Here is a 111,013-nt window from a genome sequence, read left to right on the forward strand (position 1 = left end):
GATCGACACCACGGCCGCCGTGGGCATTCAGGGCACCCTCAACCAGATCGGCACGCCCAACCTGACTGGCGCAGTGCAAAGCGCCCAGGGCGCCGCCGCCACCGTCCAGGCCCAGAACAATGCCACCGCTGCCATGATCGCCCAGACCACCCCGGCCGCCCCCGGCGCGAAGGTCACGGTGGCCGTCACGCCGCTCACCGCGGCGCAGCAGGCCCTGCTGGAACAGGCCCGCGCCGCGTACCGCGCCGGGAACCTCCCGCTGGCCCGCACCCGCTTCGAGACGCTGATCGCCCAGAACTTCACGAACCCCGAACCGCACTTCGGGCTGGCGCTCGTCCTGTACGCCCAGAATGACCTGAAGGGCGCCGCGTTCGAGCTCGGGCAGTTCATGACCATGGCCCCCGACCGCTTCGAGGGCCCGTACAACATGGGCGTGCTCGCCACCCGCCAGGGCGACCACGACGGCGCCCTGAAGTGGTACGCCGAAGCCGCCCGGCTCCTCGGCGACGGCGCCAACCCGCAGGCCCGCCGGCAGGTGCTGGACGCCCTGGCCGCCGAGCAGGCCTTCAAGAAGGACTACGCCGCGCTGACCACCACGCTGGAGAGCCTTGCGGCCCTGGCGCCCAACGACAACGCCGTGCAGTTCCGCCTGGCGCAGGCCCTGACCCTCTCCGGGCGTGGCGCGACCGCCCTGCCCGGCCTGTACGCGCTGATGAACCGCGTGCCGAACGACCCGGCCGTACCGCAGCTGATCGCCGACATCTACGTCATGCAGGGCCTCCCGGACCGCGCCGTGCGCGAACTGGACAGCGCCCTGCCCCGCATGAGCAGCGGCACGGCCCGCAGCGGGCTGCTGCTGCACAAGGCCGGGCTGCTCGCCGCCAGCGGAAACGCCGCCGGCGCCGTGGCCGCCGCCCGGGACGCGACCCGCGCCGACAGCCGCAACGCCGCCGCATTCGCCCGCCTCGCCGAGTACCTGCTCGCCCGCGGGGACCGCAAGGGCGCCCAGGACGCCGCGCTCAGCGCCGTGCGCCTCAACCCGCAGGACGCCCGCGCCCGCGCGACCCTGGGCAGCATCCGCCTGGGCCTGGGCCTGTACGACGCCGCCCGCAACGACGCCGCCCTGGTCCTGACCCTCAAACCCGACACGGTCACCCACGCCCAGGCGCTGTACATCCAGGGCGTGGCCGCGTACCAGACCAAGGCGTACGCGCAGGCCCGCGCGGCCCTCCAGGCCAGCCTGGCCCGGCAGGCCAGCGCCGACACTGCCCTGTGGCTGGGCCTCACCGCCTACGCCCAGAAGGACTACGCCGCCGCCATCGACGCCCTCACCCAGAGCGTGAAGTTCAGCCCCACCGCGAACGCCCGGCAGAACCTCGCGTCCGCGCTGCTGGCCGGCGCCCGCTACGCCGAAGCCGAAGCGATCCTGAAGGGCCTCGTGCAGGAACAGGCGAAAAATGCCGAGGCGTGGTACCTGCTCGGCCTCAGCCAGCGCGCCCAGGGCCGCGAGGCCGACGCCCGCGTGTCCCTCCGCACGGCCGCCGGCCTGGGCAACACCCGCGCCCGTGACGCCCTGAAATCCTGACCTCCGGCGCCCGAGACTGACACCATGACAACCACCAAAACCACCCCCAAGAAACCCCCCGCCCCCCGTGGCCGCGCCGCCGGCCGCCGCTGGCCCGACCTGATGATCGGCGCGCTGGTCCTGCTGCTGCTCGGCGGCTTCGGCACCCTTCTCCTGCGCAAGGAGCCTGCGCCCGCCGCCGTGGTCGCGCAGACACCGCCCACCATCCCCAGCGCGCCCGGCTCCGACCTGAGCACCCCGGACGCCGAGGCTGCTGCCCCCGTCCAGCCGGTCCCCGAAGCGCCGGAAAGCGAGGCTCCGGCCGCGGCTGAACCGGAGCCGGCCCCGGCCCCCGCTCCCGAAGCGGCCGCGCCGGCCAGCACACCCGTGACCGAAACGCCCGCTCCCACACCGGCACCCGCCGAGGCGCCTGCCCCGGCCGCAACGCAGCCCACCACCACCATCACCCCTCCGGTGAGCGTGACGCCCCCCGCGGCCGAGGTGCCCAGCGCCGAGACCCTGCCTGAAACGCCGGCCCCCGCCGAACCGGCCGTGCCCAGCGTGCCCCCGCGCGCGGGCGGCGCCGTGGCGACCAGCGAGAGCCGCGTGCCGCTGCGCAGCGACTACCGCATCAGCCTGGGCAGCTTCCCCAGCGAGGCCGCCGTCCGCTCCCGCACCGCCGCCGTCGCCGGGCTCGGGTACACCGTCTACCCCATCAACGTCGGCAGCGGCTTCGTGGCGCAGGTCGGTCCCTTCGCCGACGAGACCGCCGCCCGCGAGGCCCTCACGGACATCCAGCGGGCCCTGCCCGGCGCGCTCGTGTACCCGCCCCGCGGTGTCAGCGCCACCCAGGGCAGCGCCGCGCCCAGCCCGGCCACGCCGGCCGCCCCCGCCACCGAGACCACCACGCCCGCCCCGGCTCCGGCCGCCACCGCCGACACGCCCACCTACCTGCAGGTCGGGGCCTTCGACCGGGTGGAAAGCGCCCAGGCCCTCGTGCAGCAGCTGCGTGACCTCGGCTACGACCCGAACGTGAACGCCCCTGAAGGCCGCAAGGTCACCGTGTCTGTCGGCCCCTACACCGGCGACGCCCTGACCCGCACCGAATCGCGCCTCACCGAGAACGGCCTGGACCACTTCCGAGTGCGCTGATGTCCGACGTGCCCACCGCCGCCATCAGCCGCCTCGTCACCTACCTCCGCATCCTCGAAGGCCTGGAGCGCGACGCTGAAGGCAAACCCCCCACCGACCCCGCCCACTGGGTCAAGAGCGGCGCGCTCGCCGCGCACGCCGGCGTCACCGCCTTCCAGGTGCGCAAGGACCTGAACTACTTCGGACGGCTCGGCACGCGCGGCACCGGGTACAACGTGCACGTCCTGCGCCGCGAACTCCTGCGCGTCCTCGGCCTGAACCAGACCTGGAACGTCGTGATCGTCGGCCTCGGACGGCTCGGGCAGGCCATCACCAACTACCCCGGCGCCACCGACTACCAGTTCCAGTACGTGGGCCTCTTCGACACCAACCCCGCCCTGATCGGCACCCGCTTCCATCACCTCACCGTGCAGCACACCGACGAACTCGCCGCGTTCGTGCAGGAGCAGCAGGTGGACATGGGCTTTCTCGCCGTTCCCCCGGAACACGCCCAGGAGGCCGCTCAGGCGCTTGCAAGCGCCGGGGTGAAAGGCATCCTGAATTTTGCCCCCGTCGTCATTCAACCCAGAACATTAGAACGTAACGGAATACATGAACTTTCTGAAGAATGGCGTGGTGTAATCGTGGAGAATGTCGACTTCCTCGCCGGAATGAAACGTCTCACCTTTTACATCCGCAACCCCCCCCTGAAGGACGCCACCACCCCGGAGGACACCGAATGAAGATGAAAAAGCTCCTGCTGCTCACCCTGCCCCTCATCGTCACCGCCTGCACATCCGGTGACGGGGGCTTCGGCGCCTCCGTAGTGAACGTCACCGCCAGCCCCGACCAGATCGTGACCGTCAACAGCACCACCACCACCGGCACCACGAACTACACCTTCACCAACAAGGCCGGCAGCAGCGCCACCACCATCAACACCGCCACCCTCAGCTGGAAAGACACCACCGGCGCCACCCGCACCGAAACGGTCGCCATCCCCGGGTTCACCCTGCCCGCCGGCTTTACCTGCGCCGCCGCCGGCGCCGACCCCTACGCTCAGTGCAACTACAACGACGCCGGCACCACTGCCGGCGACCGCAGCGTCACCCGCGCCATCAACGACGCCGAACTGTTCGCGAAAGTCTTCACCGCCAACCAGAGCGTCACCGCCCTCCCTGTCACCGTGCAGTTCAACAGCACGGCCAACGCCCTGAACTTCACCTTCAACTCCGCCAATACAACCGGCGGTGGGGAAGGCGACCCAGCCGAGACAGCACCAGCCCCGCTGCTCACGGTCAACACCACGGGAACCCAGCCTTACAGCGGCAATCTCAGTGTCAGCATCTCTGGGAACTTCGCCGTGACCAGCACCGTCAAGACCCTTGTACTGCAAGTGACCGACAACAAGGGCAACATCGACAACACCACCTACACCAGCACCAACCCCAGCGCCACCTTCAGCATCGACACCTCCAAGTACCCGGATGGCGCCCTCACCCTGCGCGCCATTGCCATCACTGCCAGTGGTCTGACGGGCACCAGCGCCCCTCAGACTGTGCAGATTCAGAACGTCTCCGCGCCTGTCATGCAGATTCTTAGCCCGGATTCGGGAGCCACGCTGACTGGCCCCAGCACGGTGCGCGTGCAGATCCGCCAGTCCACCAGTACCTTCACGTTGGCTGACCTGGACGGTGCCGGCAATGATGTTCGCATTGACGTGCGTGACTTCCGTGGGCAGATCGTGAAAACGACCTACGGCCAGGCCATCAAAGTCAGCGACGGAATCTATGAGGCATTCATTCCTCTTGATCTGATTGGCTCGGACTTTTCTAGCAACGCCTACACCATTACTGCCACCGCGCAGGCAACCCTGAATGACGGTACCAGCCGCAACTTGAATGCCAACACGTCCGTGAGTACCCAGGTGAGCGACAACAAGCCTCCTGCACTGAGCATCATCATGCCGGCGTACATCACTGATCCCTATGCCAACCTCATTCGCCCCACTATTTCCCGCAACTCGGCATTCATGATTCAAGCCAGCGATGACAACGGCGTGTCCAGCCTTCGTGTGGACTTTGTGTGTGACCCAGCGACTGCGCTCGCAAATCAGCAGTGCCCTGTGGCGCCCTATACCTATAACATCCCCGTTGGTAAGGGCGGCGTCATTCAGCGAGTCTTCGACATTGGGGCTCTGATGGACGGACAGCCTTACATTCAGAATGGCAACTACACTATGCGCATCACTGCCTATGACGGCGCCAACGCCAACATTCAGGAGATGCCTGTTCAGATATCCCGTGACATTCAGAATGAATCCATCGCCGGCCTGAGCAACCAGATGAGCGTGCAGGTTGTGCCTGACTTCACGCCCGGAGCCCTGAACCCAACGGCAGCTACCTGGTCCCTCGTCGGTACACCTACGCATGATGTGCGTGTGGTCACACTGGCATACGACAATACCGTTGTGCTGGCCGAGCCGACCCGCACGAATGTCGCACCAATCGTCCCAGCTGGGACGCCTATCGGCATCACCCAATCCTTCGCGAAGGAAGGAAGCTACGGCATTGCCTTCATTGTTGAGGATCTGGTTACCGGAAACACCCACTTCTACAAGCCAGTATGGGTGGACGTCAAGAAAAATCCGAGCTAAACGAGTTCGTTTCGTTATGGTATGAGTGACACGACGTCCATGCCGTGTCACTCATCTTCTTTTCGTTTCCATCGGACTACCTGGCCGGGTTGGCTGTACTGCCGCTCGGCAGGCCTCGCTTCCTGGAAGGAGAACGCCCCCGCACCTTGTGGGACCCAGGTGCGGGGGCACAACATGGCTAACTATCGGCGCTTAGTGATATCAGCGCTAAATGGTTTCAGTAGGTGATGAGGTATTCGGCGAAGCCGTCTTCGCGGATGCGCAGGAGTTTGGCGCCCTGGGGGAGGCTTTTCTGGGCGGTGGGGCTGCTGATGTAGAGGAGGGTGGCGCCGGGGATGGGGGTGAGTTTCCAGTTGCCGTCGGCGGTGGGGTTCACGGTTTTTTCGGTGGTGAAGTAGCCGATCAGGGCCTGGCGGGTTTCGTCGGGGGCCTGGAGGACGATGTTCTTGCCGTCGAGGCCGGGGAAGCTGCCGCCGCCCGACGCGCGGTAGTTGTTGGTGGCGATGATGAATTTCTGGTTGGGGTCGATGGGTTTACCCTGGTACGTGAGGTTCTTGATGCGGTGGGCGCCGGGGTTGGCGACCTGGCCTTTGCTGTCGTAACGGTTGGGCTGGGTGACGTCGATCTCGTAGCTGACGCCGTCGATGACGTCGAAGTTGTAGGTGGGGAAGCTCTCGTCGACGAGGGCCTGGGGGGCCTTGTTGGTGGGGTCGATCTGTTTGAACTGCCCGGCGCTGCGTTCAAGCCATTCCTGGACCTGGGCGCCAGTGACGAGGACGGCCTGGACGGTGTTGGGGTAGACGTACAGGTCGGCGACATTCTTGATGGCGAGGGTGCCGGCGGGAATGTCGGTGTAGTAGGACGCGCCGGCGCGGCCGCCGGCTTTGAAGGGCGCGGCGGCGGACAGGACGGGAAGGTCCTTGTACTCGGTGGTGCTGAGGGCGGCCTTCACGTAGGCGGTCTGGGCGTTGCTGACGAGCTGGACGCTGGGGTCGTCCTGTACGAGGGCCCAGTAGCTGGTGATGGGGGCGGTGAGGTCGGCGACCTTGCCGCGGACGTAGTTGAGGGTGCCCTGGTGCATGGCCTGGACGGCCTTGGCGACGATGGGGTCGGGGGTGACGGTGTTTTTCTTGGCGGTCTTGTCCCAGATGGGGCGGATGCTGCCGGTGCGGTCGGTGACCTGCCACTTGCCGTTCGTTTTGGTGAGGGTCAGGTCGATGATGCCGAGGTTGTTGCCCCAGAACCCGGGCATGACGACGGCCTTGCCGTTGATGGTGCCTTTGGTGATGTCGGCGCCGGGGATGTCTTTGAAGGTGGCGCTGGGGAATTCGAGGTGGCTGTGACCGGTGAAGATGGCGTCGATGCCGTCGACCTTGCTGAGTTCGGCGCCGGCCTGTTCCTGGCCGGGGGTGTAGGTGCCCTGGTTGATGCCGGTGTGGGCGAGGGCGACGATGACGTCGGCGCCTTTGGCTTTCATCTCGGGGACGAACTTGCGGGCGGACTCGACGATGTCCATGACCTTGACCTTGCCGTCAAGGTGGGCTTTGTCCCAGTTGACGATCTGGGGCGGGGTGAAGCCGATGATGCCGACGTTGACGACGTAGGGGCGGTTCTGGGCGTCGCGGACGATGGTGGGTTTGATGAGGTAGGGGGTGAAGCGGTTGGTGCCGTCCATGTTGAGGACGTTGGCGTTCACGGCGGGGATGGGGCTGCTTTTGAGGACGCGGTCGAGGTAGTCGAGGCCGTAGTTGAATTCGTGGTTGCCGAGCGTCCAGGCGGTGTAGCGCAGGGGGCTCATGGCGGCGAGCATGGGGTGGATCTGGCCGTCGCGCAGGGGCTGGATGCGGGCGGCGTAGTCGCCGAGGGGGTTGCCCTGGATCAGGTCGCCGTTGTCGAAGAGGAGGGTGTTGGGTTTCTCGGTGCGGGCGTTCTTGATGAGGGTGGCGGTGTACTCCAGGCCGAACTCACCGGTGGGTTTGTCCTGGTAGTAGTCGTAGCCGAGCGCGCTGGTGTGCAGGTCGCTGGTTTCCAGGAGGCGCATCTGCACGGTCTGGGCGGAGGCGGCGCCCAGCAGGAGGGCAGCCATCAGGGTGATGTTGTGTTTCACCGCACAAGCATAAGCCTGGGTGTCAGGGAAGTGTCTGCGAGGAAAGTCCCGGTTGGGCGGCCGCGTGGGGGGTATTCAGAGGCTGGCGGCCAGTTGCCGGAAGAGGGGGGGCGCGGGAGGTGGGGGGCCACCGTCCGTCCAGGTGAAGCGCCGGTCGGTGACCTGGCCGGGGCCGACGCCCATACCGTGGGGAAAGTGGGGGCGCAGGTCGGTGGGGGTGGTGACGTCGGCCGCGTCGGGGAGGGCGTTCAGGGCGGCGTGCACGTCGGCCGCGTGGCCGAAATGCATCAGGTGCACGCGGTCGCCGGCCTGCCACACGAAGCGGGCGGTGGGCGCGGCGAGGTCCTGGAGGGTGCCGGGCCGCGTGACGTTCCGGGCGTGCACGCCGGGCCGCAGGCGCAGGGTGACGTCCAGCGCCTCGCCGAGCAGGCCGAAGCTGCCGACGAAGGGCCGGGTGAGGTCGTAGCCCTGCACGTTCTTCACGGTGCGTCCGCCGGCGCGGATGACGCGGCCGCTGGGGGCGCGGAAGGTGACGCCCAGCACCTCGGCTGCGAAGAAGAAGTTCTGGCCGAACCCGCCGCGCTGCACGAGGCCGCCCACGCCGCCGGGGAGTTCCACGGGTGGGAAGGGGGGGTACAGGCCGGCGGGGAGGGCGGCGTACACATCGAGGAGGGGGGTGTCTCCGGTCACGGTGAGGGTCTGGTCGCCGGGGGACAGGTCAAGGATGGGCATGGGGCGCCTCGGGCGTCTGGGGGTCGGGGAGGATCTTGCCGGGGTTGAGGGTGCCGGCGGGGTCCAGGGCGCGCTTGACGTCCCGCAGGGCGTCCAGGGTGGCGGGGTCGAGGGCGTCGGTCATGAAGTCGCGTTTCATGGTGCCGATGCCGTGCTCGCCGCTGAGCACCCCGCCGTGCCTCAGGGCAACCAGGGCGATGCGGTGCGCGAGGTCGTGCACGGCCTGCGGGGATTCGGTGCGGGGGTCGAACATGATGTTCGGGTGCAGGTTTCCGTCGCCGATGTGCCCGAACTGCACGAGGTGAAAGCCGCTGGCGTCGCCCAGCGCCCGGATTTCCCGCACGACGTCCGGCAGGGCGCTGCGGGGCACGACGATGTCCTCGTTCATGCGCTGCGGGCGGATGCGGCCGAGGGCCGGGGAGATGCTGCGCCGCGCCTGCCACAGGGCGTCCGCCTCGGCCGGGTCGCGGGCGAGGCGGGTGACGCCGCCCGCAGCGGCGCAGGCCTGCTCCACCAGCGCCAGTTCGCCAGTCACGGTGTCCAGGTCGTTGCCGTCGGTGTCCACCAGAATCACGGCCTCCGCGTCGCGCGGGAGCCCCAGGTGGAGGTAATCCTCGATGGCGTTCGTGCAGGCACGGTCCATGAATTCCAGCTTGGCGGGCACGGCGCCGGCGGCGATGGCGGCGCTCACGGCCTCGGCGGCCTGCCCGACCTCCGCGAAGTGCGCCATGAGGGTGCGCGTGAACTTCGCCGGAGGAATCAGGCGCAGGGTGGCTTCCGTGATGAGGCCCAGCGTGCCTTCCGAGCCGATCAGCAGCCCGGCGAGGTCGTAGGCGTCGCGAGTCACGCGGTGCACGTCGCCGGCGGCGTCCACGAATTCCAGCGCGGTGACGTAATCGCCGGTCACGCCGTACTTCAGGCACATGGGTCCGCCGGCGTTCTCCGCGAGGTTCCCGCCGATGGTGCTGGTGCGGAAACTGGCGGGGTCCGGGGGGTAGATCAGGCCGTGCGGCCGGGCGGCCTCGGTGACCTTCAGGGTGATCACTCCGGGCTGCGCGACCGCCTCGCGCCGCTCCGGGAACACCTGCAGGGCGGTCATGCGGGTGAAGGCGATCACCAGGGCCTCCTGCATGGGGGCGCTGCCACCGCTCAGGCCGCTGCCCGCGCCGCGGCCCACGACGGGCACGCCGGCCGCCCGCGCGGCCTTCACGGCCGCGACCACGTCGGCGGTGCTTTCCGGGAGCACCACGGCCAGCGGCGTCACGCCGAACTGGATGGCGTCGTAGCGGTAGTTCAGGCGCTCGGAGAGCTGGTGCAGCACCTTGCGGGGCCCGAGCTGGCGCGTCAGGTCGGCAGCCAGCGCATTGGTGGGCGAGCCGTCGGAGCGGGGTTTGCGGGCCTCAGACGTGGTGGTCAGCGCTTGCTTTTCCACGGGCCCATCGGTGGGCGGCCTGGGCATCAGAGTTCCCCCCGGTAGGCAAGGTCCAGCACCTCGACCGTGTGCATGACCGGCACCGGGCTCCCCTGCCGGCGCACGTGGCTCTGGATCTGCGTGTGGCAGCCGATGTTTCCGCTGGCGATCAGGTCCGGGGCGGTGCCCAGGATGTTGCGGGCCTTGCGTCCGCCCAGCTGCGCAGCCAGCTCCGGCTGTTCCAGGTTGTAGGTGCCTGCGGACCCGCAGCACAGGTCCCCCTCGGGAATCTCCACGAGGTCCACGCCGGGGATGGCGCGCAGGAGGGCGCGGGGGGCAGCCTTCACGCCCTGCGCGTGCGCGAGGTGGCAGGCGTCGTGGTACGCGACCTTCAGGGGCGTGCGGGCGGGCAGCGTGGGTTCCAGGATGCCGCCTTGCAGCAGGCCGTGCAGGTACTCGCTGATGTCCTGCACCTTCGCCGCGAAGGCGCGGGCCTGGGCCTCGTCCGGCAGGCCGTGCAGGACGACCGGGTACTCCTTGAGGCCCGCGCCGCACCCGGCGGCGTTGCTGAGGATGGCGTCGTAGTCGTCCGGGTTGAAGGCCCGCAGGTTCGTCCGGACCAGCCGCAGGGCCTCGTCCCGCGCGCCGGTGTGCAGCGCCGCGGCGCCGCAGCAGCCCTGGCCGTCCGGGATGACCACCTCGATACCGTTGCGGGCCAGCACGCGCAGGGTCGCGGCGTTGAAGTTCGGCGCAAGGGCCTGCTGCGCGCACCCGGCGAGCAGCGCCACCCGGCCCCGCCGCTGGCCCCGCGCGGCCGTGACGGCCGGGCTGGGCTGCATGGCGGGCACGCGCTCGGGCAGCAGGTCCAGCGGGCCGCGCAGGGCGGCCGGCAGCACCGGGGCCAGCGGTTTGGCGTGCTGCCCGAGGCGCGCGGCCACGCTGAACAGCTTCGGGGCGGGCAGGGCCTTGAGGATCGCCCAGCGTTTCGCGCGGTCCAGCGGTGACCGGGCGCGCTGCGGCTCGCTCCACCCGCGGAACGCCGTGATCAGTTCGCCGTACGGCACGCCGCTGGGGCAGGCGGTCACGCAGCCCTGGCAGCCCAGGCAGCGGTCCAGGTGGGGGGCGGCGTCCGGCAGGGCCAGGTGGCCCTCCAGCACCTCCTTCATCAGCACGATCCTGCCGCGGGGGCTGTCCATCTCGTCGCCCAGCAGGGCGTAGGTGGGGCAGGCCGGCAGGCAGAACCCGCAGTGCACGCAGGCGTCCACGGCGTGCGCCATCACCTCGCCCTGCGCGCCCAGGGTCAGGACGGGAATGTCGTGGTTCACGCGCGGCGCCTCAAGTCACTCGCCTCATGCCCCGAGCATAGGCCACGACCGGCCCACGGCGCAGGGCCGCGGTGCAGACGGGCACCGCCCGGATGGACGGGCATGGGGGCACAGCAGAAGGGCGCTCCGCGGGGGAGCGCCTTCATGCAAGCTGGCGGAACGGGAGAGATTCGAACTCTCGGTACGGTTGCCCGTACACACGCTTTCCAGGCGTGCCCCTTCAACCACTCGGGCACCGTTCCAGCGGCAGACAATCTAGCGGCTGCGGCGGCAGATTGCAAACCTGGGCGGGGCGTCACCCACCCTGGACGGGTGGACTGCCGGGGTGAGGCGCGCGGCCCGTACAATCCGGGGGTGACCGTGACCGCTGTGCTCGCCGTGCTCGCCTCTTACCTGCTGGGGTCCGTCCCGGCGGCCACGTGGGTGACCCGGGCGCGGGGCGTGGACATCCGCCGGGTCGGCAGCGGGAACAGCGGCGCCACGAACGTGCTGCGGTCCCTGGGGAAGGGCCCGGCGCTGGCGGTCGCGGCCTTCGACATCGCCAAGGGCGCGGTGGCGGTGCTGCTGGCCCGGGCGCTGGGCCTGGAGGAACCGTGGGCGGCGGCGTGCGGGGTGGCGGCCGTGGTGGGGCACAACTTCAGTCCGTTCCTGGGCTTCCGGGGGGGAAAGGGCGTGGCGACGAGTTTCGGCACGATCGCGGCGCTGGACCCGCTGGTGGGCGCCTCGGCCTTCGTGCTGGCGATCTTCACCATGTGGCTCACGCGGTTCGTGAGTGCGGGGAGCGTGCTGGGCGCGGCGGCGGCGATCGTGCTGGTGGCCGTGCTGGGGCGCGCGCCGTGGCAGGTGGCGGTGATCTCGGGGCTGGCGCTGATGCTGATCTTCCTGCACAGGGAGAACATCGCCCGGCTGCACGCCGGCAGCGAGCGGCGCCTGGGCGAGAAGGCCGAACCGGTCAGGCCCCCACTGAACTGACGCGGGGCGTGCCCCTGAAACAGGGCGGGCGTCCCAGACAATCGGGCCGGGTTGCGGGTATCCTCTGGGCGTTTGAACAGAGGAGGGCAGGTGCCGGTCAGGATTCAGGTGTACGGCGTGATGGCGGAATTCCGCGCGGGCGTGTGGTCCTGCGAGGACGACTCGCTGCGCGCCATGCTGGAGGCCCTCGTGGACCCGAGGGCCTGCACGCCCGACGAGGAACGCGCGCACGCGCTGTACGCCGCGGGCCGGCTGGGGGGAATGATCGCCGGGCCGCTGGGCTGGGAGCTCGCGCCGCACCCGGAGGCGGAGATCCGCATGGAGGACCTGCAGCCGGCTCCGCGCCGCGGGCCGGGCCTGCGGGGCCTGTTCGGACGGAAGTCCTGAACGGGCGCGGGCGTGTCCGTGAACGGCAGGTGCAGACGGGCGGCTTGACCCCCCCGCCGGCAGCCCGTAGTGTGGGCCGCATGACCGGCCGCGCGATGACTATTCCCCGCTAGGGCGGCGTCTCGTGACGGCAGCCGCCCCGCAATAGTTGCGCGGGCGGTTTCTTCTTGAAGAGTCTGGAGGAACGTATGCGTGTAGCGATTGTCGGAGCGACCGGAGCGGTGGGTCACGAACTGATGCAGGTGCTGGAACGCTCCAGCCTGAAACTGGATGAACTGCTGCTGTACGCCTCGCCGCGCAGCGCCGGGAAGACCCTGCCGTTCCGCGGACAGGACCTGACCGTGCAGGTCACGCCCGAAGGCACCATCGACGCGGACGTGATCCTGGCGTCGGCGGGCGGCAGCGTCAGCAAGGCCCTGGCGCATAGGTGGGCGCAGGGCGGCGGCGTGGTGATCGACAACAGCAGCGCCTTCCGATACGACGAGGGCGTGCCGCTGGTCGTGCCGGAGGTGAACGGCCCGGAGGCGCTGAAGCACCAGGGCATCATCGCCAACCCGAACTGCACGACCGCCATCGCGGTGGTGGCGGTGGCGCCCATTCACCGGAAGTACGGCGTGAAACGCATGATCGTGAGCACCTATCAGGCCACCAGCGGCGCCGGCCAGAAGGGCATGGACGAACTGCTAGAGCAGACCCGCGTGCAACTGGACGGTGGGCAGCCCACGAACGCCGAGTTCGTGCATCCCATCCCGTTCAACGTGATTCCGCACATCGACGTCTTCCAGGACAACGGGTACACCAAGGAGGAGATGAAGGTGGCGTGGGAGACGCACAAGATCATCGGTGACGACCGCATCCGCGTGAGCTGCACCGCCGTGCGCATCCCCACCCTCCGCACGCACAGCGAGGCGATCACGCTGGAGTTGGAGCGGCCCGCCACGCCCGACGAGATCCGCGAGCTGCTGAGCGCCGCGCCCGGCGTGGAGGTGCGCGACAACCCCGGTGAGAAGCTGTACCCCATGCCGCTCACCGCCAGCGGGAAGTACGACGTGGAGGTCGGGCGCATCCGTCAGAGCCTGGTGTTCGACGGCGGCATCGACCTGTTCGTCGCGGGGGACCAGCTGCTCAAGGGCGCGGCCCTGAACGCCGTGCAGATCGCCGAGTACCTGCAGGAGCAGGGCGCCCTGAAGCGCCGCCAGACGGCGTAAGCGCACCGGAGCGGGCGGGTGGGCAGGGGACATCCCCCGCCCACCCGCTTTTGCTTTAGAGTCACGCCGCCTCGTCATGGCGACCTGCCGCTCCCCTTCCCCTCTGCCCTGGCTAGGTTCCCCGGGTTGCGCGCCGCCCTTGCTCTCCCCTACTCTGGCGCGCATGAGCGAGCAGATGACCCCCAGACCGCTGTTGCGGGTTGGCGCGGGCCTGCCCGTGCTCCCGCCACCCTTCGGGGTGTGAACACGTCATGACGGGTGGTCAGGGCGGGCGCAGGCCGCGCCGCTGACCTGTTCCAGGCGACATTCACAACGGGGGGAATACAGATGCGGTTATCGAGGGCGCTGTTCACGACGTGGCGGGAGGCTCCGGCGGACGCGGAGACGCCGGGCATTCAGATGCTGGTGCGGGCGGGGTACGTGCGCAAGGTCGGGAGTGGCCTGTACGCTCACCTGCCGCTGATGCACCGGGTGGTGCAGAAGCTGGAGGCGCTGATCCGGGAGGAACTGGACGGTCTGGCGCAGGAGGTGAGTTTCCCGGTGCTGCAGCCGGAGGGGCTGTGGCAGGAGTCGGGCCGCTGGGCGGCGTACACGCAGGCGGAGGGGATCATGTTCACCGTGCAGGACCGCGCGGGGCGCCGGCACGCGCTGGGGCCGACGCACGAGGAAGTGGCGGTGGACGTGATGCGCGGCCTGGTCCGCAGTTACCGGGACCTGCCGGTGAGCGTGTACCAGTTCGGGCGGAAGTTCCGGGACGAGCTGCGGCCGCGCTTCGGGCTGCTGCGCACGCGGGAGTTCGTGATGAAGGATGCGTACTCCTTCCACGCGGACGCGGAGAGTCTCGCGGAGCAGTACGAGGCGATGGGCGCGGCGTACGCGCGGGTGCTGTCGCGGCTGGGGGTGGCGTGGCGATCGGTGGAGGCCGACAGCGGCAGCATCGGCGGGAGTGCCTCGCGGGAGTTCATGGTGCTGGCGGACGTGGGCGAGGACGAGGTGCTGTTCACGGAGGACGGCCGGTACGCGGCGAACGCCGAGCGGGCCGTGTCGCGGGCGGCCGCGGCGCCGCCGAGTCCGTTCCGCGCCTTCGTGCGGCATCACACGCCGGGCACGCCGACCGTGGCGGCCGCGTGTGCAGTGCTGGGCTGCGAGGCGGCGCATATGGTGAAGAACGTCCTGTACAACGCGGTCACGGCGGACGGCCGGCTCACGCCGGTGCTGGTGAGCGTGCGCGGGGACCATCAGGTGAACGGCGTGAAGCTGTGGAACGCCGTGCAGGCGTGCGTGCCGGGCACGCTGGTGCGGCTGGACGTGGCCGACACGGCGGCCTGGGCGGCGGGCGCCCTGCCGCTGGGGTACGTGGCGCCGGACCTGCCGGACGGAGTGATTGCCGCGCGGGACGGCGTGCACGGGGCGTTCCTGCGCCTGTGTGACGAGGCCGCCGCCGAGTGCCGGGACTTCACGACCGGGGCCAACGAGTCCGACTGGCACGTGACCGGCGCGAACTGGGGCGACACCTTCCCGCGCACGGAGGTGGTGGACGTCCGGCAGGCGCAGGCGGGCGAGGCGAGCCGGCACGACCCGGCGCAGCGGCTGCACTCCGCGCGGGGCATCGAGATGGGCCACATCTTCCAGCTCGGTACCCGGTACGCGCAGGCGATGGGGGCCACCTTCGCGGCGGCGGACGGGGCCGAACGGCCGTTCCAGATGGGCTGTTACGGCATCGGGGTGACGCGGCTGGCGCAGGCGGTGGCCGAGCAGTGCGCGGACGGGCGGGGGCTGGTGTGGCCGGCCGTGATCGCCCCGCACGACGTGCTGCTGACCGTGGTGGACGTGGAGAACGAGGCGCAGCTGCAGGCCGCCGAGGCGCTGTACGCGCAGCTGCGCGCCCTCGGCGTGGACGCGCTGCTGGATGACCGGCCGGGCCGCGCCGGGGCGAAGTTCGCGGACGCGGACCTGACCGGCATTCCGCTGCGGGTCACGCTGGGCCGCGGCGTGGAGCGCGGCGAGGCGGAGCTGAAGGTCCGGGCGACCGGAGAGGCGACCCTGCTGAACCTGGAGGAGGCCGCCCGGGAGGTCCACGCGCGGGTTGAGGCGGCCCTCACGCGCGCCTGAGCGTGGCTGGGGCAGACTGGGGCATGCGCCGCGCCCCGGACGTCCCAGTCAGCCAGACCCGCCGCAACGTGACGGGCGCGGCCGTGACCACCCTGGGCCTGATCGCGGGTTTGTGGGCGCAGGAACTGGTGGACCTGTTCGCGTTCGGCGGGCGGCTGGACTCGCTGGGCATCCGCCCGCGGGACGCGGACACCTTCTGGCACGTGTTCACCGCTCCGTTCCTGCACGGCGGGCTGGGGCACCTCGTGGCGAACACGGTGCCGCTGGCGGTGCTGGCGTTCCTGAGTGCCGTGCGGAACCTGTGGCGCTTCCTGGGCGCCACGCTGCTGATCGTGGTGCTGGGGGGCGGGCTGGTGTGGCTTTTCGCGCGGGGCGGCAGCCTGCACCTGGGCGCCAGCCTGCTGGTGTTCGGCTACCTGGGGTACCTGCTGGGCGTGGGGTGGTGGGAACGCACCCCGGCGGCCATCGGGGTCGCCGTGCTGACCTTCCTGTTGTACGGCGGGCTGCTGTGGGGCGTGCTGCCGGGCAGCCCCTGGGTGTCGTGGGAGGCGCACCTGTTCGGGTTCCTGGCCGGCCTGGTAGCGGCAGCGCTGCTGCACGGCCGTCCCGCCAAGAGATGAGGAGCCTCAGCGCACGGGCAGGTCGGTCAGGGTGGGATTGCGGGACCGGGTCCGGGCCCCGCGGTGCCCGGCGAAGCGCAGGTCGTCGCGGCCGCCGTTCTTCGCGAGGTACATGGCGGCGTCCGCGCGGGCGAGCACGCTTTCGGGCGTCTCGTCCGGGCCGCCGTGCGCCACGCCGAAGCAGGCGGTCACGCCCAGCAGCGGGCCCACGTGCAGCGTCTGGTACTGCTCGCGCAGCGTGCCGATGAAGTGGCGCAGGTCCTCCTCGCTGCGCTGCGGCAGCAGGATCAGGAATTCCTCCCCGCCCCAGCGGGCCACCATGCCGCCCTCCGGCAGGACGTTGCGGGTCAGGCGGGTGACGCCCACCAGCACCCCGTCGCCCACGGCGTGTCCGTGCTGGTCGTTCACGCTCTTGAAGTGGTCGAGGTCCATCAGGATCAGGCTGTAGGGGGTGTGGCTGGCCTGCAGGGACGCGAGGTGTTCCTCGGCGTAGCGGCGGTTGTACGCGCCGGTCAGGGCGTCGCGGTAGGCGGCGGTCTGCATGGCGCTCAGGCGGTCGCGCATGGCGCCGAAGCGGATCAGCATGACCTGCAGCACCATGCTGACCAGCAGGAACTGCGTGACGCTGCCGATCAGGTCGCGGTGGTTCAGCAGGGTAGGGTTGCGGCCCAGTTGCACGGCGGTGATCAGCACGGTCAGGGCCAGCAGCGTCTGCGTGAGGTAGCGGGCCAGGGCATGCGGGAAGATCAGGAACGCCCCCACGTACAGGGCCGGGAACCAGTAGGTGTTCTGGCTGAGCAGCCCGTACAGCGGGGCGAACACCTCGTACTGATGCGCGTACGCGGAGAGCAGGTACAGGGCGTCCACGGCGTAACTGGCGAGGAAGGCGGGCCGGGGGTCCAGGCGGCCCATCAGCACGGCCGGAATCAGCAGCAGGTTCACGGCGGCCACGGCCGGCAGGGCCCGCAGGTCCAGCGGGTCGTAGTTGGGCGCCTGCACCCACAGGGCAGCGGCCGACCCGATGAACATGATCGCGGCCGTGATCACGAACATGCGGTGCAGCAGCCGCGCTTCTTCCTCCGGGGTGTCCTGCTGGAGGTACTGGCGGAAGGCCCCGCCCACGCGCTGCGTGAAACGTGGCCGGCGGAACGTCCGTGTCCGAGCGGTGCGCGTGTCCAGAACCCTGTGCCCTCCGTCAGTGCCCGCGCGGTCGGCGCGGATGGGACTCTCCTGAGACTCCGGTGAGTTCAGACCCTCACTGTACCAGAGTGGTATGGTCCACCGGCACCCCCACCCACCCGCCGCACGGGCCCGCTGTCACAGGTCCACCGGGCCGTGCGGCGTGAGCAGCCGGGCGCGCAGTTCCGTCTGGGGCGCCTCCCGCACCTCCACCTCGCCCTCGAAATGCAGGGCGTCCAGCTGCCGGCGCAGGGCGTCCGGCCGGGGGGTCAGCAGGTGCAAGTGGTCCAGTCGCACACCCCGGTCCGGCAGGCGCCGGGGGGGCGGGTCGGTGGTCCAGTGGATGAGAGAGGGCGCCACGCCGTCCATGGGCAGGTGGCCGTCCGCGGGCACGGTCAGCGTCCAGCGGGCCTCTCCGCGCGAGAGGGCCAGGGCGTCCGGGGAGGCGGGCGGGGCGGGCAGCGCCGCCACCCAGTGAATCAGCGCCGGGCCGTCAGCCAGACGCACCTGCATCCCGGGCGTGTCCAGCGTGAACCAGCGGGGCCGGGCGGGCCGGGGCGCGGCGGGGTTCACGGCGATCACCTCCAGGTACGCGGTGCCCAGCGACAGCAGCAGGTTGTGCGTGCCGAAGGTCACGTGCTCCCCGCCGGGGTCCAGGGGCACGTTCAGGCGCCCCTCCAGCCACGCGCGGCCCTCGTCCAGCGTGCGGGCCGCCACGACCAGATGATCCAGTCGCGCGCCCACCTCCGCCTTGCCCGGCACGTCAGGCCCCCCGGGGACGACTCATGGTCCGCAGGTCGTTCAGGAGGATCGCCGCGGCCCTCTCCCCGCTTTCCAGCGCGCCCTGAATGCCGCTCATGGACGTCACCTCGGAGGCGAGCAGCACGCCCGGCAGGGCCGTGGCGTGCCCAGGCAGCCGGGCGGCGTACCCGGGCGGCTGCCGGAACTGCGCATACGGAATGCGCTCCACGCCCAGGGTGCGCAGGCTGCCCACCACGGGCTCCGGGTCCCAGGCGCGCAGTTCGGCGCGGACCGCGGCGTCCAGGGCCCCGTCCGTAAGATCGGGAACGCCCAGCACGGTCACGGTCAGCAGGTGTTGCCCGGCCGGCGCGCGGCCCGGCACGGCCTGACTCAGCCACTGCGCGTTGTGGATCAGCCCGGTTCCGGCGCTCAGGATCAGGCGCCGCTCCGGCTCGAACCCTGGGCGGGCGTCCAGGCCGTAGTACAGGTACGTGCTGCCCAGCGCGCCGCGCGTCACGTCGTCGCCGGTCAGGGCGCGGGCCGTATGAGGGTCGGTCGCCACGATCACGTTCCGGGCCTCCAGATCGCCGGCGTCACAGCTGACCACCACCCGCCCGCCGCGGGGCGTGAGGCGGTGCGCCCGCACGTTCAGGGTGACGTCCAGCTCCTGCGCGAGTTGCCGGGGCAGGCTGCCCATGCCCGCGCGGGGCAGCGCGGCGCCGCCCTCCATCAGCATGCGGAAGTAGTACCGGAACAGCCGCGCGGAGGTCTCCAGCTCGCGGTTCAGGAAGATCCCGCCGAAGAACGGCGCGAAGAAGTTCTGCACGGCCCCGTCGCTGAAGCCCTGGCGGGTCAGGTACGCGCGGGTGGACTCGTCCGGCCCCTGCAACAGCACCTCCGGGGCCGGGCCTTTGAGGTGCAGGGCGAGTTTCGCCACGCGCAGCTTGTCACCCAGGGTCAGCGCGCCGGCCGTGAGGGTGGGCCACAACCCGGCCGGGTCGCGGATGGGGTCCCCCAGCACGTCCACCTGCGCGCCGCGGCGCACCACTGCCGCCGAGGACACCGGCACGAGGTCCAGGGCGTCCAGGTTCAGCTGCCGCCGCACGGCGGGGTAGGCGGGGAACAGCACCTGATACCCGGCGTCCAGCGTGAAGCCCTGCACCTGCCGGCTGTGCACCCGGCCGCCCACCTGCGGGGCCGCTTCCAGCACCTGCACGCGCTGACCGGCGCGGTGAAGGGTCCGGGCGGCGGTGAGGCCGGCCAGACCGGCTCCGATAACCACGACATCCTGCATGCCCCCAGGCTAGCGGGCCCGGCGCCGCGTGGGCTTGCGAGACCCTTCGCGTTCCGGCCGGCCCGGCAGCAAAGGGAAAGGGGCCTGCCCGCGGTGCAGCGAGCGACACGCGGGCAGGCCGTCAGGGCATGTGAATGGCCGGGATTACCAGAAGTTGCCGAGGCGGAAGTAGAACTTGCCGCTGCCGTTCTGGGGGCTGTAGCCGTAGTCGAAGCGCAGGCTGGGCAGGCGGGCGCCGCCGAAGCCCAGGTCGAGTTGCAGGCCCGCGCCGAAGCCGTAGTTCAGGTTGAAGTTGGGGCTGGTGGCGTTGCCCCAGGCGGAGCCGGCGTCGGCGAACACCACGCCGTACAGGCCCTGGGCGACGCTGTAGTTCAGGCCGAAGTCGTAGCGGTACTCGGCGCTGGTGGTGAAGTAGTTCGTGCCGGTCAGGGAGCCGTCGGCGATGCCGCGGATCTGGCGGGCGGCGACGGGCGAGCTGCCGCCCCCGACCGCGAAGCCGGTGCCTTCGGGGTACGTGCCGAACAGGGTGCCGGCGTTCGCGCGGACCGCGAAGACCTGCTGCTTGCGGGTCACGCCGCCTTCCTTGACCAGGGTGTTGCCGAAGCCGAAGTACGTGCTGGCGCCGCCCTGCAGTTCGGTCCAGGATACGGGCTGCTCGCCGCTGCGGCCGAAGGAGTACACCACGCCGGTGTTCGCGCGCCAGCCCTGGGTGGGGAATTCGGGGCTGTTGGTGCTGTCGTAGTCCAGGCTGGCGGTCAGGTTGGTGGTGAGGGACTCGGGGGGCAGCAGGCCCTGCGCCTCGGCCTCGCTGGTCGTGACCGGCACCTTCGTCTCGGTGCCCTGGGCGTTGGGCACGTCGCTGTCCCGGAAGGGTTCCAGGTAGTAGGTGCGATACGACACGCCGATGCCGACGCTGCCGCGCAGGTTGGGGCGCAGGACACGTCCGGCGGAGACGCTGAAGTACGTGTTGCGCTGGGTGTAGTCCCAGTAGGTGTCCACGTTGTCGCCGGTCTTGATGTCACGGCCGGTGGCGGGGTCCACGCCGTCCTCGGTGGCCTTCTTGGTCAGGGTGTTGTTGCCGGTCACGGTGGTGCCGGCGGCCACGCTGAGGCTGGTGGGCACGGTGCGGAAGTCCAGGAAGTCGAAGTCCAGCCAGGGAATGCTGTACGAGACGTTCCCGGCGAAGTTCTGCCCGGCCTCGTTCTGCTGGATGATCAGGTTGGCGCCGAACTTGTGGGCCAGCCCGAACACGTTCTCGTTGCTGTAGCCGGCCTCGCCGCTCCAGCCGCCGGACAGGCTGTCGTAACCCACCGCGAGGTTCACGGGGATGCCGCTGTCGGATTCGGCAAGGACGATCACGGCCGTGATGTTCTCCGGGTTCTGGGGGTCGTCGCTGCGGGTGGTCAGGTCCACCGGGCGCACGAAGCCCAGGCGGCTGACGCGGCCGAGCGCCTCGCGCAGGGTGGTGGAGTTGAACGCCTGGCCCACGGGCGGCAGTTCACGGGTGATGACCCGGTCCTTGGTGTTGTGCTTGCCCTGCCACTGGATCTCGTACTTCGCGACGCGCACCTCGCGGATGTTGAAGGTGAGCTGGCCTTCCTGGAAGGTGATGGCGTCGCGGGTGCTGACCTCGTACCCGGCCTTGCGGTACACGTCGCGGATGGCGATGAAGTCCTGCTGCGCGAGCTGCGGGCTGTACGTGTCGCCGATCTTGGTGTTCACGGCGGCGAGCAGCTGCGCGGTGGGGATCAGGGTGTTGCCCTGCACGGCGATGCTCTTGATGGGGCCGGTGGCGATGTCGGCCGCGCCGAACAGCACGGTGACCTGCCCGGGGTTGGCCGGGTCGGGCTGCATGGCGAAGCCCACGGCCTTGCCGGTCTGGTTGGACAGGGTGCGCACGTCCGCCTGGATGGCGCTGAGGGTGACGGGCCGGCCCACGCGGGTCTGGAGGCTGGCGGCCAGGGCGTCGGCGTTGGTGACGTTCAGGTTGCTGAGGTCCACGCCGGTGACCTTGCCCTCGACGACCTCGACCTTCAGCACGCCGTTTTCCAGGGTGGTGGTGGTGGGGTTCACGCCGGCCTGGAGGATGCCGGCGTCGCTGTACGCCTGGGACACGGCCTGCACAGCCTGGAAGTACGCCTGCGGGGTGAACTTCTTGGCGTCGTAGAGGGGTTTGAAGATGTCCACAACGGTGCTGCGGGGCAGCAGCGTGGCGCCGCTGACCTCGACGCGGCTCAGGGGCGCGGACTCGTCCACGACGAAGTTCACGGTCACGGACCCGTCGGTGTTGGCGGTGGTGGTGCTGCTGATGCTCGGCTGGAAGGGGTACCCCTCGGAGCGGAAGTTGCTGGCCAGGGCGTCCTTGGCCTGCTCCAGCCGTTCGGTGTTCAGGGTGGCGCCGGGGGCGATGTTCAGCAGGTCGGCGATGGACGCCTTGAAGGCGTCGGCGGGCAGGAAGCTCAGGCCCGTGACCTCCACCTTGCTGATGGTGGGGTTGGGCGTGACGGTCACGTACAGGACGTCCCGGCCGGACACGGTGCGCAGTTCGGCCACGGCGGTCTTGAAGTACCCGCTGGCGAGCACCTCCTGTTCCACGGTGCGGGGGTTCACGGCGCTCAGGGGCGTGCCGGGCTGCACGGACAGCGTGGCGCGCAGGAATTCCACGAGCAGTTCGCTGGTCCCGACGATCACGATGTCCTGCACGGTGCCAGCCGGCTGGGCCGGGGCGGCCTGGGCCGGGGCGGTGGCCGGCGCGGTCGGGGGGGTGGCCGTCTGCGCGGCGACGGGGGCGGCCAGCAGCAGTGTCAGGGCAAGGGTCATGGGGTGTCGCATTCTTCTCCTAGTGTGGCATCCCGGGGGCCGGGCGGCCCTGCTCGGTGCGCGCGGCGGCCGCGGCTGCCGCGGTCTTGAACTCTGGTGGGCTGGACTGGCCCCAGCAGGCTTGACTGTGCCCACACTTCCCGCTTGCTGTCTGAGAAGGGTGAAGTGACCTGAAGAACGTCTGAATGGCCCCGCTGGGGGGGGCGTGCGGCCGCCCCCGCTTGAGCGGCTCACGAAGGTGCGTGAGAATGCAGTGTGCCTGCCTTACTGCTGCGTTTTTCCCCTCTGGCCCGCGTGAACCCGAGCGGGGTGCGGGCATGAGCGTGCCGGCGGTCCTGGAGGACCTGCGGGCGCAGGAGCGCGCAGCGGGCCGCGCGCCCGGCAGCGTGCAGCTGGTCGCCGTGACCAAGGGCCACGACCTCGCGGAGATCGAGGCGAAGGTGCTGCCGTACGGTCCGCTGCCGCTGGCGGAGAACCGCGGGCAGGAACTGCGGGACAAGGCCGCGGCGCGCCCGGACCTGGAGTGGCATTTCATCGGGCCGCTGCAGCGCAACAAGATCAAGTACCTGAAACCGGTGCGGCTCGTGCACGCCATCGAGGAGGTCTGGCAGGCCGAGGCGATCGCGCAGGCCGCGCACGGCTGGGGGCAGGCGCCGGACCTGCTGCTTCAGGTGCACAACGGCGAGGTGCAGAAGCACGGCATCGCGGGCGCCGACCTGCCCCGCGTGCTCGCCGCGGTGCGCGCCACGGGCCTCACCGTGCGCGGCCTGATGGTCATGGCGCCGCAGGACGCCCCGGACGCGCAGGTGCTGCAGGTGTTCACCGACACCGCCCGGCGCGCCCACGACCTGGGTCTGAGCGAACTGAGCATGGGCATGAGCGGCGACTACCCCCTGGCGGTGCAGGCAGGCGCTACCCTGGTCCGCGTGGGAAGGAGCCTGTTCCAATGAACTACACACCGCTGGATATCCGCCATCAGGAATTCCCGAAACGCATGAACGGCTACGACCCGGCCGCCGTGCGCAGCTTCCTGGCGTCCGTGGCCGAGCAGTTCGAACAGCTTCTGATGCAGCAGCAGGCGCAGGGCGAATTCCTCACCGACCTGGAACGGCAGCTGGAAGAAAAACGCGCGAACGAGGACGAGATCCGCCGCGCCATCATCGCCGCCGAACGCATCAGCCACGAACTGCGCGAGAATGCCGTGCGGGAAAGCGAACAGATGATCGCCCAGGCCACCCGCGAACGCGAGGCGCTGCTCTCGGACCTGGAAGGCCGCACCCGCGAGGCCGACGCCCAGCACGAGGCCCGCATGGCCACGCTGGAATCCGCCTTCCGCACGCGCGGCGCGGAACTGGAACGGCAGTTCCATCAGGTGCTGCTGGAACGTGAGCGCGCTCAGGCCGAACGCCTGGCCGCGCTGGACCAGACGTACCTGGAGCGCCACAGCGAGTTCACCGCGCGCCTGAGCGCCGCCCGGCAGGAGTACGCGCAGTTCGTGAGCGGCTACCGCGCGCTGGCGAGCAGCTTCGCCGACATGGCCTCCCGGCACCTGCTGCCCGACGCGCTGCTGGGCACCCAGGCCCTGCCGGACGCGCCCACGCTGCCCAGCCTGCCCCGCACCGTCACCATGAAGGCGGTGGAGGCGGCCGCCAGCAGGCCTCCCGTCTCCCCCTCCCCGAACCTGATTCCGCCCGGGCACACCCCACCCCCCGCGCCGGACGTTGACGGCCCGGTGCTGGGGGGTGTCGCCCCGACGACCACCGAGGGCGGGCCACCCACCATCGAGGGGCTGAACTGGCTGGACGGCATTGACCTGCCGGCAATCAACCCGGCCGGGACGCCGGAACCTGCCCCGCGTCAGGACGAGCGCGACTAGCGGGCTTTCAGACAGGGATTCATGCGCGGAAGCGCGGCCGGGTCGTCTGCTGACCCAGCCGCGCTTCCGTTCGGGTCACCTGCCCGAACTCGGTCGGGTGGGCAGGCAGGCCCACCAGCTGGGGTGCAGCTCGCCGGCCTGCGCCTCGCGGTGGGCCTCGTCAGGGCGGTTCAGGGCGTGCAGGGCCAGCACCCGCGCGGGGCTGCGGGGCGCACTGAGGTCCAGGGCCTTCTGCGCGGTGGCCGCTGCCTTTCCCGGCCCGAGCGGGTGCTGGGCCAGAGCCAGGACCGCCAGCACGTGCGCGTCCGGGGACGTGCCGCCCAGCTCCGCGACCTTCAGGCCCTCGGCCAGGGCGCGCAGGGCGGCGCGCGGGTCGCTCAGGCGGGCCTCGCCGCGCAGGACGGCGCAGGCGGCCAGGGCGGGGCTGTCTCCCTCGTGAATTGCCTGCCGCCGCGCCTCCTCGGTCCGGCTGGCGGCGCAGTCCTGCGCGCCCTGCTGCGTGAGGGCCCGGGCCTGCAGGACGCTGCGCCGCGCGCTGTCCGGCTGGTCCTCCAGGGCCTGAAGCGCTTCCTCGGGCTCGCCCAGGCGCAGCAGCGCGGCCGCCCGCAGGAGGGGATCGGTGGTCCAGCGCGCCGCGAGGCGCGGGCGGCCCAGGTGCAGGGCGATCGCGGCCGCCCCGGCCCGCTCCGCGGCGGTCCAGGGGGCGGTCAGGGTTTCGGCGGCCTGCACGGACGCGTTCAGGGCGTCGTGCAGGCCGCCGGCGGGCGGGGGATCAGACGGGGCGGGGGCAGGCATGCAGTGGGAGCAGCATACCGGCCCGGCCCCGCCTGGAGGCCAGGGCGAAAACGCGGGTTCAGGCGCTGAGGGCCAGGTCCAGTCCGAGGAAGCGCCACAGGGCGCGGCGGGGCACGCGCAGGCCGTTGGGGTGCTCCACGGCGCCCAGGCGGCCGTCGCGGATCCAGCGGCGCACGGTGCGTTCGTGCGTGCCGGTGAAGTCGGCGACCTCGCTGACTTTCATGAGTTTGGGCATGTTCTGGAACTGGTCGGCTAGGGTCATTCAGGCCTCCAAAAAGCGGGCAGGGCCGCCACACGGCAGCCCCACACAGGATTCAGGATTCAGGAGTTCGCTCAGGTCGTGGTGCCAGCCGCCCCCACCGGGACGGGCCCACCGGATTCCGCCGTGGTCGCCCGGCCCGGAGCGGGACGGGATGTGGCAGCGCGGAAGCGGCATCGGGCGTTTCAACTTGCCTGAAAAGTACCACAGGGCCGGTCAGGGCGGCGTCAAGCATGAAGGAACCCCGCTGGGGGGGTTCATGGGTGGGGCCGAAGCCTGGAGCCGGGGGCGTGCAGACGGGCCGGGACTGCCGGCCAGTGCAGTGCATTACATTCGGCGGCGATGAGCCTTCTGTCGCAACTGTCCGGGACGCTGGTGAACGTGGGGGCCGTGCTGCTGGGCACGCTGCTGGGCCTGGCGCTGGGGGGCCGCCTGCCGGAGCGCACGCAGCGGACCCTGCTGCAGACCCTGAGTCTGGTCACGCTGTTTATCGCGCTGGACATGGCCGGCAGCCTGAACCGCGTGACCGGCGGCAGCGTGCCGGGCGTGCTGCTGGCGCTGCTGGCGCTAGCGCTGGGCGTGGCGATCGGCGAGGCGCTGGGCATCGAGGAGGCGCTGGCGCGGCTGGGCGAGACGCTGCGGCGGCGCTTCCGGGGCGGGGGCCGGTTCACGGAGGGGTTCGTGGCGGCCAGTCTGCTGTTCTGCGTGGGGCCCATGACCGTGATCGGGGGCATTCAGAACGGCCTGACCGGCGACAGCGCCACGTACGTGCTGAAAAGCACGCTGGACGGCATAGCTGCGCTGGCCCTAGCGGGCGCCTACGGCATCGGGGTGGGGTTCAGCGCCGTGAGCGTGCTGGTCGTGCAGGGCGGCATCAGCCTGCTGGCGGGCAGTTTCGCGGCCGGGCTGCTGGGCGGCGCGAGCCCGGAGGTGCTGAAGACGAACGCGCACGTGCTGCTGCTGACCGGCACGGGCGGCCTGATGATCGCCGGGATCAGCTGGAACCTGATGCTGGGCGGCCTGGGCCTGGAGCAGCACCGCGTGCGGGTGGGCAGCATGCTGCCGGCCCTGCTGCTGGCGCCCCTGGTGCTGGGGCTGGCCTCACGCCTGACCGGCTAAGGCCTGGACCACCCCGAGGCCGGGCCCGCTTGATCAGGCTGCGGTGAGGTTCACCTCACCCGGCCCCCACCCAGCCCGGCCTGCCTTGACATCACCTTCAGAATTGATGTTCCTGTGGGCATTTTTCAGTCGCTGGTCAGATTCAGCCCGTACGGTGACCGGCATGAACCCGTCCAAGCCTGTCATGACCCTCACGGCCCTGCTGGGCCTCGCCGCCAGCGTCGCCCAGGCCAGCCCCGCGAAGATCACCGCGCAGAGCATCATCGTGAACCCGGTGGAAACGAAGCTGAACGTGGAAGTCTGGGTGAACAAAGACGCCACCGGCAAGGCCAACCCCACCTACCGCAAGGGCGAGCAGCTGTCCATCGGCGTGAAGACCAACCAGGACGCGTACGTGTACCTGTTCAACGTGAACGCCAACGGCAGCATCGACCTGTTCTTCCCGAACAAGTTCGAGGAGAGCAACTTCATGCAGGCCGGCGTGACCCGCGTGTTCCCCACCCAGAACGCCAAGTACAGCTTCACAGTGGGCGGCCCGAACGGGCAGGACAAGGTGCTGGCCCTGGCCTCCACCAAGGAACTGAATCTCGACGACATCGCCCGCTTCGCCGGGGATCAGGGCTTCGCGGACGTGAAGGTCAGCGGGCAGGAGAACCTCGCCCGCGCGCTGAGCATCGTGGTGAACCCGCTGCCCGCCGACGGCTGGACGACCGACGTGGCCCTCTTCAAGATCGGCGCCGGTCAGGCCACCACCCCCGCCCCGAAACCCAAACCCGGCAGCACCGGCACGGTCACCTACACGCCTGGTGTGGGCGCCCAGCCGGCCCCCGCCCCGACGCAACCGGCCCCGGCACCCACGCAACCTACGCCGACCCAGCCGGCCCCCAGCCAGCCGAACGCCCAGATCAAACCCGGTGAGCGGCAGGACGGCACCTTCGACAGCGCCATGGTCGAGGCCTACGACCGCCTGAAAGGCCCCGAATCCCTCGGCACGCCCACCGGGTACGTGACCCCCTGGGCGGACGGCTGGTGGCAGCGCTTCAAGGGCGTGGCCGCCTACGGGGACGCCGTGCTCGTGCACGCCAACGGCAGCAGCCGCAGCTACGCCGTGCACGGCCGCCTGCTCGAACGGTATCTGGCGCTCGCCAAGGCCGAGAGCAACGGCGCCCGCCCCCCCAGCCGCCTGGGCTGGGCCGCCGGGGACGAGAAGGTCATCCCCAAAAACCCCTACGGCACCCCCGGCCTGTACGGCTTCTTCCAGAACGGCGCGCTGTACGGCACCGAGAAGTACGGCACCTTCTGGCTTCAGGGCCCGGTCCTGAAAACCTACCAGGGCCTGGGGGGGTCCGGCAGCTTCCTGGGCTTCCCCACCCGCGACCAGTACCTGCTGAACGGAGCCTGGGCCGCCGACTTCGAGGGCGGCAGCATCCGCACCGTAAACGGCGTGCCGAAGGTGTACCGCAAGTAACCCCTTCCCGCTGGGGGCGACTGGCACCACCCAAGCGGCCCCGCCCCCAGCCTGACGACTCCCGCGCCTCACGCCAGGCGGCGTGAACCGGGTCCGAATCCACCCCCCCACGAGCCGGACGGTCCGCGCTCACCGCCCCCTCTCCCCTGTTTCCGAATCTGAGTTTCCAGCAGAGTGCCGCCCCGACACACAACGGTCGGGGCGGCACTCTGCCGTTCTGCCTGCGCTCAGCTGAGCTTCGCCTTGAATTCCTCGTACCCGAAGGTCTTCACCCGCTCGTACGAGCCGTCCAGGTGCAGGATGCCGATATCCGGGTGTTTCACCCCGTTGAAGAAGGTGGTCTTCACCATCGTGTAGTGGATCATGTCGTCGAACACCACCCGGTCCCCGATCTTCAGCGGCCCGGGGAACACGTACTCCCCCACCACGTCCCCCGCCAGGCAGGTCGTCCCGCCGATCAGGTACGCCGCGCCGGGCGGGGTGTCCACCGCCTCGCGGTGCTCCTCGGCCGGCGGGTCCCCGGCGCCCAGGATGCGCGGCCGGTACGGCATCTCCAGCACGTCCGGCATGTGCGCCGACACGCTGATGTCCAGCAGCACGGCGTCCTTGACGTTGTGCACCACGTCCAGCACGCTGGACACCAGCCAGCCCGTCTGCCAGCCGAAGGCACTCCCCGGCTCCAGGATCACGTGCACACCCCACCGTTCCCGGAAGGCCCGCACCACCCGGATCAGGCGGGGAATGTCGTACCCCTCGCGCGTCATCAGGTGCCCGCCGCCGAAATTCACCCACTTCACGCGCCCCAGCACGTCCCCGAAGTTCCGCTCCACGACCTCCAGGGTCCGTTCCAGGGTGTCACTGTCCTTCTCGCACAGCGTGTGGAAGTGCAGGCCGTCCACGCCGTCCAGCAGGTCCTCCCGGAACTCCCGGCGCGTCACGCCCAGGCGGGAGAACGGCCCGGCCGGGTTGTACAGGTCCGTCTCCACCTCCGCGTACTCCGGGTTGATGCGGATACCGACGTGCAACTCCCGTCCCGCCGCGCGGGCCGCGTCCACCTGATGCTTAAAGCGCTCCCACTGCGAGAAGGAATTGAATACCAGGTGATCGGCCAGCGCCAGGATGCGCGGGAAGTCCTCATCGCTGTACGCCGGCGCGTACACGTGCACCTCCCCCTGCATCTCCTCTCTGGCCAGGATCGCCTCGTTCAGGCTGCTGGCCGTCGCTCCGGTGATCCCGTACTCCCGCAGCAGCGGGAAGGCCGACCACATCGCGAAGCCTTTGAACGCCACGATGATCTGCGCCCCACTCTCGCGCTGCACGTACTCGATCAGGGTCAGGTTGCGGCGCAGGCGGGACTCGTCCAGCACGAATGCCGGGCTGGGAATCGCCGCCCAGTCCACGGTGGACACGTCCGTCACAGACGGCAGGATCAGGTCAGAAGGCAGAACACTCACGCCGCCCAGCGTACCGGATGCGCAGCGCCCGCCGCCCGAACCGACAAGCCGGGTGAAGGCAGGCAAATTGCAGGACCCACCACCTACCCCAGGCGGTCGTGGACTTTCATGGTGAACAGCAGCCAGGCCATGAAGGCCAGGGCGATCAGGGCGGCGGCCACCAGGACCGGCAGCAGCGGGTTGCGGCGGCGGTGCTGTTCGTCGTCCTGGCGTTCGGTGTGCTCGTCGCGGCGCAGGGGCTGGTGGGTGCCGTAGGGGCTGCGGTGCACGCTCTGGGTGTGCCATTCGCTGGGGGGGAGGTTGGTCAGCATGGCCTGGGCGCGTTCGTGGCCCTGCGCGGCGGCTTGGTCGAGCAGCAGGCGGGCGGCGTTGAGGTTGGCCTGGGTGGGGTGTTCGTCGGTTTCGCGGAGGGTGTCGCCGTCCAGGCTGAGCCAGCCGCCGCGCAGGAGTTTCGCCGTCTCAAACTGCGCGTCCGCGTGGCCGGCGCGGGCCGCCTGGAGGAGCAGGGCATGCTGCTCGTTGGCGGGCAGGCTGAAGGCGCGCTCATAGGCGTGGAAGTGCTCGTACACGTCCCAGGCGGCCTGGGGGTCGCCGGCGTGCGCGGCGTCCAGGGTGTCGCGGCTGACGGTCTGGGGGGCGGGGGGTCTGGCGGCCATGGCGTGCCTGGATTGTAGGCCGGGTGGGGCTTACTTCGTGAAGCGGAAGCTTTTCACGAAGGGCGTCATGACTTTTTTCAGGGCGGCCTCGGCGCCGGCGCCTTTGAGGGTGGTGCCGGTGATCAGGTAGGCCTTCTTGCCCCTGAGGATGTAGGCACTCTGGTAGTACAGGGTGCGGGCGCCCTGGCGGCCCTGGTAGGTGGTCTGGCTGCCCTTGATGCCGCCGAAGGTGAGGGGCGCGTTGCCGAGGATCTTGCCGCCGGGCAGGAGGAGTTTCAGGTCGGCGGCGCTGCGGGCGTAGTACTGCGCCAGGGTCATGGGGGTTTTCAGGGTCTGCACGACCACGTTGATGTTGGGGCGGAAGCCCTGGACGGTGGTGGGCGCAGCGTACTTCACGGTGACGCCGGCCACGTCACGTTTGAGCCAGCCGGGGGGCGCGGTGACGCTCAGGCCGTCGCGGGGGCTGGTGAAGGTGGCGGCCTGGGCCGCGCCCAGTGCGGCGGTCAGGAGCACGGGAAGAACGCACGGGTGACGCATGCCTCAGGGTAGGGGCGGTGAATGTGCGGGTGTTGAGGCGGGCGGGGCCTTACCCGGCGGTGAAGTGCAGGGTGCCTTCGGGCGCCTGGGCGTCCGGGGTGAGGGTGGGGACGATGGTGCTGGTGCTCACCTGCGCGGCGTACCGGACGTCCTCACCCAGGCCGAGGCCGGCAAGGCGTTCGCCGTGCACGCTGCTGCTCAGGGCCTCCAGGGGATTCCCGGCGTTGCGGCGGACGGTAAGGGCGATACGGGTGCCGTCGTCGATGCTGAATTCACCCAGGGCGAGCAGGTACTCGGCGATCACGCCGGCCGCGTACACGTCCTCCAGGCCGACGTGCTGGTCGGTGCCGGCGCACACGATGGCGACTTCCTCGGTGGCCTGGGCTTTGGCGCGGCGGGCAGCGGCGTGGGCGTTGGTGATGGAGGCGAGGTACACGTGCTTGCCGGTCTGCGCGGCGACGTGGGCGGCGTCGGTGCCGTTGGTGGTGTTCATGACGACGGTGCGGCCGGTGAAGTTCTGCGCGGCGGCTTCCACCGGGCTGTTGCCGAAGTCGAAGCCGGGGATGGGCAGGCCGCCGCGTTCGCCGCCCAGCACGTACTGCCCGCCGGCCTGCTCCTTGAGGTTCAGCGCGACGTCCGGGGTGCGGGTGAGCAGCAGGGCCTCGGCGCCGCGTTCGAGGTAGGTGATGGCGGTGGTGGTGGCGCGCAGCGTGTCGATCACCAGCACGACGTCCGGGTAGTTGCCGTGCGGGAGGAGGTCCACGCGCAGGCGCATTACTTCAGCGCCTCGCGGAAGCGTTCCAGGCCGGCGCGGGGGCCGTCCGCGCCGAACACGGCGCTGCCGGCCACGAGGCAGCTGGCGCCGGCGTGCACGACCGCGCGGGCGTTCTGTGGGGTGACGCCGCCGTCCACCTGGAGTTCGGCCGGGCTGCCCAGGTCGTCCAGCCAGTGGCGGACAGTGCGGATGCGGTCGAGGCTCTGGGGGATGAACTTCTGCCCGCCGAAGCCGGGGTTCACGCTCATGATCAGCACGAGGTCCACGTCGGCCAGGACGGGTTTGATCGCCTCGAGGGGCGTGCCGGGATTGAGTGTGACGCCGGCCTTCTTGCCGAGTTCCCTGATCATCTGCACGGCGCGGTGGATGTGGGGGGTGCTTTCCACGTGCACGGTGAGGCCGTCGGCGCCGGCGGCGGCGAAGTCCTTCAGGTAGCGCTCGGGCGCCTCGATCATGAGGTGGACGTCCATGAACAGGGGGCTGGCGCGGCGGGCGGCGGCCAGGATGGGCATCCCGAAGCTGATGTTGGGCACGAACGCGCCGTCCATGACGTCCACGTGGGCCCAGTCGGCGTCGCCGATGGCCTGGAGGTCGTCGGCCATGCGGGTGAAGTCGCACGAGAGCAGGCTGGGGGCCAGTTTGACCGGGCGGGCCTGGGGGTCGGGGTGGGCGACGTCGGCGTTCACGCCCCGCAGATTAACACTTCCTTCACTTATGTTCTGAGCGAAATGTAACGGCGCCCGGCCGTCCCGCATGGTGGCACGCGTCAGGGGCGCGCCAGCCGGCGATCACGCCGGGCGGACGGACGCCCCGGCCCTGCGTGGCACAATCGGCGTGTACGGAGGTTGTACCCATGACCGACCTGAATCAGTGGAAAGCGCTTGCCAGCAAGGACCTGAAAGGCGGTGACCCGGACACGCTCAACCGCGAGCTGCCCGAAGGCATCACACTCAAGGCCCTGTACACCCGAGACGACCTGCCCCCGGGCGGCGCGGCCGACACCCTGCCGGGCCTGCCGCCCTTCACCCGCGGCCCCCGCGCCACCATGTACGCTGCCCGTCCCTGGACCATCCGGCAGTACGCGGGCTTCTCCACCGCCGAGGAATCCAACGCCTTCTACCGCCGTAACCTCGCCGCCGGGCAGAAGGGCCTGTCGGTGGCTTTCGACCTGGCCACCCACCGCGGCTACGACAGCGACCACCCGCGCGTGGTGGGCGACGTCGGGAAGGCCGGCGTGGCGATCGACAGCGTGGAGGACATGAAAATCCTCTTCGACGGCATTCCCCTGAAGGAGATGTCGGTGTCCATGACCATGAACGGCGCGGTGCTGCCGGTGCTGGCCGGGTACATCGTGGCGGGCCTGGAGCAGGGCGCGCGCCTGGACGAACTCTCCGGGACCATCCAGAACGACATCTTGAAAGAGTTCATGGTGCGCAACACCTACATCTACCCGCCCGAGCCCAGCATGCGCATCATCGCGGACATCATCGAGTACACCGCGAAGAACATGCCGCGCTTCAACTCCATCTCCATCAGCGGGTACCACATCCAGGAGGCCGGCGCGAACGCCGCGCTGGAACTGGCCTACACCCTCTCGGACGGCCGGGAGTACATCCAGGCCGCGCTGAACAAGGGCATGAACATCGACGAGTTCGCCGGGCGCCTGAGCTTCTTCTTCGGGATCGGCATGAACTTCTACACCGAAGTCGCCAAGCTGCGCGCCGCGCGGCTGCTGTGGAGCGAGGTCGTGGAGGAATTCGGGCCGAAGAAACCCATGAGCAAGGCCCTGCGCACCCACTGCCAGACGAGCGGCTGGTCCCTGACCGAGCAGGACGCGTACAACAACGTCGTCCGCACGACCATCGAGGCGATGGCGGCCGTGTTCGGCGGCACGCAGAGCCTGCACACCAACGCCTTCGACGAGGCGATCGGCCTGCCCACCGACTTCAGCGCCCGCATCGCCCGCAACACGCAGCTCGTCATTCAGGAAGAGACCGGCATCACGAACGTCATCGATCCCTGGGGCGGCAGCTACATGATGGAAGCCCTGACCGCCGAACTGGCCGACAAGGCCCGCGAACTGATGAAGGAAGTGCAGGAACTGGGCGGCATGGCCAGGGCCATCGAGTCCGGCGTACCGAAACTGCGCATCGAGGAATCCGCGGCCCGCAAGCAGGCGAAGATCGACCGGGGCGAGGACGTGATCGTGGGCGTGAACAAGTACCGTCCCACGCAGGACACCCCGATCGACGTGCTGGACATCGACAACGCCGCCGTGCGCGAATCGCAGATCGCCCGCCTGAACAAGCTGCGGGAAGAGCGCGACAACGCGCAGGTGAAGCGCACCCTGGCCGCGCTGACCGAAGCCGCCCGCACCGGCCAGGGCAACCTGCTGGCCCTGAGCGTGGACGCCATGCAGGCCCGCGCCACCCTGGGCGAGGTCAGCGACGCGCTGGAACAGGTGTGGGGCCGCCACGCCGCCGAGATCAAGACCCTCAGCGGCGTGTACGCCGCCGGGTACGCCGGCGACGAGAACTTCGACGCCCTGAAACGCGACATCGACGCCTTCGCTGAGCGGGAAGGCCGCCGCCCGCGCATGCTGGTCGTGAAGATGGGCCAGGACGGCCACGACCGCGGTGCGAAGGTGATCGCCACCGGCTTCGCCGACCTGGGCTTCGACGTGGACGTGGGCCCGCTCTTCCAGACGCCCGAGGAGGCCGCGCGGCAGGCCATCGAGAACGACGTGCACGTGGTCGGCGTGAGCAGCCAGGCGGCCGGGCACAAGACCCTGGTGCCGCAGCTCGTGCAGGCCCTGCGGGCCGAGGGCGCCGACGACATCCTGGTCGTGGTGGGCGGCGTGATCCCGCAGCAGGACTACCCGGCGCTGCGGGAAGCGGGCGCCTCGGGCATCTTCGGGCCCGGCACGCCCATCCTGAAAAGTGCCAGGGAAGTGCTGGACCTGCTCAGCGAACGGCCCGTCACCACCTGAGCCCTCCCCTGCCGGCCGCGCTTCCTTCCGGGCGCGGCCGGCCTGTTGTCCCGGCGGCCGGAGCGGACCGCGCGGGGGCGGGCGGTCCGTCCTGGGCCTGATTGGGTAGCATCCGGGCGTGAGTGACTCTCCCGCACTGGCCGCCCCCGAACCCGTGCACCCGCTGGCCCTGCCGCTGCTGTCCGGCTCGCGGCGGGCACTGGCGAAGGCCATCACCCTCACGGAATCCACCCGCCCAGAGCATGAGGTGCAGGCCCAGCGGCTGCAGGCCCAGGTGCTTCCGCGGGCCGGGCGGTCCATCCGGGTGGGGCTTACCGGTGTGCCCGGGGTGGGCAAGAGCACCTTCATCGAGGCGCTGGGGGTGTGGCTGGCAAACCAGGGCCGGCGGGTGGCGGTGCTGGCCGTGGACCCCAGCAGTGCCCGTACGGGCGGCAGCATCATGGGGGACAAGACCCGCATGCCGGCCCTGACCGTGCACCCGAACGCGTTCATCCGGCCCAGTCCCAGCGGCGGCACGCTGGGCGGCGTGGCCCGCCGCACCCGGGAGACGATCACGCTGTGCGAGGCGGCCGGGTACGACGTGCTGCTGGTGGAGACGGTGGGCGTGGGGCAGTCCGAGACGCAGGTGGCGGCGATGACGGACCTGTTCGTGCTGCTCACCCTGCCGAACGCCGGGGACGAGTTGCAGGGCATCAAGCGCGGCATCATGGAACTCGCGGACCTCTGCGTGGTGAACAAGGCCGACACCAACCCGAAGGCCGCCACCCGCGCGCAGACGGAACTGCGGACCGCCCTGACGCTCCTGACCCCCCACGACGCACCGTGGCGTCCGGTGGCGCTGAAGGCCAGCGCCGTGACCGGCGAGGGCATCCCGGAGGTGTGGGCGCAGGTGGAGCAGTACGCCGCGACCGTGGACCTCGGCGCGCGGCGGCACGAGCAGACCGCGGCGTGGTTCGACGACCTGCTGCGCGAGGCGGCCTGGAAGGCCTTCCGGGCCGGGGTGGGCGCCGAGCGGATCGCCCAGTTGCGTGCCGAGGTGCAGGCGGGGGCGCTCACGCCCGTGCAGGGCGTGCAGGCGCTCCTGCCGCAGATGTGGAGCTGACCGGGGTCAGCCGTCCATGAGTTTAGGCAGCATCCGCACCCAGTCGGTGACCTGCCAGCTGTTCAGGAAATGCACCGCTTCCGGGCTGAGGTCGTGGTCGAGTTCCACGGCCAGCAGGGCCACCCCGCCGCGCTTCTCGCGGGTGCAGGTCAGGGTGGCGATGTTCGTCTCGTCGGCGGCGATGGTGCTGGCGAGGCGGGCGATCACGCCGATGGCGTCGCGGTAGCGCAGCAGCAGGGTGGGGTTGGCCGCGCCGAAGTTCACGCCGAGTCCCTGCACGTGCGTGACCTGGATCACGCCGCCGCCCGTGCTGCTGCCCTGCACCGTCACGCTCTGCGTCTCCCCCTTGAGCTCGATGACCGCGGTGTTGGGGTGCACGTCGCCCAGGTCCACGTCCCGGAAGTCGTAGGTGAGGCCCGCCCGCTCGGCTTCCTCGAAGGCCTGCGCGAGGCGGGCGTCGTCCGGGCGGTAGCCGAGGATCCCGGCGATCAGGGCGAGGTGCGTGCCGTGCCCGCGGCCGGTCTTGGCGAAGCTGGCGTGCAGCCCGATGCGGGCCTCGCGAGGTGCCTCGCCGAGCAGGTGGTGCGCGACCAGTCCCAGGCGGCAGGCCCCGGCGGTGTGGCTGCTGCTGGGGCCGATCATGACCGGGCCGATCATATCCAGGAGGGACATGCGGGCAGTATACGGAGCCGGCCCGGCGGGCCGTCCGGTCACGCGGGCAGGCGCCTTACTCGGGCTGGTCCTCGTCGGCGAGGTCGCCGAGGTTCTCCTCCAGCTCGCTCAGGACCTGCCGGGGGTCGGCGTTCGGGTCGAGGCCGTCGGCGTTCGTGCTGCCGTCGGCGCCCTGCATGCCGTCCTCGATGATCTCGGTCTGGTCCACGTCTCCGCTGTTCGGCTGGGGGCTCGTCATGGCGTTCAGTGTGGGTGGTGGGGGGCCGCGCGGGATGGCCGGGGCTTCATGCTTTCCGTAGCCTTGGGCCCCAGCGGGCCGGAGTGTGCGCCCGGCCGCACTGGGCACGGCCGGCGCCCATTAGCGTGCCGGAATGCCCGCTGCCCGGACCGTCCGCTCCGCTTCCTCCCTCTCGCCTTCCCGCACCCGGGGCCGGGTCGCCCTGCTGAGCGTGGGCCTGCTGGCGCTGGCGGGGGGGCTGGCCGCCTGCTCGCCGGTGGAAACCCTGAACCGCGTGGTGCCCCTGAACGGCATCACGGTGGAGCGGGACATCGCCTACGGCCCCCTGGAGCGGCAGAAGCTGGACCTGTACGCCCCGGCCGGCGTGAAGGACGCCCCGACGGTCCTGTTCATTCACGGCGGGTCGTGGGAGGGCGGCGACAAGAACCAGTACCCCTGGGTGGCGGAGTCCCTGGCCCGGGCCGGGTACGTCACGGCCGTGATGAACTACCGCCTGGCTCCGCAGTTCCGCTACCCGCTGTACGTGCAGGACGCCGCACTGGCCCTGAAGTACCTGCACGAGCAGGCAGGCCGGGTGGGCGGCAGCGGCCGGAACCTGTTCGTGATGGGGCACTCCGCCGGGGGCTTCAACGCGGTGGAGGCCGTGGTGAACGAGCGCTGGCTCGCGGAGGTCGGGGTGCCCGTCTCTTCGGTGCGCGGCGTGATCGGCGTGGCCGGGCCGTACAGCTACGACTACCGCGACTTCCCGAGCGCGCGGGCCTTCCCGGAAGGCAGCCTGCCGGACGACGTGATGCCGGACCGGCACGTGCGCACGGACGCGCCGCCGCACCTGCTCCTGGTCGCGGAGAACGACCGGGTGGTGTACCCGCAGAACGCCGTGAACATGGAAGCGGCCCTGAAGCGGGCCGGGGTGCCGGTACGGCGGGTGGTGCTGCCGCGGCTGGACCACGTGACGATCATGGGGGCGTTCGCGCGGCCGCTGGTCTTCCTGGGGGGCACGCGGGCGGAGGTGCTGGCGTTCATCGAGGCGAACCGCCTGCGCTGAGCGCCGGCTCTGCGTCCGGGCGATCTCATGCCGGGGTCGGGTAGGATCAGCGCACCATGACGTTCCGTGCTGCCCTGCCGCGCCGGCTGCCCCTGCTGCTGGGCGCGGCCCTGTGCCTGCCGCTGACCGCCTGCCGGTACAACTTCGTGCCGCTGATCCCGCCGGTGCAGGAGACGAAGCTGCCGGTCCGCCTGACGGACGTGACACTGACCCGGGACGGCGAGACCCTGACGCTGAAGGCCAAGGTATCCGGCACGTTCGAGCCGGGTTACCTGGGGGTGCGCTGGTACGCGGGGGCGCAGGAGATCGGGCAGGACAGCCTGTTCCTGGACGCGGCGCAGCCGGCAGCCACATTCACGCTGGCCGCGCCGGCAAAGGCGGCCTACCGGGCCGTGCTGTCCTTCGGCGGGGTGGTGCTGCGGCAGGTGGAACTGTACGAGGTGGCGCCCTGATGCGCCCCCGGACGGGCGTGGTCGAGTGGACGGCCGGGCAGCGCGAACGCTTCATCTGGCAGGACGGCCGCGTGGTGCCGTACCGCGTGGAACCCCTGCCCGCCCCGGTGAACTACGGCTGCCTGCCCGGCACCCTGAACCCCGCCGACGGCGCCGAGGTGGACGCCGTGTGGCTGGGCGCGCCGCGCGCCGTGGGCGACCGGGTGGAGGCCCCCGTCAGCGGCCTGCTGTGGCTGGCGGACGGGGACCACAAGGTGATCTTCGGGGCGCTGCAGGAGGGCGCCGCAGCCCTGCTGGCGTGGTTCCCGCCGGACCGGGGGGCGGACCTGCGCAGCGCCGAGGCGGCCGAGGCGTGGCTGGCGGACCTGGGCGCCTGAGGCGCCCGCCCGGTCAGTTCGCGTACTGGCGGACGAGCTGCGGCATGTCCCGCTGCAGGGTGCCGTCGATGACGGCGGTGTTGCCGTACACCCGCACGAAGCGGCCCTGACCGTCCAGGATGCTCACCTGGTCGCCGTGCAGGCGGGAGGCGACCTGCGCCGCGCCCTCCGCCGGGGCTTCAGCGTCCGCGGTCGTCTCCCCGGAAGGAGGGGCGGCGTGGGCGCCATGGTCGGTGGCCGGGGCCGCCTGGGGCTTCACGTTCCCCACGAACATCTGCCGGGCGGCCTCGTCGATCGTCTCCGGGTCACCGGTCAGGCCGGTGAACGCCGGGTCGAAGCGGTCCAGGTAGGCGCGGACCACGTTCGGGCGGTCGTACTCGGGGTCCACGGTGATGAACTGCACCCACACCCGGCGTTTCAGGTCGTCGGGCAGGTCGGCGTAGGTGGTCTTCAGGCTGGTCAGGGTGGCGGGGCACACGTCGGGGCAGCGCACGAATCCGTAGAACACCAGCCGCACCCGGCCGTCGGCGCTGGGCAGGGTGGTGGGCTCGCCGCGGTCGTCCACGAGCTTCAGGGCGGGCAGCACCTTGGGGTCGTCCAGCGCCTCGCCGCCCAGCTCGGCCGGAGCTGAGGTCCGGAACAGCAGCAGGCCGGCCAGGAGGGCCGCGACGGCCAGGAGGACACCCGTGATCCACTTCATCCGCGCAGGGTAGCGCGGGGGGTGGGAGGCCGCGTGTCCCGCCGCGCCCGCCAGGAATAGCGAAACCCCCCTCCGGGCGGAGGGGGGCGCAGGGAGCGAGGGGTCGGGGCTACCAGATGTAGAAGATCGCGACGATCAGCAGCCAGACCACGTCCACCAGGTGCCAGTACAGGCTGGCGGGCACGATGCTGCCGTGGTTGTGGGCGTCCATCTTGCCCGTCAGGGCCTGGTAGTACGGCAGGGCCACGCCCAGGCCACCGATGATGATGTGCAGGCCGTGCAGGCCGACGATGATGAAGAAGCAGGATTGCCAGAGGTTCTGCTTCCAGTCGCTCTCGAAGCCGAAGAGGCTGAACTCGTACACCTGGAAGATCATGAACAGCGCGCCCAGGATCAGGGTGAAGAACAGGCCCAGGGTCCCCCAGCGGGGTTTGCCGTGGTGCAGGTCGTGCTCGGCCTTGTGCACCACGAAGGAGCTGCTGACCAGGATCACGGTGTTCAGCATCGCCAGCCAGAAGGCGGGGCGCAGCGCGGGCGGTTCGGCCAGGCCGGTGACGCGCAGGTACACGTACCCGGCGATCAGCACGCCGAACAGCGTGACTTCGCTGATGATGAACCAGGCCATGCCCATAAAGCCGTTGTCGTACTTGGTGAGGTGGTGGTGCTCGGTGGGCACCGCGTACTCGCGGGTGCCGGCCCACTTGAACAGCCCGTACAGGAACAGCGGGAAGCTCAGGTACAGGATCACGCTGGCGAGCACGTGGCTGGGCGCCGCGTCGAAGAAGGGCTGCAGGCCGCCGGCGGGCGTGTAGTTGGTGAACCAGCCAAAGCTCAGGCCGTAGCCCATCAGCAGCAGGCTGAACGCGGTGATGAAGGGGCCCCAGCTGTCCTGCGGCAGGTGAATGCTTTCCGGCGCGACGGGCTTGAGGGTGTCGCCGTTCTTCTCCCAGTCGTACAGGGGGCGTTCGGTGGGGAAGGTGGTGGGGAAGTCATGCGCGAAGTTGTACGCGGCGGGCGGGCTGGCGGCCGTCCATTCCAGGGTGAAGCCGCCCCAGGGGTTGGCGCCGGCGGTGATGGGCCGCGCGAGGCTCTGGAAGATGTTCCACACGAAGATCACGCCGCCGACCAGCAGGATGAGCGCGCCGATGGTGGACACGAAGTTCAGTTCCGTCCAGGCCCAGTTGCCGCTGGGGTAGGTGTAGTAGCGCCGGGGCATGCCGAGCAGACCCAGGATGTACTGCGGCAGGAAGGTCATCCAGCTGCCGATCATGAAGGTCCAGAAGTGCCACATGCCAAGCTTCTCGTCCAGGAAGCGGCCGGTCATCTTGGGCCACCAGTAGTACACGCCGCCCATGGCGAGGAAGGCGGTGCCGAACATCATCACGTTGTGGAAGTGCGCGACGATGTAGTAGGACATCGTGACCTGGTAGTCGAAGGGAATCATGCCCAGGCTCACGCCGGTGATGCCGCCGATCAGGAAGTTGAAGATGAAGCCGATCAGCCAGTAGGTGGGGGTGCGCATCAGGATGCGGCCGCCCCACAGCGTGCCGATCAGGTTGAAGATCTTCACGCCGGTCGGCACGGCCACGATCAGGGTGGCGACGCTGAAGGCGATCTGCCAGATCTCGGGGAGGCCCACGGCGAACATGTGGTGCACCCACACGATCAGGGAGACGAGCACGATGCCCAGCAGCGAGTACACCATCACGCGGTAACCGAACAGCGGCTTGCGGGCCATGGTGCTGGCGATCTCGGCGCCGATGCCGAGGTACGGCAGCAGCATCACGTACACGGCCGGGTGGGAGTAGAACCAGAAGAACTGCTGCATCAGGACCGGCACGCCGCCGATCCCGGGGTTGAACATGCTCAGGCCCAGCTTGATTTCCAGGAAGGTGACGAGCGCCGCGGCGGTCAGGCCGGAGAGGCTGATCAGCTGCAGGATGCTGGTGGCGAAGATGCTCCACACGAAGATCGGCATCTGCCACAGGCTCATGCCGGGGGCGCGCATGTTGATGATCGTGGCGGCGAAGTTGGCGCTGCCGAGCAGCGACCCGATGCCGTTCAGGATGATGGCGACCATGAACACGCTCACACCGGTCTGGTTGCCGTCCACGCTGAGCGGGTAATAGAAGGTCCAGCCCACGCCGGGCGCGCCGCCGTTAAACAGGCCCGTGAGGACCAGGATCAGGCTGGCGATGAAGCTCCACACCGCGAAGGTGTTCACGCGCGGCAGGGCCACGTCGCGCACGCCGAGCTGCAGCGGCAGGAAGTAGTTCCCGAACCCGAACAGGCCCATGGGAATCAGGAAGAAGAACAGCATCACGGCGGCGTGCATGGTCAGCACCTGGTTGTAGGTGTTGCCGACCAGGAGCGTCTGGTCCGGGAGGGCCAGCTGCAGGCGGATCAGGACCGCGAGGATGCCGCCGATGCCGAGCGAGGCGATGGAGACGATCAGGTACAGCAGCCCGATCTTCTTGTGGTCGGTGGTCATCATGAAATCCTTGACGACCTCCCAGACGCTGGGCCGCTCCGTGCGGGTCTGGATGTGCTCAGGGGCGTGAACGGTCACTGCTGGCCTCCTGGGGCGGAGATGTTCTTGATGACCGGGGTGTCACGCCAGTAGTCAGCGTCGTCGGGCAGGCGCAGGCTGCGCAGGTACGCGGCGATGTCCCCGATCTCGTCGTCGGTGAGCACGCCGCCCTTCTGCTTCTTGCCCGAGACCGTGTACTCGCTGCCGTCGTACGTGGGCATGAGGCTGCCGGGTTTCACTTCGGGGCTGTTCTTGATCCAGGGTTCGAGCATGTCGCGGGCCTTGTCGCCCTCCCACATGCCGGCGCCCAGGGTGCGGCGGGTGCCGAAGAAGCTCAGGTCCGGGCCGGCGGCGCCGGCGGCGGGGGTGCCCTGCACGCGGTGGCAGGCGGCGCAGGCCAGCGCGCCCGTCTCAGGCTTGCCGTTCACGAACAGGTTGTACCCGCGTTCCTCGGCGCTGCCGGCGTCGGGGGCGGGGGCGCGGTAGGCCTTCGCGGCGGCCAGGAAGGCGTCGTAGCGTTCCTGGGACAGGGCGATGACCTTGTAGCGCATGTTGGCGTGCGAGGCGCCGCACAGCTGCGAGCAGTTGCCCTGGTACACGCCGGGGCGGTCGGTGTCCACGTTCCAGGTGCGGACCACGCTGGGAATCGCGGCGCGCTGCCCGCCGATGTTGGGGGCCCAGAAGCCGTGCACGACGTCGCCGCTGGTGACGTTCAGGGTCACGAGGCGCCCGGCGGGCATGACCATCTCGTTGCCGTTAGTGACCACGCCGCCGGCGTCGGCGGTGGTGGCGGGGTAGGCGAAGTTCCACCAGAACTGCTTGCCCAGGATGTCGATCTTGGGCGTGCCGGCCGGCACGGGGTTCAGGCGGGCCATGCTGCGCACCGTGAGCACGCTGAGCAGGATCACGATGACCACGGGCACGGCAACCAGCAGGGTTTCCAGGCGGTTGTTGCCGTGGAACTGCTGGGGGGCGTTGGGGTTCTTGTCCTCGCGGAACTTCTGCACCGTGTAGAACAGCGCGGCCGACACGCCGACGAAGATGATCACCGACAGCGCGATGGCCCACAGGCTCATGAAGAAGATCTCGCGGTTGTAGCCGGAGGCCATGTCACCGAGGAACAGGGTCTGGTCGGATCGCTGGCAGCCGGACAGCAGGGCGGCGAGCCCCAGCGCGGCAACCAGCGAGCCGGTCGTCCGCACGGCCCTGGAGGGCCGGCGCGTCCTGGACTGGCGGTCTTGAATGGTGTTCAACATCACTCCTTTTCTCTCTGTGCGGGCCGGTATGCAGGCTTCATGCCGGGCTGACTTCGGCTCAGTGTACTGGCAGACAGGCGAACGCGGGCCAGAGCGCCTTCCCGCCTGGGCAGGAAAGTGCGCTGGGCACCGGGTCGCCCCCTCCGCCGGGGCTACCGAACGGTCAGGCATGACGCCCATAAGATCACATTGCGCCACGGGCAAGTGTCCTGTCTACCGACATACGCCCCGGCCACCCCCGCACGGCCCGTAGCACTCACCCCGGCCGCGGGGCCGGGGCGGTCAGGGTAGGGCGCGGGTTACAGCCAGTGGTGGAAGACCACGCGGTCCACGGCCGCCATCACGAACAGCAGCGCCAGGTACAGCATGGAGTACAGGTACAGCGGCACGGCGATGCGCCGCTCGACCTTGTTGCCCTCCATGACGTGCAGGTACAGCCGCCAGGACAGCACCATCAGCCAGGTGCCCAGGGCCAGGGCAGACACGAAGTAGATCGCGCCCACCTCCCGGAAGAACACCGGCATCACCGACAGCACCACCGTGTAGATGGCGTACAGGCCGATCTGCGCGACCGTGAGCTTGTCGCCGTGCACGACCGGCAGCATGGGAATCCCGACCTCGCGGTACTCGTCCTTGATCATCAGGGCCAGCGCCCAGAAGTGCACCGGCGTCCAGAAGAAGATGATCGCGAACAGGAACCACGCGAACAGGTTCAGGTCTCCGGTCACGGCCGCCCAGCCCACCAGCGGCGGGAAGCACCCGGCCGCGCCGCCCAGCACGATGTTGTGCCAGGTGTTGCGCTTGAGCCAGCGGGTGTACACGACCACGTAGGTGACAAAGCCCGCCAGGCTCATCAGGGCCGCCAGCGGCGAGCCCCACACCCACAGCATCACGAAGGAGAGGATCTGCAGCGCCGCGCCGAAGATCGCCGCGTTGCGGGTGCTGATCAGGCCGCTGCTGGTGGGACGCTTGGCGGTGCGGGCCATCTTCAGGTCGATGTCCCGGTCAATGATCATGTTGAACACGCCTGCCGAGCCGGCCGACATGTATCCGGCCACGCTGACCACGACCAGCAGCCACAGGCCCGGCCAGCCGCGCGCCGCCATGAACATGGCCGTGATGGTCGTCCACAGCAGCAGGCTGATCACCTTCGGCTTGGTCAGAGCCAGGTAGTCCCGCCAGGTGGCGCGGCCCACGGCGGCAGTGGGAACAGTGTCTGGCATGTCGGGGGCGCTGTTCAGGTCGGTCACGGCGGTCACGCGCTCCCCCGGGCGGCGGGAGCGTCCGCCCGGACCAGGGTGAGGGCGCGGTAGGCGAGCATCAGGGTCACGAGCCACATGATGCATGCCAACAGCAGGTGCACGAGCTGCATCCAGCCCGGCGCCTTCAGGGCCACGTTCACGAAGCCCACCAGGACCTGCACGCCGATCACGCCGGCCAGCGCCGCGCCCCAGCGGGTCACGGCCGGGGAAGGCCGCAGCCGCGCGAGCAGCCGCGCCATCCACAGCAGGTACGCGCTGCCCAGGATCGCCAGGACCGGGTGCACCACCCGCAGGTTCTCGATCAGGGACGCGGTCGCGGCGTAATCCCGTTTCACGGTATCCAGCGGCGTGCCGGCCGCCGGTGCGAACAGCAGGTCGCCCAGCGCGGTCACGGCGCCCGCCATGCCCAGCAGCAGCATCAGCACCACGCCGCCGGCGATCACGGCGCCCACCCTCCCCTGCCCGCGCAGGCGCAGCGCCGGCTCGCCCCGCGCCCACAGCACGGTCAGCAGCAGCGCGCCCAGCAGCGCGAAGGTGTTGGCGAGGTGAATGCCCTGCACGAAGCCCCGGGCGGGGTCGGTGCTGTCGGCGGTGAGGCCCAGCAGCACCTGAATGCCGCCCACCACGCCCTCCAGCAGGATCAGTGCGAAGGACAGCGCTGCGCCCAGCAGCACCGGCCAGCGCGTGAACGCCTCCCGCCACGTCAGGCCGCGGGTGGCGAGCAGCGCCGAGAGCCACCCCACCAGGCAGCCCAGGCCCAGCCCGGCACCCAGCAGCACCAGCGCGCCCGACTGCAGGGCCGCGCCGGCCAGCAGCACGCCCGCCGCAGCCAGCCCCAGCCCGAACCACAACCGCACCCGGCCCTGCGGGGCGCCGGTGGCCGGCGCGCGGCGCACCACGGCCGCGAACGCCGCCGCGAACAGCGCGATGGCGACCACGCCGCTCGCGCCGCTGGTGAGGCGGTGACTGAACTCGATCAGGGTCTTCTCCGCCAGGCTGGGCGGCACGACCACGCCGTTACACAGCGGCCAGTGGTCCCCGCAGCCGGCGCCGGCACCCGTGATGCGCACCACCGCCCCCCACAGGATGACCAGCACGTTGTACAGCAGGGCGAACCAGGCCAGCGGCAGCAGCCACCCGCCTGCCGCCCGGTGGGGTTCAGACCGGGTGCCTTGCGCGACCCGCAGCGTTCCACTCACTTCATTCACCGTCCTTCGCGCCCCCCGCGTGCCCGTCCGGGACGGGGGCGCCCTGCACCCTGCACGTCCTCTGGCCGAGGTGGCGTGCGGAACGTGCCATTGTAGCCCGCCCCCCACGCAGAGGATTGTCCCTGCCGCACAGGACGGCGCCGGTGCAGGAGTAGCATGGCGCATGCCCCGAAGCCTGAACCGGCCGGTCCCCGGAGTGCCCCGCCATGCGGCGCAGTGAGATCAACGCCGCGCAGCGCGCCGCCCTGGCCCTGCTGCGCGAGCACCGCTTCCAGCCGCCCCCCTGGGTGACCTGGACCCCGGCCGACTGGGCCGCCGCTCCCGAGGTCAGCGCGTACTGCCGGGCGCGGCAGATGGGCTGGGACGTCACGGACTTCGGCAGCGGCGACTTCGCGCGGCGCGGCCTGCTGCTCATCTGCACCCGCAACGGCCTGCTGCACACGCCCGGCGAGGTGACGTACGCCGAGAAGCTCCTCGTGATCGGCGAGGGACAGGTCACGCCGCTACACACCCACCGCCACAAGACCGAGGACATCATCAACCGCGGCGGCGGCCTCCTCACCGTGGAACTCGCCACACTGGACCCCGCCACCGGCACCGCCGGAACCGCGCCCGTGACTGTTCTCACCGACGGCCGCGCCCGCACCGTGCCCGCCGGCGAGGCCGTGCACCTCCACCCTGGGGAGAGCATCACCCTGCACCCCGGCACCCTGCACCGCTTCTACGCCCAGCCCGGGCACGGACCGGTCCTGGCCGGCGAGGTCAGCGCCGTGAACGACGACCTGACCGACAACCTCTTCCTGGACCCCGTGGGCCGCTTCCCGCAGATCGAGGAGGACGAACCCGCGCTGCACCCCCTGTGGAGCGACCTGCCCGCCCCCGCCTGACCGCCCGGACACCTGCCCCGGCCCCGGGTCCGTAGAATCGGTGCTTATGGCGGAAACCATCAGTCAATGGTCGGTCATCATGATCGTCCTCAGCGGCCTCGCCCTGCTCGCCGGGGTGTACTTCATCCGCACCGGCAACCGCGAGGCCCACATGCGCGCCATGATCCTCGCCAGTGCGCTCGCCACCGTGTTCCTCGTGCTGTACCTCACCCGCCTGGGCCTGGGGTACGAGAAGAAGTACATCGGCCCCAACCGCGCCGCCTACTTCGCCCTGCTGATCAGCCACGTCATCCTCGCCGCCGCGAACCTGCCCCTCGCCCTTGGGGCGCTCTGGCACGCCCGCAACGGCCTGAAAGCCGCCGGGAATCTCGGCAACATCGACGCGCCCGCCGCCCGCGCCCACTTCAACCGCCACCGCGCCTGGGTGCGCTGGACAGTGCCCGTCTGGCTGTACGTGGCCGCTACCGGCTGGATCATCTACGCCCTGCTGCACAACTACGGCGAGGTCATCAAAGGCTGAGTCCGGCCAGTCAGCAGGGGGAGCCGCCCGTGAGCGCCTCCCCCTGCGTCCGTTCAGCCCAGGTCGCGCGGCCGGTAGGTGACGGCCTCGGCCACGTGCGGTTCGCGGATGTCGTCGCTTCCGGCGAGGTCAGCGACCGTGCGCGACACGCGCAGCACCCGGTCGAAGCCTCGCCCGGTCAGGCCCAGCTGCTTCGCGGCCGCCTGCGCGAAGGCCTGCGCGCCCGGGGTGAGCGCGGCGTGACGCCGCAGCGTCTGCCCGGCCAGGTCCGCGTTGCGGTGCCCCTGCCGGGCCAGCATGCGGGTGCGCGCCGCCGCCACCCGGTCCCGGACCGGCGCGGAGGGTTCGGGTTCCGGCGCGCGGGTGAGTTCCTCCACCGTCAGGCGCGGCACCTTGACCACCAGGTCGATGCGGTCCAGCAGCGGCCCGCTGAGCCGCGCGAGGTACCGGGTGCGTTCGGCGGGCGTGCAGGCGCAGGCCTTCTCCGGGTCGCCCAGATGCCCGCATGGGCAGGGGTTCATGGCGGCCAGCAGCTGGAAGCGCGCGGGGTACTGAACGGTCGCGCGGGCGCGGCTGATGGTCACGGCGCCGTCCTCCAGGGGTTGCCTCAGCGTTTCCAGCGCCTTGCGGTGGAACTCCGGGAACTCGTCCATGAACAGCACGCCGCGGTGCGCGAGGGACACCTCGCCGGGCCGGGGCACGCCGCCCCCGCCGATCAGCCCGGCGTCCGACACGGTGTGGTGCGGCGCGCGGAAGGGCGGGTGCAGGTTCAGGCCGCCGCGGGCCGTGAGGAGCCCGGCCGCGGAGTGAATGCGGGTGACTTCCAGCGCCTCCGGGCGCGTGAGGGGCGGCAGCAGGCCGGGGGCGCGTCGGGCCAGCATGGTCTTCCCGCTGCCGGGCGAGCCCACCATGAGCAGGTTGTGCCCGCCGGCCAGCGCGACCTCCAGGGCGCGGCGGGCGGCGCTCTGGCCTTTCAGGTCCGCGAGGTCGAGCAGGGTGTCCGGGTCGGCGCTGGCGTCGGGCGGGTCGGTGGGGGGCAGGGGGCGCTGCCCGGTCAGGTGCGCCACCGCTTCCCCGAGGGAAGCGGCGCCGTGCACAGCCACGCCGTCAATGAGGGCCGCCTCGGGGGCGTTCCCGGCGGGCAGCAGGGCGGGGAGTTTCAGGCTGGCGGCCAGCAGGGCCACGTTCACCGCCCCGGTGATAGGACGGAGGCTGCCGTCCAGGGCGAGTTCCCCGGCGGCTACGGTGCCGTGCAGGGCGCCGTGGGGCAGGAGCTCCTGGGCGGCCAGCAGGCCCAGGGCGATGGGCAGGTCGTACAGCGGGCCTTCCTTGCGCAGGTCGGCCGGGGCGAGGTTCACGGTGATGCGCGCCGCCGGGAAGGGCAGGCCGGCGTTGCGGATGGCGGCGCGGACGCGTTCGCGGGCCTCGCTGACCGCCTGGTCCGGCAACCCCACCACCGTGAAGGCCGGCAGTCCCGGGGAGACGTCCACCTCCACCTCGACGGGCACGGCGTCCACGCCGATCAGGGCGACGCTGCGGGCGCGGGCCAGCATCAGCCGTTCCCGGCCGGAATGAGGGGAATCATGGCGGGAGTGTACTGGCGCGAGCTGGGCCGCCCACGCAGAAATGAGCGGCCCAGCTCTCCGGGTGCGGCGGGTCAGCCCTGCCGGGTGTCCTCGGCGTCTGGTGCCGGCGCCGGGCGGGCGGGGGGCGTGAGGGCCGCGGCGGGCACCGGGCCCTGCAGGGTGACGTCCGGGGCGACGGTAGGCGCCAGGCTGGCGGGGTCGGGGGTCACGTGGATGGTCTGCACGGGGGCCGGGCCGGGCCGCGCGGCGGGCGGGGCGGAGGACAGGCCGACGTCCAGTTCGTCCTTGAGGCCCTGGGTGGTGCGGCGGAATTCGCGCAGGCCCGCGCCGAGGCTCTTGCCGAGTTCCGGGAGTTTGCGGGGCCCGAACACGATGAGTGCCACGAGCAGGATGACCAGAATTTCACCGGGGCCGAGATTGCCCATGATCGTTACCTCCAGGGGCAGACGCGCGGGCCTGCCGGGTTGAAGCGCAGTGTACGCCCCGCCGTTGGGCGGAAGTGAGCGCGATTCTCCAGTTGTTCTGTCAGGCCTTCACGCGCCTGGGTGGCCCGGGGCCGTCAGGGACGGCTCCACTGCGCGGCCTGCATCAGCGCGGCCGCCGCGGCGCTGACCTCGTCGAGGGTGGTGGCGGCCCCGAAGCTGAAGCGCAGGGTGCTGCGGGCGTCGGCCTCGCTGAGGCCCAGGGCGGTCAGGACGTGGCTGGGCTGCATGGTCCCGGCGGCGCAGGCGCTGCCCAGGCTGGCGCACACGCCCAGCATGTCCAGGTTCATCAGCAGCGCCTCGCCGTCCGCGCCGGGCAGGGTCACGCTGACGATCTTGGGGCTGCCGGCGGCCGGGCCGTTCACGCGGAGGTCGGGGATCCCGGCGGTGTCGTTCAGGAACTGGGCTTTCAGGGCGCTCAGGTGGGCGTGGGTGGCCTCGCGCCGAGCCTCGGCGCGAGTCAGGGCCACGCCCGCGGCGGAGGCGCCGGCGGTGTTCTGCGTGCCGGGCCGCAGGCCGCTCTCCTGGCCGCCGCCGTGCGTGACGGGCGGCAGGGCGTGCCCGCGCCGGGCGTACAGGACGCCCACGCCCCGCGGCCCGCCCCACTTGTGCGCGCTGAAGGTGGCGTACGTGACGCCCCAGGCGCCCGGCTGCACCGCGTGCACGCCGGGGGCCTGCACGGCGTCCGTGTGGTACGGCACGCCCCGCGCGGCGGCCACGGCGGCCAGGCCAGGGGTGTCCTGCACGGCGCCGATCTCGTTGTTCACGTGATGGATGGACACGAGCGCGGTGTCGTCCCGCAGGGCACCCTCCAGGCCCTCAGGGTGGTAGAGGCCCTGAGCGTCCGGGGCGAGGAACGTGACGGCCCAGCCGCGCGCGGCCAGCACCCGGGCGGGGGCCAGCACCGCGGAATGCTCGGTCTGGGTGGTGATCAGGTGCCCGGGCTGGCCGTGCGCGTCCTCCCAGGCCTGCGCGGCGCCGAACAGGACGTGGTTGTCGCCCTCGGTGCCGCCGCTGTTCAGGGTCAGGGTCCGGGCGTCCACGCCCAGCACGGCCGCGATCCGGGCGCGGCCCCCCTCCAGCAGTTCGCGGGCGGCCTGCCCGGCAGCGTGCACGCTGGCGGGGTTGCCGGGCAGGGCGGCAGCCCGCAGGTACGCCTCCTGCGCCTCGGGGGTCATGGGGTGCGTCGCGGCGTAATCGAGGTAGATCATCGGCTCAGGGCGTGAGGGGGGTCACGGTGGCGTAGTCCCCACCGTCACGCAGGATCACGAACACCGCCTCGCCGTTCACCGGGATGGGCTGATCGGTGCGGGCGACGTTGCCGCGCAGCGTGCCGGCGTCCATGGCGGCCATCACCTCGCGCTGCCCGTCGTCGTCGCGGACGACGACGCTGTACGACCCGTCCGGCAGGTCGGCGGGGAAGGTGTAGTCGAAGGTCACCGTGCCGGTCGCGGCGGGGGGCGCCGGTTCGGGGGTGGTCTCCTCCGGCGGCTGCACGGGGTCGGGCGTGACCGGCGCTTCCGGTTCGGCGGTGACGGGCGGCACGTACGGCGGCGGCAGCTGAAGGTTCCCAGCCGACTGCGTGGGCGGCGCGTAGCGGGCGGTCGCCACGGTCAGGGTCACGGGGCTGCCCACCTCCACGCGCACGTACGGGGCGGGAACCTGTTCCAGCACGGTGTTGGCGGGCTCGTCGCTGGGCTGCTCCTTCACGCGGTTCACGACCAGACCGGCCGCGCGGGCGTACTCGCGGGCCTGCTCGTAGGTCATGCCGGTCAGGTCCGGAATCCAGGTTTCCTTGCCCTGCACGCCGCTGCTGACCAGCACCTGCACGGGCTGCCCGGGCTGCGTCTGGCTGCCGGGCTGCGGCAGCTGCGCGATCACGTGGCCCTTGGCGGTGTTCGTCAGGGTGCCGTCCACGGTCAGGACCTTGCCCAGCACCAGCGCACCGTCTTTCAGGGAGGACTTCACCTGGTCCACGGTCATCTCCTCCACGCGCGGCACGGCCACGCTGGGGGGGTTGTTCACGGTGAGGGTCACCAGGCGGCCCACCGGGAGGTTCGTGCCGGCCTGCGGTTCCTGACGGATGATCTGACCGATCTCCCGGGCGCCCGACTGCCCCTCGGTGTACTGCACGCGGAAGCCCTGCGCGGTCAGCTTCCGGGCGGCGTCCTGCGCTTCCTGCCCGGCCACGTCGGCGACCTCCCGCACGGGCGGGTTGAGGTAGATCTGCGCGGCCTGCCCGCCCAGGTAGATGGCGCCCCCCAGGAACAGCAGGCCGGGCACGAAGGTCAGCCACGCGCCCGGCTCGCGGCGGCGCTTGACCCGCCCGCCGCTCAGGGCGGCCAGCGCGGGGGCGTTCAGGGTGGCGATGTCCTCAGGCGTGCGGGTGGCGGGCCGCAGGTAGGCGATCTGCGGTTCGTGCCCGTTCATGACGATGTCCGCGTCGGTCAGGGCGTACCCGTGCGCGGCGAGGCGCGCGGCGAGGGCCTGCACGGCCTCCACCGTCTCCTGGCTCTTGACCGGCTGGGCCAGCACGTCGTCCAGCGGGGTGCCCGTGACCGGCTGCCACACGGCGTAGAAGGCGCCCGGCCGGGCGACCACATCGGTCAGGCCGGCGGGTTCCAGGGTGCGCAGGACCGTGCGGTAGGCGTGGAAGGCCTGCCGGTCGGCGGGGGTGGACACGTCGAACCACGCGACGTGCCGGGTGACGCCCTCCGCGGCGCTCACTTCGCTGATGGTGACGTTCTCCTGCCGGGCAAGTTCGCGCAGCACGCGGTACTTTCCGTCGATGAGTCTGCTCTGGTCTGGTGCGTCCGGCCCGGTCATGCGCCTGCCAGCATACCGCCTGCACCGGCGGCGGCACGGCGGCGTCCGCGCCAGTGCCGGGCCCGGCCGGGAAAATAGTGATCACGACACCATTGCGGGGGGACTCCGCGGCTTCCCATCCGGCATAGACTGAGGGGTATGAGTATTCACCTGAACGCCGAGAAAGGCCAGATTGCCGAGACCGTCCTGCTGCCGGGCGACCCCCTGCGCGCCCAGCACATTGCCGAGACCTTCCTGGAAAACCCCGTGCAGCACAACACCGTGCGCGGCATGCTGGGCTTCACCGGCACGTACAAGGGCCAGCGCGTGAGCGTGCAGGGCACCGGCATGGGCATTCCCAGCTGCATGATCTACGTGAACGAACTCATCCAGGACTACGGCTGCAAGAACCTGATCCGCGTCGGCACGGCCGGCAGCTACCGCGAGGATGTGCACGTGCGCGACCTGGTGCTCGCGCAGGCCGCCTGCACGGACAGCAACATCAACCGCGTCCGCTTCGGCGAGCGGACCTTCGCGCCGATCGCGGACTTCGAGCTGCTGATGCGCGCCTACCAGATCGCCCGGGAACGCGGCTTCACCACGCACGTCGGGAACATCATGAGCAGCGACACCTTCTACACCGACGACCGCACCGAGTTCCAGCGCTGGGCGGACTACGGCGTGCTGGCCGTGGAGATGGAAGCGGCCGGGCTGTACACCCTCGCTGCCAAGTACGGCGTGCGCGCCCTGACGGTGCTCACCATCAGCGACCACCTCGTCACGCACGAGGTGACCACCGCCGAGGAACGCCAGCTGACCTTCAACAGCATGATCGAGGTCGCGCTGGACGCCGCGCTGGGCCTCGACAGCAAGTAACGACACGCCATGGGGAGGGGCCGGGCATGTGCTGCCCGGCCCCTCCCTTATGGCTTACCCGTCCCTGCGCCGCAGGCGGGCGATGAAGAACCCGTCCACGCCGTCCACCGGCACGGTCAGCACCCCGTCCCCGGCGGGCACATGGGGCACCTCCAGCGCCGGGACCGGTTCCGGCGTGAACTCCGGGTGGTCCCGCAGGAATGCCGCCACCACGTTCGGGCCCTCCTGCCTGGTGACCGAGCACACCGAGTACACCAGCGTCCCGCCCGGCTCCACGAGTGCCGCCGCGTTCGGCAGCATTCGCGCCTGCAACTCCGCCATCTCCGACACGGCGTCCGGGGTGAGCCGCAGCTTGATCTCCGGGTGGCTGCGCAGGGTGCCGCTGCCGGTGCACGGCGCGTCCAGCAGCACCAGCGGCGCGGGCGGCACGTCCAGCGGTGCGGTCAGGTCATGCGTGACGAACTCGGCCGTGAGACCCAGGCGCCTCAGGTTCCCGCGCGCCGCGCCGTGCTTGCGCTCCACGACGTCCACGCTGATCACCTGCGCGCCCCGCGCGGCCAGCATGGCGGCCTTCACGCCCGCCCCGCCCGCGAGGTCCAGCACCCGCTCGCCCTGCACGTCCCCCAGCGCGTCCACGCACGCGAGGCTCGCCGGGTTGATGGGCTGCACCTGCCCCTGCCGGTACGCCTCCGACTCCCGCAGCGGCCGGGCGAGTTCCACCCGTTCCACGCCCTGCGGCCCGGGCGTGAGGGTGCTGCCCTCCGCCTCCAGGCTGCGCGCGCCAGCGTCCGACACCGTCAGCCACAGCGGCTGCGGCTGCAACAGATCGTTCAGCGCGGCGTCTGCCTGCTCCCCGTAGGCGCGGCGGTACGTGTCCGCCAGCCAGCCGGGCAGCTCGGCGTCCTCCACCGGTACGGTCTCCACGCGGCGCAGCACCGCGTTCACCAGCCCCGGAGGGGCCAGCCGCGCCAGCCGCGCCAGGTTCACGTACTCGTTCACGACCGCGTGCACCGGCGTGTCCAGGTGGAGTTTCTCGAATGCACCGGCCATCAGCAGCGTCAGCACCTTCGGGTGCGTGTCCGCGCTCAGCAATCCCGACAGGGCCCGCTTCAGGCTGTCATGGTGGCGCAGGGTGCCGTACACGATGTGCGTCGCCAGCCCCGCGTCCCGGGCCGGCAGGTGCGCCTTCGCCAGCGCCGCGTCCAGGGCCGGCGCCGCGAACCCCTCCCCTGCCAGCACGCGCATCAGCACGCGTACGGCGATCTCCCGGGCGGGGTTCACCGGGTCCGGGCGGCGGTCTTGCGGACCTGTTCGGGAAGCGCCGCGGTCGTTGGCGCGCGGACGGGCAGAGCGGGACGTCATCCCCGCAGCATACGCCGGGGCATCCGGCGACACGGTGGCGCGGTACCGTCAGCGCATGGACGCGCCCGCCGGCCCTTCTCCCCTGTCCCGCGCGACCCCGGCCCTGGCGGTCCTTCTGGCCGTCCTGACCGGGGTGTTCTGGGTGGGCGGCGGCAACCGGCTCCAACACCCGTCGGAAGCTGTCAACGTCCCCACTGCACCTGCCAGCCAGCGGGAGCGGACAGGCGCAGCGGAAGCCCTGAAGGCCCTCATGGACCAGCCTCAGGTCCCGGGCCGCCCCATTCCGGGCGGGGTACGGTACGACCTGGACGAAACCGCCTTCGGCAACAGCACCACCCTCACGGTCCGGGAAGACGGCTCGCGCATTGTCGAAGTGCGCGAACCGAGGGTTCCCACCGAGGCACTCGGAACCGTGGAGGGCCGTGGACAGGGAACGCGCCAGGCGGTCATTCTGGACGGGCCTCTGCGGGGGGCTCGGGTCGAAGCCTCCCCGGACACCTGGACGCTCACCCTGCCGCTCCCGCAGTAAACCCACGGTGGAAGGGCTGGCCTACACTGGGCCGCACATGCACTACCTTCTCTTCTACCGCTTCCGGTACGCCGACCACGCGCAGCGCCGCGAACCCTACCGCGCCGACCACCTGAGTTACGCCAGGGCGGCGGTGGCCCGCGGGGAGTTGCTGCTGGGCGGCGCCCTCGCCGATCCCATGGACGGTGCCGTCCTGCTGTTCCATGGGGACAGCCCCGACGCGGCCCGCGCCTTTGCGGAGAACGACCCCTACGTGCAGGGCGGCCTCGTGGAAAGCTGGGAAGTCCGCCCCTGGACGACCGTGGTCGGAGCCGGAGCCGCCTCTCCTCATTAAGCACCAGAGAACAGCAGCGGGCCGCCAATGAAAAGGGCGGCCCGCCGGCTTTCACTTCTGCTTCAGACGGTCTGGCCGAACTGCATGCGGAAGAGGAACTTGGTGACCTCGGCTTTGAGGGTGTCGATCATGTCGTTGAACATGTTGGTGGCTTCGAACTTGTATTCGGTGAAGGGGTCGCGCTGGCCGTAGCCGCGCAGGCCGATGCCCTGACGCAGGACGTCCATGCCATGCAGGTGCTCTTTCCAGTGCTGGTCGACGACCTGGAGGAGGACGTAGCGTGACAGGCTGTTCATCATGGTGGGGCTGAGTTCTTCCTTGCGGGCGTCGAAGGCGTCGGCGGTGGCGCCGAGCAGGGCGTCCTGCGCTTCGGCGGGCGTCATGCCGCGCAGGGCGTCGAAGTCGAAGGTTTCGAGCTGGGGGATGGCGTCGAGCATGGCGGCTTTCAGGCCGTCGATGTCCCACTGGTCGTGGGGGAGGTCCACGGGGAGGTGGGTGGCGAGCTGGCTGTCGACGAAGTCGGCGATCATGCCTTCGGTGGATTCCTCGACCTCGCTGTCCTGCCCGAGGAGCACCTCGCGGCGCTGGGCGTAGATGATGTCGCGCTGTTTGCTGGCGACGTTGTCGAATTCGAGGAGGTTCTTGCGGATACTGAAGTTGCGGTCCTCGACGCGGGCCTGGGCTTTCTCGATGGCGCCGGTGACCATTTTCGCTTCGATGGGCTGGGTGTCGTCCATGCCGAGGCGGTCCATCATGGCGACGACGCGGTCGTTGGCGAACAGGCGCATCAGGTCGTCCTCGAAGCTGACGTAGAAGCGGCTGCTGCCGGGGTCGCCCTGGCGGCCGGCGCGGCCGCGCAGCTGGTTGTCGATGCGGCGGGATTCGTGGCGTTCGGTGCCGATGATGTGCAGCCCGCCGAGTTCCTTGACCTTGACGTGGTCGGCGTCGGTGGCTTTCTGGAGTTCGATGGCCTGGCGAATGAAGTCCTCGGTCATGCCGGGGATCTTCAGGCCGAGGTCGTGGGCCTGGGCGTCGTGGCGGCTGACGGCCTTGATGAAGGCCTCGGCTTCGGGGGCGAAGCGGCTGAGGCCGAAGTTCTGCTCGATGGCCTCACCCATGATGAATTCGGCGTCCCCGCCGAGTTTGATGTCGGTGCCGCGGCCGGCCATGTTGGTGGCGATGGTGACGGTGCCACTGCGTCCGGCCTGCGCGATGATGCTGGCTTCCTGCGCCTCGTACTTGGCGTTCAGGACGCTGTGGGGAATGCCGGCTTCCTTGAGCAGCGCGCTGAGCTCCTCGCTGGTCTGGATGCTGGCGGTGCCGATCAGGACAGGCTGCCCGGTCACGTGGCGAACCTTGACTTCCTCCACGGCGGCGCGGTACTTGCCCATCTTGCTGCGGTAGACGAGGTCCTCGCCGTCCTTACGCAGCACGGGGCGGTTGGTGGGGATGACGAGCACGTCGCTGCCGTAGATGTCGAGGAATTCCTTTTCCTCGGTCTTGGCGGTGCCGGTCATGCCGGCGAACTTGTCGTACAGACGGAAGAAGTTCTGGTACGTGATGGTGGCGAGCGTCTGGTTCTCGTTCTCGATCTTCACGCCCTCTTTCGCCTCGATCGCCTGGTGGAGGCCCTCGCCGTAGCGGCGGCCGGCCATGCTGCGGCCGGTGAACTCGTCCACGATCACGACCTCGCCCTCGGCGTTGACGATGTAGTCCTTCTCGCGGTGGTACAGCTCGGCCGCGCGGATCGCCTGGGTGATCATGTGGGCGCGGTCCATGTTCTCGCGGCTGTACAGGTCGCTGATAGACAGCAGTTTCTCGATCTTGTCGATGCCCTGTTCGGTGAGGTGCACCTGCTTGCCCTTCTCGTCGATGGTGTAGTCGCCGGTGGGTTCGGTGCGCACGCCGGGTTCGGCGGGTTCGCCGCGCTTGAGGCGCTTGATGAGTTTGGCCATGACGTAGTACTGGTCGGTGGCCTTCTCGGCGGCGCCCGAGATGATCAGGGGGGTGCGGGCCTCGTCGATCAGGATGCTGTCCACCTCGTCCACGATGGCGTAGTGCAGCGGGTGATCGGCGCGCAGCACGAGCGCCTCGCGGCTCTGGGCCATGTTGTCGCGCAGGTAGTCGAAGCCCAGTTCGCTGTTGGTGACGTAGGTGATGTCGCAGCCGTACGCGGCCTGCTTCTGGGCGGGCTGCAGTTCGCGGTTGGCGAGGCCCACGGTCAGGCCCAGCGTGCGGTACAGCAGGCCCATTTCCTCGGCGCCCACGCGGGCGAGGTAGTCGTTCACGGTGACGAGGTGCGCGCCCTTGCCGTCCAGGGCGTTCAGGGCGAGCGCCAGGGAGGCGACCAGCGTCTTCCCTTCCCCGGTCTTCATTTCCGCGATGCGGCCCTGGTGCAGCGCGGCGCCGCCGACGATCTGCACGTCGTAGTGGCGTTTGCCGAGCACGCGGCGGCCGGCCTCGCGGATCAGGGCGAAGGCGGGGACCATCACGTCATCCAGGGACTTGCCTTCCTGCTGCACCTGGCGCCGCAGGTCCATGAACGCGGCGGCGAGGTCGGGCACCTGCATGGTTTCCTGCTCGAGGGCGTTGACGGGCTCCACCACGGTTTTGATCAGGCGCTGTACGTCGCGCTGGTTGGTGTCGAAGACCTTGTTGAGGACACGGAACATATACGCGAGAGTATACGCGTCCCGCTGAGCGGCAGGCCGCCATGTTCAGTGGGGGAAGCGAAGGAGAGTTGAGTGGGTCAGGCTCAGGCCTGGGGGGCCAGGGCGGCCAGGGGCGCGTACGCCTCGGCGCCCTCGGCCAGGGTGCCCGGCGCCCGGCCGGCCGTGATGGCGGCCGCGCCGGCCAGGGCGATCATGGCGCCGTTGTCGGTGTTCAGGCCGCGGCCCGGGAACACCACCCGCAGGCCCGTGCCCGCGAACGCCTCGCGCAGCGCCCGGTTCGCCGCCACGCCGCCCGACACGACCACCGTGTCCCGCCCGGTCGCCTCGGCCGCGCGCCGCGTGGTCTTCACGAGCGTGTGCACCGCGGCTTTCTGGAAGCTCGCGGCGAGGTCCGGCGCGCTGGCGCCCGCCCGGTGGGCGAGCAGGGCGGCGGTCTTCAGGCCGCTGAAACTGAAGTCGAAGCCCTTTTGCCCCTGCAACGGCTCCTTGAACGGCACGGCGTCCGGGTTGCCGGTCAGGGCCGCCTCAGCGATGGCCGGGCCGCCCGGGTACCCCAGCCCGGACAGCCGGGCGATCTTGTCGAAGGCCTCGCCGGCCGCGTCGTCCTTCGTGGCGCCCACCAGCACGTACTCGCCCTCGCGGGGCACGTCGAACAGGTGCGTGTGCCCACCCGACACCACCAGCGCCAGGAAGGGCGGGGCGAGCTCCGCCTCGGACGCCGCGGCGAAGATGTGGCCCTCCAGGTGGTGCGTGGCGTGGAAGGGCACGCCGAGCGCCTGCGCCACCCCCTTGCCGTACATCAGGCCCACCAGCAGCGCCCCCACGAGGCCCGGCCCGGAGGTGGCCGCGACCGCGCCGAGCTCGTCCACGGTCACGCCCGCCTCGGCCAGGGCGTCCCCCATCACCGCGTCGATGCGTTCCACGTGCTCGCGGCTGGCGAGTTCCGGCATCACGCCCCCGTACTGGGCGTGCACCGTCTGGGACCACACCCGGTTGGCCAGCACCCGCACCCGGCCGCCCGTTAGTTCCACCACGCCCACGCCCGTGTCGTCGCAGGACGTGTCGATGCCCAGAATCAGCGTGCGGGGGTGCGGTGCGGCGTTCATCGCGGGGGAGCATAGCAGGCGGCCGTGAACTAGGCCGGGTGGCCGATGACAGCCGGGGGGGCCCGGGGCATCATGACGGCACTTTCCCGGAGGCTCCCCTTGCGCTTGCGTTGACCCCTTCAGAACCGGCTTCCCGACCTGCGCGACAGCGCGGGCCCATTCACTTGACCCTGAAGGTGTTTCATGACGCACTGGACTGAATCGTTTTACCCGCAGCAGGACGCCCTGACCGGCTGTTACGCGGCCCCGATCCACCCCTTTCACACCGCGCTGGCCTCGCGCGTCACCGCGCAGCTGGGGCGCCCCGGCACGCTGCTGGAACTCGGCGCGGGCGGCGGGCAGTTCGCGGTGAGCGCCGCGCTGCTCGGGCATAAGGTCACCGCCCTGGACCTCTGGGCCGGCGCGGGCGAGTTTACGCGCCGCCTCGCCCGGACGCAGGGGGTGAATGTGGAGGTCGTCACCGGCAGCTTCTACGACGCGCCGCTGCCCCGAACCTTCGACGCCGTGTGTTACTGGGACGGCTTCGGCATCGGCACGGACGCCGAGCAGCGGCACCTCCTGACGCGCCTCCACGACTGGCTGGCCCCGTCGGGCACAGGCTTTGTCGAGGTGTACACCCCCTGGTACTGGGCGCGCCACGCCGGCTTCACCCGCCAGGACGAGGCCTACACTCAGGTGTACGGCTTTGATGCCGACGGGTGCCGCATGACCGACACGTACACGCCGGTCACCGGCGACCCCATCACCCAGAGCTTGCGCTGCTACAGCCCCGCTGACCTGCGCCTGCTGCTGACCGGCACCGGCCTCACCCTGACCGGACTGTGGCCCGGCGGCGAGTACGACCCGGTCACCCGGACCTGGCACCCGGAGGTGCCGCTGGCCCGCGCGCAGAGCTACACAGCGCTGCTCACCCGCGAAAGCGCGCCCAGCTAGTCGGCGTTCAGCGCTGCTGGTCGCGCACGGCGGCCAGGGTTTCCTCGAACTCGTCCAGGAACTCGTCTTCCAGCAGGCGGTCGCGGATCAGTTCGTCCTGTTCGGTCACGACCTGCTGGCGCGCCCAGCGGACCCGGGCCTGCCGGGCGCTGCTCACGTTGCCCTTCCCGGCGATGAAGTGCGCGGCGTGCCGCACGGCCTGGGTGGGGTCGTCGGTGGGGGCGGTCACGCTGAGGTTGCGCAGGCCGCCGTGCTCGCTGACCAGCGAGCAGATCACCTCGATGCGCTGGCCGCGCCGGGCGAGGAATACCTGATCCACACGCCACATGCTGGTGGCCCGCAGGGGGACCAGGGTGCGGGGGTGCCGGCGGGCCACGCGCTCAGGCTCCCTGGGGGGGCGCGGCGTCGGCGGGCGGGGTGGGGGGTTTCCAGTCGCGGGCGGCTTCCAGGCCCAGCAGGACCCGGCCGGCGCCCTCGGCGAGCGCCTCGAGTTCCAGTTCGCCGGGAATCACGAGGACGGGGGCCACCCAGGCGAGGCGGCGCTCGATGCGGTCCATCAGGGCGTCCCAGCGGGCCGCGCCGCCGGTCAGGACGATGGCGTCCGGGCGGCTCTGCAAGGCCCCGACCTGCTCCATGGTGGCCTTGCAGGCCTGATGAACGAAGGCGGCCACGGCGGCGCGGACATCCTCCTCGCCAGCCTCGCGGGCCTCGAGGTCCTTGAGGCTGGCGCTGCCGGTCAGGGACTGCATGCCGCTGGCGCCTGCAAGGAGTTTCAGGGTGCCGTCCACGCCATATTTCTGCGCAAGTTTCAGCAGGGCGCGGGTGGGCAGCGGGCCGCTCTGCACGGCGCCCATGGGGCCGCCGTCGGGGCCGGTGCCGCTGGAGTCGATGGCGCGGCCCTTCTCGAACGCGGTGACGCTGCTGGTGGCCCCCAGATGCGCGACGACGATGCGGGCGTCCTGGAGGCGTTTGCCGATGTCGTGCGCGGCGCGGCGGGCGGCCACACGGGCGTTCAGGGCGTGGTACTCGGCGCGGCGTTTCACGCCCCGGACGCCGGTTTCACGGGCCTCGGGGATCAGTTCGTCCACGCTCTGCGGGTCCACCACGAAGGCCGGCACGCCCCGGGCCTGCGCGACCGCCAGGGCCAGCGGCACGCCCAGGTTGGAGACGTGCGGAAGGGTGCCGTCGTCGCTTTGCACGGCGTACTCGGCCATGTCGGGGGTGACGTGGTACGTCCCGGCGGGCACCTGCCCGATCATGCCGCCCCGGCCGACCACGGCCGCTGGCGCCGGCCAGTCGCGGGTGACGTCCAGCACCCGCTGCACGAGGTCAGGCAGGTCGTGGATGCTGGGCGTGTGCGGCAGGGGCAGCTCGGCGCGCTCCAGTTTCAGGCGGAGCTGACCGGGCAGCGCGGCGTTGTCGCTCGGCGCGATGGTGGCGCACGCGAGCTTCAGGCCGCTGGTTCCGGGATTGATCACGTAGGCGATCACAACACGCCAGCCTAGCAGATGCCCGGTGGTCGCGGTATGCCCCCCGGCAGATGACAGGCGGGGGGGTGTCTCACGTGGCGGGGCGGGAAGGGGCGGGAGTTTCCCGCCGCCTCCCCGCCCCTATGCAGTGATCAGACGGTGGGTTCGATCAGGCCGTAGTGGCCGTCCTTGCGGCGGTACACGACGCCGGTGCGGCCACTGCTCATGTTGGTGAACACGTAGAAGTCGTGGTCCAGCGCTTCCATCTGCGCGGCGGCGTCCTCGGGGCTCATGGGGCGCATCTCGAAGCGCTTCTGCCGCACGATCTCGGGCGTGAAGTCGCTCACGTCGTCCATGCCGGCGTTCACGGCGGCCTCGGCGGGACCGGGCTCGGGTTCCGGCACGGTGCCCTGGCGCTGCTTCATGTACCGGGTCTTGAATTTGCGCAGCTGACGTTCCAGGACGTCGCTGGCCTTGTCGATCGCGGCGTACATGTCCGCGTGGTGTTCCTCGGCGCGGATGATGCCGTTGGGGACGTTGAGCTGCACTTCCACTCGATTGCGTCTCTGGGAGTCACGGACGTCGCGGACGGTCAGGGTCACGCGGGCGTCGGTGATCTGGTCGTGGTAACGGTCCAGTCGGGTCAGTTTCTCCTCGACGTAGTCGCGCATCGCGTCCGTTACTTCCACATTGCGGCCAGCCAGCTTGTAGATGTGCACAGGTCACCTCGCTTCTTTCCCGTCTCAGGGACGCGCCCCGTGAGGTTCATCCCTGTGCCGGTACCCCGAGGGTAGCCCGCCTGTCATGGGCGTGTCACGCGAGGAGCCCACAGTAACCTCTTATGGAAAGGCGTATGGTAGGGAGCGGAGTGAGCCGCGGCCGGGCCCCGACCCGGGCCCCGCGCTGACGCCCCCAGCCGCCCACATGAAGACGAACCGCGAGGAACAGGACCAGGCCCGGCGCGAGCGGATTGCCCGCGCCGCCTTCGAGCTGTTCGCCCGCAGCGGCCTGGAGGCCACCAGCGCGCAGGACATCGCCCAGGCGGCGTTCGTGAGCCGCACCAACCTGTACCGCTACTTTCCCAGCAAGGTGCACATGCTCCTGGCGCACTTCGAGAAGGCCGTGCAGGCCAGCCGCGACGAGGCCCTCAGTCGCCTGCAGGGCGGCGCGGCGCCGCAGCAGGTATGGGAGAACGTCACGGCCCGCATGGCCGACCTGGGCGTGCGCTACCGGCACCTGGTGGGCGCCGTGGGGCAGGCGGTGCTGTCCGCGCGGCTGCCGCGCCTGGACGCCCGCGCGCCCCTGCGCCGGGACGCCAGCGACCTGACCCTTCCCGACGACCTGGGACTGCGCACCGCCCTGATGCTCACCACCCTGGTGGAACCTGTGCTGCTCGCCATGCAGCGCGGCGGGCATCTGCGCCCGGGGCTGGACGTCACGCACCTGAGCGTGCTGCTGGTGGACGCCTGCCTGCTGTCGCTGCTGCACGGCGGGCACCGCACGCAACGGGAGGTCATGCAGGACTGGCAGGAGCGTTTCAGCCTGCTGCTGCACGGCGCCCTGAGCGACCCGGCCGCCAGCGCGGCCCGGCACCGCCGCCCCTGACGGCCGGGCGGGGCACGTGCGCCCGGGCGCTCACGGTACACTCCCAGCAGGCATGTCCGAATCCATTCAGATCAAACAGAACCTGATCGTCCGCGCCCGCCCGGACGTCCTGTACCGCCTCGCGCTGGAGCCCAAACGCCGCGCCGCCTGGGACCCGAACATCGTCAGTGCCGCCTACGAGGGCGGCGAGGGCCGGCTGACGAACAACGCCCTGGTGCGCCTCAAGCTCGCCCGGCGGCTGCTGGGGCTGTCGTTCACCGCGAAGTACGGCCAGCTGCAGGCCCCGCAGCGCGGCGGGTGGGAGAGCGTGCGGCACGTCGGGCCGCTGGAGAAACTCACGCAGGCCTGGACCTTCAAACCCATGCCCGGCGGCACGGAAGTCACGTTCAGCCTGAACGCCCGCGTGCGATACAGGTGGATCCGCCCGCAGATGGAACGCGTGCTGCACAACCTCGTGATGACCACCCTGCTGGAACTGCAGAAGCAGGTGGACGCCCAGGGCGCGCAGCTGATGCAGGACCTCGGGAAGGAAATGCAGGAAAAACAGAAGGCCGAGGCCAAAGCCGCCAAGGCCGCCGCGAAAGCCGCCCGGCGCCGCAAGTAAAAGTTATAAGCGCGGCCCGCCGGTTCCCATTGGGGCTGGCGGGCCGCGCTTCTATGCCCTCAATCCGGGATGAACAGCAGCACCGTTGCCGCCTTCACCGGCAGGGCCGTCCAGGCCTCACCGGGCGGCACGCGGTACGACTCCGTGGCGCGCAGCCGCACGAAGTTGTTCAGCGGCAGGTCCACCACCGCCTCCCCACCCAGGCACACCACCCAGCCGGGCCCAGGCACCCCCGCCTGCGACCCGACCAGTGCCGTGATGCGCACCCCGCCGCCCGGCAGCGCCACCCACTGCCCCGGGGCGCCCTGCGCCAGTCGGGACAGGTGCAGCGCCTGCGGGACGGCAGGCGGAGCGGCAGGGAGGCGGACGGTCATCAGCGCGGGCCAGGGAGGGGGATTACTCGCTGCGGGCGGCCTGGTTGAGCTTCTTGCTGGCCTGCAGGGCCATGCCCTTGGCCTTCTTCACGTCCAGGCCGAGGCCCGGGGCGACGTCCTCGACCTTCTCGCCGCGTTCGCGGGTGGCGGTCACCAGTTCGCGTTCCTGGGCGCTGAGGACGCCGAGGTGCGGCTTGAGTTCCGCCCAGGTGAGGGGCGTTTTTGCGGGTGCCTTGGCCTTCGCGGCAGGCTTTGAGGCAGGTTTCTTCGCGGCTGGTTTCTTGGGAGCGCCCGTCTTCGCACCGGGCTTGGCGGCCGTCTTCGCCGTCTTCGTGGCGGCGGGCTTCGCGGTGCGGGCCTTGCCGGGCTTCTTCTTGGGTTCCTTGCCGCGCTCCTCCAGGATTTCCAGGGCGCGTTCGGCGGTCAGGGTTTCGGGCGTCTCGCCTTTGCGCAGGGTGGCGTTGCGTTCCCCGTCGGTCAGGTACGGGCCGAAGCGGCCGTCCTTGAGCTGAATGCCGGCACGGCCCTCGTACTCGAAGGTCTTCAGCGGCCCGGCGGGCGCGTTGCGGGCGCGGAAGCGGGGCTGCATGAACAGCGCCTCGGCCTCGTGGATCCCGACGGTGAACAGATCCTCATGCGCGGTGAGGCTGCGGCTGTCGTTGCCGCGTTTGAGGTAAGGGCCGTACTTGCCGTTGTGCGCCCAGACCTCCTCGCCCTCGGAGACGCCCACCAGGCGCGGCAGGCTCAGGAGCTTCAGCGCGCGTTCCACGGTCAGGGTGTTCAGGTCGTCGCCGGGGAACAGGCTGGCGCTGCGCACCGGGGGGTTCTCCGCGCCCAGCGTCACGTACGGGCCATAACGGCCGGCGCGGGCGACCACGGGCTGCCCGGTGGCCTCGTCCGTGCCGATCACGCGGTCCCCGCTGGGGCGGCTCAGGAGTTCCTCGGCCTTCTCGGCGGTCAGTTCGTCCGGGACGAGATCCTCGGGGAGGTTGGCCTTGTCCTCGCCGCGCTGCATGTACGGCCCGTAGCGGCCCACGCGGACCTCGATGCCGGTGCCGTCCAGGCGGGGCACGTGGATGGTGGCGATCCCCCGGGCGTCGATCTCGCCCATCTGGCGTTCGATGGTGGGTTTCAGCGCGAGCCCCTGCCCGCCCTCACCCAGGTAGAAGCGGCGGAGGTACGGCACGCGGTGCTCGCGGCCGCCGGCGATCTCGTCGAGTTCCTCTTCCATGCGGGCGGTGAAGTCGTAGTCCACGAGGCGCCCGAAGTGGTGCTCCAGCAGGGCGGACGTGGCGAAGGCCGTCCAGGACGGCACCAGCGCCTGTCCTTTCTTCTGCGCGTACCCGCGGTCCTGGATGGTGCCCAGGATGCTGGCGTACGTGCTGGGGCGGCCGATCCCGGCGGCTTCCAGCGCCTGCACCAGCGAGGCCTCGGTGTAGCGGGCGGGGGGCTGCGTGTCGTGCCCCTCGGGTTTCACGGTTTCGGCACTGACGCGCTCGCCCTGCTTGAGGGGCGGCAGGGGCGTGTCGCGGTCTTCCAGAGCGGCGTTCGGGTCGTCGCTGCCTTCCACGTACGCACGCAGGAAGCCGGGGAAGTCGATGGTGCGGCCCGAGGCGCTCAGGCCCACGGCCTCCCCGCCCCGGGCCTGCCCGCCCAGGCGCACCCGCAGGCTGCGGCCGCGGGCGTCGGCCATCTGGGAGGCCACGGTGCGTTTCCAGATCAGGTCGTACAGACGCCACTCGTCGCCGCTCAGTTCGCCCCGCAGGCTGTCCGGGGTGCGGAAGGTGCTGCCGGCCGGGCGGATCGCCTCGTGGGCCTCCTGGGCGTTCTTGGCCTTCTTGGCGTACACGCGGGGCGTGGGGTGCAGGTAGCTGGGGCCGTACATCTGCGTGACCTGCGTGCGCGCCGCACTCAGGGCCTCTTCTGAGAGGTTGGTGCTGTCGGTGCGCATGTAGGTGATGTACCCGCCCTCGTACAGGCGCTGCGCGGCGCGCATGGTGCGGGTGGCGGCGAAGCCCAGCTTGCGGCTGCCTTCCTGTTGCAGCGTGGACGTGATGAAGGGCGGGTAGGGCCGCTGCGTGAAGGGCTTTTCCTCCGCGCTGGTGACGGTCAGGGCCTGCGCGGTGAGGCCGGCGGCCAGCGCCTGCGCCTCGGCTTCCGTCAGGAGGCGCACGCCCGCGCTGGGCTTGAGCTGCCCGGTCAGCGGGTCGAAGTCCTTCCCGACCGCGAGCTTCTGGCCGTTCACGTCCGTCAGGCGGGCCGGGAAGGGCTGCCCGTCGGCCGTCTTGGCGGTCACCAGCAGGTCCCACCACTGCGCGGACACGAAGCGCATGCGTTCCCGCTCACGCTCCACCAACATGCGCGTCGCCACCGACTGCACGCGGCCCGCACTCAGTTTCGGCGCGACCTTCTTCCACAGCACCGGGCTGACCTCGTACCCGTACAGGCGGTCCAGGGCCCGGCGGGCCTCCTGCGCCTCCACCAGGTCCCGGTCGATCTGGCGGGGGTTGGCGATGGCCTGCTGAATGGCGTCCTTGGTGATCTCGTGGAACACCATGCGCTTGACCGGCACCTTCGGTTTGAGTTCCTGGAACAGGTGCCAGGCGATGCTCTCCCCTTCGCGGTCATCGTCGGTCGCGAGGATGACCTCGTCGGCCTCCTGGGCCATCTTGCGGAGTTTCGCCACGTGCTGGCGCTTGTCCGGGGAGACGACGTAGAGCGGCTGGAAGTCGTTGTCCACGTCGAGGCCCAGGCGGGCCCAGGCCTGCCCCTTGTACTTCTCGGGGATGTCCGAGGCACTTTTGGGCAGGTCACGGATGTGCCCGATGGACGATTCCACCCGGTACCCCTTCCCGAGGTACTTCTCGATGGTGCGCGCTTTGGCGGGGGATTCGACGATCACGAGCGTGTTGGGCATGACTTCAGGGCACTCCGTGTGCAGCAGGAAAGAGGCGGGAACAGGGGATTACGTACAGAACCGAAACTTGCGGCTGAGGGTAGCACAGGCCTCCGAGCCCTCCTGTCCCCACCACGACACTCCTGTCCGCCCCGGACGAGGACGGCGTTCGTGCGTCGCCAGCGGGAAAAGAAGGTCATAGGCGAGGCTACTGCCCCGCACCGCCAGCCTGAGAGACGGAAACTCAGTCGGGAAGCCCGGGTGGGCGCGCCTGGGGCCGCAACTGGCCCGCCTCCCTCCTGCCCGGGATGGCGGGCGAAGTTCACCACACTCTTCATTTTTTCTTCATGCTACGGTGCACCCATGACCACGCGGGGCGCCGCCCTCCCCTTCCTGCTGCCTGTCCTGCTGGGGGTCCTGGCCGCCTGCACGTGGCTCCTGGCCCGCCCGCACGTGGCCGCCGGCCCCACCCACCCCACGCTGGTCGTGCTGGGCGCCGCACAGTACAGCGGCCGACCCAGCCCCGCCTTCAAACGCCGCCTGGACCACGCCCTGAGCGTCTACCGCGCGGGCGGCGTCCAGACCATCGTGGTGACCGGCGGCCGGCAACCCGGCGACCCCTACACCGAAGGCGAGGTCGGCGCCGCGTACCTGCGCGCGCGCGGCGTGCCCAAGTCCGCCCTGATCGCCGAGGCGCGCAGCCGCACCACCGCCGAGAACCTGCGCGGCGCCCGCGTGCTGCTCCCGCCCGGCACGCCGGTCACGTTGATCACCGACGAGGCCCACGCCCCGCGCGCGCTGGTGCTGGCCCGCGCCCTGGGGCTCACCGCCAACGCCAACCCCAGCCCGCTGAGCCGCAACCCGGACCTGCGGTACCTGCTGCGCGAGAAGTTCGCCCTGCTGGGCTACACGCTGCTGGGCCTGCGCGGATAACCGAATAGAGGAAGGCGCCCGGGAATTCCTCCCGGGCGCCCCCTTCACTTCCCTCAGCGCTTCAGGCGCCGCAGCACGCCGTTCACTTCCGGCAGCCGCAGGATCACCGCCAGCACCAGGTACGTGCCCAGCCCCAGCGTGCCCGCCACCGCCAGTCCCGCCACACCCGGCAGGATGAATCCCGGCTGGAACGGCAGCAGGTTCACGGCGATCCAGGAGACCACCCCGGCAATCGCGGCCAGCCCGGTCACGCGCAGCAGATGCCCCAGCACCTCCCGGCCGGGGAAACCCAGGGCAGCGCGGTACCGCCAGACGAGCGCCAGGGCCATCAGGGTGCCGCTGATGGCGGTGCTCAGCCCGAAGCCCCGGAAGCCCAGCCGCGGCACCAGCAGGTGATAGAAGGCGACCTCCACCACGAACCCGATGGCGCTGATGGTCACGGCCTCCCGTGTGCGTTCCCGGGCGTAGAAGGTGCGCAGCAGCAGCGTGACGACCGCCCAGGGCAGCAGCGCCAGCGCCCAGCCCTGCAGGATGCCGGTGGCGGCCGCGAAGCGCGCGAGGTCGTAGTTCGGGCTGAGGTTGATCACGCTGACGGCGTAGGGAGCTAGGGCGAGCAGCAGGGCGCTCATGGGGGCGGTCAGGAAGGTGGTGGTGCGCAGGCCCTGTGCGGTCAGGGTGCGGAAGGCCGTCCAGTTCTTCTCGGCGGCGTGCTGCGCGAAGCGGGGGAACATCGCCATGACGGGCGACACCACGAACAGGCCGTTCACGGTGGTGAACAGCGCCTCGGCCACGCCGTACCCGGCGCTGGTCCCCGCCCCGAAGCCCAGGGCGCGGTTGGTGAGCATGTTCTGCACCACCAGGTTCAGGAACTGCCGCGCGCCGGCGGTCATGGTGAAGGGCGCCATCTGCCGCAGCACCCGCCCGACCGCCGGGTGTCCGCTCAGGCCGGGGGCAGGCAGCAGCCCGAAGCGGCGCAGGGCGGGGAGTTGCACGAGCAGCTGCGCCACCCCGCCGATCAGCCACCCGAACGCCAGCCAGGTGGCCGTCTTGGGAAGCAGCAGCAGGGCCACGATGGACGCGATATTGAAGGCCACCGGCGCGAAGCTGCTCTCCCTGAAGTGCTCGTCGGCGTTCAGCACGCCCATGGCGATGCTGGACAGGCTGATCAGCATCAGGAACGGCATGACCAGCTGCGTCATGTACGTGGCGACCTCACGGTCCACGTTGCTGTCCGCGGCGATGAAGGCCTCCACGATCCACGGCGCGGCCAGGATGCCGACCGCCAGCAGGATCAGGTTCACGGCGATCAGCAGGCCGCTGAACGCCGAGGCCATCCGGCGGCGGTCCTCGGCGTTCAGGGACTTGTACACCGGAATGAAGGAATTGACGAGCGCGCCCTCGGCGAGCAGTTCCCTCAGGAGGTTTGGCACGCGGATGGCGACCATGAAGGCGTCCAGCAGGGTGTTGTCCGCCAGGTTCAGCACCTGCGTGCGCACGATGCCCGACAGGCGTGACGCGAGCGTCCCCGCCATCACGATCAGGGTGTTCGCCCGCAGACTCCGGCCTTTCGGTGCCGCAGGCGCAGGTTGCGCCGGGCCGAGGTGCGGGGCGGGGTCCGGTTCGGCCGGGACCGCGCCCGTCACGGCCGGGTCCGGGAACTCCAGGTCGATCTCGGGCAGGGGAGCGGGGGCACCGGAACGCGCGTCGGTCACGGCAGAGACTGTAGCGCGTCCGCTGGAGTGCTCAGCTCAGGCCACTCTGCGCCAGGGCCGCGCCCACCACCTCCCGCGCCTCCCGCATGACCTGCTGCAGGTGCTCCGGCCCGCGGAAACTCTCGGCATAGATCTTGTAGATGTCCTCCGTGCCGCTGGGGCGCGCCGCGAACCACGCCTGTTCGGTCGTGACCTTCAGCCCGCCGATCGCCTCACCGTTCCCGGGCGCGCGGGTGAGTTTCGCGGTGATCGGGTCGCCGCCCAGCGTGGTCGCCGTGACCTGCTCCGGCGAGAGGTTCGCCAGCACCTTCTTCTGCTCCGCGCTGGCCGGGGCGTCCTGCCGGTCGTAGGCCGTCTGGCCGTACCGCTCACTCAGATCCGCGAAGCGCTCCCCGGGCGTCTTCCCGGTGCGGGCGGTCATCTCGGCGGCCAGCAGGCCCGGGATGATGCCGTCCTTGTCGGTGCTCCACGCCTCCCCGTTCAGCCGCAGGAAGCTCGCCCCGGCGGACTCCTCCCCACCGAAGCCCAGCGTGCCGGTCAGCAGGCCGTCCACGAAGTACTTGAAGCCCACCGGCACCTCCACCAGCGGCCGGCCGATCCCGGCGGCCACCCGGTCGATGAGGGCGCTGCTCACCAGCGTCTTCCCCACCCCGGCACGCTCGCTCCAGCCGGGGCGGTGCTGGAACAGGTACTCGATCATGACCGCCAGGTAATGGTTCGGGTTGAGCAGGCCGCCGGCGGTCACGATGCCGTGCCGGTCGGCGTCCGGGTCGTTGCCGATGGCGACGTCGAAGTCGCCCTTCAGGTCCAGCAGGCCCGCCATGGCGTACGGACTGGAGCAGTCCATGCGGATCTTGCCGTCCTTGTCCACCCGCATGAACGCGAACCGCGGGTCGATGTCGTCGTTCACGATCTTCAGGTTCAGGTCGTAGCGCGCCTGGATCGCCTGCCACACCGGGAGGCTGCTGCCGCCCAGCGGGTCCACGCCGATGCGCACGCCCGACTGCCTCACGGCGTCCAGGTCGATCACCTGCGGCAGCTGCTCCACGTACGGCGTGATGAAATCGAACGGTTCGAGTTCGTTCATGGCGTCTTCCAGGCTGACGCGCCGCACCTCCCGCAGTTCACCCTCCAGGATGGCGTTCGCGCGGGTCTGAATGGCGCCCGTGACGTCCGTGTCGGCCGGGCCGCCGCTCGGCGGGTTGTACTTGAACCCGCCGTCCTGCGGGGGGTTGTGGCTGGGCGTGATCACGATGCCGTCCGCGCGCTCCGCGCCCGAGCGGTTGAATTCCAGGATCGCGTGGCTGACCAGCGGCGTGGGCGTGAACACGCCCGGCTGCACCCGCACCCGCACCCCGTTACCGACCAGCACCTGCAACGCACTCATCCACGCCGGTTCGGACAGGGCGTGCGTGTCCAGACCCATGTACAGCGGCCCGGTAATACCCACCGCCGCGCGGTGCTCCGCGACGGCCTGAGCGACCGCCATGATGTGCCACTCGTTGAACGTGCCGTTCAGGCTGGTGCCGCGGTGCCCGCTCGTGCCGAAACTCACCCGCTGGGCTGGGTCGTGCACGTCCGGCCGCGTCTCGTAGTAGTGCGCCACCAGCCGGGGCACGTTCACCAGGAGGGACTGCGGGGCGGGCTGGCCGGCCAGTTGGTGCAGCGTCATAGCCCCGAGTGTACGTGGAAGGCGTGTGCGGCGCCGTTCAGGGTTTCCTATGAACCGCCCCCACGTGTAGCCTGAAGCCGTGCGGGAACTCCTGAGGGACCTCTGGCGACTGATCAAACTCGTGGCAGGCATCGTGGCCCTGCCCCTGCTGGCCTGGGCGCTGCTCGTCTGGACCGGCGTGCTGAAGTAAACGCCGAAAGTCACAGAGCCAACAAAGATCCCCGCCCTCCAGCGGAGAGCGCCAGGAAAGCGCTCTGCTGGAGGGCAGGGAGAATGAGCTGCGCTCAGCGGCGAAGAATCGTGGTCAGGCTGGTGGTGGTATTACCGGCGTTGTCCTCGACGATCAGCTTGATCTGCATGCCGACCATGAGGGTCTTGGTGGTGTAGCTGAAGCTGGTGCCGGTCAGGGAGCCAGTCACGTCCCTGCGTTTCACGACGCCGTTCTCGGTGTACTCCAGGGTCACCTTGCGGACCCCGGCGACCGCGCCCACTGGCGCGAGGTCCGTAATGCTGGCAGTGATACCCACGTTGCCGCTGCGGCCCTTGCCGACGGCCCGCAGGTTGGAGATCGTGGGGGCCAGGTAATCGTTGGCAGTCACATCAAAGCTCTGCGACTGCGTTTCCAAGTTCCCAGCGGCGTCGTAAGCACGGACCGTGAGGGTGTTCTGGCCCGCGATCAGGCCGCTCAGCGTCTGGTCGAAGGTCACGGTCTGGCTGGCCGTGATGGTCAGGTCCGTCTCAGGACCGCCGTTCAGGCTGGAGGTGACGCGGGTCACGCCGACGAGGTCGGTGACTTCACCGGTCAGGCGGAGAGTCGTGCGCGTCGTGGCGGGATCCACGAGTTCGATGGACACGCGGGTGAAGGTCGGGGCGCCCGTATCTGCCGCCGTGACCGTCAGCGTCTTGGTGCTCGTATGCCCGAGAGCGTCCGTGGCGGTCAGGACGATGCTGTTCGGGCCGTCCTGTAAGTTGGGCACAGTCAGGTTCAGGGCCAGCGAGGCGGCGGGCGTGATCGCGGCGTCCACCGGCTGGGCGCCGTTCAGGGCGTAGGTCAGGCTCTGGACCTGTGTGCTGGGGTCACCGATGATGCCGGTGATCAGGGCATCGGAGCCGCCGTCAACGGTAACAACGCTGGCGGAGAGGTCGGAGCTGAAGGTGGGGGCGTCGGCATCCACGTTCACGTCGAGGCTGGCAGCGCTGAAATTGCCGGCGCGGTCACGGACGGTCCCCTGGGCCTGGCCGCTGGCCTTGAGGGTCTGCGGCGCGGAGCAGTCGGCCACACCCGACAGGGCATCGTCGCACGCGAATGTGACGGTAACGCTGTCTTTGTACCACCCGCTCCACTCGGGGGCGCGGTCGGCGGTGGCGGTGATCGTGGGGGCCACGGTGTCGATGCGGGCCGAGGCGGTCACGGTGCGGGTGTTGCCCACGTTGTCCGTGATGACACGGGTCACCTGGACCGGTTCAGTGCTGTTGGGGGCGTCGGCGCTGACGGTCAGGTCGAAGTCGGCGTCGGCGGCGTCGCTCAGGCCGGACAGGGCGTCGGTGGCCGTGAAGTGCGCGGTGAAGGGCGTGTTGCGCCACTCGGTGTCGCTCTGGTCCGCGCCGGCTTCAGGGGCGGTGCGGTCGGCGGTGAAGGTCGCGGTCTTCTCGGTGCTGTTGCCGTTGTCGTCGCTGGCGGTCACGGTCAGGGTGTAGCTGCCTTCCGCAAGGTTGCTCAGGTCGAGGCCGAAGGTGCCGTCGCCCTTCACGGTCACGGTGCCGGACCCGGTCGCCTGGCCGCTGAGGGCGTAGGTGACCGTGACGGGGCTGGCGTCGCTGACCGTGCCGGTGACGCTCACGCTGCCGGCGTTGAAGGCCGCGGTCGCCTGCAGGTCCAGGCTGGGGGCGGTGAGGTCGCCGTAGCGGGCGATGCTGAAGCTCCGGGAGACCGGTGCGGAGACGTTGCCGGCCGCGTCACCGACCTTGACCCACACGGTGTAGTTGCCCGCGCCCAGCACGCCGCTGGCGGGCACGATGAAGGTGCTGCCGGTGGCCTGCAGCCAGGTCACGCCGTCGAGGCTGTACCACAGCGTGTTCTCACTCACGCCGCCCACCGTCACCGTCGCACTCCCGTTCTGGTTGTCCACCACACCGATGCTTCCGGCGTCCACGCCGGGCGCGGTCTGGTCCACTGTCACGCTGGTCTGGGCGGTCTGCACGTTGCCGTTGTTGTCCTCGGCGGTCACGGTCAGGGTGTACACGCCGTCGGTCAGGCCGGACAGGTCGATGCTGAAGGTGCCGCCGGTGACGGTCACGCCTGTGACGACGCTGGCCGCGCCGCCGTCCTTGCTGACGGTGTAGCTCACGCCCTTCACGCCACCCTCGTCGCTGACCGTGCCGGTCACGGTGGCACTGACGGCGTTTGTCAGCTGCGCGGGCTGGAGAGCGAGGGTCGGGGCGGTGAGGTCGCCGTAGCGGGCGATGCTGAAGCTCCGGGAGACCGGTGCGGAGACGTTGCCGGCCGCGTCGCCGACCTTGACCCACACGGTGTAGTTGCCCGCGCCCAGCACGCCGCTGGCGGGCACGGTGAAGGTGCTGCCGGTGGCCTGCAGCCAGGTCACGCCGTCGAGGCTGTACCACAGCGTGTTCTCACCCACGCCGCCCACCGTCACCGTCGCGCTCCCGTTCTGGTTGTCGGTGACGGTCACGTCGCCGGCCTGGAGGCTGGGGGCCGTCTGGTCCACCGTGACGGTGGTGGTCTTCTCGGTGCTGTTGCCGTTGCTGTCCCGGGCGGTCACGGTCAGGGTGTACACGCCGTCGGTCAGGCTGCTCAGGTTGATGCTGAAGGTGCCGTCGGCGTTCACGGTGACGGTGCCGGAGCCCGTCGCCTGGCCGCTGAGGGCGTAGGTGACCGTGACGGGGCTGGCGTCGTTGACGGTGCCGGTCACGTTCACGCTGCTGGCGTTCGTCAGTTGCACGCCCTGGAGGGTCAGGACCGGCGCGGTGAGGTCACCGTAGGGCGCGATGGTGAAGTCGTACTTCACGGCCGCCGAGACGTTGCCGGCGGCGTCGGTGGCGCGGACCCAGACGCTGTGCGTGCCGGCCGCGTACGTGCCCACCGTGAAGGCGAAGGGAGAGCTGCCGGTGACGGTCTGGAAGGTCGCGCCGTCGGTGCTGTAGGAGACGGACGCGGCGTCCGGCGCCACGACCCGGACCGCGGCGCTGCCGTTCTGGTTGTCGGTGACGGTCACGTCGCCCGCGCTGACGCTGGGGGCGGTGCGGTCCACGGTCAGGCGAACGGTCTGGGGAGCGGTCTGGTTGCCGGCGTTGTCCTGCGCGGTGACGGTCACGGCGTACAGACCGTCGGTCAGGCCGCTCAGGTCCAGGCTGTAGCCGGAGCCGCTGAGGGTGGCGGCGGCGGGCGCCGTGGCGGGGCCGCCGTCCTTGCTGACCGTGTAGGTCACGTTCTTGACGCCGCCCTCGTCGCTCACGCTGCCGCTGAGGGTGTAGTGGTCAGCGTTCGTGAGCTGGTCGGCGGGAACGGTCAGGGTGGGGGCCTTGGTGTCGGTGGGGGGCTTGACCGGGGCGGTGTAGGTGACGGCCAGGGTCTTGGGCGTGGCGTTGCTGCTGGTGTCGTAGGCCGTGACCACGATTTCGTTGTTGCCCTCGGCCAGGCCGGGCACCTTGAAGTCCAGGGTGATCGTCTTGGCGGCGGTCACGCCGGTCAGGGTGGTTTCCGCGCCGCCGTTGAGCTTGTAGGTGACGCGCTGAACCTGAACGTTGTCGCTGGCGGTCCCGGTGATGTGGGCGCTGTCCGTGCTGACGGCGCTCGCCTCGGCCTTGACGGACAGGACGGGCGCGTTCTCGGGAATGTTGGTTTCGGCGGTGCAGTTCAGGGTGACGGGCAGCTGCTTGCTGATCGCGCCGTCCTTGCTCATCAGGGTCAGGGTGGCGGCGTAGGTGTCGGCGTAGGGCTGGCAGGTGACGTTGACGGTCACGGACTTCGTTTCGCCGGCCTTGGCGGTGCCGCTGGCGTCCGCTCCGCTGAAGTTCAGCCAGCCGCTGGCCTTGCCGGTGGGATAGCTGACCGACACGGTGTAGTCAAGGTCGCTGCCGCCGCCGTTCTTGAATTCAAACGTGCCGGTGGTGGTGCTGCCGACGGTGGCACTGGCGTTCACACCGGTGGCGGTGAGCTCGATCGAGCCGGGAGTGGGGGCGGGGTTGCCGCCGCAGGCCGCGAGGGTGAGCGCCAGAGTGAGCCCGGCCATCATACGAGTAATGTTCTTCACGACACTCTCCTATGGGGCCGGGCTCACCACTGGCTCCCCCTGCCCTGAGGTGACCGTGTACTGAGGCAGGAATCATCGCTTCCCAAGTGAAATTGTTAACTCTTTTTGGAGTTGGCCCCAGGGTCGTTTCACGGATATTTCACACTTCTTACATCCCCCTTCCCCCAATCAGGGGCGGGGGGAGGGGGGTTGCAGGAAGTGTTCTCCCGCGCTAGCCGGCCTTTCGGAGGACAGCCCCATGTGGGACACGTGTCGGCGCAGTCGTGAAGTTCACCACATTCGAATATGAGATTCCTCACCTTCGCAGGAGTTCGCACCTCCCGACCTTTGTAAAAAATCTCACTCTACGTGCAACCCACGGGAGAAAAATGAACTGCGTCAAAACACGCCAAGACGACTGACCTGAGGAAAATTAAGCCTCATGAGGCTTCCATGGCAGTTGCCGGGTTGTGGTGCAACCCAATGTGCCCTCAGACCGACTGATTCGCCTTCTGCTCTTTGAAATCAGTTTGAAAAGGCCACCTGTGTCAGCTCGGGCCCTCCTATGCGTACCGGCCTTACAGCGATGCCGGACGCTTGCATAGGCTCAGGACTCGGACTGCCTGAAGCTCCGCGCTGGAATCGCTCCCAGCGCGGAAGAGGGCCTGGGGGCGTGTTAGGTTCAGGGCATGACGGTGAAACGGCAGGCGAGTGGCGGGCAGGACCAGAATTTTGAGCACGCTTTGGTGCTGGAAACGGCGCGGGTCACCGAGGGGGCCGCGCTGGCCGCCAGCCGCGTGATGGGCATGGGCGACAAGATCGCCGTGGACGGCGCCGGCACCGAGGCCATGCGCGCCCTGCTGAACTCCCTGGACATCCGCGGCCGCGTGGTGATCGGCGAGGGCGAGATGGACGAGGCGCCCATGCTGTACATCGGCGAGGAGCTCGGCACCGGCCAGTATGAGGTGGACATCGCCGTGGACCCCGTGGAGGGCACCACCGTGACCGCCAAGGGCCTCCCGAACGGCATCGCCGTGATTGCGCTGTCCGAGCGCGGCGGGCTGATGCACGCGCCCGACTGCTACATGGACAAGCTGATCGTCCCGCCGCCCGCGGCCGGCCGCGTGAACCTGGACTGGCCGGTGGAGGCGAACGTAGCCGCACTCGCGCAGGCGCTGGAGCGTGACGTGGACGACCTGCTGATCACCATCCTGGACCGCGAGCGGCACGCCGACCTGATCCGCCGCGTGCGGCAGACGGGCGCCCGCGTGAAGCTCATCGGGGACGGCGACGTGATCGCCGGGCTGGCCGTGGGCGTGCGCGGCAGTGGCGTGCACGCCCTGATGGGCTCGGGTGGCGCGCCGGAGGGTGTGCTGAGCGCCGCGGCGTGCAAGTGCCTGGGCGCGGAGATTCAGGGCCGTTTCATCGCGGAGAACGACGAGCAGCGCGAACGGTTCGCGAAGATGGGCGTGGACGAGCGCCGGATCTACCGGACAGATGAACTCGCGCCCGGCAAGCAGATGGTGTTCAGCGCGACCGGCATCACGTACGGCGAGCTGCTGAACGGCGTGCGGCGCTTCGCGGGCGGGGCGCGCACGCACACGCTGGTGATGGGGTACGCCACGCGCGTGGTGCGTTTCATCGACTCGATCCACCTGGAAGAGGACCACGCCCGCGTGACCATCCGCGTCTGACCGGCCGCCCGTTGCCCTGAACTGGCGGAAAGGCCTGGTTCAGGGCAGTGGAGAGATGTCCGTCTGCGCGTCCGGCGGCATGTTGCGGTAGGCGCGCAGCGTGCCGTTCATGAACGCCACGTACAGCGTCCCGTCCGCGGCCAGTGGGGTCGCCTGCACCCCCTGCCGTTCGGTGCGCACCCAGCGGGGCGCGCCGGTGTGCGCGTCCAGCGCGACCAGTTCCCCGTCCTCGGAGGCCAGGAACACCAGCCCCGCGCTGATCACCGGGCTGGCCGTCACGCGGCCCTGCAGGCGGTGCGTCCAGACGTCCTCGCCGTCCGCGAGGCGCAGGGCCCGCACCGTGCCGCCCCACCCGGCCAGGATCGCCAGGCCGCCCGCGTGCGGCGTGAGGGCCGGGGAGGCCCACACCTCGTCCTCCAGGTCGTACGTCCAGCGGGTGGGCTCCGCGCCCTTGAGCTGCACCCGCCCGCCCTCCACCGTGAGGCCCAGGGCGTGCACCTCGCCTTCCCAGGTGGCGACGACCAGGGTCGCCTCGCCCATGTCGGTGGGCAGCAGGGCGGGCGTGCCGTGCACGGTGCCGACCTCCGCCTTCCACAGTGGCGTGCCGGTGCGGGCGTCCAGGGCGTGCAGCCAGCCGCTCTCGTCGCAGATCAGGGCGGCGTTCGCCCAGATGATCGGGCTGGCCGCCACCGGGCCACCTGCGCGGTAGGCCCACTGCAGGGCGCCGGTGCGGGCGTCCAGGGCGTGCAGGTGCCCGTCGCGGCTGGCGGCCAGCACCCGCCCGGCCCACAGGGTGGGCGCGCCCGTGAGTTCCGCGCGGGCCTGATAGGTCCACTGCACGGCGCCGGTGTTCAGGTCCACGCGGCGCAGCGTGCCGTCCCAGGCGCCGAAGTACACGTGGCTGTTGTGGAAGGTGGCGGGCGCGGTCACCTCGTCGCGGGCGGCGTACGTGGCGAACGGCCGGCCGGACGCGTGCGTGAGGACGAGCTGCCCGCCTCGCGTGCCGACGCAGATCAGGTCGTTTTCGCCCATCACGGCGGCCGGCCAGGTGACCTCGCCGGGCAGCGGCACGCTCCAGGCCTCGCGCAGGTGCGTGACGCGCGCCGGGCCGTCGGCCTGTTCGCCCGTGCGGGTGCGGCCCCCGCGGTACTGCCCGCGGGCGTGGCAGGCCCACAGGTCCCGGCGGGCGAGCGCCCAGAGGTGCGCGGCGGCCGCGCCGCTCTCCGGGCGGTGCTCCGGCTGCTTGGACAGCAGGGCCAGCAGCACCCGCGCGACCGCGTCCGGCACGGCCGGGTTCACGTCACGGGGGTCGGGGACGCGTTCGTACACGTGCTGGTACAGCACGCTCTGGTCGCTGTCCCCGATGAAGGGCGGCACGCCGCACGCCACGCGGTACAGCACGGCGCCCAGCGCGTACAGGTCGCTGAGCGGCCCCACGCCGGCGCCGCGCGCCTGTTCGGGCGCCATGTAGGCCGGGGTGCCCAGCGTCACGCCGCTGCGCGTGAGGTGCCGCGTGAACTCGGTGAGGGCCACCAGCCCGAAATCCATGATGCGGGGCACGCCCGCGCCGTCCAGCAGCACGTTCCCGGGGGTGAGGTCGCGGTGCGTGACGCCCTGCGCGTGCACGTAGTGCAGCGCCCGGAACGCGAACGCCGCGGCCGTCAGGAAGCGCGCCAGGGGCGCCGGGGCGTCCTCCAGCGGCCCGAGGGCGGTGATGGGCCCGCCGGTCATGAGCGGCATGGTGAAAAAGGGGGTGCCGCTCCCCTGCTCCTGGCCCAGGTCCAGCACGCTGATCACGCCCGGGTGCGCCATGCGCGCCAGGGTCCGCGCCTCGCGCAGGAAGCGCGCCCGGTCCGAGTCGGCCGAGTGCGCGTGCATGAGTTTGACCGCCACCTCGCGGTCCACCACCTGGTCGTGGGCGCGGAACACGCGGGCGCTGCCGCCCTCGCCGAGCAGGGCCAGCAGGTCGTACCGTCCGGAAAGTGTCGTGCCTACGTCAAGCGGCATGCCAGCGCGAGTGTAGCGCGGCCCGCCCCACGGCCCCGCTTACCCGCGCAGCTGTCCGGGCGTGACCGGTTCGCGCAGCAGGCGGCGGAAGCCGGCCGTGCCCTCGCGGTCGAGGACGCCCTTCACGAGTTCCGCGCCGACGGGGTACGTGAAGATGTAGGCGCGCAGGGTGGGCTGGGTGATGAATTCCAGGCTCTTGCGGGCGCGGGCGTCGTCCACGCCGCCGTAGTGCCTCAGGAAGTCCAGCACCTCCGCCTCGGGGTGGCCGTCCTCGAACAGGCGCATGGCGGCCTCGGCGTTCACGCCCTTGAGGTTGGCCTGCAGTTCGTTCACGGTCAGCATGGCCTGCACGTCCTGCGGGTCCAGGCCGGCGACGCGGGCGAGGTCGCCGGTCAGCCAGTCGCGTTCCTCCTCGCGGGTCATCAGGGTGCGCAGGGCGTTCACGGCGACGCCCTCCGAGACCACGCACTCGGGGGCGTTCAGGAGCTGCAGGTGGTGTTCCTGCCAGCCGAGTTCCCGCACCAGCCGGGCTTCCTTGGTCGCGTGCTCGGTGTGGTGCCCCGGGTAACCCTCGTGCGCGAGCAGGTCGGGCAGGCCGGTGAGCGCCACGGGGAGGTCGGTGTTCAGCTCGATCAGGCTTTTCAGGTTCCCGAGCGGCCAGTTGTACCCGCCCCAGGGCTTGTCGGTGACGAGGCGGATCTGGAAGTCCTCACCGTCCGGCAGGCCGAAGGCGGCCTGCGTGCGGGTGCGGAGCTCCACCAGGATGGGCTCGGCCACGCGCAGCAGGTCGCTCACGGGCACGGTCACGCAGTCGCGCAGGGCGCTGCGGCGCTGTTCCAGGGTGCCGGCGCCGGGCAGGGCGGCGTCCATGGCCTGCAAGGAGGCGTCCAGCGCGGCGAGGTCGGCGCGGGTGGGTTCGATGTCGTACAGGTCCCGCACTTCCTGCGCGTACGGCACGGCCTCGCCGGCGATGATGCGGGCCACGGTGTGCATCGCGCGGGCCTGCGCGGCCAGCCACTCGCGGCGCTCGGGTTCCGCGACGTCCTGCACGCGGGCCTGAAGGTCGGCGGCCTCGCGGATCAGGTCGGCGGCGGGGCGCGGGGTGCGGTCCGCCCAGGCGTCAGGGCCGGCGTACCCGTCGATGAATCCGGGGCGGTGGGCGTCCAGGGCGTGCGCGAGGCGCGCGTACCGTTCGGCGATCTGCATGCCCGGCAGCATACGGCCCGCCCAGGGATCAGTGGGTGGGGCGCACTCCGGTCTCGGTGGCGAGGTGGGAGGCGCGCACGTCGTGCGGTTCGGTGGGCAGGGCGGGCACGAGCAGCGCCGCCGGACACACCCCGACGATCAGGCCCGCGTACCCGGGCAGCAGCCGGTCGTAGAAGCCGCCGCCGTACCCCAGGCGCACGCCCGTGTGGTCGAAGGCGAGGGCGGGGAGCAGAACGGCGTCCACGGACGCCAGCGGCACGCGGGGCGCGGTGGCGGGCGGCTGGAGCATCCCGAAGGCGCTCTGCTCCGTGGCGGTGTCCCAGGGGTGCAGGGTGAGGTGCCGCTCGGGCCGGTAGCGGGTGCGGGTGGTCAGCAGCTCGAACCCGGTGTCCAGCGCCGACACGTCCGGTTCGCCGGGCATGGCGCGGTACGCCAGCACCCGCCGCACGCCGCGACCGGCCAGGAAGGGCCGCAGGTGCGCCACGACCGCCGCCGACACGTCCGGCAGCGGCGCCCGGGTCTGGCGGGCCCAGACGCGCCAGGTATCCTTCGGGGCGGTCACGGCCGGCGGCGGGGAGTGCGGGAGGCTCATGGGGCCAGTATCGCCCAGCGCTGCCCGGCGGCGCGGTCCGGTATGCTCCGGCGCGTGCTGCGTGCCGTGCTGACCCACCCCACCCCCGCCGAACTGCTGGCCTTCCTGCGGGAGCACGTCCATGCCGGCGGCGTGACCCTGCACCTGGCGGGGGAACTGGAGGTCATGTACGCGGGCCGGGCGGCCAGCATGGCCGAGGCCGGGGACCGGTTCGTGATCGTCAAGGCCGACGGGTCCTTGCAGGTGCACGGCCCGCGCGGCGTGAAACCCGTGAACTGGCAGCCGAGAACGGACTTCCTGCAGGCGGACCTGGAGGACGGGTGCGTGCTGCTGCACGCCGAGCGCCGCAGCCCGGCCGAGGTGGTGCGGGTGCGGGTGCTGAGCTGCGCGCTGGTCAGCGCCCTGACCCTCACGGACGACGCGCTGTTCCTGCTGCAGGGCACGGAAGCGCAGATGCAGGAGGCCCTGGCCCGCCACCCGGAGGTGATCGAGCCGGGCTTGACCGTGCTGGACCGGGAGCTGCTGATCGGGGTGGGCGGCCTGGACCTGTACGCCCGGGACGCGCAGGGGCGGTACGTGATCGTGGAACTCAAGCGCGGCAAGGCCGGGCACGAGGCCGTGCACCAGCTCAGCCGCTACGTGGGCGCCGTGCAGCCGCAGGTGCCGGGCGTGGTGCGCGGGATTCTGGCCGCGCCGGACATCACCACCCCGGCCCTGCGGGCCCTGGAGGCGGCCGGGCTGGAGTTCCGGCGCATCGAGGCGCTGCCGCAGGTGCAGGAGGAGGCGCTTCAGCCGCTGCTGTTCCAGTAGGCCAGGGAACGTATTGCCGCGGCCGGGGCCGGGTTCAACAATGCCCTCATGCCCTCCCTGGACATCCGGCCCTTCACCCCGGGCGACGTGATCGCCCTGTCCGCCTGGACCGGCACGCCTGCAGCCGCCCTGCGTGAGGACGCCGAGGGGCGGGAGGGGTGGCTGGCCTGGGACGGGGCCGCCGTGGTGGGCGCCCTGTTTCCGTGGCGTTCGCCGGACGGCCGGGTCAGGCTGTTCTTCGAGCGGTGCCGGCAGGACGCCTGGGCCCCGCTGCTGGCGCAGGTGCCCGGCCCGGCCGTGACGACCGTCCGGGACGCCACGCCGCAGGCGGTGCTGGAGGACCTGGGGTTCCGCCCGGCCCGCACGGACCGGCTGTACGAGCTGCCCGCCCGGCCCCACGACGTGCCTCTGCCGGCCGGCGTGGAGGTGCTCAGCGCCGCCGACGTGCCCCCGGTGGAGGTCATGGCCCTGGACACCCGGTTGCGGGACGAGGTGCCCGGCACGGACGGCTGGACGGCCGCGCCCGACTGGTTCCTGGAGGAGAACCACCACTCGCCGTACTTCGACCCGGAGTGTTACCTGATCGCCCGGGCCGGAGCGGAAAATGTGGGCCTGATCCGCGTGTGGAACGGGCCGCGCCCCCGGCCCCGGCTGGGCCTGGTGGGGGTCCTGCCCGGGTGGCGGGGCCAGGGCCTGGCCGCGGCCCTGCTCGCCCGGGTCCTGACCGTGTGGGCGGTGCGTGGGGCCGACCGGGTGACCGCCGAGGTGGATGCCGGGAACGCGGCGTCACGGGCGCTGATGGCGCGCTTTGGCGGGATGGTCGTGGGCACCGAGACGGAACTGGTGCGGGAAGCCTAGGCCAGGGCGGGCTTAACCGACTTCCTTGGGGCCCTTCAGGCCGGTCCTGCCCTCGCGCGCCTGGAGCACGGCGGCCACGTCGCCGGGGGTGACGCCCAGTTCCGCCAGCGCGAACAGGGAGTGGAAGAACAGGTCGGCGGCCTCGGTGGCGAGTTCGGCGCGGTCCTCGTTCTTCGCGGCGAGCAGCACCTCACCGGCCTCCTCGCTGATCTTCTTCAGGACGCGGTCCAAGCCGCCGGCGTGCAGCCGGGCCACGTAACTCTGCTCCGGCAGGGTGGCGAGACGCTCAGTGATCGTGGCGTACACGCGCTCCAGGGTGCCGTCCAGGCCCGGGTCGGGCAGCGTGCCCTCCAGCAGCGGCGCGTGGAAGCAGCTGTACTCGCCGGTGTGGCAGGCGGGGCCGGCCTGAATGACGCGGTACAGCAGGCTGTCGCCGTCGCAGTCGGTGTGCACGCTCACGACCTGCTGGGTGTGGCCGCTGGTCTGGCCCTTCACCCACTGCGCCTGCCGGGAGCGGCTGTAGTACGTGGCCTCGCGGGTGGCGAGGGTGCGGTCCAGGGCGGCGCGGTCGGCGTAGGCCTGCATCAGCACGGCGCCGGTGCGGGCGTCCTGGGTCACGACGGGCATCAGGCCGTTCTCGGGCCAGGTCAGGGTGTCGGGGTTCACTGTTCTCTCCATTCGGGCCGCACGGGGAGGCCCTCGGCAGCCAGGTAGGCCTTCACCTGCGGGACGGTCAGCTCGCCGAAGTGGAACACGCTGGCGGCCAGGGCGGCGTCGGCCTCGCCGGTGGTGAGCACGTCGCGGAAGTCCTGCAGTTTCCCGGCGCCGCCGGAGGCGATCACGGGGATGTCCACGGCGCGGGACACGGCGCGGGTGGCGTGCAGGTCGAAGCCGGCGCGGGTGCCGTCGGCATCCATGACGTTCAGGCAGATCTCGCCGGCGCCGAGCGCCTGCCCGCGGGTGGCCCATTCGATCAGGTCCAGGCCGGTGTCCACGCGGCCGCCGGCGCGGTGCACGGTCCAGCCCTCGCCGCCGGGGCGGCGCTTGGCGTCGATGCTGAGCATCACGCACTGCGCGCCGTAGTGGTCGCTGGCCTCGCGGATCAGCTCGGGGCGGGTCAGGGCCCCGCTGTTCACGCTGATCTTGTCCGCGCCGGCGTGCAGCAGCTGCCGGAAGTCCGTGAGGGCATTGATGCCGCCGCCGATGGTGAGGGGCATCATGACCTGCTCGGCGACCTGCACGGCCACGTCCAGCATCAGGCTGCGGCCCTCGTGGGTGGCGGTGATGTCGTAGAACACGAGTTCGTCGGCCTGCTGGACCTCGTACGCGCGGGCGAGGGTGAGGGGATCGCCGGCGTCGCGGTGGTCCTCGAAGAACCGCACGTTCTTCACCACGCGCCCGTTCTGCACGTCCAGGCAGGGAATGATGCGCCGCGTCAACACGCCCGGCAGTCTACGGGCACCGCGGCCCCGGACCCCCGGCACGGCTAGGGCAGTGCCCGGGAACGCCGCGCCAGAGGAAAGAGGACAGGGGACAGGGCAGACGCGCGCCTGCCCGGTCCCCATCCTGTGCGGCTCAGCCTTCGCGCTGGTAGGCGACCCGGCCGTCCACCACGGTGAGGGTCGGCCAGCCCCGGAGGGTCTGCCCCTGCCAGGGCGTGAACTTGGCCTTGCTCTTGAACTCGGCCGGGTTCACTTCGCGTTCGGTGTCCAGGTCCAGCACGACCAGGTCGGCGGGCGCGCCGGCGTCCAGGGAGGGCTGGGGCCAGCCCATCACGCGCGCCGGGGCGGCGGTCATCAGGTCCAGCAGTTTGTCCAGGCCCAGGCGGTGCCCGAAGCGGGTCCACATGAGCGGGAAGGCCAGTTCGATGTACGCGATGCCGCTGGGCGCTTCGAGCAGGTCGCGTTCCTTCTCGGCTTTGGTGTGGGGGGCGTGGTCGGTGGCGAGGCAGTCCACGCTGCCGTCCAGCAGGCCCCCCAGGAGGTACTCGGCGTCGGCCTGGGTGCGCAGGGGGGGCGCGACCTTGTACATGGCGTCGAAGGTCCGCAGCTTCTCGTCGGTGAGGTCCAGGTGGTGCGGGCAGACCTCGCAGGTGACCGGCAGGCCGCGTTTCTTCGCGTCACGCACGAGGTCCAGCGCGCGGGCGGTGCTGAGGTGCTGCACGTGCAGCCGGGCGGGGCGGCCCTGCGCGGTCAGGCCGGCGACGATCTCGATGTCCCGGGCGACGCGGGCCGCTTCGGCCGCCGCGGGGTTGCCGGGCAGGCCCAGTTCCTCGCTGACCGGACCCTCGTTCATCACGCCGTCGGCGCGCAGCGTGGCGTCCTCGGCGTGCACGCTGATCACCATGCCCAGCGCGTGCGCGGTTTCCAGCGCGAGGCGCAGCACGCGGGCGTTCTCGTTGGTGAGCCCGTCGTCGGTGAACATGACGGCGCCGGCGTCCTTGAGGTACTGCAGTTCGGCCAGCGCCTCGCCTTTCTGCCCGCGGGTGATCGCGGCGGCGGGTTTCAGGCGGGCGAGGCCGAGGCGCCCGGCCTTCTCGATCAGGCTGCGGATCAGGGCCGGGTCGTCCAGCACGGGGCGGGTGTTGGGCATGCACACGACCGTGCCGTACCCGCCGGCCGCGGCGGCCGCGAGGCCGCTGTGCAGGTCCTCTTTCTCGGTCTGGCCGGGTTCGCGCAGGTGGGCGTGCAGCTCGGTGAAGGCGGGGGCGACGGTGCCGCCGCGGCCGTCGAGGACGTCGCCCTGCTCGGGCAGGTTCCAGCCTTTGATCAGGCCGTCTTCGAGGGTCACGGACTCCAGGGTGTCGGAGCCGGGGCGTTTGATGTTCTTGATGGTCAGCATGTCACTCCTGGGCTTGAGGGGTGGTCAGTTCAGGGGGGGCAGGTCGCCTTCCGGCACCACGCGCACGCCCTGGGCGTCCCCGAGGACCGCGAAGCCTTCCTTGAAGGTGGCGGCCACGGTGGCCTGCCCGCGGTCGTCGGTCCTGAGGGTGCAGGACTGCACGGTGAAGACCCGGCCGGGTTTCAGGCCGAACATCGGGTCGTCGCAGGGCGTGGGGGGCAGCGCCTTCTGGCCCTGTTCGGCAAAGGCGTTCACGGCCGCCACCTGGGCGATCTGCACGTAGCGGATCGCCTGCGTCTGGATGGTCTGCTGGCGGTCGGTGTCGCTGACCTCGCCGCGTTTGCAGGCGGTGAGCAGCAGGCAGGGCAGCAGGAGCAGCAGGTGGGGTCGGGTCATGGTTCACCGAGTGTAGGGACCGGGCGCGGGCCTTTTGTGCCGGGGGGGGTTCAGTGCCGGCCGACGAGCAGGTGGTACAGCACGCTCATGCGGATCGCCTGGCCGTTTTCCACCTGAGCCAGGATGCGGCTGCGGGGGCCGTCGGCGGCGTCGCCGCTGATTTCCACGTCGCGGTTCATGGGGCCGGGGTGCAGCACGATGGCACCGGACTCGGCTTCCCCCATGAGGCGCTCGTTCACCTGGTAGGTGTCGGCGTACTCCTGCATGCTACTCAGGTACCCGGCGGTCATGCGTTCCTGCTGCAATCTCAGGGCCATGACGGCGTGCGCGCCGCGCACGGCCTCGCGGGGGTCGGTGGTCAGGGTCACGCCGGGCAGGGCGGCCAGGTCGCCGGGGAGCAGGGTGGCAGGGCCGCACAGCACGACCTGCGCGCCCAGCTTGGGCAGCAGTTCGGCGTTGCTGCGGGCCACGCGGCTGTGGCGGACGTCGCCGATGATAGCGACTTTCTTGCCGGTCAGGTCGCCGTACTCCTGGCGGATGGTGTAGGCGTCCAGCAGCGCCTGGGTGGGGTGGGCGCGGCGGCCGTCCCCGGCGTTGATGACGGGTTTGCCGCTGTAGCGGGCGATCAGGTGGGCGGCGCCGGCGGCGTGGTGGCGGACGATGTAGGCGTCCACCTTGTACTGCGTGAGAACCTCGACGGTGTCGCGCAGGCTTTCGCCCTTGCTGGCGCTGCTGCTGCCGGCGGCGAAGGTGAACACGTCGGCGCTCATGCGGCGGGCGGCGAGTTCGAAGCTGGTGCGGGTGCGGGTGCTGTTCTCGAAGAACGCCACGCACACCGTCTGGCCCTGCAGGGCCGGGACCTTCTTCACGGGCCGGTCGAGGACCTGGAGCATGGTGTCGGCGTTGTCGAGCAGCGCGCCCAGGCGTTCGGGCGTCCAGTCGTGAAAGTCGAGCAGGTGGCGGGGGCGGGCGCTGGTGGCGGGGGCCGTCATCGGATGTCCTCCAGTTCCCACAGTTCGACGATGTCGGTGCCGTCGGTTTCCTGCAGTTTCACCTTCACGACCTCGTGCTTGGCGGTGGGCAGGTTCTTGCCGACGTAGTCGGCGCGGATGGGCAGTTCGCGGTGCCCGCGGTCCACGAGCACGGCCAGCTGGATGCCTTCGGGGCGGCCCAGGTCGATCAGGGCGTCCAGGGCTGCGCGCACGGTGCGGCCGGTGTACAGCACGTCGTCCACCAGGATCACGCGGCGGTGGGCGATGTCAAAAGGCACGTTCGTCTCGCGGATGATGGGCTGGTGCGCGACCTCGCTGAGGTCGTCGCGGTACAGGGTGATGTCCAGCATGCCGCTGGGCACCTGCACGCCCTCGAGTTCGCTGAGTTTCTCGGCGAGGCGCCCGGCGAGCGGGATGCCGCGGGTGTGCACGCCGATCAGGGCGAGGTTCTCGGCGCCCTTGTTGCGTTCGATGATCTCGTGCGCGATGCGGGTCAGGCCGCGGCGGATCTCGTCGGCGGTCAGGATGGTGGCCTTGGGGGCGCGGTCGGTCATGCCCGGCCTCCGGGGGTCAGGCATGAAAAAAACGGGCCGTTCAGCGCAGGCTGACGGCGGGGGTGGGGTGTGTGCATGCGTACTCCTTCTCCTTGCCTCACGGGGCAGGCCGCCGGGGTGGCGGGCGCGACCTCACGGGATCGCTGGGAAAAAGGCGGGGCGGGGGCGCCCCTTGCCGCACAGGAGTGTAACAGGTCCGCTGCCGGAATCCCTTGCGGGTGTCTGGCCGGCCCGAGCGGCCGGGGCAGGGGCCGGTTCAGGCGGTGCAGGACCGGCGCCAGGTGCCCGGTGGGCCGTGTCCAGGCGCCGCAGCGCGAACTCGAAGCGCCCGATGTTGGCCTCCAGGAGGGAGGCCTCCAGCCGCACGGAGGCCGCGAACCGGCCGTGGGTCCAGCTGTGGTAGGGCGCGGCAGGGTTCAGGGTTTCGTACCGGGTCGCCAGGCGGTCCAGGGTCTTCTCGGTGAAGCCCAGGCACGCGCCGGCCGTGACGCCGAGCAGGCGGGCCGCGGTCTCGGCGGTCCGGTCGTCGCATATCAGGTCGGCGTGGGTGGTCAGGCCGGTGATCACGCGGGGAACGGGGTCGTGGTGGGCGTCGAAGGTGAATGTCACGGCGGGCTGGGCAGGGTCCCGGACCTCGGAGGTGGTGACGCTGTGGGTGTCGTCCAGCTGGACGGTGTCCTGGCGCCGCAGGGTGGAGGGCAGGGTGCCAGGGCGTCCGGCAGGGGGACCGGGGTGGCGGTCAGCAGCAGGGGGAGCAGGCAGCAGGCGGCGCTCACGCGGGGACGATCACACGGCCGCCGGGGCACCCAGTGACGGAATTCAGCTGCGCGCGATGGCGCGCCCGCCTACACTTAACGCGCACTAAACTTGACACACAAGCACTCAGGTTTTAGGATGCTTGCAGTTGAGCGCCGGTGTGCATGCCCGGACGCTTCCAATCCAAGGAGGTCACCCTGATGATGCGATTTGATCCCTTCCGCGAGATCGAGGAACTGTCCCAGCGCATGGACCGCGCCCTGGGCGGCACCCAGAGCGCCCGCCTGTCCCCGCCCGTGGACGTCCACGAGGACGAGACCGGTCTGGAACTCACCCTGGACCTGCCCGGCGTGCAACCGGACGCCATCCAGATCGAGGCCGAGAACAACACCCTGACCGTGCAGGCCGAACGCAAGTACGCCCGCACCGAGGGCCGCACCGCCCACCGCGTGGAACGCGCCTACGGCACCCTGGCCCGCACCTTCAGCGTGCCCGCCAAGTACGACCTCACGAAGGTCGAGGCGGACTTCGACCACGGCACCCTGACCATCCGCGTGCCCCGCAGCGAGGCCGCGCAGAAACGCGCCATCAGCGTCCGCACCGGCGGGCAGGCCACGCCGAACCGCACCGTGGATGCCGGTCAGAGCGACCAGAACAGCCAGTAACCCGCCTCTCCCCCGTCCGGCCGGATGGGGGGTGTTCGCCCGCCCGGGACCTCACCCGGGCGGGCTGCTCCATTCCGCGGGGTTGTCCGGGTCCAGCGGCAGCAGCGCCCCCTGCACCAGGTACGGCCGCGTGCCCGGCCCGCGCGACTCCTGCGCGCCCAGGCCCAGCAGCAGCTCGTCCAGCGCCGCCTGCAGCGCGCGCCCGGTCCGGCGGCAGCCACACCACGCCCACGAAATCCCCGCCGATCACCCGGGAGCGCAGGCCGGGGTCCGGCAGGAACGTCTCGGAGTGCACGTCGCCGCGCAGGTCGTCGCGGTAGATCAGCCGGGCGTGGTCCGGCAGGGTCAGCAGCGACCGGGCCGCCGCGCGGGCCCGCAGCCGGTCGAAGGCCCGGGCGTGCCGGGTGACCTGCGCTTCGAGGTCCTCGAAGGGCGTCAGGGCGAACGGGACGCGCAGCCCGGCGGGCGCGCGGTACAGGCGCATGGGCCGTCCGGCCCGCCGGACCTCGCCGGCCGGGTGCAGCAGCCCGGCCTGCAGGAACTGCCGCGCGCGGTACATCATCCGCTCGGTGCTCACGCCCAGTTCCCGGGCGGCCTGACTGACGCTGAGGGTCCGGCCGATGAAGGGCTTGAAGTGCCGCAGGGCGGCGTTGTCGCTGAGCAGCTGCGCCTGCCGGGCGGTGTGGACGTCGAACCACTCCCCGGTGAACGAACCCAAAATCGTCTGCGGCATTTCAGGTAGGGTACGCCGGACGCTGACGGCATGCCCTCCTCCCCCGCTTCCATGCCCCCCGCCGCGCCGCTGCCCGTCACCTTCTGGGCGTACCTGGGCGGCCTCACCCTGACCGGCCTGGCGTACTCGGTGGTCAGCATCGCCCTGCCCTTCGTGGTGCTGGGCCTGCACTCCGCCCACCCGGAGGGGGCGGTGGGCGCCACCGTGCTGGCCGGCAGCCTGCCGCTGTTCCTGGGCCCGCTGGTGGGCAGCCTCGCCGACCACATTCCGGCCCGGCGGCTGCTGCAGGCTGCGCCGCTGCTGCGCGCCCTGCTGGTGGCTGGCGCGGGCCTGCTCACCGTGCGGGGGGCCGTCAGTCTGGAAGCGCTGCTGGCGCTGTCGTTCCTGAACGGCCTGCTCACCACCCTGAGCGTCACCGCGGCCGGCGCCCTGCTGCCGCGGCTGGTCCCGCCCGCGCGGCTGGCCCAGGCGAACAGCCTGCAAAGCGGCGGCCTGATGGGCGCCCCCCTCGTCGGCTACGGGCTGGGCGGCGTGCTGGTGCACGCCCTCGGCGCCGGGGAGACGCTGCTGCTGGCCGCACCCTTCATCGCCTCGCTGGCCGTGGCCGCCCGGGCCCTCCCCACCCTGCCGCCCGTGGGCACCCCGGGGCGCGGCGGGCCCGGCCTGGACCTGCTCGCCGCCGCGCGCGTGATGCGCGCCTCGCCGCTGCTGCTGGGCCTGGTGGGCACCAGCTTCCTGCTGAACCTCGCCATGAACCTGATGAACGTCCGCGCGCCGCTGTTCATGCGCACCGCCGGGCGCGGCGCGGCCGACTACGCGGTGTTCGAGATGCTGATTTCCGGCGGGGTGCTGCTGGGCATCCTGCTCGTCACGCCCCTCGCGCGGCGGCTCACGCTGGACGGCGTGCTGGGCGTGAGCCGCTGGGTGCTGCCGGCCGGCACGGCGGCGCTGGCGCTGCCGCAGGTGGGCGCGTGGTGGGCGGCGGCCGCGGTGTTCGGCGTGGGCCTGGGCCTGCTGGAGGTGGCGGCCGTGACCCGCATCCAGGAGCTCATCCCGGACCACGTGCGCGGCCGGGTGATGGGCACCTTCCTGGGCGTGAACGCCGGGGGCCTGTCGCTGGGCGCGACCCTGGCCGGCTGGACCGTGCCCACCGCCGTCCTGATGACCGTGCTGAGCACCGCCCTGCTGCTGCTGGCGCTGGGCTGGCCGCTGGTGGCCCGCGCCGAGGCCCGCCGCGCCCGGCCACTTCCGACCCTGCCGCAGCCGGCCGGTGACTGAGCCTCCCTCTCTACTCGCCTTCCTGCACGGCCTTGAGCAGGTCGCCGGCGATCTCCAGCGCGGCCGGGCCCAGCGGCGCGCGCCCGGCGCCGAGCAGCACGCCCAGCTTCTCGCGGCGGGCGCTGCTCAGGTGCGGCCAGCGGGTCAGGTCCGGACGGTGCAGGCGGGCCGTCTCGTCCCGCAACAGGCGCACCGCGCCGTCGTAATACCCGCACTGGTAGGCGGCGCGGGCGCGTTTCTCCTGATCCAGCAGGCCCAGGCCGCGCGTGGCGAGCAGCACCCGGCGCGCCTCCTCCTGCCCGCCGAAGGCATACAGGTGCTCCAGGTGGTACACCGCCTTCGGGTAGCGCAGCCCGGCCGCGGCGCGCCACGCGTGCGGCAGGCGGATCTCGAACTCCGGCCACTGGTGCAGGTGCGTGAGCAGCGCCGGGTACAGCGCCCCCAGGGCGATGTCGCGGGCGTCCGCCAGGGCCAGCAGGCCCTCCTGCGGGCCGTGCCCGGGGCCGGTGTGTGCCTGCCGGGACGCCTGGATCTGCTCGCGGGCGGTGTTCAGCAGTTCGGCGCGGTGCGCGGCCAGCTGCGAGGGGTTCAGATGCCACAGGGTGCGCTGGATGCGGCCGTACCCGCCGGTGGGGTCGTACAGCACGCGGCTGGTGGCCAGCAGGGCCAGCGGGGCGTCCGTGCGGGCCACGTCCCAGTCCCGCCAGGCCTCGAGCTGCTCGTACGGGAAGCGGTGCACGGTCACGCCGGCGCGCGTGTCGGTCTGCGCGGCGCTCAGGCCGCGTTCGAAGGTCACGAAGGTGGGCACGCTGCCGGTCCACTGCTCGTCCGTGCCGTAACTGCCGGCCTGCGCCAGCGCGCGCACCTTGCGGTCGGCGGTGAGGCGCTCCACGACGCGTTCGGTGGTGGCGTGGCGGTCGGTGCGGTCGGGGGTTCGGTCGGTCATGGGACGGGTCCACCGTCCAGCATACGCAGGGGCGGGCCGGTCACACCGTTGCCGGGGCTCCTTCAGTGCCCTGCTCGCCGCGCCGGGCCAGCGGGGTGAGGCCGGCCTGCACGCGTCCGCCCACGCTGACCTGCGGCACGAACGCCTCCGGGACGTGCAGCAGGACCAGGGCGCCCTCCGGCAGGAAGGCGAGCTTCACGCCGGCCTGCACAGCGTCTCCCGGAGTCACGTACCGGCGGGCGTTCAGGGCCCGGCCCGGCGCGACCAGTGCCAGTGTGACCGGTGTGCCGTCCGGCCCCGTCAGGCGCAGGGTCAGGCGTTCGTTTTCCAGCGTGCCCCGCCCGGCCAGCAGGTTCCCGGCCGGGCCGGTCAGGGTCGCCAGTGGGCCGGCCAGCGGCACGTTCACACGGCTGCCGTGAAATGGCGCGGCCTCCACCGCCCCGGCCAGGGGGGCGGTCACGAAACGCACGTCCAGCGCGCCCACGTGCACGCCCAGCAGCCAGCCGTCCGCAAGGCCGGCGGGGGCGCCCAGCAGGTCGGCGGCGTCCAGCGGGCCGTTCAGGCCGGGCACGTCCAGGCGGCCGCCGGTCACGCGCCGCACGAACGCCACGCGCCCGTCGGCCGGGGCCAGCAGCTCACCGGGGCCGGGCCGCGCCAGCCGCACGGGGTCACGGTAGCGGTGCACCGCCCGGCCGTACGTCAGGGCGGCGCCTGCCGCGGCCAGCATCCACACCCGTCGGGGAACACGCATGGCGTGCAGTGTAGCCCTGCCCGGCGTGGCGTCAGGCGGGGTGCACGGTTTCGGTCAGCCATTCGCGGCGCAGCAGGTGCGCCTCCACGGCGGCCGGCAGCCACGGCAGGCTGTTGGCGGGCAGGGCATCCGGCGCGAACCACCCGAGTTCGCCCGTGTGCTCCAGGGCCCGGGGCTCGCCGGTCCAGGTGCGGGCCAGGAAGAAGAAGTCCACGCCGCGTGCCGGGCCTTGCCCGGCCGCGCCGGTCAGGTCGTATCTCGCCACGCCCAGGCACTCCAGGTCCTGCGGGCGGACGTGCAGCCCCACCTCCTCGCGCACCTCGCGGGCGGCGGCCTGCGCAAGGGGCTCGCCGGGCTCGACCCGTCCGCCCGGCAGGTTCCACAGGCCAGCGGCGTACCGGGTGCCCTCGCGGCGGCCGAGCAGCAACCGGCCCTGCGCGTCCTGCAGGAACGTCCAGACGACCAGCGTGAGGTCCATGCGCGGCAGCGTACCGCCCGGCGGGACGAAAGGTGCGGCCGGGGCCGCGGGGGGGCGGGCGGTGCGCTATGCTCCGCGCTGCGTCACCTGGGGTGCCCCGCGGCAGAAGTGGGGCTGAGACACACCCAAGGAACCTGAACCGGGTCATACCGGCGGAGGGAGTGTGACCGGCCCGGCCACCGTCCGGGTCAGGACCTCCCCTCTCGTGACGCGAGGGGGATTTTTCATGCGGACCATCCTGCTTTCCACCGTTCTGGCCCTCGGCGCTCAGACCGCCGCCGCCCAGACCACGCTGACCGTGATCACGCACGACAGCTTCGACCTCGACAAGAAACTCGTGGCGGCCTTCGAGAAGGCCAATAACGCCCGGGTGCGCTTCGTGAAGGGCGGGGACGCCGGGGAGCTCCTGAACCGCCTGGTGCTCACGCGCCGCGCGCCGGTCGCGGACGTGGTGTACGGCCTGGACAACAGCCTGCTCGCCCGCGCCCGGCAGATGGACCTGCTGCAGGCGTACCGCTCGCCGCTGACCGCGAAGGTCCCGGCCGCGTACCGCCTGGACGACGCGGGGCTGCTGAACACCGTGGATTACGGGTTCGTGGCCCTGAACTACGACCGCGCGGCCTTCGCGAAGACCGGCTTGCCCCTCCCGAAGTCGCTGGACGATCTGAAGAAACCCGAGTACGCGCGCCTGACCGTGGTGCCCAGCCCGGCCACGAGCAGCCCCGGCCTGGCGTTCCTGCTCGCCACCGTGAACCACTACGGCGAGGCGGGCGCCTGGGCGTGGTGGCGCGAGGCGCGCCAGGGCGGCCTGAAGGTCGTGCGCGGCTGGAGTGACGCGTACTACAAGGACTTCACCCGCGGCGGCGGGAAGTACCCCATCGTGCTCAGTTACGCCAGCAGCCCCGCCGCCGAGGTGTACTACGCCGACGGGTACAGCGCCGCGCGGCCCCCGAAGGAAAGCCCCACCGCGAACCTGCTGCTGCCGGGCAGCACCTGGCTGCAGCTGGAAGGCGTGGGCATCCTGAAGGGCGCCAAACAGCCCGCCCTGGCCCGCAAGTTCGTGGATTTCATGCTGGGCGCCGGCGTGCAGGCGGACCTGCCCACCCGCATGTGGGTGTACCCGGCGGTGGGCGGCGTGAAGCTGGACCCGGTGTTCCGGTTTGCGCAGACGCCCGCGGCGGCGAAGGTGAACGCGGCCGTGACCGCCAACCCGCAGCGGCTGGTGGACGCCTGGGTGACGGACGTCCTGCGCGCCCGCTGAGACTGGCCCCCGCGCGCATGCAGCCCGCCACGCACAGGACGGCCCGGTGACCGGGTCGCGGCTGGCCGGCTGGCTGCTGGCGCTGCCAGCCCTGCTGTTCACGGCGCTGTTCCTGGCGGTTCCGCTGGGCCGCACCCTGGCCGAAGGCGGCGTGAACCTGGGGGTGTGGCGCGACCCGTACTTCCTGGGCCGGCTGGGCTGGACGCTGGCGCAGGCGGGCGTGACGGCCCTGGCGGCGCTGCTCCTGGGCGCGCCGCTGGCGTACCTGCTGTCGCGCTATGAGGCGCCGGGCAAGGCACTGTTCCTGCGGCTGCTGCTGCTGCCCTTCGTCACGCCCACGTTGGTGGCGGTGCTGGGCCTCTCGGCGCTGCTGGGCCCGCAGGGCTGGGTCACGCGCCTGACCGGCCTGGACCTGTCGGACACGCCCGCGCTGCTGGTGCTGGGGAACCTCTTCTTTAATCTGCCGGTGATGATCCGCCTGGGGTACGGCGGGTTCTCGCGCGTGCCGCCCAGCCTGATCGGCGCGGCGCGGTCGCTGGGCGCCGGGGCCACCCGCGCCGCGCTGGACGTGGCGCTGCCGCTGGCCCTGCCGGGGCTCGCGGCAGGCGCGGTGCTGGTGTTCCTGTACTCGGCCCTGAGTTTCGGGCTGCCCCTGGCGCTGGGCGGCGAGCGGTACGCCACGCTGGAGGTCGAGATCTACACCCTGACGGCCCTGCAGCTCCGGCTGTCGGAGGCCAGCGCCCTGATCGCCGGGCAGCTGCTGCTCACCCTGGTGGCGACGTGGGTGTACACGCACCTCACGCGCGGCGGGGTGGGCGTGCCGGCCGGCGGGCTGCCCCGCGCACGCGGCGGGGCGGCGTGGGCGCTCCTGGCTCTGGGGGCCGTGACGGTCCTGGTGTGCTTCGCGCCGCTGGCGGCCGTGGTGGCCCGAGGGCTGCTCGGGTCGGCCGGCCCCACCCTTGCGTACTGGCAGGGCGTGCTGGCCGGCGAGGACACGCCCCTGCTGGTGTGGAACACCGTGCGCTTCGGGCTGATGGCGCTGCTGGGCGCCGGCATTCTGGGCGGCCTGTACGCCTGGGGCGCGTGGCTGGCGCGGTCCCGGGCGCTGGACGTGGTCTCGCTGCTGCCGCTGATGGTCTCCCCCGTCAGCCTGGCGGTGGGGTACCTGCTGGCGTACCCGGTGCTGGCGGCCACGCTGCCCCTGCTGATCGCCGCGTACGTGCTGCTGGCGCTGCCGCTGGTGATCCGCTCGGCGCTGCCGGCCCTGCGGGCGGTGCCGCCGCGGCTGCTGGAGGCCGCCCGGACGCTCGGCGCGGGCGGGTTCACCGCGCACCGGACCGTGACCTTCCCGCTGGTCCTGCCCGCCCTGCGCGGCGGGTCGGCGCTGGCGCTGGCGACCGTGCTGGGCGAGTTCGGCGCGACCCTGGTCCTGACCCGCCCGGAGTGGGCGACCCTCAGCACCGGCCTGTACGAGCGCCTGGGCCGGCCCGGCGAACGGAACCTGGGCGAGGCCTGCGCCCTGGCGACCGTGCTGCTGCTGCTGTCCGCCGCGGCGTTCACCGTGCTGGACGGCGGGGAGGGCGAGGTCACGTGAGCCCGCCCGGCCCGCGTCGTACCCTGGGCGGCATGCCGCCCGCTGACGCCCTGCACGCCGAGCACCTCAGCAAGGCGTTCGGGCCGGTGCAGGCGCTGCGGGACGTGACGCTGGGGGTGGCGCGCGGGGAGACGCTGGCGCTGCTGGGGCCGTCCGGGTGCGGGAAGAGCACCGCGCTGCGCTGCGTGGCGGGCCTGGAACGCCCGGACGCGGGCCGGGTGCGGGTCGGCGGGCGGGACGTGACCGGGGAAGCGCCGGAGGCGCGGCACCTGGGGCTGGTGTTCCAGGATTACGCGCTGTTCCCGCACCTGAGCGTGCTGGACAACGTGGCGTACGGCCCGCGGGTGCGGGGGCTGCGCCGGGCGGAGGCCGAAGCCAGAGTGCGGGAGGCGCTGGAGCTGGTGAACCTGCCGGACCTGACCGGTCGCCGGCCGGCGCAGCTGTCGGGCGGGCAGCAGCAGCGGGTGGCCCTGGCCCGCGCGCTGGCGACGCACTCGCCGCTGCTGCTGCTGGACGAGCCGCTCAGCAACCTGGACGAGCAGCTGCGCGCCGAACTGCGCGTGGACCTGCGGGCCCTGTTTCACCGCCTGGACGCGGGGGTGCTGCTGGTCACGCACGACCAGCGCGAAGCCCTGGCCCTGGCGGACCGGGTGGCGGTCATGCGCGCGGGTGAGGTCGTGCAGGTGGGCGCGGCCGCGGAGGTGTTCGCGCGGCCCGCGACGGCGTGGGTGGCGGCGTTCCTGGGCTGGGCGAACGTGCTCCCGGGGGGGCCGGGGGAGGCGCTGCTGGTGCCGGAGGACGCCGCGCAGCTGGGCGTGGGCGAGGCGTGGCCGGTCACGGCCCGGCAGGGCACCGAGGCGGGTGAGACGGTCACCGTGGCGCACGCGCTGGGCCCGCTGACACTGCACCTGAGCGCGCGGGAGGCGGCCCTCGCCGGGGGCACCCTGACCCTATGGGTGGACGAGGGCCGGGTGCAGCGCGTCCCGGACGACCGGCCAGCGTCAGCCAGCGGGGGGAGCGCGTGACGGCCTGGATTCTGGTGGGCGGGCGGCTGGTGCGCACCCCGGCGCTGGAGGCCCTGCCCCGCCCGGCGCTGGTGGTGGCCGCGGACGGCGGGGCGCGGCACGCGGCGGCGCTGGGCGTGCGGGTGGACGCCTGGGTCGGCGACTTCGACAGTTCGCAGGGCGTGCACGTGGACGCCCCGCGGGAGGTGCACCCGGCCGCGAAGGACCAGACGGACGCGGAACTGGCCGCCCGGGTGGCGCTGGCCCGCGGCGCGCGGGAACTGGTGTTCGTGGGGGCGTTCGGGGGCCGCTTCGATCACGCGGCGGCGCTGATGCTGGGGGGGCTGCGGCTGGTGCGGGAGGGGCACGCCGTTACGCTGACCAGCGGGGACGAGTGGGCGTGGCCGCTGCTGCCGGGCGCGCCGCTGGTCCGGTCGCTGGAGGCCGGGGTGACCCTGAGCGTGCTGGCGGTGGCCGACCTGCGGGGCCTGACGCTGCGCGGCGTGCGCTGGCCGCTGGAAGGCGCGGACGTGCCGCTGGGCAGCGGCTGGACGGTCAGCAACGAGGTCGTGGGCGGGCCGGTGATGGCCGCGCTGGCGGGTGGGCAGGCGCTGGTCACGGCCCTGACCCCGGCAGCGCCCGGGAACCATCCTCAGGACGAACCCGTACCCTGAACGTATGACACGTCGTGGACCTGGATGCGGCTGCCTCGGTTGTGGGGGCAGTCTTCTGATCATCGCGGCCCTGCTGGGCGCCGCGTGGCTGTTCGTGCTGAAACCTGCGCAGGACTTCCTGAACGGCATGCGCACCGGCCCCGCGCAGTCGCAGACGAACCCCACGCCGGGCGGCAGCGGCGTGAACGTGCCCCAGCTTCCCGGCGGGAACGGTGGGAGCAGCGCGCCTTCCACCCCGGGCACCGTGAACGCGCCCGTCACGAAGGCGGACGTGCAGGCGTTCGTGCGGGTGCGGCGTCAGGCGGCGCAGGCGCTGGGCGGCAGCTTCACGGAGCTGCAGAACGTGTGGACGCAGATCCAGAACGGGCAGACGCCGAACCTGCTTCAGGTGTTCACCGTGCTGCGCAACACCACCGGCAGCGTGAACCAGGCCCGCGCCGCGCAAGGCGCGCAGCTGAACAAGGAGAACATGAGCGCCGAGCGGTACGCGGTGGTCCGCGCGACCGTGAACCGGGCGCTGGGCCTGCCGAACATCGATTTCGCGCAGGCGGCCGAGGCCGTGCAGCAGGGCCGGATGCCGGACCTGAACCGCACCGTGGTGGCGGCCACGCCCGAGGAACGCGCGCTGGTGGAACCCTTCCGCGCGGAGTTGCAGCAGACGGCCGCGGCGGGCCTGCTGGGCCTGTAATCCCCCTCCGATCCTCAGGCGTCCCCCAGCCGGTCACGCGGGTGGGGGACGCACTTCCTCATGGGTTTCCGGTAGGTTGGGCGGCATGACCACGCCCCCCAGCAGCGTTCCGACCGACGTTCCGTTGCCGCCGAGCACCACGCAGTCCGAGCGGCTGTTCGCCCGCGCGAAGGCGGTCACGCCCGGCGGCGTGAACAGCCCCGTGCGGGCCTTCCGCAGCGTGGGCGGCACGCCCCGGTTCATCCGCGAGGCGCACGGCGCGTACCTGACCGACGCGGACGGCACGCGGTACGTGGACTACATCGGGTCGTGGGGCCCCATGATCCTGGGGCACGACTTCCCGGCCGTGCGCAACGCCATTGGGACAGCGCTGCTGCGCGGCACGAGTTTCGGCGCGCCCGGCGAGGGCGAGGTGGAACTGGCCGAACTCGTCACCCGCCTGACCGGCGCGGAGCGCGTGCGGTTCGTGAACAGCGGCACGGAGGCCACCATGAGCGCCCTGCGGCTGGCGCGGGGCTTCACGGGCCGGAATTTCATCCTGAAGTTCCGCGGGAACTACCACGGGCACGCCGACGGCCTGCTGGTGGAGGCCGGCAGCGGCCTGCTCACGAACGCCGACGCGCTGGGCGCCGCCGCCCCCAGCAGCGCGGGCGTGCCGGCCGAGTACGCCGCCCTGACGCTGGTCAGCGAGTACAACGACCCCGCCGCGCTGGACGCCCTGATGCAGGAACGCGGGCATGAGATCGCCGCCGTGATCTTCGAGCCGGTGGTGGGCAACGCGGGCGTGCTGATTCCCACGCCGGAATTCCTGGCCGCGCTGCACCGCGTGAAGGACCGCGGCGTGGTCCTGATCGCCGACGAGGTCATGACCGGTTTCCGGCTGTCCCTGAACGGCGCGACCGGCCTGCTGGGCCTGCAGCCGGACCTGACCTGCTGGGGCAAGATCATCGGCGGGGGCCTGCCGGTCGGCGCGTACGGCGGCCGGGCCGAGATCATGGACTTCGTGTCCCCGCAGGGCCCGGTGTACCAGGCCGGCACCCTCAGCGGGAACCCGCTGGCGATGGCCGCGGGCCTCGCCACGCTGCGCGAACTGGAAGCGGACCCGGAGCTGTACGCCCGGCTGGAGGCGTACACCACGCAGCTCGCGGCCGGCCTGAAGGACATCGCGGCGAAGGCCGGGGTGCCCCTCACCGTGAACCACGTGGGCTCCATGCTCACGGCGTTCTTCGTGGACGCGCCCGGCGGCATCCGCACGTACGCGCAGGCGGCGCCCAGCGACACGAAGGCGTTCGCGGCGTGGTTCCAGCACCTGCTCGCCCGGGGCATCTACTGGGCACCGTCGCAGTTCGAGAGCATCTTCGTGAGTGCGGCGCATACCGACCTTGAGCTGAACGCCACACTGGAAGCCGCCCGCGGCGCCTATAAAGAGCTGTGATGCCGCTTCCTGCCGCCCTGTCCCCCCGCCGAGGCCGCCCATGACCCTGATCGAACAGACGCCCGACATCATCCGCGTCCTCCAGGACCACAAGGTCATCGCGGTGGTCGGCTTTCACCGCGACACCATGAAACCCGCGCACTACGTGCCGGAGTACATGTACCGCCAGGGCTACACCGTGATTCCCGTGAACCCGGCCCTGGCCGCGCGGGGCGAATCGTTCTTCGGCGTGCGAGCGGTGGCCTCCCTGGCCGAGATCACCACCCCCGTGGACGTGGTGGAGATCTTCCGCCGCAGCGACCGGGTGCACGAGCACCTGCCGGACATCCTGAGCATGGCCCCGCTGCCGAAGGTGGTGTGGCTGCAGCTCGGCATCCGCGACGACGCCACCGCCCAGGCCCTGATGCAGCGCGGCATCAGCGTGGTGCAGGACCGCTGCATGCTCGCCGACCACCGCGCCCTCCTCTGAGTTCCCGCCCCACACGAGACCCCCATGACCAACACGACCGGCCGGATGGACGCCCTGAAAACCCTCTACAAACAGGTCATCCTGGAACACTCCCGCCACCCCCGCAACTACGGCGACCTGCCCGGCGCCACCCACACCGAAGGCGGCCACAACCCCAGCTGCGGCGACCAGCTGCAGCTGCAGCTGAAACTGGAGGGCGACCACCTGCAGGCGGTGCAGTTCACTGCCAAGGGCTGCGCGATCAGCACTGCCAGCGCCAGCCTGATGACGCAGGCCGTGAAAGGCAGGACGCCCGCCGAGGCGCTGGACCTCGCCGAACGCTTCCGGCAGATGCTCCGCACCGGGGACGCCCCCGCCGACCTGGGCGACCTCGCGGCGCTGCAGGGCGTGAGTGCCCTGGCGACCCGCACCAAGTGCGCCAGCCTGCCCTGGCAGACGCTGGAGGTCATGCTGAAAGGCGAGGGCCGCGCCACCACCGAGGACTGAGCCGGCCCGCCTGCCCGGTGCCCGACGACGGGTGCCCTACTGGCGGGTGTAGGTGGTGCCGCCGATGTTCAGGTTCTTCCTGTCTTTGGTCCAGTAGAAAGCGTACGTGCGCGTGACCTGTCCGTCCGGGCCCTTCAGTTCCAGGGTGTAGCCCTCGAAGCGGTACGTGCCGCCCGCCCGGCTGCCCGGCCCGGACGCCGCGCCCGTGGTGACGGCCGCGCCGGTGTTCAGCGTGCCGGCCACGCCGCTGCTGCCCAGCCGCGTGAACTGCCGGCCCGGCCCGAAGGTGTAGGCGTCCGAGCGGGTGGCGGTGGCGCCGTTCATCAGCGTGCCGGACGTGTACGCGCTGAAAAAGCGGTAGGTGCCCGTGATGGCCTCGTCCTTGCCGCCGGGCACGCCGAGGGTGCCGCGGCTGGGCACCCAGCGGCCGCCCTGCCACAGCTCGTACCCGCCGCCCCCGCGGCGCCATTTCGTCCAGGCCTGCGGTTCGCCCCTGCGGGAGGCGGTCACGTCCAGGTCGTGCGGGCTCCAGCGCAGGTTGAGGTAAGCGGTGCCGTCCCTGAGCAGCAGCACCGTGGTCTCCCGGCCGGTCACGTTGATGCCGGCGTACTCGTTCTCGTAGGTGTGCAGCAGGCCCTCGATGCGCGCCAGGGCCGGGCCGGCACCGGGCTTCAGGCGGTAGCGGTTGAAGCGTTCCGCCTCGGCCTGAGCGGCCTGCCGGGCCTGCGCCACCGGGGACACGCCGGCCGCGCCGCCCGCGTAGCGGCACACGGTCAGGCGGCCGTCGTTCAGGCCGTACGCCTGCTGACCGTAGATCATGGGCGTGCCGGCCCGGTCGGTCAGCACGCGAAAGATGTTGTGCAGCGGCGCGTCGCCGCTCACGCTGTCATAGCGGCCGTTCGGGAAGATCAGGTCGGTCAGGTCGCGGTGGTCGGAGTCCGCCTGCGCTCCCAGTTCCCCGGTCGCGGGCACGTACCGGTAGGTGCCGTGCGTGTCCTTCAGGCGACTGGGTGTCCCGCCAGCCCCGCTGATCGTCTCAGCCCCGGTGACGCGCACGCCCCCGTCCCCGTACAGGGTCAGGGTGTACCTCGTCGTGCCCCACAGTCTCTCGAAGTCGTGGGTGAGCTGCATCACGCAGCCGTACGCGCCCGCCTTCAGCGGCCCGCCGGTGCGGTAGGGGGCCTGCCCGCCGGCGTGGCCCAGCAGTGCCTGCACACCGGCCCCCGTGAGCGGCCCGAATGCCGTGCCCGTGATGAATGGCCCACCGGCTGACGGGGCGCTGCCGGCCGTACCTGTGCCCTGCCGGAGCGGCTGCGTCAGGGCGTACTCCTGCGGATTCAGGCGGGCGAGGTTCACCTGCTCCGTGAGCTCCGCCTGGATGTTCCGGCAGTCCCCGGCCGGATCACGGCTGGCGCGGCTGAGCTCCGCGTACAGCTGCGCCCGGCGGTCCTCCACGACGCGGCGCAGCTGCGGCAGCTGGGCGGCCGCGTGCTGCTGCAGGTAGGCCTCGATGCCCGGCAGGCCGAACGCGGCCCGCCACGCGGCGTACCCCTGCTCGGTCGCAGCCCTCTGCGCCGGCACTTCCTTTAGGCACCAGTCGCGTGCCACCGCGCCCACCTGTGCGGTGGCGTACAGGGTGGCCGCCGCGCGCAGCAGGGCCGGGTCGGGGGCCTGCCCCCGGGCCGTGGGAAGGCTGCACGCGGTCAGCACGAGCAGGGCGGTGCGGGCGGCCGGGAACGGGTGGCGCATGGGAACCTCGGAGGAAAACGCAGGAGAGAAAGAGGGTCGCGGTGGGTTCACCCGCAGGATACGCGCCCGGCCCGCTCCGCCGGGGCGCACCTGCCGGCCGGTCAGAACACCACGGTCTTGTTGCCATGCACCAGCACGCGGTCCTCGGCGTGGGCCTTCACGGCGCGGGCCAGCACCTGGCGTTCCACGTCGCGGCCCAGGCGCATCAGGCTCTCGGGCGTCTCGCGGTGCGTGACCGGAATGACGTCCTGCGCGATGATCGGCCCGGCGTCGAGTTCCTCGGTGACGTAGTGGCTGGTCGCGCCGATCAGTTTGACGCCCCGGTCGAAGGCCGCGCGGTACGGGTTCGCGCCGACGAAGGCCGGCAGGAAGCTGTGGTGAATGTTGATCACGGGTCGCGCCAGGGCGTGCAGGAAGTCCCCGGACAGGATCTGCATGTACCGCGCCAGCACCGCGAAGTCCACGCTGGCCTCGTGCATCAGGCGGATCTGCTCGGCCTCGGCCTCGGCCTTGTTGGCCTTCGTGACCGGGATGACGTGGTACGGAATGCCGAACATCTCCGCGTCCCGGCGCAGGTCCTCGTGGTTGCTGATCACCAGCGGAATCTCCACGTTCAGGTCGCCGCGCCGCACGCGCCACAGCAGGTCCAGAAAGCAGTGGTCGTACCGGCTGACCAGCACCGCCATGCGCTTGGGCCGCGTGGCGGCACTCAGGGTCCAATGCATGTCGAAGGGCCCCGCCACCGTCTCCGCGAACGCCCGCTCGAAGTCCGCCCAGGCGCCGGGCAGGCCCTCCAGGTGAAACTCCATGCGCATGAAGAACGTTCCGCCCTCGGGGTCGGTGCTGTGCTGATCGCTGTGGATGATGTTCGCGCCGTGTCGGTGCAGGCACTGCGACGTGGCAGCCACGATGCCCTGCCGGTCCGGGCAGGTGATCGTGAGGGTGGCGGTGTTCGGGGCGTCCGGCGCGGCCGTCATAGGGGCGGAGGATACTGCCGGGCGCGGTGCTAGCCTCGGGGGTGATGCAGACGAACACGCCCGCCCCCAACCTGATCGCGTACGACCCGGCCAAGCACGCCGAACTGCTCGCCAGCTACTGCCTCAGTGCCCAGCCGGGCGAGCGGCTGCTCGTCGCGGGCGGCCTGGGCAGCGTGCCCCTGATGCAGGAACTCACCCGAGCGCTGCTGCGCCGCGGCGCGCGCCCGGCCGTGCAGCTCAGCTACCCCGGGCAGGCCGAGGACTTCGCCGAGTTCGCCAGCGACGCCGTGCTCGACGCCCACCACCCCGCCGACCTCGCGGACGTGGAGGCCATGGACGGCAGCATGCGCCTTCTCACCCCGGAAGACGCCCGGGACGTGGACGCCGCCCGCCGCGCCCGGCACCTCAAGTCCCTGGCCCCCCTCGCCGCCGCCCGCGCCCGCAAGAAGTGGGGCCTGACCCTGTACCCCACCGCGCACGCCGCGCAGCAGGCCGGCATGACCGGGCCCGAATTCGACGATTTCGTCATGCGCGCCATGTTCCTCGACCGTCCCGACCCGGTCGCCGCCTGGGGCGAAATCCGCGAGATGCAGGCCCGCATCATCGAGCGCCTCACCCGCGCGGACGTCGTGCGCATCGAGGCGCCCGGCACCGACCTGACCCTGCGCGTCGGCGGGAGAAGCTGGGCGAACAGCGACGGGAAACGCAACATGCCCAGCGGCGAGGTCTTCACCGGCCCCCTGGAAGACAGCGCCGAGGGCTTCGTGACCTTCACCATTCCCGCCAGTTACCAGGGCCGCATGGTGCGCGGCGCCCGCCTGGAATTCCGCGCCGGCGAGGTCGTGAACGCCACCGCCGACGAGGGAGAGGACGTCCTGCTCGCCGCCCTGAACACCGACGCCGGCGCCCGCCGCCTGGGAGAACTGGGCATCGGCACGAACTTCGGCATTCAGCACCCCACCGGGAACATCCTGTTCGACGAGAAGATCGGCGGCACCGTGCACCTCGCCCTGGGCAAAAGCTACCCGGAAACCGGTGGGCTGAACGCCAGCGCCATCCACTGGGACCTCATCACCGACCTGCGCACCGGCGGGCGCCTCAGCCTGGACGGCGAGGTCGTGCAGGAAAACGGCGTGTTCCGCATTTAAGACGGCACGCGGCCTCCCCTTCCCGCACAGTGGTGGGACATGCCCACCGTGATCTTCTCGCCTGAGCTGACGCTGCTGTATCTGCTGAGCGGTGTGATCGGCGTGACCCTGCACGAGCTGGGGCACCTGCTGGTGCCAATGTGCGTTTCGCGCGCGCCGGTGACCCTGCAGGTGGGCCCGGACTGGAGCCGCCCGTTGCTGCGCTTCACGGTTGGCCGCGTGAACGTGGATGTCCGCCGCGTGTGCTTCTGGGGAGGCCGGGCGATCTGGCAGGCGCTGCTCAGCCCAGGACAGCGAGCACTGGCCCTGGCGCTGGGTCCGTTCACGTCCCTTCTGCTGACCGCGGCAGGATTGGCTCTGCTGGGTTCCGTTGTAGAACCGTTCGGTCGGGCGCTGGCAGGGTACAGCGCGGTACAGGCCCTCATCACGCTGCTCCCGATTCGGCGGTACCCGGCCTGGGTCGGGCTGCCGGGCACGCCGAGCGACGGCGCGCAACTGCTGGCCCTGTACCGCTTCTGGCGTCAGGCGGCCTGAACCGAACGTGGGGCCTGAAGTCTTCCCTTATCCGATGACGTTCTTCACGGTGGCGGCGAGGCGGGGGGGGTACAGGACGGCGAACTGGCCGCGGTGGTCTTTCCAGACGTACTGGAAGTCGGTGTAACTGATGGCGACGTGTCCGAGGAGGGGGTCCATCAGGTAGACCTGCTGTGTGGCGTCGTTGTAGCCGGCGATGACGCGCCAGTGGGGGATCACCTTGCCGGTGTCGGTGATGTGGCTTTGCAGGGCGATGAGGGGGAGGCCGTTTTTCATGGCGGCGCGGACGGTATCCAGGGTGCCGCCGCTGTACAGGCGGGCCTGCATGCCGACCAGCGGGGCGAAGTTCACGATGGCCTGGGCGGTCATGTAGGCGGTATCGCTGGGGCGGGTGTGGCGGCTGACGTCGGCCATGTTCACCTTCAGGCCGAAGTACCCGAGAACCTGGGTGATGCTGGCGGGTCCGCAGGCGTTGTACGTCTGGCGGATCAGCGGCATGCCCTCCAGAGCGTAGCCGGTCGTGGCAGGCTTGGCAGGGGCGGCGCTGGCGGTGCTCAGGGGCAGCAGCAGGCTGAGGGCAAGGGAACGGGCGGCGCGCACCCCTGAAGTATGCGCCGCCGCCCGTAACACGCTTCTGACGTCAGCCGACGCGGGTGAGGTCCTTGGGAAGGGGGAGGAATTCGATCTCGGGGTGCTGTTCGGCGGTGTATTCGAGGTCGTATTTGCTGCGGAAGAGCATGACGGGGCGGCCCTGGTCGTCCTCGACGTGCCGGGCGAAGCGGGCGACGTTCGTGGGGTCCCCGGCGAGCCAGCGCACGAGCTGGTAGCTGGTGACGTGCATGTCGACGTCCACGCCGTACTCTTCCTGGAGCCGGGCCTGGAACACCTCGAACTGGAGGGGGCCGACCGCGCCGAGGTAGGGGTCGCGGGCGCCGTCGGTGGGGTAGAAGACCTGCACGACGCCTTCCTCGGCGAGCTGGGTGAGGCCTTTCATGAAGGCCTTGCGTTTGCCGACGTCGCGGAGGCTGATGGTGGCAAACGTCTCCGGGGTGAAGCGGGGGAAGCCGGGCAGCTGGAGTTTGCCGTCCACGCTGATCACGTCGCCGATCTGGAACACGCCGGGGTTGACGAGGCCCACGATGTCGCCGGGGTAGGCTTCCTCGACCTTCTCGCGGTCCTGGGCGAACAGGGTGTGTGCCTGGGAGAGCCGGAGTTTGCGGCCGGTGCGGGTGTGGGTGACGTCCATGCCGCGTTCGAAGTGGCCGCTCATGACGCGCATGTAGGCGGTGCGGTCGCGGTGCTGTTTGCTCATGTTCGCCTGGAGTTTGAAGATGAAGCCCGCGAAGCCCGTGGTGGGGTCGCGTTCGCCGAGGTTCGTCTCGACCGGGCCGGGGGGTGGGGCGAGGTCCACGAAGTTGCTCAGGAAGTGCTCCACGCCGAAGTTGTTCATGGCGCTGCCGAAGAAGACCGGGGTGAGTTCGCCGGTGAGGAAGGCGGCGGGGTCGAATTCGGGCATGGCGCCCTGGATGAGTTCGACGTCCTCGCGGAGTTTCGCGGCGAGGTCGGGGCCGACCATCTCGGCGAGTTTGGGGTCGGCCAGGCCGGCGGTGTGCACGGGCGCGCGGTGTTTGCCGCCGCTGGTGCGGTCGAAGGTGAGGACCTGGCCGGTCTGGAGGTCGTATACGCCCTTGAAGTCGGGGCCGTCGCCGATGGGCCAGGTGAGGGGCACGGCGGTGATCTTCAGGGTGTCCTCGACCTGGGAGAGCAGGTCGAAGGGGTCCAGGGCGGGGCGGTCCATCTTGTTCACGAAGGTGAGGATGGGAATGCCGCGGTTGCGGCACACCGCGAAGAGTTTCTCGGTCTGGGTCTGCACGCCGCGGGCGGCGTCGAGGACCATCAGGGCGCTGTCGGCGGCGGTCAGGGTGCGGTAGGTGTCCTCGCTGAAGTCCTGGTGGCCGGGGGTGTCGAGGAGGTTGATGTGCCGGCCCTGGTATTCGAAGGTCAGGGCGCTGCTGGAGATGCTGATGCCGCGCTGCTGCTCGATGCTCATCCAGTCGGATTTGGTGTGGCTGCGGCCTTCCTTGGCGGTGACGCTGCCGGCTTCCTGGATGGCGCCTCCGTACAGCAGGAGTTTTTCGGTGATGGTGGTCTTCCCGGCGTCCGGGTGGGAGATGATCGCGAAGGTGCGGCGGCGGGCGATCTCGGCCGCGAGGGCGGTGGGGGTGGGGTTCTGGGCAGTCATGGGAACTCCGGCGGGCGGCAGGGGGCCCGGGGTGGTGAAGCGGCGGTGTGGTGCGGGGTCGAGCTGGGGGAACGCGGTTCTCGACTCGCGCTAGGGGGGCGTGAGGAGAACGGTCATGGGGTCATGATACCTGATGCTCCGGGCTGCAAATCCGGCAGGCGGCCCGCCCGGCAGGGGCGTACGCTGGAGCATGACTGCTTCCGGTTTCCGCGTCTCCCCTGCTGTCGTCGCCACCACCATCGCCTCGCTGGCTTTTCTCGGTACGGGGGCGCTGGTGGCGCGGTCGTTCGTGGACGTGAAGAACGCATCGGACGTGATCAACGTGACCGGCAGTGCGCGGCGCAGCATCACGTCCGATCAGGCGGTGTGGCGCTTCACGGTGCAGAGCACGGACGGCGCCAGTCTGCAGACGGCGTACCGGAACTTCCGGGCGACGCAGCCGGCCATCGAGGCGTTCCTGAAGGCGCAGGCGCTGACGGGGGCGGAGTTGCGGCGCGAGCCGGTGAACGCGGGGCCGCAGACGTACGCGGTGTACGAGGACGTGGGCGGCGAGGCGCGGGAGGTGCAGCGGACGCGGTACGTGGTGTCCGAGACGTACCGGCTGCAGTCCAACGACATCGGGAAGGTGCAGCGGGCGGTGGGCGAGGCGACCGCGGCGTTCGTGGACGCCAGCACGGCGGGCGTGGACATCCAGAGCGGCGACATCGAGTACCTGTACACGAAGCTCGCGGACGTGCGATTGGAACTGCTGAAGGAGGCGAGTCAGGACGCGCAGCGCCGCGCGCAGGCGATCGCGCAGAGCGCCGGGAACAGCGTGGGGGCCGTGAAGAACGCCCGGATGGGCGTGTTCCAGATCACGCCGAGGTTCGAGACGAGCGTGGAGGACAGCGGCAGCTACGACACCAGCAGCCTGGAAAAGGACGTGACGGCCGTCGTCGAGATCGATTTTCTGGTGAAGTGAGCGTATGAGTGACGTAACGCTGCGGCCCCTGACGCTGGACGACGTGGAGCCCTTCGTGCGCTGGGCGGCCGATCCGGAGTTCTGCCGGGCCATCGGCTGGGCCGTGGACCGCGACCCGGAGGAGGTGCGCGCCTCCCGGCTCCGGCTGCTGACCGACCCGCCCGCCGGGTTCATGCGGCAGGGCATCGTGCTGGACGGGCAGCTGGTCGGGTACGTTGACCTGGCCGGGATGACGGCGGACACGGCGGAGTTCGGGATTGCCGTCGCGGAGCGGGCTCAGTAGGGGCGCGGGGTGGGCCGCCGGGCGGGGGAGCTGACGCTCCGGTACGGGTTCGGGACGCTGGGCCTCAGGACGATCACGGCGGAGGTGCACCGGCCGAACGTCCGGTCCCACGCGCTGATGAGGGCCCTGGGGTTCCGGGAGGTCGGCCTGGGCGACCTGGACGAGTATTACGGGGAGCCGGTGCCGCTGGTGCGGTACGCGCTGCGCCGGGCGGAGTTCAGCGGCTGACCAGTCCCGGCCGGGGCCACAGGCGCAGGTTGGCGGGACCGGCGACGTCCCTGAGGGACACCGGGCCGTACACGCGGCTGTCCAGGCTGGAGCCCTGCTGGCGGTTGTCGCCGATCACCCAGACGTGCCCGGCCGGGACGGTCAGGGGCGGCTGGTCCTGCACGAAGCCTTCCGAGGCGTAGGGTTCGGTGAGGGGGCGGCCGTTGAGGATCAGGGTGCCGTCCGTGATGGCGACCGTGTCGCCGGGCAGCGCCACGGCGCGTTTGATGTTGTAGGGCCGGTGACGCAGGCCGTACTCGGTCTCGTAGGCGTACTCGCTGCCTTCGGGCGCCTTGAAGATCAGCACGTCGCCGCGCCGGGGGTAGGGCTGTCCGGTGGGGGTCAGGCCCCAGGCGTGCAGCCAGCGGGGGGCCTTCACGAGCAGCAGCACGTCGCCGTTGTGGAGGGTGGGGTTCATGCTGTCGCCGTCCACGCGGGCGATGGTGCCCAGGAAGGTGGTGAGCAGGTAGATGGGCAGCAGCGCGCCCAGCACCCAGGTGCGCCAGAAGGACCGCCCCGGGCTGACGGGGGCGGGCGGGGCGGGTGGGGGCGCGGTCACGCCGGGAAGGGTAGCAGGGCGCGGCGGGCGGGGCGCGCGGGCCTTCATACGGTCTTCAGCGTTGTCCGGGGCCGGGTGGGGCAGCCGGGATGGTGGGAAGGGCGTGCTGGGCGGGGCGCCGCCGCGGGGGACGGGGCCGTGTGCGCCATGCCGACGGGGACAGGCGGGCTGGGCGGGACGCGGCGGGGTGTCGTACCCTGGCGGGCATGACGGAAGGTCTGAAGGTCGAGAAGTACGAGGAAGGCACCGGAGTGCAGGCGCAGGCGGGCAAGATGGTGCGGGTGCACTACACCGGCATGCTGGAGGACGGCACGAAGTTCGACTCCAGCCGGGACCGCGGCGAGCCGATCGAGTTCCCGCTGGGCGTGGGGTACGTGATCGCGGGTTGGGACCAGGGCATCGCGCAGCTGCGGGTGGGCGACAAGGCCCGCCTGACCATCCCGGCGGAGCTGGGCTACGGCGCGGCGGGCGTGCCCGGGGCGATTCCGGGCGGCGCGACCCTGATCTTCGACGTGGAGCTGGTGGACGTCCGCTGAGGAAGCGGCGCTGACCAGGCCGGGCCGGGGGTGACCTCCGGCCCGGTCCTCGTATCTGGTCCAGACGACCTGACGTTCCGCCGACCTCATTTCGTGTATTCTGGACACGAAGCTGGGGGTGTCCCTCCCCGGACGCAACCCCACCCCGGCCCCGCGGCCCGCCCTTCCTGGGACGCTGCGCAGAGGACGCCCCCATGTTCGCCCACGATCAGGCCAGACAGGACCTTCAGCGGGCCCGCCGTGCGCGGGAACTGCGTGACGTCCTGGCCATCCTGCGCCGGCAGCCGAACGAACTGATTCCCTTCGACTGGGTGCGTCACCTCTCCCCGCAGGGCGAACGCTGGCTGGGCGTGCGGCCCATCGACGTGGACCAGATCATCGGATCGGTGGACCGCTACCGCGAGTTCGACCGGCACTACCTCCCACGTGAAAAGCACCTGGACGAACGCTGGATCGGCGTGCGCGAGGCGCAGCTGCGCGGCAAGGAACTCCCGCCGATCCAGGTGTACAGCGTGGGCGGGCGGTACTTCGTCAAGGACGGCAATCACCGCGTGTCCATCGCCCGGCGCCAGGGCCAGAAGTACATCGACGCCGAGGTGATCGAGCTGGGCGTGACCATTCCCCCGGACAGCACGGATACCCTGAAGGACATCATCATCAAGGGCGAGTACGCGCGGTTCCTGAAAGACTCCCGCCTGGATGCGGCGGTGCCCGGGCACCTGGAGATCGTGTTCACCACGCCGGGGCGCTACGAGCGCGTGCTGGAACACATCCGCACCCGGCAGTACTACCTGGACCGCAAACCCGAACGCGCCGGCCTGCCGCCCGTGAGCTGGGAGGACGCCGTGCGCAGCTGGTACGAGCGCCTCTACCTGCGGGTGGTGCAGGAACTCGCCGAGCACGACGTGATGCGCCGCTTCCCGGGCCGCACCGAGGCGGACCTGTACCTGTGGATCATGGACCACCGCTACTTCCTGACGCAGGCCGCCGGGCACGACGTGGGCACCGAGGAAGCCACCGTGGATTTCAGCGCCCATCACGCCCCGCCCATCTACCGGCGGCTGGGGCAGCGGGCGAAGCTGCTGCTGCGCGGCCAGCTGCACCCGGCGCGGTAGGCGCGTCCGGCGGGAGTGCGGGCCTCACGTATACTGGCCTTTACTGTGAGTGGCTCCATTCAAATAACGGAGGCGGCCCTCGCGTCGCTGATCGGGCTGACCGCCCACGAGATCCCCGGGGTGGTGGGCATGGCGCCCGCCAGCATCAAGGAGGGCCTCAGCCGCGTGCTGGGCCGCGCGAACGTGAGCGAAGGCGTGGTGATCGGCAAGGACGGCGGGAAGTTCACGGCCGACCTGTACATCGTCGCGGCGTACGGCGTGAGCATCCCCACCGTGGCCCGCAACATCGTGGAGCGGGTCGAGCACGTCTGCCGCACGCAGGCGAGCATCGAACTGGCCGCCACCCGCGTGCATGCCGTGGGGGTTCAGCGTGTCTGAGCACCGCACCCTGAAGCCCGCCGACGTGGCCCGCATGTTCCGCTACGCCACCGACTGGCTGGGCGTGTACCGCGAACAGGTGAACGCCCTGAACGTGTACCCGGTGCCGGACGGGGATACCGGCACGAACATGCACCTGACCATGCAGTCGGTGCGCCGCGAACTGGACACCGCCGACGAGCACAGCATGGCGGCCGTGGCCAAGGCCATCAGTTACGGCGCGTTGCTGGGCGCCCGCGGGAACAGCGGCGTGATCCTCTCGCAGCTGCTCAAGGGCTTCGCCGAGACCATCCGCGACGCCCAGGAGATCGACGCGGCGCTGCTGGGCCGGGCCTTCGAGGCCGCCCGCAAGTCCGGATACGGCGCCGTGATGAAACCCGTGGAGGGCACCATCCTGACCGTCGCGCGCGGCGTGGCCGAGGGCGCCGCGCAGCCGGCAGACGTGGTGGAACTCGTGCTG

103 protein-coding genes, 1 tRNA gene, 1 pseudogene and 1 riboswitch (2 of these 106 running past the window's edge) are annotated in these 111,013 nt (G+C 71.0%); of the genes and pseudogenes, 49 read left to right on the forward strand and 56 right to left on the reverse strand.

Annotation, left to right across the window (positions count from 1 at the left end; all coding sequences use genetic code 11):
* The 4 genes in view from DFI_RS09350 to DFI_RS09365 are tightly spaced (at most 24 nt apart) and all read left to right on the forward strand, a layout consistent with a single transcriptional unit that may run on beyond the window.
* Positions 1-1,585 carry the 3' portion of a tetratricopeptide repeat protein gene (locus DFI_RS09350; RefSeq protein ID WP_027462909.1) on the forward strand. Its footprint begins 71 nt before the window's first position, so 1,585 of the gene's 1,656 nt are visible here — the last part of the coding sequence; its start codon lies off the left edge, out of view; its stop codon occupies positions 1,583-1,585.
* A 24-nt stretch (positions 1,586-1,609) separates the two neighbouring features.
* The gene (locus tag DFI_RS09355; RefSeq protein WP_051307739.1) at positions 1,610-2,716 is read left to right on the forward strand and encodes an SPOR domain-containing protein; all 1,107 of its coding nucleotides are present in this window, start codon (positions 1,610-1,612) and stop codon (positions 2,714-2,716) included.
* Entirely contained in the window at positions 2,716-3,438 is a 723-nt protein-coding gene (locus DFI_RS09360) for a redox-sensing transcriptional repressor Rex (protein WP_022801560.1), read from the forward strand. Before DFI_RS09355 ends, DFI_RS09360 begins: the two co-directional genes overlap by 1 nt.
* Before the next feature lie 2 nt (positions 3,439-3,440).
* On the forward strand, positions 3,441-5,351 hold the full coding sequence (locus DFI_RS09365) for a hypothetical protein (RefSeq protein WP_043778006.1): 1,911 nt from the start codon (positions 3,441-3,443) through the stop codon (positions 5,349-5,351).
* A 217-nt stretch (positions 5,352-5,568) separates the two neighbouring features.
* Here the strand turns inward: DFI_RS09365 and cpdB are convergent, their stop codons facing one another.
* The 5 genes from cpdB to DFI_RS09390 form a co-directional block, all read right to left on the reverse strand.
* Positions 5,569-7,437 carry a 2',3'-cyclic-nucleotide 2'-phosphodiesterase gene (gene cpdB / locus DFI_RS09370; RefSeq protein WP_043778081.1) on the reverse strand — a complete coding sequence of 623 codons (1,869 nt, stop codon included), beginning with the start codon at positions 7,435-7,437 and terminating at the stop codon, positions 5,569-5,571.
* A gap of 96 nt (positions 7,438-7,533) precedes the next feature.
* Positions 7,534-8,190 carry an FAD-binding oxidoreductase gene (locus tag DFI_RS09375; RefSeq protein WP_027462912.1) on the reverse strand — a complete coding sequence of 219 codons (657 nt, stop codon included), beginning with the start codon at positions 8,188-8,190 and terminating at the stop codon, positions 7,534-7,536.
* A complete protein-coding gene (locus DFI_RS09380; protein ID WP_043778009.1) occupies positions 8,177-9,649 on the reverse strand; it encodes an FAD-binding oxidoreductase in 1,473 nt (490 codons plus the stop codon). Before DFI_RS09380 ends, DFI_RS09375 begins: the two co-directional genes overlap by 14 nt.
* The gene (gene glcF, locus DFI_RS09385) at positions 9,649-10,926 is read right to left on the reverse strand and encodes a glycolate oxidase subunit GlcF (RefSeq protein WP_027462914.1); all 1,278 of its coding nucleotides are present in this window, start codon (positions 10,924-10,926) and stop codon (positions 9,649-9,651) included. The genes DFI_RS09380 and glcF overlap by 1 nt, the downstream gene beginning before the upstream one ends.
* A gap of 152 nt (positions 10,927-11,078) precedes the next feature.
* Positions 11,079-11,168: transfer RNA gene (locus DFI_RS09390), tRNA-Ser, on the reverse strand.
* Positions 11,169-11,280: 112 nt separating this feature from the next.
* Here DFI_RS09390 and plsY point away from each other — a divergent pair.
* The 5 genes from plsY (at position 11,281) to DFI_RS09415 (ending at position 16,225) form a co-directional block, all read left to right on the forward strand.
* On the forward strand, positions 11,281-11,898 hold the full coding sequence (gene plsY, locus DFI_RS09395) for a glycerol-3-phosphate 1-O-acyltransferase PlsY (RefSeq protein ID WP_022801554.1): 618 nt from the start codon (positions 11,281-11,283) through the stop codon (positions 11,896-11,898).
* Between the two features lie 90 nt (positions 11,899-11,988).
* The gene (locus tag DFI_RS09400) at positions 11,989-12,285 is read left to right on the forward strand and encodes a hypothetical protein (protein ID WP_043778013.1); all 297 of its coding nucleotides are present in this window, start codon (positions 11,989-11,991) and stop codon (positions 12,283-12,285) included.
* A gap of 188 nt (positions 12,286-12,473) precedes the next feature.
* A complete protein-coding gene (locus tag DFI_RS09405; protein WP_027462915.1) occupies positions 12,474-13,493 on the forward strand; it encodes an aspartate-semialdehyde dehydrogenase in 1,020 nt (339 codons plus the stop codon).
* A gap of 327 nt (positions 13,494-13,820) precedes the next feature.
* Positions 13,821-15,605 (forward strand): proline--tRNA ligase, encoded by a 1,785-nt coding sequence (locus tag DFI_RS09410; RefSeq protein WP_027462916.1) that lies wholly within the window; start codon positions 13,821-13,823, stop codon positions 15,603-15,605.
* 23 nt (positions 15,606-15,628) lie between these two features.
* Positions 15,629-16,225, forward strand: coding sequence for a rhomboid family intramembrane serine protease (locus DFI_RS09415; RefSeq protein ID WP_027462917.1), 597 nt, complete (start codon positions 15,629-15,631; stop codon positions 16,223-16,225).
* 6 nt (positions 16,226-16,231) lie between these two features.
* Here the strand turns inward: DFI_RS09415 and DFI_RS09420 are convergent, their stop codons facing one another.
* The 4 genes from DFI_RS09420 to DFI_RS09435 form a co-directional block, all read right to left on the reverse strand.
* Positions 16,232-17,347 carry a GGDEF domain-containing protein gene (locus tag DFI_RS09420; protein WP_051307741.1) on the reverse strand — a complete coding sequence of 372 codons (1,116 nt, stop codon included), beginning with the start codon at positions 17,345-17,347 and terminating at the stop codon, positions 16,232-16,234.
* A gap of 195 nt (positions 17,348-17,542) precedes the next feature.
* Entirely contained in the window at positions 17,543-18,166 is a 624-nt protein-coding gene (locus tag DFI_RS09425; RefSeq protein WP_027462919.1) for a VOC family protein, read from the reverse strand.
* A gap of 1 nt (position 18,167) precedes the next feature.
* Complete coding sequence (locus tag DFI_RS09430; protein ID WP_027462920.1) at positions 18,168-19,439, reverse strand: NAD(P)/FAD-dependent oxidoreductase; 1,272 nt, start codon at positions 19,437-19,439, stop codon at positions 18,168-18,170.
* 144 nt (positions 19,440-19,583) lie between these two features.
* Positions 19,584-22,271 (reverse strand): BamA/OMP85 family outer membrane protein, encoded by a 2,688-nt coding sequence (locus DFI_RS09435; RefSeq protein ID WP_027462921.1) that lies wholly within the window; start codon positions 22,269-22,271, stop codon positions 19,584-19,586.
* A 305-nt stretch (positions 22,272-22,576) separates the two neighbouring features.
* On the opposite strand from DFI_RS09435, the gene DFI_RS09440 reads away from it, so the two are divergent.
* Both DFI_RS09440 and DFI_RS09445 read left to right on the forward strand, forming a co-directional pair.
* Positions 22,577-23,209, forward strand: coding sequence for a YggS family pyridoxal phosphate enzyme (locus tag DFI_RS09440; RefSeq protein ID WP_027462922.1), 633 nt, complete (start codon positions 22,577-22,579; stop codon positions 23,207-23,209).
* Positions 23,206-24,135 (forward strand): DivIVA domain-containing protein, encoded by a 930-nt coding sequence (locus DFI_RS09445; protein WP_051307744.1) that lies wholly within the window; start codon positions 23,206-23,208, stop codon positions 24,133-24,135. The genes DFI_RS09440 and DFI_RS09445 overlap by 4 nt, the downstream gene beginning before the upstream one ends.
* A 75-nt stretch (positions 24,136-24,210) precedes the next feature.
* On the opposite strand, the gene DFI_RS09450 is transcribed toward DFI_RS09445, so the two are convergent.
* Positions 24,211-24,930: a hypothetical protein gene (locus tag DFI_RS09450; RefSeq protein ID WP_244940259.1), complete on the reverse strand. Its 720-nt coding sequence runs from the start codon at positions 24,928-24,930 to the stop codon at positions 24,211-24,213.
* Positions 24,931-24,988: 58 nt separating this feature from the next.
* Positions 24,989-25,192, reverse strand: a complete 204-nt coding sequence (locus tag DFI_RS09455) for a helix-turn-helix domain-containing protein (RefSeq protein ID WP_022801542.1) — start codon at positions 25,190-25,192, stop codon at positions 24,989-24,991.
* A 339-nt stretch (positions 25,193-25,531) separates the two neighbouring features.
* Between DFI_RS09455 and DFI_RS09460 the strand changes: the two genes are divergently transcribed.
* On the forward strand, positions 25,532-26,308 hold the full coding sequence (locus tag DFI_RS09460) for a DUF554 family protein (RefSeq protein WP_027462924.1): 777 nt from the start codon (positions 25,532-25,534) through the stop codon (positions 26,306-26,308).
* Positions 26,309-26,471: 163 nt separating this feature from the next.
* Complete coding sequence (locus tag DFI_RS09465; RefSeq protein WP_027462925.1) at positions 26,472-27,776, forward strand: DUF4384 domain-containing protein; 1,305 nt, start codon at positions 26,472-26,474, stop codon at positions 27,774-27,776.
* 227 nt (positions 27,777-28,003) lie between these two features.
* Here DFI_RS09465 and nspC read toward each other — a convergent pair whose 3' ends face one another.
* The 5 genes from nspC to rpe all read right to left on the reverse strand — a co-directional run bounded on the left by nspC (position 28,004) and on the right by rpe (position 31,800).
* Positions 28,004-29,230, reverse strand: a complete 1,227-nt coding sequence (gene nspC, locus DFI_RS09470; RefSeq protein WP_051307748.1) for a carboxynorspermidine decarboxylase — start codon at positions 29,228-29,230, stop codon at positions 28,004-28,006.
* A gap of 83 nt (positions 29,231-29,313) precedes the next feature.
* Positions 29,314-29,886 (reverse strand): SEL1-like repeat protein, encoded by a 573-nt coding sequence (locus tag DFI_RS09475; protein ID WP_027462927.1) that lies wholly within the window; start codon positions 29,884-29,886, stop codon positions 29,314-29,316.
* A gap of 30 nt (positions 29,887-29,916) precedes the next feature.
* Positions 29,917-30,423 carry a DcrB-related protein gene (locus tag DFI_RS09480; protein WP_081425826.1) on the reverse strand — a complete coding sequence of 169 codons (507 nt, stop codon included), beginning with the start codon at positions 30,421-30,423 and terminating at the stop codon, positions 29,917-29,919.
* Between the two features lie 49 nt (positions 30,424-30,472).
* The gene (locus DFI_RS09485) at positions 30,473-31,198 is read right to left on the reverse strand and encodes a 2-phosphosulfolactate phosphatase (protein WP_027462929.1); all 726 of its coding nucleotides are present in this window, start codon (positions 31,196-31,198) and stop codon (positions 30,473-30,475) included.
* The gene (gene rpe, locus DFI_RS09490) at positions 31,198-31,800 is read right to left on the reverse strand and encodes a ribulose-phosphate 3-epimerase (RefSeq protein ID WP_244940363.1); all 603 of its coding nucleotides are present in this window, start codon (positions 31,798-31,800) and stop codon (positions 31,198-31,200) included. Before rpe ends, DFI_RS09485 begins: the two co-directional genes overlap by 1 nt.
* A 251-nt stretch (positions 31,801-32,051) precedes the next feature.
* Between rpe and scpA the strand changes: the two genes are divergently transcribed.
* Together scpA and meaB are read left to right on the forward strand one after the other, a co-directional pair.
* The gene (scpA, locus tag DFI_RS09495) at positions 32,052-34,187 is read left to right on the forward strand and encodes a methylmalonyl-CoA mutase (RefSeq protein ID WP_027462931.1); all 2,136 of its coding nucleotides are present in this window, start codon (positions 32,052-32,054) and stop codon (positions 34,185-34,187) included.
* 118 nt (positions 34,188-34,305) lie between these two features.
* Positions 34,306-35,289: a methylmalonyl Co-A mutase-associated GTPase MeaB gene (meaB, locus tag DFI_RS09500; RefSeq protein WP_244940260.1), complete on the forward strand. Its 984-nt coding sequence runs from the start codon at positions 34,306-34,308 to the stop codon at positions 35,287-35,289.
* Positions 35,290-35,295: 6 nt separating this feature from the next.
* Here meaB and sdaAB read toward each other — a convergent pair whose 3' ends face one another.
* Both sdaAB and DFI_RS09510 read right to left on the reverse strand, forming a co-directional pair.
* Positions 35,296-35,961: an L-serine ammonia-lyase, iron-sulfur-dependent subunit beta gene (gene sdaAB, locus DFI_RS09505; RefSeq protein WP_027462933.1), complete on the reverse strand. Its 666-nt coding sequence runs from the start codon at positions 35,959-35,961 to the stop codon at positions 35,296-35,298.
* A gap of 55 nt (positions 35,962-36,016) precedes the next feature.
* Positions 36,017-36,199, reverse strand: coding sequence for a hypothetical protein (locus DFI_RS09510; RefSeq protein ID WP_027462934.1), 183 nt, complete (start codon positions 36,197-36,199; stop codon positions 36,017-36,019).
* Positions 36,200-36,332: 133 nt separating this feature from the next.
* Here DFI_RS09510 and DFI_RS09515 point away from each other — a divergent pair, with 133 nt between their 5' ends.
* The 3 genes from DFI_RS09515 to DFI_RS09525 are packed head-to-tail and all read left to right on the forward strand — an operon-like array spanning position 36,333 to position 38,073.
* Complete coding sequence (locus tag DFI_RS09515; RefSeq protein ID WP_027462935.1) at positions 36,333-37,244, forward strand: alpha/beta hydrolase; 912 nt, start codon at positions 36,333-36,335, stop codon at positions 37,242-37,244.
* Between the two features lie 56 nt (positions 37,245-37,300).
* Positions 37,301-37,696, forward strand: coding sequence for a hypothetical protein (locus DFI_RS09520; RefSeq protein ID WP_027462936.1), 396 nt, complete (start codon positions 37,301-37,303; stop codon positions 37,694-37,696).
* Complete coding sequence (locus DFI_RS09525; RefSeq protein ID WP_027462937.1) at positions 37,696-38,073, forward strand: inorganic diphosphatase; 378 nt, start codon at positions 37,696-37,698, stop codon at positions 38,071-38,073. The genes DFI_RS09520 and DFI_RS09525 overlap by 1 nt, the downstream gene beginning before the upstream one ends.
* Positions 38,074-38,086: 13 nt before the next feature.
* On the opposite strand, the gene DFI_RS09530 is transcribed toward DFI_RS09525, so the two are convergent.
* The 5 genes from DFI_RS09530 to DFI_RS09550 form a co-directional block, all read right to left on the reverse strand.
* Positions 38,087-38,773 (reverse strand): SCO family protein, encoded by a 687-nt coding sequence (locus DFI_RS09530; RefSeq protein ID WP_027462938.1) that lies wholly within the window; start codon positions 38,771-38,773, stop codon positions 38,087-38,089.
* A 109-nt stretch (positions 38,774-38,882) separates the two neighbouring features.
* On the reverse strand, positions 38,883-41,342 hold the full coding sequence (locus DFI_RS09535; RefSeq protein WP_022801526.1) for a cbb3-type cytochrome c oxidase subunit I: 2,460 nt from the start codon (positions 41,340-41,342) through the stop codon (positions 38,883-38,885).
* Positions 41,339-42,559, reverse strand: a complete 1,221-nt coding sequence (gene coxB / locus DFI_RS09540; protein WP_027462939.1) for a cytochrome c oxidase subunit II — start codon at positions 42,557-42,559, stop codon at positions 41,339-41,341. The genes DFI_RS09535 and coxB overlap by 4 nt, the downstream gene beginning before the upstream one ends.
* Positions 42,560-42,858: 299 nt before the next feature.
* Positions 42,859-43,782, reverse strand: a complete 924-nt coding sequence (locus tag DFI_RS09545) for a heme o synthase (RefSeq protein WP_027462940.1) — start codon at positions 43,780-43,782, stop codon at positions 42,859-42,861.
* A gap of 32 nt (positions 43,783-43,814) precedes the next feature.
* Positions 43,815-45,020 carry a COX15/CtaA family protein gene (locus DFI_RS09550; protein WP_420810869.1) on the reverse strand — a complete coding sequence of 402 codons (1,206 nt, stop codon included), beginning with the start codon at positions 45,018-45,020 and terminating at the stop codon, positions 43,815-43,817.
* A gap of 215 nt (positions 45,021-45,235) precedes the next feature.
* Here DFI_RS09550 and DFI_RS09555 point away from each other — a divergent pair, with 215 nt between their 5' ends.
* Both DFI_RS09555 and DFI_RS09560 read left to right on the forward strand, forming a co-directional pair.
* Positions 45,236-45,916 carry a D-lyxose/D-mannose family sugar isomerase gene (locus DFI_RS09555; protein ID WP_027462941.1) on the forward strand — a complete coding sequence of 227 codons (681 nt, stop codon included), beginning with the start codon at positions 45,236-45,238 and terminating at the stop codon, positions 45,914-45,916.
* 46 nt (positions 45,917-45,962) lie between these two features.
* Positions 45,963-46,436, forward strand: a complete 474-nt coding sequence (locus DFI_RS09560; protein ID WP_027462942.1) for a DUF420 domain-containing protein — start codon at positions 45,963-45,965, stop codon at positions 46,434-46,436.
* Between the two features lie 53 nt (positions 46,437-46,489).
* Here DFI_RS09560 and DFI_RS09565 read toward each other — a convergent pair whose 3' ends face one another.
* From DFI_RS09565 to DFI_RS09580, 4 genes are all read right to left on the reverse strand, one after another.
* On the reverse strand, positions 46,490-47,989 hold the full coding sequence (locus DFI_RS09565; protein WP_027462943.1) for a YifB family Mg chelatase-like AAA ATPase: 1,500 nt from the start codon (positions 47,987-47,989) through the stop codon (positions 46,490-46,492).
* Positions 47,990-48,093: 104 nt separating this feature from the next.
* Positions 48,094-48,447, reverse strand: coding sequence for a Sec-independent protein translocase subunit TatA/TatB (locus tag DFI_RS09570; protein ID WP_027462944.1), 354 nt, complete (start codon positions 48,445-48,447; stop codon positions 48,094-48,096).
* Positions 48,448-48,581: 134 nt separating this feature from the next.
* Positions 48,582-49,715 (reverse strand): cysteine desulfurase family protein, encoded by a 1,134-nt coding sequence (locus DFI_RS09575; RefSeq protein ID WP_027462945.1) that lies wholly within the window; start codon positions 49,713-49,715, stop codon positions 48,582-48,584.
* A 4-nt stretch (positions 49,716-49,719) separates the two neighbouring features.
* Positions 49,720-51,330, reverse strand: coding sequence for a PASTA domain-containing protein (locus DFI_RS09580; protein ID WP_027462946.1), 1,611 nt, complete (start codon positions 51,328-51,330; stop codon positions 49,720-49,722).
* A gap of 138 nt (positions 51,331-51,468) precedes the next feature.
* Here DFI_RS09580 and deoD point away from each other — a divergent pair, with 138 nt between their 5' ends.
* A complete protein-coding gene (deoD, locus tag DFI_RS09585; RefSeq protein WP_022801518.1) occupies positions 51,469-52,185 on the forward strand; it encodes a purine-nucleoside phosphorylase in 717 nt (238 codons plus the stop codon).
* Between the two features lie 54 nt (positions 52,186-52,239).
* Here the strand turns inward: deoD and DFI_RS09590 are convergent, their stop codons facing one another.
* Positions 52,240-53,430 (reverse strand): RsmB/NOP family class I SAM-dependent RNA methyltransferase, encoded by a 1,191-nt coding sequence (locus tag DFI_RS09590; protein ID WP_051307791.1) that lies wholly within the window; start codon positions 53,428-53,430, stop codon positions 52,240-52,242.
* Positions 53,431-53,602: 172 nt separating this feature from the next.
* Between DFI_RS09590 and DFI_RS09595 the strand changes: the two genes are divergently transcribed.
* Entirely contained in the window at positions 53,603-54,076 is a 474-nt protein-coding gene (locus DFI_RS09595) for a hypothetical protein (RefSeq protein ID WP_027462948.1), read from the forward strand.
* A gap of 37 nt (positions 54,077-54,113) precedes the next feature.
* A complete protein-coding gene (locus DFI_RS09600) occupies positions 54,114-54,410 on the forward strand; it encodes a YciI-like protein (protein WP_022801515.1) in 297 nt (98 codons plus the stop codon).
* A gap of 62 nt (positions 54,411-54,472) precedes the next feature.
* On the opposite strand, the gene secA is transcribed toward DFI_RS09600, so the two are convergent.
* Both secA and tsaD read right to left on the reverse strand, forming a co-directional pair.
* Positions 54,473-57,082: a preprotein translocase subunit SecA gene (secA, locus tag DFI_RS09605; protein WP_027462949.1), complete on the reverse strand. Its 2,610-nt coding sequence runs from the start codon at positions 57,080-57,082 to the stop codon at positions 54,473-54,475.
* Between the two features lie 83 nt (positions 57,083-57,165).
* On the reverse strand, positions 57,166-58,188 hold the full coding sequence (gene tsaD / locus DFI_RS09610; protein ID WP_027462950.1) for a tRNA (adenosine(37)-N6)-threonylcarbamoyltransferase complex transferase subunit TsaD: 1,023 nt from the start codon (positions 58,186-58,188) through the stop codon (positions 57,166-57,168).
* A 183-nt stretch (positions 58,189-58,371) separates the two neighbouring features.
* On the opposite strand from tsaD, the gene DFI_RS09615 reads away from it, so the two are divergent.
* Complete coding sequence (locus DFI_RS09615) at positions 58,372-59,121, forward strand: class I SAM-dependent methyltransferase (RefSeq protein WP_027462951.1); 750 nt, start codon at positions 58,372-58,374, stop codon at positions 59,119-59,121.
* Between the two features lie 7 nt (positions 59,122-59,128).
* Here the strand turns inward: DFI_RS09615 and DFI_RS09620 are convergent, their stop codons facing one another.
* From DFI_RS09620 to hpf, 3 genes are all read right to left on the reverse strand, one after another.
* On the reverse strand, positions 59,129-59,449 hold the full coding sequence (locus tag DFI_RS09620; RefSeq protein ID WP_051307793.1) for a hypothetical protein: 321 nt from the start codon (positions 59,447-59,449) through the stop codon (positions 59,129-59,131).
* A gap of 52 nt (positions 59,450-59,501) precedes the next feature.
* Entirely contained in the window at positions 59,502-60,611 is a 1,110-nt protein-coding gene (locus DFI_RS09625) for a butyrate kinase (protein ID WP_027462953.1), read from the reverse strand.
* Between the two features lie 131 nt (positions 60,612-60,742).
* A complete protein-coding gene (gene hpf / locus DFI_RS09630; RefSeq protein WP_022801509.1) occupies positions 60,743-61,309 on the reverse strand; it encodes a ribosome hibernation-promoting factor, HPF/YfiA family in 567 nt (188 codons plus the stop codon).
* A 205-nt stretch (positions 61,310-61,514) separates the two neighbouring features.
* Here hpf and DFI_RS09635 point away from each other — a divergent pair, with 205 nt between their 5' ends.
* Both DFI_RS09635 and DFI_RS09640 read left to right on the forward strand, forming a co-directional pair.
* Positions 61,515-62,195, forward strand: coding sequence for a TetR/AcrR family transcriptional regulator (locus tag DFI_RS09635; protein WP_051307753.1), 681 nt, complete (start codon positions 61,515-61,517; stop codon positions 62,193-62,195).
* A gap of 52 nt (positions 62,196-62,247) precedes the next feature.
* Positions 62,248-62,799 (forward strand): SRPBCC family protein, encoded by a 552-nt coding sequence (locus DFI_RS09640; protein WP_027462954.1) that lies wholly within the window; start codon positions 62,248-62,250, stop codon positions 62,797-62,799.
* Between the two features lie 59 nt (positions 62,800-62,858).
* Here the strand turns inward: DFI_RS09640 and DFI_RS09645 are convergent, their stop codons facing one another.
* Both DFI_RS09645 and topA read right to left on the reverse strand, forming a co-directional pair.
* Positions 62,859-63,173, reverse strand: coding sequence for a hypothetical protein (locus tag DFI_RS09645; protein ID WP_043778027.1), 315 nt, complete (start codon positions 63,171-63,173; stop codon positions 62,859-62,861).
* A gap of 22 nt (positions 63,174-63,195) precedes the next feature.
* The gene (topA, locus tag DFI_RS09650; RefSeq protein WP_027462956.1) at positions 63,196-66,090 is read right to left on the reverse strand and encodes a type I DNA topoisomerase; all 2,895 of its coding nucleotides are present in this window, start codon (positions 66,088-66,090) and stop codon (positions 63,196-63,198) included.
* A 342-nt stretch (positions 66,091-66,432) separates the two neighbouring features.
* On the opposite strand from topA, the gene DFI_RS09655 reads away from it, so the two are divergent.
* Positions 66,433-67,002: a YdcF family protein gene (locus tag DFI_RS09655; protein ID WP_043778029.1), complete on the forward strand. Its 570-nt coding sequence runs from the start codon at positions 66,433-66,435 to the stop codon at positions 67,000-67,002.
* A gap of 53 nt (positions 67,003-67,055) precedes the next feature.
* On the opposite strand, the gene murJ is transcribed toward DFI_RS09655, so the two are convergent.
* The 3 genes from murJ to DFI_RS09670 all read right to left on the reverse strand — a co-directional run bounded on the left by murJ (position 67,056) and on the right by DFI_RS09670 (position 74,657).
* Positions 67,056-68,534: a murein biosynthesis integral membrane protein MurJ gene (gene murJ / locus DFI_RS09660; RefSeq protein WP_027462958.1), complete on the reverse strand. Its 1,479-nt coding sequence runs from the start codon at positions 68,532-68,534 to the stop codon at positions 67,056-67,058.
* 211 nt (positions 68,535-68,745) lie between these two features.
* Entirely contained in the window at positions 68,746-70,386 is a 1,641-nt protein-coding gene (pgm, locus tag DFI_RS09665; protein WP_027462959.1) for a phosphoglucomutase (alpha-D-glucose-1,6-bisphosphate-dependent), read from the reverse strand.
* Positions 70,387-70,670: 284 nt separating this feature from the next.
* Positions 70,671-74,657: a beta strand repeat-containing protein gene (locus DFI_RS09670; RefSeq protein WP_155864550.1), complete on the reverse strand. Its 3,987-nt coding sequence runs from the start codon at positions 74,655-74,657 to the stop codon at positions 70,671-70,673.
* 668 nt (positions 74,658-75,325) lie between these two features.
* Here DFI_RS09670 and glpX point away from each other — a divergent pair.
* Positions 75,326-76,330 (forward strand): class II fructose-bisphosphatase, encoded by a 1,005-nt coding sequence (gene glpX / locus DFI_RS09675; RefSeq protein ID WP_022801499.1) that lies wholly within the window; start codon positions 75,326-75,328, stop codon positions 76,328-76,330.
* A gap of 39 nt (positions 76,331-76,369) precedes the next feature.
* On the opposite strand, the gene DFI_RS09680 is transcribed toward glpX, so the two are convergent.
* The 3 genes from DFI_RS09680 to DFI_RS09690 are packed head-to-tail and all read right to left on the reverse strand — an operon-like array spanning position 76,370 to position 80,135.
* Positions 76,370-78,337 (reverse strand): serine/threonine-protein kinase, encoded by a 1,968-nt coding sequence (locus tag DFI_RS09680; protein WP_022801498.1) that lies wholly within the window; start codon positions 78,335-78,337, stop codon positions 76,370-76,372.
* A gap of 39 nt (positions 78,338-78,376) precedes the next feature.
* Positions 78,377-79,543, reverse strand: a complete 1,167-nt coding sequence (locus DFI_RS09685) for a DUF885 domain-containing protein (protein WP_081425831.1) — start codon at positions 79,541-79,543, stop codon at positions 78,377-78,379.
* Between the two features lie 28 nt (positions 79,544-79,571).
* Positions 79,572-80,135, reverse strand: a complete 564-nt coding sequence (locus DFI_RS09690) for a 5-formyltetrahydrofolate cyclo-ligase (RefSeq protein WP_051307755.1) — start codon at positions 80,133-80,135, stop codon at positions 79,572-79,574.
* A gap of 54 nt (positions 80,136-80,189) precedes the next feature.
* On the opposite strand from DFI_RS09690, the gene nucS reads away from it, so the two are divergent.
* A complete protein-coding gene (nucS, locus tag DFI_RS09695; protein ID WP_027462963.1) occupies positions 80,190-80,945 on the forward strand; it encodes an endonuclease NucS in 756 nt (251 codons plus the stop codon).
* A 48-nt stretch (positions 80,946-80,993) separates the two neighbouring features.
* Positions 80,994-81,803: a GNAT family N-acetyltransferase gene (locus tag DFI_RS09700; RefSeq protein WP_027462964.1), complete on the forward strand. Its 810-nt coding sequence runs from the start codon at positions 80,994-80,996 to the stop codon at positions 81,801-81,803.
* Positions 81,804-81,815: 12 nt separating this feature from the next.
* Here DFI_RS09700 and hisIE read toward each other — a convergent pair whose 3' ends face one another.
* The 7 genes from hisIE to DFI_RS09735 all read right to left on the reverse strand — a co-directional run bounded on the left by hisIE (position 81,816) and on the right by DFI_RS09735 (position 87,195).
* On the reverse strand, positions 81,816-82,430 hold the full coding sequence (gene hisIE / locus DFI_RS09705) for a bifunctional phosphoribosyl-AMP cyclohydrolase/phosphoribosyl-ATP diphosphatase HisIE (RefSeq protein WP_420810879.1): 615 nt from the start codon (positions 82,428-82,430) through the stop codon (positions 81,816-81,818).
* Between the two features lie 35 nt (positions 82,431-82,465).
* Positions 82,466-83,245 (reverse strand): imidazole glycerol phosphate synthase subunit HisF, encoded by a 780-nt coding sequence (hisF, locus tag DFI_RS09710; RefSeq protein WP_027462966.1) that lies wholly within the window; start codon positions 83,243-83,245, stop codon positions 82,466-82,468.
* Positions 83,246-83,378: 133 nt separating this feature from the next.
* Complete coding sequence (locus tag DFI_RS09715) at positions 83,379-84,644, reverse strand: dihydroorotase (protein ID WP_043778033.1); 1,266 nt, start codon at positions 84,642-84,644, stop codon at positions 83,379-83,381.
* A 24-nt stretch (positions 84,645-84,668) separates the two neighbouring features.
* Complete coding sequence (locus DFI_RS09720; RefSeq protein WP_027462968.1) at positions 84,669-85,040, reverse strand: hypothetical protein; 372 nt, start codon at positions 85,038-85,040, stop codon at positions 84,669-84,671.
* Positions 85,041-85,090: 50 nt separating this feature from the next.
* Entirely contained in the window at positions 85,091-86,032 is a 942-nt protein-coding gene (locus DFI_RS09725; protein ID WP_022801489.1) for an aspartate carbamoyltransferase catalytic subunit, read from the reverse strand.
* Positions 86,029-86,586, reverse strand: a complete 558-nt coding sequence (gene pyrR, locus DFI_RS09730) for a bifunctional pyr operon transcriptional regulator/uracil phosphoribosyltransferase PyrR (RefSeq protein WP_022801488.1) — start codon at positions 86,584-86,586, stop codon at positions 86,029-86,031. The genes DFI_RS09725 and pyrR overlap by 4 nt, the downstream gene beginning before the upstream one ends.
* A 132-nt stretch (positions 86,587-86,718) precedes the next feature.
* The gene (locus DFI_RS09735) at positions 86,719-87,195 is read right to left on the reverse strand and encodes a hypothetical protein (RefSeq protein ID WP_027462969.1); all 477 of its coding nucleotides are present in this window, start codon (positions 87,193-87,195) and stop codon (positions 86,719-86,721) included.
* Positions 87,196-87,542: 347 nt separating this feature from the next.
* Between DFI_RS09735 and DFI_RS09740 the strand changes: the two genes are divergently transcribed.
* The 3 genes from DFI_RS09740 to DFI_RS09750 all read left to right on the forward strand — a co-directional run bounded on the left by DFI_RS09740 (position 87,543) and on the right by DFI_RS09750 (position 90,018).
* Entirely contained in the window at positions 87,543-88,007 is a 465-nt protein-coding gene (locus DFI_RS09740; RefSeq protein WP_027462970.1) for an Hsp20/alpha crystallin family protein, read from the forward strand.
* A 289-nt stretch (positions 88,008-88,296) separates the two neighbouring features.
* A complete protein-coding gene (locus DFI_RS09745; protein WP_027462971.1) occupies positions 88,297-88,749 on the forward strand; it encodes a hypothetical protein in 453 nt (150 codons plus the stop codon).
* Positions 88,750-88,770: 21 nt separating this feature from the next.
* Positions 88,771-90,018 (forward strand): MFS transporter, encoded by a 1,248-nt coding sequence (locus tag DFI_RS09750; RefSeq protein ID WP_081425832.1) that lies wholly within the window; start codon positions 88,771-88,773, stop codon positions 90,016-90,018.
* A gap of 10 nt (positions 90,019-90,028) precedes the next feature.
* Here DFI_RS09750 and DFI_RS09755 read toward each other — a convergent pair whose 3' ends face one another.
* The 3 genes from DFI_RS09755 to DFI_RS09765 are packed head-to-tail and all read right to left on the reverse strand — an operon-like array spanning position 90,029 to position 92,193.
* A complete protein-coding gene (locus tag DFI_RS09755) occupies positions 90,029-90,964 on the reverse strand; it encodes a hypothetical protein (RefSeq protein ID WP_022801482.1) in 936 nt (311 codons plus the stop codon).
* Between the two features lie 40 nt (positions 90,965-91,004).
* Positions 91,005-91,715 (reverse strand): phosphatidylserine decarboxylase, encoded by a 711-nt coding sequence (locus tag DFI_RS09760; RefSeq protein WP_051307757.1) that lies wholly within the window; start codon positions 91,713-91,715, stop codon positions 91,005-91,007.
* A gap of 31 nt (positions 91,716-91,746) precedes the next feature.
* Positions 91,747-92,193, reverse strand: coding sequence for an NUDIX domain-containing protein (locus tag DFI_RS09765; protein ID WP_027462974.1), 447 nt, complete (start codon positions 92,191-92,193; stop codon positions 91,747-91,749).
* A 78-nt stretch (positions 92,194-92,271) separates the two neighbouring features.
* Positions 92,272-92,372, forward strand: a riboswitch (TPP riboswitch).
* A gap of 47 nt (positions 92,373-92,419) precedes the next feature.
* Here DFI_RS09765 and DFI_RS09770 point away from each other — a divergent pair.
* From DFI_RS09770 to sufU, 8 genes are all read left to right on the forward strand, one after another.
* On the forward strand, positions 92,420-93,454 hold the full coding sequence (locus DFI_RS09770; RefSeq protein WP_027462975.1) for a thiamine ABC transporter substrate-binding protein: 1,035 nt from the start codon (positions 92,420-92,422) through the stop codon (positions 93,452-93,454).
* A 46-nt stretch (positions 93,455-93,500) separates the two neighbouring features.
* Complete coding sequence (locus tag DFI_RS09775) at positions 93,501-95,048, forward strand: ABC transporter permease (RefSeq protein ID WP_043778041.1); 1,548 nt, start codon at positions 93,501-93,503, stop codon at positions 95,046-95,048.
* A gap of 32 nt (positions 95,049-95,080) precedes the next feature.
* Entirely contained in the window at positions 95,081-96,073 is a 993-nt protein-coding gene (locus DFI_RS09780) for an ABC transporter ATP-binding protein (protein WP_027462977.1), read from the forward strand.
* The gene (locus tag DFI_RS09785; protein ID WP_051307759.1) at positions 96,070-96,726 is read left to right on the forward strand and encodes a thiamine diphosphokinase; all 657 of its coding nucleotides are present in this window, start codon (positions 96,070-96,072) and stop codon (positions 96,724-96,726) included. Before DFI_RS09780 ends, DFI_RS09785 begins: the two co-directional genes overlap by 4 nt.
* Before the next feature lie 4 nt (positions 96,727-96,730).
* A complete protein-coding gene (locus DFI_RS09790; RefSeq protein WP_027462978.1) occupies positions 96,731-97,414 on the forward strand; it encodes a hypothetical protein in 684 nt (227 codons plus the stop codon).
* Positions 97,415-97,499: 85 nt separating this feature from the next.
* Positions 97,500-98,849, forward strand: coding sequence for a glutamate-1-semialdehyde 2,1-aminomutase (gene hemL, locus DFI_RS09795; RefSeq protein WP_051307761.1), 1,350 nt, complete (start codon positions 97,500-97,502; stop codon positions 98,847-98,849).
* 40 nt (positions 98,850-98,889) lie between these two features.
* Complete coding sequence (locus DFI_RS09800) at positions 98,890-99,318, forward strand: CoA-binding protein (protein WP_027462980.1); 429 nt, start codon at positions 98,890-98,892, stop codon at positions 99,316-99,318.
* Positions 99,319-99,342: 24 nt separating this feature from the next.
* Positions 99,343-99,804: a Fe-S cluster assembly sulfur transfer protein SufU gene (sufU, locus tag DFI_RS09805; protein WP_022801473.1), complete on the forward strand. Its 462-nt coding sequence runs from the start codon at positions 99,343-99,345 to the stop codon at positions 99,802-99,804.
* Between the two features lie 36 nt (positions 99,805-99,840).
* On the opposite strand, the gene DFI_RS09810 is transcribed toward sufU, so the two are convergent.
* Together DFI_RS09810 and purU are read right to left on the reverse strand one after the other, a co-directional pair.
* Positions 99,841-101,553, reverse strand: a complete 1,713-nt coding sequence (locus tag DFI_RS09810; protein WP_027462982.1) for a hypothetical protein — start codon at positions 101,551-101,553, stop codon at positions 99,841-99,843.
* 101 nt (positions 101,554-101,654) lie between these two features.
* Positions 101,655-102,530: a formyltetrahydrofolate deformylase gene (gene purU, locus DFI_RS09815; RefSeq protein WP_027462983.1), complete on the reverse strand. Its 876-nt coding sequence runs from the start codon at positions 102,528-102,530 to the stop codon at positions 101,655-101,657.
* Between the two features lie 44 nt (positions 102,531-102,574).
* On the opposite strand from purU, the gene DFI_RS09820 reads away from it, so the two are divergent.
* Together DFI_RS09820 and DFI_RS09825 are read left to right on the forward strand one after the other, a co-directional pair.
* Entirely contained in the window at positions 102,575-103,678 is a 1,104-nt protein-coding gene (locus tag DFI_RS09820) for an aminopeptidase (protein WP_027462984.1), read from the forward strand.
* Between the two features lie 39 nt (positions 103,679-103,717).
* Positions 103,718-104,212, forward strand: coding sequence for a hypothetical protein (locus DFI_RS09825; RefSeq protein ID WP_027462985.1), 495 nt, complete (start codon positions 103,718-103,720; stop codon positions 104,210-104,212).
* A gap of 27 nt (positions 104,213-104,239) precedes the next feature.
* Here the strand turns inward: DFI_RS09825 and DFI_RS09830 are convergent, their stop codons facing one another.
* The gene (locus DFI_RS09830) at positions 104,240-104,812 is read right to left on the reverse strand and encodes a C39 family peptidase (protein WP_027462986.1); all 573 of its coding nucleotides are present in this window, start codon (positions 104,810-104,812) and stop codon (positions 104,240-104,242) included.
* A 40-nt stretch (positions 104,813-104,852) separates the two neighbouring features.
* Positions 104,853-106,454 carry a peptide chain release factor 3 gene (locus DFI_RS09835; RefSeq protein WP_027462987.1) on the reverse strand — a complete coding sequence of 534 codons (1,602 nt, stop codon included), beginning with the start codon at positions 106,452-106,454 and terminating at the stop codon, positions 104,853-104,855.
* 190 nt (positions 106,455-106,644) lie between these two features.
* Here DFI_RS09835 and DFI_RS09840 point away from each other — a divergent pair, with 190 nt between their 5' ends.
* Complete coding sequence (locus tag DFI_RS09840) at positions 106,645-107,415, forward strand: SIMPL domain-containing protein (RefSeq protein ID WP_027462988.1); 771 nt, start codon at positions 106,645-106,647, stop codon at positions 107,413-107,415.
* Positions 107,416-107,419: 4 nt separating this feature from the next.
* A pseudogene (locus DFI_RS21030) lies at positions 107,420-107,926 on the forward strand (GNAT family N-acetyltransferase).
* Here the strand turns inward: DFI_RS21030 and lepB are convergent.
* Positions 107,916-108,524: a signal peptidase I gene (gene lepB / locus DFI_RS09850; RefSeq protein WP_027462989.1), complete on the reverse strand. Its 609-nt coding sequence runs from the start codon at positions 108,522-108,524 to the stop codon at positions 107,916-107,918. The pseudogene DFI_RS21030 and the gene lepB overlap by 11 nt on opposite strands.
* Before the next feature lie 206 nt (positions 108,525-108,730).
* On the opposite strand from lepB, the gene DFI_RS09855 reads away from it, so the two are divergent.
* From DFI_RS09855 to DFI_RS09870, 4 genes are all read left to right on the forward strand, one after another.
* On the forward strand, positions 108,731-109,060 hold the full coding sequence (locus DFI_RS09855; protein WP_022801462.1) for an FKBP-type peptidyl-prolyl cis-trans isomerase: 330 nt from the start codon (positions 108,731-108,733) through the stop codon (positions 109,058-109,060).
* 194 nt (positions 109,061-109,254) lie between these two features.
* Complete coding sequence (locus tag DFI_RS09860; protein WP_027462990.1) at positions 109,255-110,175, forward strand: DUF4032 domain-containing protein; 921 nt, start codon at positions 109,255-109,257, stop codon at positions 110,173-110,175.
* A 45-nt stretch (positions 110,176-110,220) separates the two neighbouring features.
* On the forward strand, positions 110,221-110,553 hold the full coding sequence (locus DFI_RS09865) for an Asp23/Gls24 family envelope stress response protein (protein WP_022801460.1): 333 nt from the start codon (positions 110,221-110,223) through the stop codon (positions 110,551-110,553).
* 34 nt (positions 110,554-110,587) lie between these two features.
* Positions 110,588-111,013: the beginning of a DAK2 domain-containing protein gene (locus tag DFI_RS09870; RefSeq protein ID WP_043778108.1), read on the forward strand. Its footprint extends 1,140 nt past the window's final position; 426 of the gene's 1,566 nt are visible here — the first part of the coding sequence; the start codon lies at positions 110,588-110,590; its stop codon lies beyond the right edge, outside the window.

The organism is Deinococcus ficus (assembly GCF_003444775.1).
GTDB lineage: Bacteria > Deinococcota > Deinococci > Deinococcales > Deinococcaceae > Deinococcus > Deinococcus ficus.

What these genes read in the sequence shown, in the direction of transcription:
- DFI_RS09355 (WP_051307739.1), top strand. Translation starts at nt 1,610, where the DNA reads ATGACAACCACCAAAACCACCCCCAAGAAACCCCCCGCCCCCCGTGGC.
- DFI_RS09360 (WP_022801560.1), top strand. Translation starts at nt 2,716, where the DNA reads ATGTCCGACGTGCCCACCGCCGCCATCAGCCGCCTCGTCACCTACCTC.
- DFI_RS09365 (WP_043778006.1), top strand. Translation starts at nt 3,441, where the DNA reads ATGAAAAAGCTCCTGCTGCTCACCCTGCCCCTCATCGTCACCGCCTGC.
- cpdB (WP_043778081.1), bottom strand. Translation starts at nt 7,437, where the DNA reads ATGGCTGCCCTCCTGCTGGGCGCCGCCTCCGCCCAGACCGTGCAGATG.
- DFI_RS09375 (WP_027462912.1), bottom strand. Translation starts at nt 8,190, where the DNA reads ATGCCCATCCTTGACCTGTCCCCCGGCGACCAGACCCTCACCGTGACC.
- DFI_RS09380 (WP_043778009.1), bottom strand. Translation starts at nt 9,649, where the DNA reads ATGCCCAGGCCGCCCACCGATGGGCCCGTGGAAAAGCAAGCGCTGACC.
- DFI_RS09405 (WP_027462915.1), top strand. Translation starts at nt 12,474, where the DNA reads ATGCGTGTAGCGATTGTCGGAGCGACCGGAGCGGTGGGTCACGAACTG.
- DFI_RS09410 (WP_027462916.1), top strand. Translation starts at nt 13,821, where the DNA reads ATGCGGTTATCGAGGGCGCTGTTCACGACGTGGCGGGAGGCTCCGGCG.
- DFI_RS09415 (WP_027462917.1), top strand. Translation starts at nt 15,629, where the DNA reads ATGCGCCGCGCCCCGGACGTCCCAGTCAGCCAGACCCGCCGCAACGTG.
- DFI_RS09430 (WP_027462920.1), bottom strand. Translation starts at nt 19,439, where the DNA reads ATGCAGGATGTCGTGGTTATCGGAGCCGGTCTGGCCGGCCTCACCGCC.
- DFI_RS09435 (WP_027462921.1), bottom strand. Translation starts at nt 22,271, where the DNA reads ATGCGACACCCCATGACCCTTGCCCTGACACTGCTGCTGGCCGCCCCC.
- DFI_RS09440 (WP_027462922.1), top strand. Translation starts at nt 22,577, where the DNA reads ATGAGCGTGCCGGCGGTCCTGGAGGACCTGCGGGCGCAGGAGCGCGCA.
- DFI_RS09445 (WP_051307744.1), top strand. Translation starts at nt 23,206, where the DNA reads ATGAACTACACACCGCTGGATATCCGCCATCAGGAATTCCCGAAACGC.
- DFI_RS09450 (WP_244940259.1), bottom strand. Translation starts at nt 24,930, where the DNA reads ATGCCTGCCCCCGCCCCGTCTGATCCCCCGCCCGCCGGCGGCCTGCAC.
- DFI_RS09455 (WP_022801542.1), bottom strand. Translation starts at nt 25,192, where the DNA reads ATGACCCTAGCCGACCAGTTCCAGAACATGCCCAAACTCATGAAAGTC.
- DFI_RS09460 (WP_027462924.1), top strand. Translation starts at nt 25,532, where the DNA reads ATGAGCCTTCTGTCGCAACTGTCCGGGACGCTGGTGAACGTGGGGGCC.
- DFI_RS09465 (WP_027462925.1), top strand. Translation starts at nt 26,472, where the DNA reads ATGAACCCGTCCAAGCCTGTCATGACCCTCACGGCCCTGCTGGGCCTC.
- DFI_RS09475 (WP_027462927.1), bottom strand. Translation starts at nt 29,886, where the DNA reads ATGGCCGCCAGACCCCCCGCCCCCCAGACCGTCAGCCGCGACACCCTG.
- DFI_RS09480 (WP_081425826.1), bottom strand. Translation starts at nt 30,423, where the DNA reads ATGCGTCACCCGTGCGTTCTTCCCGTGCTCCTGACCGCCGCACTGGGC.
- DFI_RS09485 (WP_027462929.1), bottom strand. Translation starts at nt 31,198, where the DNA reads ATGCGCCTGCGCGTGGACCTCCTCCCGCACGGCAACTACCCGGACGTC.
- rpe (WP_244940363.1), bottom strand. Translation starts at nt 31,800, where the DNA reads ATGGCCGACGACCTCCAGGCCATCGGCGACGCCGACTGGGCCCACGTG.
- scpA (WP_027462931.1), top strand. Translation starts at nt 32,052, where the DNA reads ATGACCGACCTGAATCAGTGGAAAGCGCTTGCCAGCAAGGACCTGAAA.
- sdaAB (WP_027462933.1), bottom strand. Translation starts at nt 35,961, where the DNA reads ATGTCCCTCCTGGATATGATCGGCCCGGTCATGATCGGCCCCAGCAGC.
- DFI_RS09510 (WP_027462934.1), bottom strand. Translation starts at nt 36,199, where the DNA reads ATGACGAGCCCCCAGCCGAACAGCGGAGACGTGGACCAGACCGAGATC.
- DFI_RS09515 (WP_027462935.1), top strand. Translation starts at nt 36,333, where the DNA reads ATGCCCGCTGCCCGGACCGTCCGCTCCGCTTCCTCCCTCTCGCCTTCC.
- DFI_RS09520 (WP_027462936.1), top strand. Translation starts at nt 37,301, where the DNA reads ATGACGTTCCGTGCTGCCCTGCCGCGCCGGCTGCCCCTGCTGCTGGGC.
- DFI_RS09525 (WP_027462937.1), top strand. Translation starts at nt 37,696, where the DNA reads ATGCGCCCCCGGACGGGCGTGGTCGAGTGGACGGCCGGGCAGCGCGAA.
- DFI_RS09530 (WP_027462938.1), bottom strand. Translation starts at nt 38,773, where the DNA reads ATGAAGTGGATCACGGGTGTCCTCCTGGCCGTCGCGGCCCTCCTGGCC.
- coxB (WP_027462939.1), bottom strand. Translation starts at nt 42,559, where the DNA reads ATGTTGAACACCATTCAAGACCGCCAGTCCAGGACGCGCCGGCCCTCC.
- DFI_RS09545 (WP_027462940.1), bottom strand. Translation starts at nt 43,782, where the DNA reads ATGCCAGACACTGTTCCCACTGCCGCCGTGGGCCGCGCCACCTGGCGG.
- DFI_RS09555 (WP_027462941.1), top strand. Translation starts at nt 45,236, where the DNA reads ATGCGGCGCAGTGAGATCAACGCCGCGCAGCGCGCCGCCCTGGCCCTG.
- DFI_RS09560 (WP_027462942.1), top strand. Translation starts at nt 45,963, where the DNA reads ATGGCGGAAACCATCAGTCAATGGTCGGTCATCATGATCGTCCTCAGC.
- DFI_RS09565 (WP_027462943.1), bottom strand. Translation starts at nt 47,989, where the DNA reads ATGCTGGCCCGCGCCCGCAGCGTCGCCCTGATCGGCGTGGACGCCGTG.
- DFI_RS09570 (WP_027462944.1), bottom strand. Translation starts at nt 48,447, where the DNA reads ATGGGCAATCTCGGCCCCGGTGAAATTCTGGTCATCCTGCTCGTGGCA.
- DFI_RS09575 (WP_027462945.1), bottom strand. Translation starts at nt 49,715, where the DNA reads ATGATCTACCTCGATTACGCCGCGACGCACCCCATGACCCCCGAGGCG.
- DFI_RS09580 (WP_027462946.1), bottom strand. Translation starts at nt 51,330, where the DNA reads ATGACCGGGCCGGACGCACCAGACCAGAGCAGACTCATCGACGGAAAG.
- deoD (WP_022801518.1), top strand. Translation starts at nt 51,469, where the DNA reads ATGAGTATTCACCTGAACGCCGAGAAAGGCCAGATTGCCGAGACCGTC.
- DFI_RS09590 (WP_051307791.1), bottom strand. Translation starts at nt 53,430, where the DNA reads ATGCGCGTGCTGGCAGGGGAGGGGTTCGCGGCGCCGGCCCTGGACGCG.
- DFI_RS09595 (WP_027462948.1), top strand. Translation starts at nt 53,603, where the DNA reads ATGGACGCGCCCGCCGGCCCTTCTCCCCTGTCCCGCGCGACCCCGGCC.
- DFI_RS09600 (WP_022801515.1), top strand. Translation starts at nt 54,114, where the DNA reads ATGCACTACCTTCTCTTCTACCGCTTCCGGTACGCCGACCACGCGCAG.
- secA (WP_027462949.1), bottom strand. Translation starts at nt 57,082, where the DNA reads ATGTTCCGTGTCCTCAACAAGGTCTTCGACACCAACCAGCGCGACGTA.
- tsaD (WP_027462950.1), bottom strand. Translation starts at nt 58,188, where the DNA reads ATGAACGCCGCACCGCACCCCCGCACGCTGATTCTGGGCATCGACACG.
- DFI_RS09615 (WP_027462951.1), top strand. Translation starts at nt 58,372, where the DNA reads ATGACGCACTGGACTGAATCGTTTTACCCGCAGCAGGACGCCCTGACC.
- DFI_RS09620 (WP_051307793.1), bottom strand. Translation starts at nt 59,449, where the DNA reads ATGTGGCGTGTGGATCAGGTATTCCTCGCCCGGCGCGGCCAGCGCATC.
- DFI_RS09635 (WP_051307753.1), top strand. Translation starts at nt 61,515, where the DNA reads ATGAAGACGAACCGCGAGGAACAGGACCAGGCCCGGCGCGAGCGGATT.
- DFI_RS09640 (WP_027462954.1), top strand. Translation starts at nt 62,248, where the DNA reads ATGTCCGAATCCATTCAGATCAAACAGAACCTGATCGTCCGCGCCCGC.
- DFI_RS09645 (WP_043778027.1), bottom strand. Translation starts at nt 63,173, where the DNA reads ATGACCGTCCGCCTCCCTGCCGCTCCGCCTGCCGTCCCGCAGGCGCTG.
- topA (WP_027462956.1), bottom strand. Translation starts at nt 66,090, where the DNA reads ATGCCCAACACGCTCGTGATCGTCGAATCCCCCGCCAAAGCGCGCACC.
- DFI_RS09655 (WP_043778029.1), top strand. Translation starts at nt 66,433, where the DNA reads ATGACCACGCGGGGCGCCGCCCTCCCCTTCCTGCTGCCTGTCCTGCTG.
- murJ (WP_027462958.1), bottom strand. Translation starts at nt 68,534, where the DNA reads ATGGCGGGGACGCTCGCGTCACGCCTGTCGGGCATCGTGCGCACGCAG.
- pgm (WP_027462959.1), bottom strand. Translation starts at nt 70,386, where the DNA reads ATGACGCTGCACCAACTGGCCGGCCAGCCCGCCCCGCAGTCCCTCCTG.
- glpX (WP_022801499.1), top strand. Translation starts at nt 75,326, where the DNA reads ATGACGGTGAAACGGCAGGCGAGTGGCGGGCAGGACCAGAATTTTGAG.
- DFI_RS09680 (WP_022801498.1), bottom strand. Translation starts at nt 78,337, where the DNA reads ATGCCGCTTGACGTAGGCACGACACTTTCCGGACGGTACGACCTGCTG.
- DFI_RS09685 (WP_081425831.1), bottom strand. Translation starts at nt 79,543, where the DNA reads ATGCAGATCGCCGAACGGTACGCGCGCCTCGCGCACGCCCTGGACGCC.
- DFI_RS09690 (WP_051307755.1), bottom strand. Translation starts at nt 80,135, where the DNA reads ATGAGCCTCCCGCACTCCCCGCCGCCGGCCGTGACCGCCCCGAAGGAT.
- DFI_RS09700 (WP_027462964.1), top strand. Translation starts at nt 80,994, where the DNA reads ATGCCCTCCCTGGACATCCGGCCCTTCACCCCGGGCGACGTGATCGCC.
- hisIE (WP_420810879.1), bottom strand. Translation starts at nt 82,430, where the DNA reads ATGCCCGTCGTGACCCAGGACGCCCGCACCGGCGCCGTGCTGATGCAG.
- DFI_RS09715 (WP_043778033.1), bottom strand. Translation starts at nt 84,644, where the DNA reads ATGCTGACCATCAAGAACATCAAACGCCCCGGCTCCGACACCCTGGAG.
- DFI_RS09720 (WP_027462968.1), bottom strand. Translation starts at nt 85,040, where the DNA reads ATGACCCGACCCCACCTGCTGCTCCTGCTGCCCTGCCTGCTGCTCACC.
- DFI_RS09725 (WP_022801489.1), bottom strand. Translation starts at nt 86,032, where the DNA reads ATGACGGCCCCCGCCACCAGCGCCCGCCCCCGCCACCTGCTCGACTTT.
- pyrR (WP_022801488.1), bottom strand. Translation starts at nt 86,586, where the DNA reads ATGACCGACCGCGCCCCCAAGGCCACCATCCTGACCGCCGACGAGATC.
- DFI_RS09740 (WP_027462970.1), top strand. Translation starts at nt 87,543, where the DNA reads ATGATGCGATTTGATCCCTTCCGCGAGATCGAGGAACTGTCCCAGCGC.
- DFI_RS09750 (WP_081425832.1), top strand. Translation starts at nt 88,771, where the DNA reads ATGCCCTCCTCCCCCGCTTCCATGCCCCCCGCCGCGCCGCTGCCCGTC.
- DFI_RS09755 (WP_022801482.1), bottom strand. Translation starts at nt 90,964, where the DNA reads ATGACCGACCGAACCCCCGACCGCACCGACCGCCACGCCACCACCGAA.
- DFI_RS09760 (WP_051307757.1), bottom strand. Translation starts at nt 91,715, where the DNA reads ATGCGTGTTCCCCGACGGGTGTGGATGCTGGCCGCGGCAGGCGCCGCC.
- DFI_RS09765 (WP_027462974.1), bottom strand. Translation starts at nt 92,193, where the DNA reads ATGGACCTCACGCTGGTCGTCTGGACGTTCCTGCAGGACGCGCAGGGC.
- DFI_RS09770 (WP_027462975.1), top strand. Translation starts at nt 92,420, where the DNA reads ATGCGGACCATCCTGCTTTCCACCGTTCTGGCCCTCGGCGCTCAGACC.
- DFI_RS09780 (WP_027462977.1), top strand. Translation starts at nt 95,081, where the DNA reads ATGCCGCCCGCTGACGCCCTGCACGCCGAGCACCTCAGCAAGGCGTTC.
- DFI_RS09790 (WP_027462978.1), top strand. Translation starts at nt 96,731, where the DNA reads ATGACACGTCGTGGACCTGGATGCGGCTGCCTCGGTTGTGGGGGCAGT.
- hemL (WP_051307761.1), top strand. Translation starts at nt 97,500, where the DNA reads ATGACCACGCCCCCCAGCAGCGTTCCGACCGACGTTCCGTTGCCGCCG.
- DFI_RS09800 (WP_027462980.1), top strand. Translation starts at nt 98,890, where the DNA reads ATGACCCTGATCGAACAGACGCCCGACATCATCCGCGTCCTCCAGGAC.
- sufU (WP_022801473.1), top strand. Translation starts at nt 99,343, where the DNA reads ATGACCAACACGACCGGCCGGATGGACGCCCTGAAAACCCTCTACAAA.
- DFI_RS09810 (WP_027462982.1), bottom strand. Translation starts at nt 101,553, where the DNA reads ATGCGCCACCCGTTCCCGGCCGCCCGCACCGCCCTGCTCGTGCTGACC.
- purU (WP_027462983.1), bottom strand. Translation starts at nt 102,530, where the DNA reads ATGACGGCCGCGCCGGACGCCCCGAACACCGCCACCCTCACGATCACC.
- DFI_RS09820 (WP_027462984.1), top strand. Translation starts at nt 102,575, where the DNA reads ATGCAGACGAACACGCCCGCCCCCAACCTGATCGCGTACGACCCGGCC.
- DFI_RS09825 (WP_027462985.1), top strand. Translation starts at nt 103,718, where the DNA reads ATGCCCACCGTGATCTTCTCGCCTGAGCTGACGCTGCTGTATCTGCTG.
- DFI_RS09835 (WP_027462987.1), bottom strand. Translation starts at nt 106,454, where the DNA reads ATGACTGCCCAGAACCCCACCCCCACCGCCCTCGCGGCCGAGATCGCC.
- DFI_RS09840 (WP_027462988.1), top strand. Translation starts at nt 106,645, where the DNA reads ATGACTGCTTCCGGTTTCCGCGTCTCCCCTGCTGTCGTCGCCACCACC.
- DFI_RS09855 (WP_022801462.1), top strand. Translation starts at nt 108,731, where the DNA reads ATGACGGAAGGTCTGAAGGTCGAGAAGTACGAGGAAGGCACCGGAGTG.
- DFI_RS09860 (WP_027462990.1), top strand. Translation starts at nt 109,255, where the DNA reads ATGTTCGCCCACGATCAGGCCAGACAGGACCTTCAGCGGGCCCGCCGT.